Annotated in this window: 98 protein-coding genes and 1 riboswitch (2 of these 99 running past the window's edge); of the genes, 37 read left to right on the top strand and 61 right to left on the bottom strand. The window is 49.0% G+C overall.

Annotated features, from left to right (window positions below):
* The 3 genes from DES37_RS03700 to DES37_RS03685 form a co-directional block, all read right to left on the bottom strand.
* Positions 1 to 742, bottom strand: the 5' portion of a protein-coding gene (locus DES37_RS03700) for a cobyrinic acid a,c-diamide synthase CobB (RefSeq protein WP_110024890.1). Its footprint begins 641 nt before the window's first position; only the first 742 of its 1,383 coding nucleotides appear in the window; it begins with the start codon at positions 740 to 742; the stop codon falls past the left edge of the window.
* Between the two features lie 93 nt (positions 743 to 835).
* A riboswitch (cobalamin riboswitch) is annotated at positions 836 to 1,007 on the bottom strand.
* A gap of 547 nt (positions 1,008 to 1,554) precedes the next feature.
* Positions 1,555 to 2,457: a transcriptional regulator PocR gene (gene pocR, locus DES37_RS03690; protein WP_110024888.1), complete on the bottom strand. Its 903-nt coding sequence runs from the start codon at positions 2,455 to 2,457 to the stop codon at positions 1,555 to 1,557.
* 834 nt (positions 2,458 to 3,291) lie between these two features.
* The gene (locus DES37_RS03685) at positions 3,292 to 4,104 is read right to left on the bottom strand and encodes an MIP/aquaporin family protein (RefSeq protein ID WP_110024887.1); all 813 of its coding nucleotides are present in this window, start codon (positions 4,102 to 4,104) and stop codon (positions 3,292 to 3,294) included.
* 614 nt (positions 4,105 to 4,718) lie between these two features.
* On the opposite strand from DES37_RS03685, the gene pduA reads away from it, so the two are divergent.
* From pduA to yjjJ, 23 genes are all read left to right on the top strand, one after another.
* Positions 4,719 to 5,006, top strand: a complete 288-nt coding sequence (pduA, locus tag DES37_RS03680) for a propanediol utilization microcompartment protein PduA (RefSeq protein ID WP_036115207.1) — start codon at positions 4,719 to 4,721, stop codon at positions 5,004 to 5,006.
* Positions 5,003 to 5,806: a propanediol utilization microcompartment protein PduB gene (pduB, locus tag DES37_RS03675; protein WP_110024886.1), complete on the top strand. Its 804-nt coding sequence runs from the start codon at positions 5,003 to 5,005 to the stop codon at positions 5,804 to 5,806. Before pduA ends, pduB begins: the two co-directional genes overlap by 4 nt.
* A 17-nt stretch (positions 5,807 to 5,823) precedes the next feature.
* A complete protein-coding gene (gene pduC / locus DES37_RS03670) occupies positions 5,824 to 7,488 on the top strand; it encodes a propanediol dehydratase large subunit PduC (RefSeq protein ID WP_036115202.1) in 1,665 nt (554 codons plus the stop codon).
* A 10-nt stretch (positions 7,489 to 7,498) separates the two neighbouring features.
* Positions 7,499 to 8,179, top strand: coding sequence for a propanediol/glycerol family dehydratase medium subunit (locus tag DES37_RS03665; RefSeq protein WP_110024885.1), 681 nt, complete (start codon positions 7,499 to 7,501; stop codon positions 8,177 to 8,179).
* An 11-nt stretch (positions 8,180 to 8,190) separates the two neighbouring features.
* Positions 8,191 to 8,721 carry a propanediol dehydratase small subunit PduE gene (gene pduE, locus DES37_RS03660; RefSeq protein ID WP_110024884.1) on the top strand — a complete coding sequence of 177 codons (531 nt, stop codon included), beginning with the start codon at positions 8,191 to 8,193 and terminating at the stop codon, positions 8,719 to 8,721.
* A 17-nt stretch (positions 8,722 to 8,738) separates the two neighbouring features.
* Positions 8,739 to 10,565 (top strand): diol dehydratase reactivase subunit alpha, encoded by a 1,827-nt coding sequence (locus tag DES37_RS03655; protein ID WP_110024883.1) that lies wholly within the window; start codon positions 8,739 to 8,741, stop codon positions 10,563 to 10,565.
* On the top strand, positions 10,562 to 10,903 hold the full coding sequence (locus DES37_RS03650) for a glycerol dehydratase reactivase beta/small subunit family protein (RefSeq protein ID WP_110024882.1): 342 nt from the start codon (positions 10,562 to 10,564) through the stop codon (positions 10,901 to 10,903). The genes DES37_RS03655 and DES37_RS03650 overlap by 4 nt, the downstream gene beginning before the upstream one ends.
* 30 nt (positions 10,904 to 10,933) lie before the next feature.
* The gene (gene pduJ / locus DES37_RS03645) at positions 10,934 to 11,209 is read left to right on the top strand and encodes a propanediol utilization microcompartment protein PduJ (RefSeq protein WP_036115188.1); all 276 of its coding nucleotides are present in this window, start codon (positions 10,934 to 10,936) and stop codon (positions 11,207 to 11,209) included.
* Between the two features lie 23 nt (positions 11,210 to 11,232).
* On the top strand, positions 11,233 to 11,820 hold the full coding sequence (locus tag DES37_RS26145) for a BMC domain-containing protein (protein ID WP_110024881.1): 588 nt from the start codon (positions 11,233 to 11,235) through the stop codon (positions 11,818 to 11,820).
* An 11-nt stretch (positions 11,821 to 11,831) separates the two neighbouring features.
* The gene (locus DES37_RS03635) at positions 11,832 to 12,461 is read left to right on the top strand and encodes a phosphate propanoyltransferase (protein ID WP_110024880.1); all 630 of its coding nucleotides are present in this window, start codon (positions 11,832 to 11,834) and stop codon (positions 12,459 to 12,461) included.
* Positions 12,458 to 13,018, top strand: coding sequence for a PduM family microcompartment protein (gene pduM, locus DES37_RS03630; protein ID WP_110024879.1), 561 nt, complete (start codon positions 12,458 to 12,460; stop codon positions 13,016 to 13,018). The genes DES37_RS03635 and pduM overlap by 4 nt, the downstream gene beginning before the upstream one ends.
* Positions 13,019 to 13,021: 3 nt before the next feature.
* The gene (locus DES37_RS03625; RefSeq protein ID WP_036115181.1) at positions 13,022 to 13,297 is read left to right on the top strand and encodes a EutN/CcmL family microcompartment protein; all 276 of its coding nucleotides are present in this window, start codon (positions 13,022 to 13,024) and stop codon (positions 13,295 to 13,297) included.
* A gap of 17 nt (positions 13,298 to 13,314) precedes the next feature.
* Positions 13,315 to 14,367, top strand: coding sequence for a cob(I)yrinic acid a,c-diamide adenosyltransferase (locus tag DES37_RS03620; RefSeq protein ID WP_110024878.1), 1,053 nt, complete (start codon positions 13,315 to 13,317; stop codon positions 14,365 to 14,367).
* 20 nt (positions 14,368 to 14,387) lie between these two features.
* Complete coding sequence (locus DES37_RS03615; protein WP_110024877.1) at positions 14,388 to 15,779, top strand: aldehyde dehydrogenase family protein; 1,392 nt, start codon at positions 14,388 to 14,390, stop codon at positions 15,777 to 15,779.
* A gap of 14 nt (positions 15,780 to 15,793) precedes the next feature.
* The gene (locus DES37_RS03610) at positions 15,794 to 16,906 is read left to right on the top strand and encodes a 1-propanol dehydrogenase PduQ (RefSeq protein WP_110024876.1); all 1,113 of its coding nucleotides are present in this window, start codon (positions 15,794 to 15,796) and stop codon (positions 16,904 to 16,906) included.
* A complete protein-coding gene (locus DES37_RS03605; RefSeq protein WP_110024875.1) occupies positions 16,903 to 18,276 on the top strand; it encodes a 4Fe-4S dicluster domain-containing protein in 1,374 nt (457 codons plus the stop codon). Before DES37_RS03610 ends, DES37_RS03605 begins: the two co-directional genes overlap by 4 nt.
* A 3-nt stretch (positions 18,277 to 18,279) precedes the next feature.
* On the top strand, positions 18,280 to 18,837 hold the full coding sequence (locus DES37_RS03600) for a BMC domain-containing protein (protein WP_036115172.1): 558 nt from the start codon (positions 18,280 to 18,282) through the stop codon (positions 18,835 to 18,837).
* On the top strand, positions 18,837 to 19,193 hold the full coding sequence (eutS, locus tag DES37_RS03595) for an ethanolamine utilization microcompartment protein EutS (protein ID WP_110024874.1): 357 nt from the start codon (positions 18,837 to 18,839) through the stop codon (positions 19,191 to 19,193). Before DES37_RS03600 ends, eutS begins: the two co-directional genes overlap by 1 nt.
* A gap of 2 nt (positions 19,194 to 19,195) precedes the next feature.
* Entirely contained in the window at positions 19,196 to 19,630 is a 435-nt protein-coding gene (locus DES37_RS03590; protein ID WP_036115166.1) for a EutP/PduV family microcompartment system protein, read from the top strand.
* Between the two features lie 3 nt (positions 19,631 to 19,633).
* The gene (locus DES37_RS03585) at positions 19,634 to 20,854 is read left to right on the top strand and encodes an acetate/propionate family kinase (protein ID WP_110024873.1); all 1,221 of its coding nucleotides are present in this window, start codon (positions 19,634 to 19,636) and stop codon (positions 20,852 to 20,854) included.
* Positions 20,851 to 21,603 (top strand): uroporphyrinogen-III C-methyltransferase, encoded by a 753-nt coding sequence (gene cobA, locus DES37_RS03580; RefSeq protein ID WP_110024872.1) that lies wholly within the window; start codon positions 20,851 to 20,853, stop codon positions 21,601 to 21,603. Before DES37_RS03585 ends, cobA begins: the two co-directional genes overlap by 4 nt.
* A gap of 43 nt (positions 21,604 to 21,646) precedes the next feature.
* Positions 21,647 to 22,510: a GHMP family kinase ATP-binding protein gene (locus tag DES37_RS03575; protein WP_146211489.1), complete on the top strand. Its 864-nt coding sequence runs from the start codon at positions 21,647 to 21,649 to the stop codon at positions 22,508 to 22,510.
* Between the two features lie 108 nt (positions 22,511 to 22,618).
* Complete coding sequence (gene yjjJ / locus DES37_RS03570) at positions 22,619 to 23,923, top strand: type II toxin-antitoxin system HipA family toxin YjjJ (protein WP_110024870.1); 1,305 nt, start codon at positions 22,619 to 22,621, stop codon at positions 23,921 to 23,923.
* A gap of 138 nt (positions 23,924 to 24,061) precedes the next feature.
* Here the strand turns inward: yjjJ and DES37_RS03565 are convergent, their stop codons facing one another.
* The 4 genes from DES37_RS03565 to DES37_RS03550 form a co-directional block, all read right to left on the bottom strand.
* Complete coding sequence (locus DES37_RS03565; protein ID WP_110024869.1) at positions 24,062 to 24,934, bottom strand: NAD(P)-dependent oxidoreductase; 873 nt, start codon at positions 24,932 to 24,934, stop codon at positions 24,062 to 24,064.
* Positions 24,935 to 25,284: 350 nt separating this feature from the next.
* Positions 25,285 to 27,300 carry a methyl-accepting chemotaxis protein gene (locus tag DES37_RS03560; RefSeq protein WP_245929970.1) on the bottom strand — a complete coding sequence of 672 codons (2,016 nt, stop codon included), beginning with the start codon at positions 27,298 to 27,300 and terminating at the stop codon, positions 25,285 to 25,287.
* A 220-nt stretch (positions 27,301 to 27,520) separates the two neighbouring features.
* Entirely contained in the window at positions 27,521 to 28,267 is a 747-nt protein-coding gene (locus tag DES37_RS03555; RefSeq protein WP_110024868.1) for an alpha/beta fold hydrolase, read from the bottom strand.
* 108 nt (positions 28,268 to 28,375) lie between these two features.
* On the bottom strand, positions 28,376 to 28,891 hold the full coding sequence (locus DES37_RS03550) for a hypothetical protein (RefSeq protein ID WP_110024867.1): 516 nt from the start codon (positions 28,889 to 28,891) through the stop codon (positions 28,376 to 28,378).
* 608 nt (positions 28,892 to 29,499) lie between these two features.
* Here DES37_RS03550 and DES37_RS03545 point away from each other — a divergent pair.
* Positions 29,500 to 30,558, top strand: a complete 1,059-nt coding sequence (locus DES37_RS03545; RefSeq protein WP_170123720.1) for a fimbrial protein — start codon at positions 29,500 to 29,502, stop codon at positions 30,556 to 30,558.
* A gap of 324 nt (positions 30,559 to 30,882) precedes the next feature.
* On the opposite strand, the gene DES37_RS03540 is transcribed toward DES37_RS03545, so the two are convergent.
* From DES37_RS03540 to DES37_RS03330, 44 genes are all read right to left on the bottom strand, one after another.
* On the bottom strand, positions 30,883 to 32,685 hold the full coding sequence (locus DES37_RS03540; RefSeq protein WP_110024865.1) for a hypothetical protein: 1,803 nt from the start codon (positions 32,683 to 32,685) through the stop codon (positions 30,883 to 30,885).
* A gap of 644 nt (positions 32,686 to 33,329) precedes the next feature.
* Positions 33,330 to 34,127 carry a glycosyltransferase family 2 protein gene (locus DES37_RS03535; RefSeq protein ID WP_110024864.1) on the bottom strand — a complete coding sequence of 266 codons (798 nt, stop codon included), beginning with the start codon at positions 34,125 to 34,127 and terminating at the stop codon, positions 33,330 to 33,332.
* Between the two features lie 16 nt (positions 34,128 to 34,143).
* Positions 34,144 to 34,497 carry an EamA family transporter gene (locus DES37_RS03530; RefSeq protein WP_110024863.1) on the bottom strand — a complete coding sequence of 118 codons (354 nt, stop codon included), beginning with the start codon at positions 34,495 to 34,497 and terminating at the stop codon, positions 34,144 to 34,146.
* A gap of 14 nt (positions 34,498 to 34,511) precedes the next feature.
* Entirely contained in the window at positions 34,512 to 35,324 is an 813-nt protein-coding gene (locus DES37_RS03525; RefSeq protein WP_110024862.1) for a sugar phosphate isomerase/epimerase family protein, read from the bottom strand.
* Positions 35,324 to 36,106 carry an NAD-dependent epimerase/dehydratase family protein gene (locus tag DES37_RS03520; RefSeq protein ID WP_110024861.1) on the bottom strand — a complete coding sequence of 261 codons (783 nt, stop codon included), beginning with the start codon at positions 36,104 to 36,106 and terminating at the stop codon, positions 35,324 to 35,326. Before DES37_RS03520 ends, DES37_RS03525 begins: the two co-directional genes overlap by 1 nt.
* A gap of 9 nt (positions 36,107 to 36,115) precedes the next feature.
* Positions 36,116 to 37,117, bottom strand: coding sequence for a glycosyltransferase family protein (locus DES37_RS03515; RefSeq protein WP_110024860.1), 1,002 nt, complete (start codon positions 37,115 to 37,117; stop codon positions 36,116 to 36,118).
* Between the two features lie 2 nt (positions 37,118 to 37,119).
* Positions 37,120 to 38,250, bottom strand: a complete 1,131-nt coding sequence (locus DES37_RS03510; protein WP_110025054.1) for an FAD-dependent oxidoreductase — start codon at positions 38,248 to 38,250, stop codon at positions 37,120 to 37,122.
* 533 nt (positions 38,251 to 38,783) lie between these two features.
* The gene (locus DES37_RS03505) at positions 38,784 to 39,572 is read right to left on the bottom strand and encodes an SDR family NAD(P)-dependent oxidoreductase (protein WP_110024859.1); all 789 of its coding nucleotides are present in this window, start codon (positions 39,570 to 39,572) and stop codon (positions 38,784 to 38,786) included.
* Positions 39,569 to 41,203: an aldo/keto reductase gene (locus DES37_RS03500; protein WP_110024858.1), complete on the bottom strand. Its 1,635-nt coding sequence runs from the start codon at positions 41,201 to 41,203 to the stop codon at positions 39,569 to 39,571. Before DES37_RS03500 ends, DES37_RS03505 begins: the two co-directional genes overlap by 4 nt.
* 165 nt (positions 41,204 to 41,368) lie before the next feature.
* Positions 41,369 to 42,703 carry a DUF6418 domain-containing protein gene (locus tag DES37_RS03495; RefSeq protein ID WP_146211487.1) on the bottom strand — a complete coding sequence of 445 codons (1,335 nt, stop codon included), beginning with the start codon at positions 42,701 to 42,703 and terminating at the stop codon, positions 41,369 to 41,371.
* 79 nt (positions 42,704 to 42,782) lie between these two features.
* Positions 42,783 to 43,769, bottom strand: coding sequence for an LPS O-antigen chain length determinant protein WzzB (wzzB, locus tag DES37_RS03490; RefSeq protein WP_110024856.1), 987 nt, complete (start codon positions 43,767 to 43,769; stop codon positions 42,783 to 42,785).
* Between the two features lie 207 nt (positions 43,770 to 43,976).
* Complete coding sequence (gene gndA, locus DES37_RS03485; protein WP_036115118.1) at positions 43,977 to 45,386, bottom strand: NADP-dependent phosphogluconate dehydrogenase; 1,410 nt, start codon at positions 45,384 to 45,386, stop codon at positions 43,977 to 43,979.
* A gap of 153 nt (positions 45,387 to 45,539) precedes the next feature.
* Entirely contained in the window at positions 45,540 to 46,976 is a 1,437-nt protein-coding gene (locus DES37_RS03480; protein WP_110024855.1) for an undecaprenyl-phosphate galactose phosphotransferase, read from the bottom strand.
* 14 nt (positions 46,977 to 46,990) lie between these two features.
* A complete protein-coding gene (glf, locus tag DES37_RS03475) occupies positions 46,991 to 48,136 on the bottom strand; it encodes a UDP-galactopyranose mutase (RefSeq protein WP_110024854.1) in 1,146 nt (381 codons plus the stop codon).
* On the bottom strand, positions 48,133 to 48,894 hold the full coding sequence (locus DES37_RS03470) for a DUF4422 domain-containing protein (protein ID WP_110024853.1): 762 nt from the start codon (positions 48,892 to 48,894) through the stop codon (positions 48,133 to 48,135). Before DES37_RS03470 ends, glf begins: the two co-directional genes overlap by 4 nt.
* A 51-nt stretch (positions 48,895 to 48,945) precedes the next feature.
* The gene (locus DES37_RS03465; protein WP_110024852.1) at positions 48,946 to 49,971 is read right to left on the bottom strand and encodes a hypothetical protein; all 1,026 of its coding nucleotides are present in this window, start codon (positions 49,969 to 49,971) and stop codon (positions 48,946 to 48,948) included.
* The gene (locus DES37_RS03460; protein WP_110024851.1) at positions 49,949 to 51,223 is read right to left on the bottom strand and encodes a lipopolysaccharide biosynthesis protein; all 1,275 of its coding nucleotides are present in this window, start codon (positions 51,221 to 51,223) and stop codon (positions 49,949 to 49,951) included. The genes DES37_RS03465 and DES37_RS03460 overlap by 23 nt, the downstream gene beginning before the upstream one ends.
* A 56-nt stretch (positions 51,224 to 51,279) precedes the next feature.
* Positions 51,280 to 52,329 (bottom strand): pseudaminic acid synthase, encoded by a 1,050-nt coding sequence (pseI, locus tag DES37_RS03455; protein WP_110024850.1) that lies wholly within the window; start codon positions 52,327 to 52,329, stop codon positions 51,280 to 51,282.
* Positions 52,329 to 53,861 carry a UDP-2,4-diacetamido-2,4,6-trideoxy-beta-L-altropyranose hydrolase gene (gene pseG, locus DES37_RS03450; protein ID WP_110024849.1) on the bottom strand — a complete coding sequence of 511 codons (1,533 nt, stop codon included), beginning with the start codon at positions 53,859 to 53,861 and terminating at the stop codon, positions 52,329 to 52,331. Before pseG ends, pseI begins: the two co-directional genes overlap by 1 nt.
* Positions 53,839 to 54,357, bottom strand: coding sequence for a pseudaminic acid cytidylyltransferase (pseF, locus tag DES37_RS03445; RefSeq protein WP_342768389.1), 519 nt, complete (start codon positions 54,355 to 54,357; stop codon positions 53,839 to 53,841). Before pseF ends, pseG begins: the two co-directional genes overlap by 23 nt.
* A 12-nt stretch (positions 54,358 to 54,369) precedes the next feature.
* Entirely contained in the window at positions 54,370 to 54,543 is a 174-nt protein-coding gene (locus DES37_RS26100; RefSeq protein WP_342768388.1) for an acylneuraminate cytidylyltransferase family protein, read from the bottom strand.
* 6 nt (positions 54,544 to 54,549) lie between these two features.
* Positions 54,550 to 55,701, bottom strand: a complete 1,152-nt coding sequence (gene pseC, locus DES37_RS03440) for a UDP-4-amino-4,6-dideoxy-N-acetyl-beta-L-altrosamine transaminase (protein WP_110024848.1) — start codon at positions 55,699 to 55,701, stop codon at positions 54,550 to 54,552.
* Positions 55,701 to 56,699 carry a UDP-N-acetylglucosamine 4,6-dehydratase (inverting) gene (gene pseB, locus DES37_RS03435; RefSeq protein ID WP_110025053.1) on the bottom strand — a complete coding sequence of 333 codons (999 nt, stop codon included), beginning with the start codon at positions 56,697 to 56,699 and terminating at the stop codon, positions 55,701 to 55,703. Before pseB ends, pseC begins: the two co-directional genes overlap by 1 nt.
* Positions 56,700 to 56,963: 264 nt before the next feature.
* Positions 56,964 to 57,863: a UTP--glucose-1-phosphate uridylyltransferase GalF gene (gene galF / locus DES37_RS03430; RefSeq protein WP_110025052.1), complete on the bottom strand. Its 900-nt coding sequence runs from the start codon at positions 57,861 to 57,863 to the stop codon at positions 56,964 to 56,966.
* Positions 57,864 to 58,056: 193 nt separating this feature from the next.
* A complete protein-coding gene (gene wcaM / locus DES37_RS03425; RefSeq protein WP_110024847.1) occupies positions 58,057 to 59,460 on the bottom strand; it encodes a colanic acid biosynthesis protein WcaM in 1,404 nt (467 codons plus the stop codon).
* A gap of 17 nt (positions 59,461 to 59,477) precedes the next feature.
* Entirely contained in the window at positions 59,478 to 60,698 is a 1,221-nt protein-coding gene (gene wcaL / locus DES37_RS03420) for a colanic acid biosynthesis glycosyltransferase WcaL (RefSeq protein WP_110024846.1), read from the bottom strand.
* A 2-nt stretch (positions 60,699 to 60,700) separates the two neighbouring features.
* A complete protein-coding gene (gene wcaK, locus DES37_RS03415; RefSeq protein WP_110024845.1) occupies positions 60,701 to 61,981 on the bottom strand; it encodes a colanic acid biosynthesis pyruvyl transferase WcaK in 1,281 nt (426 codons plus the stop codon).
* A 120-nt stretch (positions 61,982 to 62,101) separates the two neighbouring features.
* Complete coding sequence (locus DES37_RS03410) at positions 62,102 to 63,580, bottom strand: MOP flippase family protein (protein WP_110024844.1); 1,479 nt, start codon at positions 63,578 to 63,580, stop codon at positions 62,102 to 62,104.
* The gene (gene wcaJ / locus DES37_RS03405) at positions 63,580 to 64,974 is read right to left on the bottom strand and encodes an undecaprenyl-phosphate glucose phosphotransferase (protein WP_110025051.1); all 1,395 of its coding nucleotides are present in this window, start codon (positions 64,972 to 64,974) and stop codon (positions 63,580 to 63,582) included. The genes DES37_RS03410 and wcaJ overlap by 1 nt, the downstream gene beginning before the upstream one ends.
* 161 nt (positions 64,975 to 65,135) lie before the next feature.
* The gene (gene cpsG, locus DES37_RS03400; RefSeq protein WP_110024843.1) at positions 65,136 to 66,506 is read right to left on the bottom strand and encodes a colanic acid biosynthesis phosphomannomutase CpsG; all 1,371 of its coding nucleotides are present in this window, start codon (positions 66,504 to 66,506) and stop codon (positions 65,136 to 65,138) included.
* A 74-nt stretch (positions 66,507 to 66,580) separates the two neighbouring features.
* Positions 66,581 to 68,026, bottom strand: a complete 1,446-nt coding sequence (gene cpsB, locus DES37_RS03395; RefSeq protein WP_110024842.1) for a mannose-1-phosphate guanyltransferase — start codon at positions 68,024 to 68,026, stop codon at positions 66,581 to 66,583.
* A gap of 3 nt (positions 68,027 to 68,029) precedes the next feature.
* Complete coding sequence (wcaI, locus tag DES37_RS03390; RefSeq protein WP_036115074.1) at positions 68,030 to 69,256, bottom strand: colanic acid biosynthesis fucosyltransferase WcaI; 1,227 nt, start codon at positions 69,254 to 69,256, stop codon at positions 68,030 to 68,032.
* Complete coding sequence (locus DES37_RS03385; RefSeq protein WP_036115071.1) at positions 69,253 to 69,732, bottom strand: GDP-mannose mannosyl hydrolase; 480 nt, start codon at positions 69,730 to 69,732, stop codon at positions 69,253 to 69,255. Before DES37_RS03385 ends, wcaI begins: the two co-directional genes overlap by 4 nt.
* A 2-nt stretch (positions 69,733 to 69,734) precedes the next feature.
* Complete coding sequence (gene fcl / locus DES37_RS03380; RefSeq protein ID WP_110024841.1) at positions 69,735 to 70,700, bottom strand: GDP-L-fucose synthase; 966 nt, start codon at positions 70,698 to 70,700, stop codon at positions 69,735 to 69,737.
* A gap of 2 nt (positions 70,701 to 70,702) precedes the next feature.
* Complete coding sequence (gene gmd, locus DES37_RS03375) at positions 70,703 to 71,824, bottom strand: GDP-mannose 4,6-dehydratase (protein WP_110024840.1); 1,122 nt, start codon at positions 71,822 to 71,824, stop codon at positions 70,703 to 70,705.
* A gap of 44 nt (positions 71,825 to 71,868) precedes the next feature.
* Positions 71,869 to 72,444 carry a colanic acid biosynthesis acetyltransferase WcaF gene (wcaF, locus tag DES37_RS03370; protein WP_036115062.1) on the bottom strand — a complete coding sequence of 192 codons (576 nt, stop codon included), beginning with the start codon at positions 72,442 to 72,444 and terminating at the stop codon, positions 71,869 to 71,871.
* Between the two features lie 128 nt (positions 72,445 to 72,572).
* Positions 72,573 to 73,325, bottom strand: coding sequence for a colanic acid biosynthesis glycosyltransferase WcaE (gene wcaE / locus DES37_RS03365; protein ID WP_110024839.1), 753 nt, complete (start codon positions 73,323 to 73,325; stop codon positions 72,573 to 72,575).
* 11 nt (positions 73,326 to 73,336) lie between these two features.
* On the bottom strand, positions 73,337 to 74,557 hold the full coding sequence (wcaD, locus tag DES37_RS03360; RefSeq protein ID WP_110024838.1) for a colanic acid polymerase WcaD: 1,221 nt from the start codon (positions 74,555 to 74,557) through the stop codon (positions 73,337 to 73,339).
* Entirely contained in the window at positions 74,532 to 75,746 is a 1,215-nt protein-coding gene (locus tag DES37_RS03355; protein WP_110024837.1) for a glycosyltransferase, read from the bottom strand. Before DES37_RS03355 ends, wcaD begins: the two co-directional genes overlap by 26 nt.
* Positions 75,743 to 76,231 carry a colanic acid biosynthesis acetyltransferase WcaB gene (gene wcaB, locus DES37_RS03350; RefSeq protein WP_110025050.1) on the bottom strand — a complete coding sequence of 163 codons (489 nt, stop codon included), beginning with the start codon at positions 76,229 to 76,231 and terminating at the stop codon, positions 75,743 to 75,745. Before wcaB ends, DES37_RS03355 begins: the two co-directional genes overlap by 4 nt.
* A gap of 3 nt (positions 76,232 to 76,234) precedes the next feature.
* Positions 76,235 to 77,080 (bottom strand): colanic acid biosynthesis glycosyltransferase WcaA, encoded by an 846-nt coding sequence (gene wcaA / locus DES37_RS03345; RefSeq protein WP_036115043.1) that lies wholly within the window; start codon positions 77,078 to 77,080, stop codon positions 76,235 to 76,237.
* Positions 77,081 to 77,177: 97 nt separating this feature from the next.
* The gene (gene wzc / locus DES37_RS03340) at positions 77,178 to 79,370 is read right to left on the bottom strand and encodes a tyrosine-protein kinase Wzc (RefSeq protein ID WP_110024836.1); all 2,193 of its coding nucleotides are present in this window, start codon (positions 79,368 to 79,370) and stop codon (positions 77,178 to 77,180) included.
* A gap of 2 nt (positions 79,371 to 79,372) precedes the next feature.
* A complete protein-coding gene (gene wzb, locus DES37_RS03335; protein ID WP_110024835.1) occupies positions 79,373 to 79,816 on the bottom strand; it encodes a low molecular weight protein-tyrosine-phosphatase Wzb in 444 nt (147 codons plus the stop codon).
* A gap of 6 nt (positions 79,817 to 79,822) precedes the next feature.
* Positions 79,823 to 80,956 carry a polysaccharide export protein gene (locus DES37_RS03330; protein ID WP_110024834.1) on the bottom strand — a complete coding sequence of 378 codons (1,134 nt, stop codon included), beginning with the start codon at positions 80,954 to 80,956 and terminating at the stop codon, positions 79,823 to 79,825.
* A gap of 705 nt (positions 80,957 to 81,661) precedes the next feature.
* On the opposite strand from DES37_RS03330, the gene DES37_RS03325 reads away from it, so the two are divergent.
* Positions 81,662 to 83,239 (top strand): TerC family protein, encoded by a 1,578-nt coding sequence (locus DES37_RS03325; protein WP_110024833.1) that lies wholly within the window; start codon positions 81,662 to 81,664, stop codon positions 83,237 to 83,239.
* Between the two features lie 158 nt (positions 83,240 to 83,397).
* Here the strand turns inward: DES37_RS03325 and asmA are convergent, their stop codons facing one another.
* The 3 genes from asmA to udk form a co-directional block, all read right to left on the bottom strand.
* Positions 83,398 to 85,263 carry an outer membrane assembly protein AsmA gene (gene asmA / locus DES37_RS03320; protein ID WP_110024832.1) on the bottom strand — a complete coding sequence of 622 codons (1,866 nt, stop codon included), beginning with the start codon at positions 85,261 to 85,263 and terminating at the stop codon, positions 83,398 to 83,400.
* A gap of 52 nt (positions 85,264 to 85,315) precedes the next feature.
* Positions 85,316 to 85,897, bottom strand: a complete 582-nt coding sequence (dcd, locus tag DES37_RS03315) for a dCTP deaminase (protein WP_036115024.1) — start codon at positions 85,895 to 85,897, stop codon at positions 85,316 to 85,318.
* Positions 85,898 to 86,037: 140 nt separating this feature from the next.
* Positions 86,038 to 86,679 carry a uridine kinase gene (gene udk, locus DES37_RS03310; RefSeq protein ID WP_036115019.1) on the bottom strand — a complete coding sequence of 214 codons (642 nt, stop codon included), beginning with the start codon at positions 86,677 to 86,679 and terminating at the stop codon, positions 86,038 to 86,040.
* Between the two features lie 324 nt (positions 86,680 to 87,003).
* On the opposite strand from udk, the gene DES37_RS03305 reads away from it, so the two are divergent.
* On the top strand, positions 87,004 to 90,336 hold the full coding sequence (locus tag DES37_RS03305; protein ID WP_110024831.1) for a diguanylate cyclase: 3,333 nt from the start codon (positions 87,004 to 87,006) through the stop codon (positions 90,334 to 90,336).
* Here DES37_RS03305 and alkA read toward each other — a convergent pair.
* The gene (gene alkA / locus DES37_RS03300; protein WP_110025049.1) at positions 90,329 to 91,168 is read right to left on the bottom strand and encodes a DNA-3-methyladenine glycosylase 2; all 840 of its coding nucleotides are present in this window, start codon (positions 91,166 to 91,168) and stop codon (positions 90,329 to 90,331) included. The two genes, DES37_RS03305 and alkA, sit on opposite strands and share 8 nt — an antisense overlap.
* A gap of 425 nt (positions 91,169 to 91,593) precedes the next feature.
* Here alkA and DES37_RS03290 point away from each other — a divergent pair, with 425 nt between their 5' ends.
* The 6 genes from DES37_RS03290 (at position 91,594) to narL (ending at position 98,540) form a co-directional block, all read left to right on the top strand.
* A complete protein-coding gene (locus DES37_RS03290) occupies positions 91,594 to 92,376 on the top strand; it encodes an IclR family transcriptional regulator (RefSeq protein WP_110024829.1) in 783 nt (260 codons plus the stop codon).
* A gap of 28 nt (positions 92,377 to 92,404) precedes the next feature.
* The gene (gene rhmD / locus DES37_RS03285) at positions 92,405 to 93,610 is read left to right on the top strand and encodes an L-rhamnonate dehydratase (RefSeq protein ID WP_110024828.1); all 1,206 of its coding nucleotides are present in this window, start codon (positions 92,405 to 92,407) and stop codon (positions 93,608 to 93,610) included.
* Positions 93,611 to 93,685: 75 nt separating this feature from the next.
* Entirely contained in the window at positions 93,686 to 94,984 is a 1,299-nt protein-coding gene (locus DES37_RS03280) for an MFS transporter (protein WP_110024827.1), read from the top strand.
* Positions 94,985 to 95,011: 27 nt separating this feature from the next.
* A complete protein-coding gene (yfaU, locus tag DES37_RS03275; protein ID WP_110024826.1) occupies positions 95,012 to 95,824 on the top strand; it encodes a 2-keto-3-deoxy-L-rhamnonate aldolase in 813 nt (270 codons plus the stop codon).
* Between the two features lie 257 nt (positions 95,825 to 96,081).
* Positions 96,082 to 97,872: a nitrate/nitrite two-component system sensor histidine kinase NarX gene (gene narX, locus DES37_RS03270; protein WP_110024825.1), complete on the top strand. Its 1,791-nt coding sequence runs from the start codon at positions 96,082 to 96,084 to the stop codon at positions 97,870 to 97,872.
* Between the two features lie 2 nt (positions 97,873 to 97,874).
* The gene (gene narL, locus DES37_RS03265; RefSeq protein ID WP_110024824.1) at positions 97,875 to 98,540 is read left to right on the top strand and encodes a two-component system response regulator NarL; all 666 of its coding nucleotides are present in this window, start codon (positions 97,875 to 97,877) and stop codon (positions 98,538 to 98,540) included.
* Between the two features lie 55 nt (positions 98,541 to 98,595).
* Here narL and narI read toward each other — a convergent pair whose 3' ends face one another.
* The 6 genes from narI to norR all read right to left on the bottom strand — a co-directional run bounded on the left by narI (position 98,596) and on the right by norR (position 109,054).
* A complete protein-coding gene (gene narI, locus DES37_RS03260) occupies positions 98,596 to 99,273 on the bottom strand; it encodes a respiratory nitrate reductase subunit gamma (RefSeq protein WP_064594827.1) in 678 nt (225 codons plus the stop codon).
* On the bottom strand, positions 99,270 to 99,989 hold the full coding sequence (gene narJ / locus DES37_RS03255; protein WP_110024823.1) for a nitrate reductase molybdenum cofactor assembly chaperone: 720 nt from the start codon (positions 99,987 to 99,989) through the stop codon (positions 99,270 to 99,272). The genes narI and narJ overlap by 4 nt, the downstream gene beginning before the upstream one ends.
* Entirely contained in the window at positions 99,986 to 101,521 is a 1,536-nt protein-coding gene (gene narH, locus DES37_RS03250) for a nitrate reductase subunit beta (protein WP_110024822.1), read from the bottom strand. The genes narJ and narH overlap by 4 nt, the downstream gene beginning before the upstream one ends.
* Positions 101,518 to 105,279, bottom strand: a complete 3,762-nt coding sequence (locus tag DES37_RS03245; protein ID WP_110024821.1) for a nitrate reductase subunit alpha — start codon at positions 105,277 to 105,279, stop codon at positions 101,518 to 101,520. The genes narH and DES37_RS03245 overlap by 4 nt, the downstream gene beginning before the upstream one ends.
* Before the next feature lie 523 nt (positions 105,280 to 105,802).
* Positions 105,803 to 107,221 (bottom strand): NarK family nitrate/nitrite MFS transporter, encoded by a 1,419-nt coding sequence (locus DES37_RS03240; protein ID WP_110024820.1) that lies wholly within the window; start codon positions 107,219 to 107,221, stop codon positions 105,803 to 105,805.
* Positions 107,222 to 107,518: 297 nt separating this feature from the next.
* On the bottom strand, positions 107,519 to 109,054 hold the full coding sequence (gene norR, locus DES37_RS03235) for a nitric oxide reductase transcriptional regulator NorR (protein ID WP_110024819.1): 1,536 nt from the start codon (positions 109,052 to 109,054) through the stop codon (positions 107,519 to 107,521).
* A 190-nt stretch (positions 109,055 to 109,244) separates the two neighbouring features.
* On the opposite strand from norR, the gene norV reads away from it, so the two are divergent.
* The 5 genes from norV to DES37_RS03210 form a co-directional block, all read left to right on the top strand.
* On the top strand, positions 109,245 to 110,681 hold the full coding sequence (norV, locus tag DES37_RS03230) for an anaerobic nitric oxide reductase flavorubredoxin (RefSeq protein WP_110025048.1): 1,437 nt from the start codon (positions 109,245 to 109,247) through the stop codon (positions 110,679 to 110,681).
* Positions 110,678 to 111,814, top strand: a complete 1,137-nt coding sequence (gene norW, locus DES37_RS03225; RefSeq protein ID WP_110024818.1) for an NADH:flavorubredoxin reductase NorW — start codon at positions 110,678 to 110,680, stop codon at positions 111,812 to 111,814. The genes norV and norW overlap by 4 nt, the downstream gene beginning before the upstream one ends.
* A 235-nt stretch (positions 111,815 to 112,049) precedes the next feature.
* Entirely contained in the window at positions 112,050 to 113,402 is a 1,353-nt protein-coding gene (yegD, locus tag DES37_RS03220; protein WP_110024817.1) for a molecular chaperone, read from the top strand.
* 243 nt (positions 113,403 to 113,645) lie between these two features.
* Entirely contained in the window at positions 113,646 to 114,902 is a 1,257-nt protein-coding gene (locus tag DES37_RS03215) for an MdtA/MuxA family multidrug efflux RND transporter periplasmic adaptor subunit (RefSeq protein WP_110024816.1), read from the top strand.
* Positions 114,902 to 115,343, top strand: partial view of an MdtB/MuxB family multidrug efflux RND transporter permease subunit gene (locus tag DES37_RS03210; RefSeq protein ID WP_110024815.1) — the beginning only. The gene runs 2,678 nt beyond the window's last position; only the first 442 of its 3,120 coding nucleotides appear in the window; it begins with the start codon at positions 114,902 to 114,904; the stop codon falls past the right edge of the window. The genes DES37_RS03215 and DES37_RS03210 overlap by 1 nt, the downstream gene beginning before the upstream one ends.

The raw sequence follows: 115,343 nt of genomic DNA, 5'->3' as shown, positions 1-115,343 counted from the left end.
GGGCCTGGTCCGGGAGTGATAACGGTGCGCAGCACTGGTTTTGCAAAGGGCGGCAACAGTTAAGCAGAGCCGGGAGGTTAACCGTTTTTTCCAGCACGGCAGCCAGTTGCTGCCAGGGTGCCTGGTTAACCCCTGAAGCAGACGCGCCCACTAACCCCAAATGGCGGGATGGCAGGTGGAGTTCAGGCAGTTCAGGAACATAGCCCAGCACCGGTACGCGGCAATAACGGCCAAGCGCGGCACTAAGCTGGCGGAAGTGATTATCGGTATTGACCCGGTTGATAATGACCCCGGCAATGTTGACGCCCGGGGCAAAATCACAAAAGCCATTAAGGGTTGCCGCCAGAGAAGTGGATACCCCTTTGCCATCCATCAGCAAAATGACAGGAACACCCAGTAAACGCGCAATACCCGCGGTTGAGGCACAAAACGGGTCAAGGCCCAGGCCATCGAACAGGCCCATAACCCCTTCGATCACCCCAAGTGAGGTGGTTTCCATGGCCCGGCTGAACAGGGCCCGAACGGTATCATCCGGCAGCATCCAGTTATCCAGATTGCGTGATTTCCGGCCAGAAATGGCGCTATGCCAGGTGGTATCGAGGTAGTCAGGGCCAACTTTGAATGGCTGGGGAGCAAAGCCTTGTTGCCGCAAAAGCGCCAGCAAGCCAAGGGTTATGGTGGTTTTACCACAACCGCTTGAAGTGCCCGCCAGAATGAATGCCTGTTTTGCGCCTGTTGCCATTTTTACTTCCTTTTTGGCGGAAAATGGGCGCAACAAGCCAGGCGCATCCCCCTCAGGGCAATACGAGGCTGTAGACGCCCTTCCCTCCGAAGGTGTCATTTGCATCATCAGGCCGGTCTTCTGGCTTAGCGTCTTTCTTGCCCGCCCTTCCCAATCAGTCGATCAGTGGTATTGCGGGGTCGTCAGCATCACAGCAGCGGGGGCTGCGAGGGGTTTGCACCCTCTTCCCTACCTGTCAGGTAAAACCTGATGATGTCGGTTAAACTTTTTCGTACTGCACTACTTTTATGTACTGCGCTTCTTTCTGCGTTCTGTACTTTTTATGTACTGCTTATGTACTGCTATTTACTGCGCTTTGGTGCGCAAACTCAGTACCATCACGCAATCACACTTCGCTCTGGTAAATATCTCATTCAGGTAAATATCTGCCGAAAAAAGTGCTTTTTTACTGTCACTGACTATACGCCACTGAAAAAATAAAAACTGGTGCAGTTTACGGCTGTAATAACAAACAATTGTTGAGCTATAACAAATTATTGCCAGTTCTGTCAGACATATCTCAACAACAATAAGTACTTAACCAGAAAAACTCAGCCATGCAGGCAACAAAATATTGCTACCGTTAAACGTTGCTGGCTCACAGAATTTATACCTGGCAGGTGAAATAAACCCTGCGTGCTCCACCCAAATATTTGCTGGCAATTCATGGGTGAAAAACAAGCTCAACACCATGTTACCCACATAAAACTATTGTGCCGGATATTAGCACAACACATTTACCGAATACGGGTTAACCAGGTACTGAATACCGGTTAATCGGCCTCTTCTATTGCCAGCGAACGAAACATTTGTGGTGTTACCTGATAAGTCTGGCGGAATACTTTGCAAAAATAACTGGTTTGGGAAAAACCCACATTTCTGGCGATACTGGCAATGCTCCAGTCACTGTGGCGCAGCATTTCTTTGGCATGCTCCATGCGCTGGCGGTTAACCCAGGCGTTAAAGCCAATCCCCTGATATTTTTTGAACAGCTTGCTGAAATAATAAGGGCTCAGGTACACGTGTGCGGCCACCTCTTCCAGGCGCAGTTCCTGTGACAAATTCGCTTCAATGTAGCGCAGCGCTTTTTTCATTTTGCTTTCATGGGGGTTTTGCGCGCGGCTTCTGCCTGCAGAAGGCGGTGCGTCTTCGTTATCAGTAATCACCAACAAACTCAGTTGTTTTTTCAGGCAATTTTCTACAATCAAACGCAATAAGTCAGCGGATGCCGTTAACCGGGCATAATCCATTTCAGGTACTTTTTTGTATTCATTCACCAGCTCCGGGTCTGTGCGCCAGTGGTCATCAACCGGGTGCAGGATATCGACCATTTCAATATCATCCGGGACACGCACTTGCCCGCACAGCACAAAACCCACCAGGTGACCGGCAATAACCAAAGGTATGGAAAAATCCGTCAGCCCGGCATGGCAACGATAAATACAGGGGTTACTGGTTTTAGATGCTTCAAGGCCGCCACAGCGGTCACTCATACGGCAGCGGCTGTGCCGTTCAGGGTCCTGGCGCATCAACTGGCAAAACGGCGTGAAGTTGAAGAGCTCAGAGATCTCTTCACCGTGGATATTAACCACCACTACCGCTAAATTTGTTGCCTGTGCAAAATCCTGGGCAATTTTATTGATGAGCTCTGAGCTAAGCACACTGGCAGAAATCATGATAAAACCCTCAGTCGATTCAGTCCGTTTATCTTCCGTGATTAAGCGCCTGCCCTGCCAGGCGGGTTATGTGCCCTTTTGGGCCTGTTCTGTAAGCACCCCATGTACTGCGCATGAGTTTTTCATACTTCATACATCACACTTCATATCACTGGCATGCCGGTATTCTGGTTCACAGGCTTGCCTGACTGTTATGCGCACAACTAATTCGCACAATGAATTCACACAACTAACGTCGTACAACTGATATCGCACAACTGCCTGTGGTGGCTCTTCCTGGCGGCGCACTTAACAACCCCCGGTTAAACGGTTCCAGCCCCAATATTATCCGGCGACGCTATTATCAGGCCCTGGCAGAAAGTTACATTTTAGTTAATTAAAATTAGCCAAAATGTTTCACCCTAAGTATTTTTTACTGCCCGACTCATTACGTGCAGTAAATTCCTTGCAAGAGGTAGTCTCATTCTCAAATGGAATACCTCCGGCCGCCATAACAATGGTTGATAATATCAGTAACAGGCAACCTCGTAGTGGCCTGTATGTCACAAAAAACAGTAACTTTTTACATACTGAAAATGAAACTGTTCAGCAGTTTAGAACTATTTTGCTAATTCCTTTTCATTACTCAACTCGTTAATTAGCGTGACTAATAAAAACTGAGGTATTAAAAATGCGTATTACTGCTTTTGCTTGTGTGGCTGAAAGCCCCCAGCAGGGAGCCTGCTTAAACATAACAGGCCACCTGGTTACCTGGGAGAAAAAATCTCAATTACATGAAAACGGATCACAAAATATTTTATAAAATTTCACCAGTTACTTTTTTTTGCGAGCCGCTCAGACCGTTTTCTTTTCATCCGTTTTACAGGTATTACAGGGCAGGTTTTTCCCTATGAGGTAGCTATAGCAGGCAGCGCCCAGGCAGGCACCCACCACAGGGGCAATAATCGGAATAAAAAAGTACGGGATATCACGCCCGCCGGTCATTGCCATTTTCCCCCAACCCGCAAAAAAGGTGAAAATTTTCGGGCCAAAATCACGCGCGGGGTTCATAGCAAACCCGGTTAGCGGGCCCATAGCGGCACCGATAACCGCCACCAGAATACCAATCAGCAGTGGCCCCAACGCACCACGCGGCACGCCGTTACCGTCATCGGTCAGCGCCATAATCAGGCACATTAAAATCGACGTAATCACCACTTCCACCAGCGCGGCCTGCCAGACACTGATGTCTGCCGCCGGGTAGGTACTGAAAATGCTGGCAAGTTGCAGGCTTTCCTGGCTACCACGCACCATTTGGTGGGCGGCTTCATAATCCAGGAACATGTTACGGTAGAGAAAATATGCCAGTGCCGCGCCACAGAACGCCCCGGCAATCTGGGCTATGCTGTACGGCAGCACTTTTTTACCGGGGAAACAGGCAAACAGCCAAAGCGCAACGGTAATTGCCGGGTTCAGGTGCGCACCGGAGATCCCGGCAGTGAGGTAAACCGCCAGGGAAATACCCAGCCCCCACACCACGCAGATTTCCCACAGACCAAAGCTGGCGCCAGCCACTTTTAATGCACAAAGGCAGCCAGCACCAAAGAATAAAAACAGCCCAGTTCCCAGAAATTCAGCAATACACTGTACCTTTAGTGAATCATTCATAATGTCACCTATTTTTTACCGGATGTTTCACCGGCGTATCACTACGCCAGGCAGGGTAACTCGCTATACCGCTTTTCACTGCGACACCAGGTGCCATGCAAAATAGCAAGAGGACAACGCGTTGAACTATAGAAATGCCGGGCCGGAAAGTGTTGGCTATCTGTGATACGGGCAAGCGCAAAAATTAGCCAGGGCATAACAAATTTTTGCTCATACTTTTTTAACCATACCCTTACTGGCCTGAGATATAACGCTATATCGCCAGTTGAAATAACAACATTATTTTGCGAATAAAATATAATTTATTTGCAGCCTCCCTCTCATTTATTCGCCATGTTTAATCGGCATTTCCTTTCACAGGAGAATATTTTTGCGAGAGGCATCTCAAATATAAAAAATACAGAATAAAAATTGTAAACCTGCAATGTTAAAAGCGAATAAATACCATCATAGAAAATTAATAAAACTCAACAAAATCAAAATAATATAAAATTTAATGGCAATTTTTTACTATCGCCATATTAATAATTTTCCTAATAAATACCCAACACAGCCATTATTTTCAGTTGCTTATTTGTATAGTCAGAAAATTGTAAAAGTTTGCCGAGGTTTATATGCAACAAGAAGCGCTAGGAATGGTTGAAACAAAAGGATTAACCGCCGCCATAGAAGCCGCTGACGCCATGGTTAAATCCGCAAACGTTGAATTAATTGGCTACGAGAAAATTGGTTCCGGTTTGGTCACCGTCATGGTTCGTGGCGATGTTGGTGCCGTAACCGCAGCAACCGATGCCGGTGCAGCAGCCGCAGCAGCGGTGGGCGAAGTGAAATCCGTTCATGTTATTCCCCGCCCTCACTCAGAAGTCGAAAAATTCCTACCCAGCAAGGGAGTTAGCCAATGAGTACCAATGATCTGGTGGAACAAATCATGGCGCAGGTGATTGCCAAAGTGAACCACCTGGCATCTCCCCCTGAATCACAAGAACCGAGAGGAAAGGCTATGGCCGAAAAGACCTGTAGTTTAACCGAGTTTGTCGGTACGGCCCCCGGTGACACCGTTGGCCTGGTTATCGCAAATGTTGACAGCGCGTTGCTGGAAGCAATGAAGCTTGAAAAGCGTTACCGCTCAATTGGCATTCTGGGGGCACGTACCGGTGCCGGGCCACATATTATGGCCGCAGACGAAGCCGTAAAAGCGACAAACACTGAAATTGTCAGCATTGAACTGCCGCGTGATACCAAAGGCGGTGCGGGTCATGGCTCACTGATTATTCTTGGGGCAAATGATGTCTCTGACGTAAAACGCGCCATTGAAGTTGCCCTGAAAGAGCTGGAACGGACATTTGGCGATGTCTATGCCAACGAAGCCGGTCATATTGAATTGCAGTACACCGCCCGCGCCAGCTACGCGCTGGAAAAAGCATTTGGTGCTCCGGTGGGTAAATCATGCGGTGTCATTGTTGGTGCTCCGGCGTCCATAGGCGTGCTGATGGCAGATACCGCGTTGAAATCAGCCAATGTGGATGTGGTTGCCTACAGCTCCCCTGCTCATGGCACAAGTTTCAGTAACGAAGCCATTCTGGTGATTTCCGGTGACTCCGGCGCAGTACGCCAGGCCGTTATCTCTGCCCGGGAAATCGGCAAAACCGTGCTGGGTACGATGGGTGATACGCCCAAAAATGACTTCCCCTCATATATTTGATATCAGGTGAGGCACTCATGAAATCAAAACGCTTTGAAGCGCTGGCGAAACGCCCTGTAAACCAGGACGGCTTTGTAAAAGAATGGATCGAGGAAGGCTTTATTGCCATGGAAAGCCCGAATGATCCCAAACCCTCCATTACCATTCAAAACGGCGTTGTCACCGAACTGGATGGCAAACCGCAGGCTGAGTTTGATCTGATTGATCACTTTATTGCCCGTTACGGCATCAACCTTGACCGTGCAAAAGAAGTGATGGCAATGGATTCCGTCAAACTGGCCAACATGCTGTGTGACCCGAATATTAAACGCAGCGAGATTGTCCCCCTTACCACCGCCATGACTCCGGCAAAAATTGTTGATGTGATGTCGCAAATGAATGTGGTGGAAATGATGATGGCGATGCAGAAAATGCGCGCCAGACGCACCCCTTCCCAACAAGCGCATGTCACTAACGTAAAAGACAACCCGGTACAAATTGCCGCCGATGCCGCAGAAGGTGCCTACCGCGGGTTTGATGAACAGGAAACCACTGTCGCTGTCGCCCGTTACGCGCCTTTTAACGCGATTGCGTTACTGGTGGGTTCACAGGTTGGGCGCCCGGGCGTACTCACCCAGTGTTCACTGGAAGAAGCTACTGAACTAAAACTGGGTATGCTGGGCCACACCTGCTATGCCGAAACCATTTCAGTTTACGGCACCGAACCCGTCTTCACCGATGGCGATGACACGCCCTGGTCTAAAGGGTTCCTTGCTTCATCCTATGCTTCCCGTGGGTTAAAAATGCGTTTTACATCGGGCTCTGGCTCGGAAGTGCAAATGGGTTATGCGCAGGGTAAATCCATGCTGTACCTGGAAGCACGCTGCATTTACATCACTAAAGCTGCAGGTGTGCAGGGGCTGCAAAATGGCTCAGTAAGCTGCATTGGTGTGCCCTCTGCTGTGCCATCCGGTATTCGTGCAGTGCTGGCCGAAAACTTAATTTGCGCCTCGCTGGATTTGGAATGCGCATCCAGTAATGACCAAACCTTTACTCACTCAGACATGCGCAGAACCGCTCGCCTCCTGATGCAGTTCCTGCCCGGCACTGACTTTATCTCTTCCGGTTATTCCGCCGTGCCGAACTACGACAACATGTTTGCGGGTTCCAATGAAGATGCCGAAGATTTCGACGACTACAACGTCATTCAGCGGGACCTGAAAGTAGACGGCGGGTTACGCCCGGTGCGGGAAGAAGATGTGGTTGCGGTCAGGAATAAAGCCGCGCGCGCCTTACAGGCGGTATTTGCCGGTATGGGCCTGCCGCCAATTACCGACAACGAAGTGGAAGCCGCCACTTACGCCCACGGTTCCAAAGACATGCCAGAGCGCAACATCGTCGAAGACATCAAATTCGCCCAGGAGATCATCAATAAAAACCGTAATGGCCTGGAAGTGGTTAAAGCACTGGCTCAGGGCGGGTTCCCCGATGTCGCCCAGGACATGCTGAATATGCAAAAAGCCAAGCTCACCGGTGATTACCTGCACACCTCCGCCATTATTGTTGGCGACGGCCAGGTGTTGTCTGCGGTTAACGATGTCAATGATTACGCTGGCCCGGCAACAGGCTACCGGTTGGAAGGCGCTCGTTGGGATGAAATCAAAAATATCCCGAATGCGCTCGATCCCAATACGCTGGGTTAAGGGGAAAAACATGGAAATCAATGAGCAACTACTGCGGCAAATAATTGAAGATGTGCTGAAAGATATGGGAACCACAGAAACCCAGGCGTCTTTTACTCAACCTGTGGCTTCTTCCCCCAGTGCGTCAACCGCCCCTTCACAACCTCAGGGTTCATTCCTGACAGAAACCGGTGAAGCCCGGCCTGGCACTGCGAAAGATGAAGTGGTGATTGCGGTTGGCCCGGCATTTGGGTTGTCACAAACCGTGAATATTGTGGGGATCCCGCACAAAAGTATTCTGCGTGAAGTTATTGCCGGCATTGAAGAAGAAGGCATCAAAGCCCGTGTTATTCGCTGTTTTAAATCTTCCGATGTGGCATTTGTGGCCGTAGAAGGCAACCGCCTGAGTGGTTCCGGCATCTCGGTGGGTATTCAGTCTAAAGGCACCACGGTAATTCACCAGCGCGGTTTACCGCCGTTGTCTAACCTGGAACTGTTCCCCCAGGCACCGCTGTTAACCCTGGAAACCTACCGTCAAATAGGCAAAAACGCCGCGCGCTATGCACGCAATGAATCACCACAACCAGTGCCAACCCTCAATGACCAGATGGCGCGGCCTAAATACCAGGCGAAATCCGCCATTCTGCACATTAAAGAAACCAAATACGTAGTGAATGGCAAAAATGCCCAGGAACTACGGGTGAGTTTATGAGGGAGAACAGGATGAACGCTGAAGCAATTGAAACCATGGTGCGCGACGTGCTTAGCCGTATGAATAACCTGGCTGAACATGCTCCGGGCACGTCTGCGCCGCCTTCAGGCAGCGCGAACCCCCAACAGCAGGCGCGTGTCAGTGATTACCCACTGGCAAATAAACACCCGGATTGGGTGAAAACAGCCACCAATAAAACGCTGGACGACATCACGTTACAGAGCGTGCAGGCCGGGCAAATTACCGCCCAGGATATGCGTATTACACCAGAAACCCTGCGTATTCAGGCGGCCATTGCGCGTGATGCCGGGCGTGACCGGCTGGCAATGAATTTTGAGCGTGCCGCCGAACTCACTGCCGTACCGGATGACCGTATTCTGGAAATCTACAACGCACTGCGCCCTTACCGCTCCACCAAAGAAGAGCTGATAGCCATTGCTGACGACCTGGACCACAGTTACCACGCAAAAACCTGTGCAGCATTCGTGCGGGAAGCGGCTGAGTTGTACGTACAGCGCCGCAAACTCAAAGGTGACGACTGAACAGTCAGAGGGTATTTATGCGCTATATCGCAGGTATTGATATTGGCAACGCCTCTACGGAAGTGGCACTGGCCTGCCAGCACAGCAGTGGTGAACTGCGTGTTGTAGCCAGTGCCCTGGCGGAAACCACAGGAATAAAGGGCACATTACGCAATGTGTTTGGTGTGCGCGAAGCCCTGGAGCAGGCAAGCCAAAAAGCCGGTATTCCCCTGAGCGATATAGCGCTGATCCGTATCAATGAAGCCACACCGGTAATTGGCGATGTGGCGATGGAGACCATCACCGAAACCATCATCACTGAATCCACCATGATTGGGCACAACCCCAAAACCCCGGGTGGTGCCGGGTTGGGTGTGGGCCTGACGATTACACCGGGTGAACTGATGTCGCGCCCGGCAGACCAGAATTACATTCTGGTGGTTTCCGCCGGGTTTGACTTTGCCGACGTTGCACAAATCGTTAATTCTGCACGGCGGGCAGGCTACGCCATCACTGGCGTTATCCTGCAGCGCGACGACGGCGTTCTGGTCAGTAACCGGTTAGAGCACCCACTGCCTATTGTGGATGAAGTGCAGTTTATTGAACGCATTCCGTTAGGTATGCCCGCCGCCGTTGAAGTTGCCCTGCCCGGGCGGGTGATTGAAACATTGTCTAACCCCTACGGTATTGCCACTGTTTTCAGCCTGAATGCCAAAGAAACACAGAACGTGGTTCCCATGGCACGGGCATTAATTGGCAACCGCTCCGCCGTCGTGATTAAAACCCCGGAAGGCGATGTCAAAGCGCGCACCATTCCCGCCGGCCACCTTGAGTTACAGGCCGCCGGGCGTACTGCCCGGGTTGATGTTGCCGCCGGTGCCGAAGCAATTATGCAGGCGGTTAATTCACTACCGGCACTGGACAACGTAACAGGTGAAGCCGGGTCCAACATTGGTGGCATGCTGGAGCATGTGCGCCAGACCATGGCAGAGCTCACCAATAAACCGGCCAGTGAAATTGCCATTCAGGATGTACTGGCCGTAGATACCGCCGTACCGGTCAGTGTGACTGGTGGGCTGGCAGGAGAATTCGCCCTGGAACAGGCAGTGGGCATTGCTTCAATGGTGAAATCAGACCGGCTGCAAATGGCCCGGATTGCCCGCGAAATTGAGCAGACACTGCATGTCGAAGTACAAATTGGCGGAGCGGAAGCAGAAGCCGCCATTCTGGGCGCGCTGACCACCCCCGGCACCACTCGCCCACTGGCGATTCTTGACCTGGGCGCTGGCTCCACTGATGCCTCAATTATCAATGGCGAAGGCGACATCATTGCCACTCACCTGGCAGGCGCGGGGGATATGGTCACCATGATAATCAACCGCGAACTGGGTCTGGATGACCGCAACCTGGCCGAAGAAATCAAAAAATACCCGTTAGCAAAAGTAGAAAGCCTGTTTCACTTGCGCCATGAAGACGGCAGTGTGCAGTTTTTCCCCTCACCACTTTCGCCAGATGTGTTTGCCCGCTTATGCGTGGTGAAACCTGACGAACTGCTCCCCCTTCCCGGTGACCACTCACTGGAGAAAGTGCGCCAGATACGGCGCAGCGCAAAACAACGGGTATTTGTGACCAATGCGCTACGGGCGCTTGAGCGTGTCAGCCCCGGAGGCAACATTCGCAATATTCCTTTTGTGGTGCTGGTAGGCGGCTCTGCGCTGGATTTTGAAGTACCGCAACTGATTACCGATGCCCTGGCTCATTACCGGCTGGTTGCCGGGCGCGGCAATATCCGTGCCTGTGAAGGCCCGCGCAACGCGGTTGCTACCGGGTTGATTTTGTCGGGTAACCCGGGAGGCCACTTATGACCCTGGCAGAAGAGAGCCCGGCAATTGTGGTGTTTGGTTCACAAACTACCGAAACCCACTGGCAGGAAGTGTTGTGGGGCATTGAAGAAGAAGGCATCCCCTGGGTCTGGTACTCCACAGAGGAAGAAAGTGCGCTGGCGGAATCTGCCTGGCAAGCCGCCAGCCAGTCACCATTACGGGTTGGCATTGGCTGCAACCCACAGCAACTGTTAGTGCATTACCAGCATCTGGACGCAGCCACCCCGCTGTTCCGGCTGTTAACCACAGATTCACCAGCTGAGGCCAGGCGTACCGGCCACAATGCTGCCCGGCTGGTTAAAGGGTTACCGTTTAAGTAACCCATTGATTATCAACAGGAGAAATGCAGCATGAATAACGCACTGGGTCTGGTAGAAACAAAAGGTCTCGTTGGGGCCATTGAAGCGGCAGATGCCATGGTCAAATCGGCCAATGTGCAACTTGTCGGCTATGAAAAAATCGGGTCGGGGCTGGTCACCGTAATGGTACGCGGTGATGTTGGCGCCGTGAAAGCCGCCGTGGATGCAGGCTCTGCCGCCGCCAGCGCAGTTGGCGAAGTGAAATCAAGCCATGTTATCCCGCGTCCACACAGTGATGTAGAAGCCATTTTACCCACATCAGCCTGATCTGGCAGGTAAGGGAGAACACCGTGAAAGCATCTTTGGGGTTACTGGAAGTGAGTGGTCTGGCACTGGCAATTAACTGCGCAGATGCCATGGCGAAAGCGGCCAGTGTTTCACTGGCCGGGCTGGAGAAAGCCCGTGGTGGTGGCTGGACAGTGATCAAACTGTTAGGTGATGTCGCCTCTGTTCAGGCGGCTATTGCAACAGGTGCAGCACTGGCTCGCCAGCACCAGGGTCTGGTATCCAGCAAGGTCATTCCCCGCCCGGCGGAAGGGTTAGCCATTTTTATCCCCACGCCTGGCACCCCTAAAGCCCCTTCACCGGCAGGAACGCCACAGCCCGGTTCAGCCCCTGCCGCTCCCCAGGCACCAACGGATGCCGGGAGCGGCACAACTGAACCTGAACCCCCGGTTGCAGGCAGCACACTCACCCACACAGCTGAACCGCCGCAAACCGGCACACTCAGCCAGGAAGCACCCCCAACCGTTGGTGGTGACGTACCCGTACAGGGAGACTCGCCCCCGGCACCAGCAACCTGCAATTTATGTGCAGACCCGCTTTGCCCACGGCACAAAGGTGAGCCCCATGCACAGTGTATTCATTACTCAAAATAAGGCATAGCAGGATGGATAAAGCGAACCTGGAAAAAGTTGTCACTCAGGTACTGGATGAAATGCGGGTACGCCCGCTTCCTGTGGGTGTATCCAGCCGTCATCTGCACCTGTGCCAGGCCGACTACGAACGACTGTTTCCCAATGAGCCGTTGTCGGTCAAAAAGAACCTGCTGCAACCCGGGCAGTTTGCCGCCACGCAAAGTGTCACGCTTACCGGCCCGAAAGGCAGCCTGGAGCGGGTACGGCTACTGGGGCCATTGCGCAGCAAAAGCCAGGTGGAAATTTCACGCAGCGACGCTCGCCTGCTCGGAATTGATGTCCCTTTGCGCCTTTCCGGTGATATCGCCGGTACACCAGGCATTCGCCTCTCCAGCCCTTATGGTGAAGTGATGCTGGCACAAGGCGTCATTGTGGCGAAACGCCATATTCATATGTCGCCCCTCGACGCCCTGGTAATGGGGGTGGTACATGGCCAGGCCGTCAATGTTGCCGTGCAAAGTGCCGGGCGGTCTCTGGTATTTAGCGACGTGATGATCCGGGTTTCGGAGGCCATGCAGCTTGAGTTCCATATTGATACCGACGAAGCCAATGCCGCTGGCGCAGACCAGCCCGGCTGTGTGGCAAGGCTGGTGCGGCCATGAACCTGCCACTGCCAGGCAACCCCTCGCCAGAAAACAATGCTGGCAGAGAAGTGCTTGCGCACACGCCGGATGCCCGTTGGGTTGCCAGCGTGGTTGCCGAGGTGGTTGCCCGCCTGGCTGCCCGGGAGAACCAGGTTTTCACCACCACCCCGCAGCAACTGGCTCCAGGCCTGGCACCGGCAGATTTCACACGTTATGCCGAAGTGCATATTCGCCATGCGGATAACCACTTTCTGGCGCAACTGTCAGGGCAAAGCGGCGGTTCTCCCGCCATACAAAGCGTCTTAGGGGCTCTGGCCTGGGGGCTCAGGGTACAGATTTCTTTGCACCCACAATTGCTTCCCGGCCTGCCCGTTAAAGCGCTGGCAAGAATGCCTGTGTCATTCAGTGATCTGGAAGGGCACACCATTTGGTTGTTGCCACAGGCTCTGATTAGTTACCGGGATATCGCCACCAAAAAACAGGGCTGGGTGGTGGTTTCCCGCCAGGCGCACCTTACCCCTTTGGCAAAAGAAACACTGGCACCTCACCAACTTCAACTGATCAGGCAGGAGTGAAATATGCAACTGGCAAGGGTTACGGGTTCTGTAGTGGCGACACAAAAATCGCCGTCCCTGACAGGGAAAAAACTGCTGCTGATCCGCAGAGTTACCCCCGAAGCACCGTGGCAGGCAGACCAAACGCAGCGTGAAGAAGTTGCAGTGGACTCCGTTGGGGCCGGTGAAGGCGAACTGGTTCTGGTTACCGGGGGCTCCAGCGCCCGGCATGTTTTTAGCGGCGCGAACGAAGCCATCGACCTGGCGATTGTCGCCATTGTTGATACGGTTTCGCGCTAAACAGGCGGGAAACAGATATGGCTATTTACACACGCACAGGTGACCACGGCGATACCGCGCTGTACACCGGCCAGCGGGTGAGCAAAAGCCACCCCCGTGTTGAAGCGTATGGCACGCTGGATGAACTGAATGCCGCGCTCAGTCTCTGTTGGTGTGCAACCGTGCGTGAAGAAAACAAAGCGCAACTTACCCGGTTCCAGCAGCATTTGTTCTGGTTAAGTGCGGAGCTTGCCAGTGAGGCCAGCGACCCCGTTGCGGGGCGGCGTTATATCAGCAGTGAAGATATCAGCGAAATGGAACACACCATTGACCGCTGTATGGCGGCGGTCCCGGTCATAAAAAATTTCGTTCTGCCCGGGCGCTGTGAAGCAGCCAGCCGCCTGCATATTGCCCGCACGCTGGCAAGGCGGGCAGAGCGCCGCATGGTAGTGCTGGCCGGGAGCGTGCCCGTGCGCCAGGTTGCCATGCAGTACATCAACCGTCTTTCAGATTGCCTGTATGCCCTGGCAAGGGACGAAGACCACCTGGCGGTGATAAACCAGGTTACCCAGACCATTTTGCAACGCTACCAGCAGGCACTGGCAACCAGCGCCACAGAAGGTACGCCTGCTACTGCCCCAGCGCAGTGCCCGGCCCCCGGCACACTGGCATTTGGCGTGATTCACCAAATGGCCTGTGCCGCAATGGGTGCGGCAAAAGAAGCAGGTGTTCCTGTGGTATTCAGCCTGGTGGATGCCCACGGCAATTTACTGCTGACCTGGAGAATGCCCGGCGCACTGCTGGTCAGTTGCGAACTTGCGCCTAAAAAAGCCTGGTCTGCAGTGGCACTTAAAGCCCCCACTCACACACTCGGTACTGCCACCCAACCCGGTGGGCCACTGTATGAACTGGCCAGCAGTATGGCTGGCAAAGTTGTGACTTTTGGTGGCGGCTACCCGTTATGGCAGGCAGGCACGCTGCTTGGCGGGCTGGGAATTAGCGGCGGTACTGTTGAACAGGATATGGCTATTGCACGCGCGGCTCTGGCCTGTGCGCATTTCAGTGATAAAACCGCGCCCGGCCAGCAATAAATGGCGATGAGGAAAAACGAATGAACAATACAGAACTGGAAACCCTGATTCGGGCGATTGTCACCCAGAAGTTATCGGGCAATGAAGCACCCTCGCCCGCCTGCAATGGTGTTTTCCCTGATGTGGGCAGCGCCGTTCAGGCCGCACACCAGGCATTTTTGCGCTACCAGCAATCGCCCCTGAAAACCCGCAGTGCCATTATTCGTGCATTGCGCAGTGAACTGGGCCCACAACTGCAACATTTTTCCGACGCCGGTGCCACTGAGACCGGTATGGGGAATGCTGCAGACAAATACCTGAAAAACAAAGCCGCGCTGGAAAACACCCCGGGAGTGGAAGACCTGACCACCACTGCGCTCACCGGTGATGGCGGCATGGTGCTGTTTGAATACTCACCGTTTGGCGTGATTGGCGCAATTACCCCCAGCACCAACCCGACAGAAACCATTATCAATAACAGCATCAGCATGCTGGCTGCGGGCAACAGTATTTATTTCAGCCCTCACCCTGGCGCCAAAGAAGTTTCGCTTGAACTAATAAGCCTGATTGAGTCTGTGGCATTTAAATGCAGTGGTATTCGTAATCTGGTGGTAACCGTAGCAGAGCCCACCTTTGAAGCCACCCAACAAATGATGCGCCATGAAAACATTGCCTTGCTGGCGATTACCGGTGGCCCGGCCATTGTCAGCATGGGGATGAAAAGCGGCAAAAAAGTGATTGGTGCCGGTGCTGGCAACCCACCCTGCCTGGTAGATGAAACCGCAGATATCGTTAAAGCTGCGCAGGACATTGTGAGCGGTGCTGCATTTGACTACAACCTGCCCTGTATTGCTGAGAAAAGCGTGATTGTGGTGGACTGCGTGGCAGACCGGCTGGTTCAGCAAATGCAGGCCTTTGATGCCCTGCTGGTTACCCCTGAACAGGCAGAAAAGCTCAAACATGTGTGCCTGGTGCCAGATGGCGGCGCCAATAAACAACTGGTGGGTAAAAGCGCCGCAGCGCTGTTAACCGCAGCCGGGATTCCGGTGCCCGGCAAAGCCCCGCGCCTGCTGTTGGCGGAAGTTGCCGCTGATGACCCACTGGTAACCACCGAACAACTGATGCCTTTACTGCCTGTGGTGCGCGTACCTGATTTTGATGCCGGGCTGCAACTGGCACTGAAAGTGGAACACGGGTTGCACCACACTGCCATTATGCACTCTGAAAATGTCTCGCGGCTCAACCTGGCAGCCCGCCTGTTGCAAACCTCTATTTTTGTTAAAAACGGCCCGTCTTATGCCGGTATTGGTGTGGGAGGCGAAGGCTTTACCACGTTTACCATCGCCACCCCCACCGGCGAAGGCACGACATCTGCCCGCACTTTCGCCCGCTCACGGCGCTGTGTGTTAACCAATGGTTTTTCAATCCGGTGAGTGAGGCCGCCTTCATGAACAGCTTTTTTCTGCAAACGCGAATTATCACGGGAGAAGGCAGCCTGCAAGCGCTGGCACGTTTTCACAACAAGCGTATCTGGGTGATTTGCGACCGCTTTCTGGCTACTTCGCCATTACTGGATTTACTCCGTGATGCGTTGCCCAATGACAACCAGTTAAGCGTGTTCAGCGATATTACGCCAGACCCAACCATTCAAACGGTAACCGCCGGGATTGGGCAGATGCTTGAACTGAAACCGGAAATCGTCATTGGTTTTGGCGGTGGTTCAGCCATGGATGCCGCCAAAGCTATTGTCTGGTTTAGCCGCCAGAAAGGCACCGGGATTGAAACCTGCGTTGCCATTCCCACCACCAGCGGAACCGGCTCGGAAGTGACCAGCGCCTGTGTTATCAGCGACCCGGCGCGCGGGGTTAAATACCCGCTGTTTGATGATGCCATCTACCCGGATATTGCCATTCTGGACCCACGCCTGGTAGTCAGTGTGCCTGCGGCTATCACCGCCAACACCGGCATGGATGTGCTGACGCATGCCCTGGAAGCGTGGGTTTCACCACACGCCAGCGACTTCACCGATGCGCTGGCAGAAAAAGCCGTTCGCCTGGTGTTCCGCTACCTGCCCACGGCCTGCCAAAAAGGTGAGTGCGTTATCACCCGTGGCAAAATGCACAATGCCTCCACACTGGCAGGGATGGCTTTCAGCCAGGCCGGGCTGGGTCTGAACCATGCTATTGCACACCAGTTGGGCGGGCAATTCCATATTGCACACGGGCTGGCGAATGCCCTGCTGATGATCCCGGTGATCCGCTACAACTGTGGTGATCCGCGCGCTGCGAAGCGCTATGCCCGGCTGGCGCGGGAATGCCAGTTATGCTCAGAAGGCCAGTCTGACACTGCTGCCATTCACGCGTTGCAACATGCGATTGGGCAGCTCCAAAAACAGTGTGCCATTCCCGGTATCCGCGATGTTCTGGGCAAACAGGCCGCGCAGTGGGAAGCAAAAATTCCGGAAATGGTGCAGGCGGCGCTGGCTGATGTCACGCTGCGCACCACTCCCCGCCCGGCCAGCGGCGAGGCGATTCAGGCTTTACTGGAGGAACTGCTATGAATGCACTTGCCTTAGCAGGCACTGAAACCGCTACCCGGTTACAGTGCACAGACCCGGCAGAAATCCGCGCCAGAGTGCAACAGGCCGGAGTGGTGGGTGCTGGCGGAGCAGGTTTCCCCACTGCCGTTAAATTACAGGCGCAGGTGGATACTTTTTTAGTCAACGCCGCAGAATGCGAGCCCCTGTTGAAAGTAGACCAGCAACTGATCCCCTGGCAGGCAGGCCGCCTGATACGTGGGCTGGGTTACGCGATGGTGGCAACCGGTGCGCGCCAGGGCATTATTGCTCTGAAAGCCAAATATCACGCGGCTATTGAAGCCCTGGAGCCTCTGTTACCTGCCCATATCCGTTTGCATATTCTGCCCGATGTCTACCCGGCGGGAGATGAAGTGATCACTATCTGGCAGGCTACTGGCCGCCGGGTTCCCGCAGGGGAACTGCCCATGAAAGTGGGCGTGGTGGTGAACAATGTGCAAACCCTGCTCAATGTTGCCCGTGCGGTAGAACAACAGTGGCCGGTAACCCGCCGCACACTGACCGTGAACGGCGCGGTGCACCAGCCAGTAACGTTAACGGTTCCCCTGGGTATGCCACTGCGTGAAGTCCTGGCCTGTGCAGGTGGCGCAACGGTTAACGACCCGGGTTTTATTAACGGCGGCCCAATGATGGGTAGCCTGCTGACCGACCTTGACAGCCCGGTGACCAAAACCACCGGTGGGTTGCTGGTGTTACCTAAAAACCACCCATTGATTCAGCGGCGCATGCGCAGTGACCGGGACATTCTTGCCATTGCCCGGACCGTGTGCGAGCAGTGCCGTTTGTGCACCGAACTCTGCCCGCGCCATATTATTGGGCATGAACTCTCGCCGCACTTGCTGGTGCGCGCGGTGAATTACCCGCAGGTGGCCACGCCCCAGGCACTGGCAAGCGCCCTGACCTGTTCCGAATGCAATGTATGTGAAAGTGTCGCCTGCCCGGTAGATATCTCCCCCATGCGCATTAACAAGCTGCTCAAACAACAACTCCGCGCAGCAGGAGTGCGTTACCAGGGGGAACTGCATGGCGAAGACCCATTAGCGAACTACCGCCTGGTGCCCATTCAACGGTTAATACAAAAACTGCAACTGACTGAGTGGTACCACCCAGCCCCTTTGCGCTGTGAGGAGCCGCAACCACAACAAGTCACACTGCTGTTACGCCAGCATATTGGCAGCCCGGCCAGCGCCTGCGTGCAGGAAGGGGAACGGGTTGAGCGCGGGCAGTGCATTGCCCAGGTACCTGAAGGTGCGCTTGGTGCACCGGTGCATGCCAGCATCAGCGGCACAGTACAACAGGTTACTCCCCAGGCCATTACGCTTTTACGAGGTTAAAACATGTCGCAATCCATTGGTATTCTGGAACTGACCAGCATTGCAAAAGGCATTGAGCTGGCGGATTTAATGCTAAAAAGCGCGGGCGTAACCTTACTTGCCAGCAAAACCCTGTGCCCGGGGAAATACCTGGTGATTCTGGGTGGCGATGTTGGCGCAGTACAACAGAGTATTGCCAGCGGCACACAACAGGCTGGCGATACTTTAGTGGACAGCATGGTGATCCCCCGCCTGCACCCTTCTATTTTACCGGCAATAAGTGGGCTGACACCGGTAGATCAGCGCCAGTCTGTCGGGGTGGTAGAAACCTGGAGTGTCGCGGCCTGCGTGGAAGCGGCCGATGCCGCCGTCAAAGCCGCCAATGTTACGTTGATGCGTATTCATATGGCGTTTGGTATTGGTGGCAAATGCTACATGGTGCTGGCTGGTGAGGTTTCTGATGTGCGCAATGCGGTGCAGGTTGCCAGCGACGCCGCAGGCGCTAAAGGCCTGCTGGTTAACCGCTGCGTGATTCCCCGCCCCCATGATGCCCTGTGGCGCCAACTGGTGCAGGAGGCATAATGGCAGACACCCATGAACATACCCCGGAGCGGATGATTCAGGAATATGTGCCCGGGAAACAGATAACCCTGGCGCACCTGATAGCCAACCCTAACCACAGCCTGTACAAAAAACTGGGCCTGGATGAACACGCCAGCGCCATGGGTATTCTCACCATCACACCCAGTGAAGCCGCCATTATTGCCTGTGATGTCGCGACCAAATCTGGCGCGGTCGAAATCGGTTTTATTGACCGGTTTACCGGTGCCGTGGTTCTGACTGGCGATGTTTCCGCAGTGGAATACGCCCTGCGCCAGGTTACCCGGGCGCTGGGGGAAACGCTTCATTTCACCACCTGCCAACTTACCCGGAGCTGACTATGCGACGCCGCCTGATGCTGATTGGCCCAAGCCGCTGTGGCAAAACCTCGCTGTTACAGGCGCTGGAAGGTATTTCCCTGCACGACCAGAAAACCCAGGCTATTGAGTGGCGCAGTTCAGCAATAGATACCCCTGGTGAATACCTGGAAAACCGTTGCCTGTACAGTGCCCTGATGACCACCGCCTGCGAAGCCGATGTGGTGGGGCTGATGCTGAATGCCGATGCCAGCCAGACGCCCTACGCCCCGCGCTTTGCACAGGTGCTGAACCGCCCGGTGATTGGCATTGTCAGCAAAGCAGACCTGGGCAACGCCAGTGATATTGCCCGCGCCAGCGAATGGTTGCGTGAAGCGGGTGCGGGCCGGGTCTTCGTCACGTCGGCGCGTTGCCATGAAATTCCGGATGGTTTTATCCCTTTTTTAGCGGAGGCGTAACCCATGGCTGTAAATATAATGGCGATTAACGCCGGCAGTTCTTCTTTAAAATTCCAGTTACTGGCAATGCCCGAAGGCCAGGTAATTGCCCGGGGTGTTGTGGAACGCATTGGCATGGCTGATGCCATTTTCCAGTTAACCAGCAGCAACCAGAACATTAGTGAAACACAACCAGTGGCAGACCACCGTGAAGCGGTGACATTACTGCTCGACAAACTGCTGGCGCTGGCAATTCTTCCGGGGTTGCAGGCTATTCAGGGTGTGGGGCACCGGGTTGCCCATGGTGGTGAGTGCTTCAGCGATTCCGTGCTGATAACCGATGAAATCATGGACCAGATTGAGCAACTCAGCCCACTGGCTCCGCTACACAACCCCCACAATGCCATGGTGATTCGCCTGTTTCGCCAACTCCTGCCCGGCGTGCCAATGGTGGCAGTGTTTGATACCGCCTTCCATCATGGCCTGGAAGAAAGCGCCTACATCTACCCAATTCCGTGGCATTACTACAGTGAAATGGGCATTCGCCGCTACGGGTTCCATGGCACCAGTCACAACTATGTGAGCCATACTCTGGCTCAGTCTCTGGGGGTGCCTCTTTCTGCACTGCGGGTTATCTCCTGCCACCTGGGCAACGGCTGCAGCCTGTGCGCCATCAAACATGGTCACTCAATTAACACGTCTATGGGTTTTACTCCCCAGGCGGGTGTAATGATGGGCACCCGCAGCGGTGATATTGACCCGTCGATTCTGCCCTGGCTTGCCGTGAATGCCGGGAAAACGCCGGAAGAACTCAACACCATGCTGAACAGTGAATCTGGCCTGTTGGGGGTTTCCGGGGTTTCCCATGATTACCGGGACGTAGAACAGGCTGCTCAGGCCGGGAACCCCCGTGCCGCGCTGGCATTGCAGTTATTTGCCGAACGGGTGCGCGCCACCCTTGGCAGCTACCTGGTGCAAATGGGCGGGCTGGATGCTCTGATTTTCACCGGGGGTATTGGCGAACATGCGGTTGCTGCGCGCAGTGCGATTTGTGCCGGGTTGCAGTTTATTGGGCTGGAGATAGACGAAGAGAAAAACCGCCATGGCGCGCCGTTTATTCAAAGTGACCATTCGCTGGTGAAAGTGGCTATCGTCAACACCAATGAAGAGCTGATGATTGCCCGTGATGTAATGCGTATAACTCACCCTGAATACCAGGCAAGCCAGGTGGAGGCGGCATCATGAACACAGGCAAAGTCTGGTTAGTGGGTGCCGGGCCTGGGGATGCCGGGTTAATTACGGTAAAAGGGCTGGCATGCCTGCGCGAAGCCGAAGTGCTGGTTTTCGACCGGCTGGTAAACCCTTCATTACTCAATGAAGCCCCGGCTCACTGCCAGCGTATTGATGTGGGCAAACAGGCAAACCACCACCCGGTGCCACAGCAGGATATTAACCAAAAAATTATCAACTTTGCCCGCCTGGGGTACAACGTGGTGCGGCTCAAAGGCGGCGACCCATTTGTGTTTGGCCGCGGTGGCGAAGAGTGCCAGGCACTGCATGCCGCCGGTATTGCTTTTGAGGTGGTGCCCGGCGTAACTGCCGCCATTGGCGGGCTGGCCAGTGCCGGTATTCCGGTTACCCACCGGGACTATGCTTCCGGTTTCCATGTGGTTACCGGGCACCTGCAGGATGGTAAACAACCCCAGGACTGGGCTGCGCTGGCACGGGTTCCCGGCACACTGGTGGTGTTAATGGGGATGACCCAACTGGGCTCCATTTGCGATGCCCTGATTTCCGGCGGTAAACCCGCCACCACTCCGGCGGCGGTTATCAGCCAGGCAACAACCCCACAACAACGGGCTGTTTATGGTACGCTGGGCGACTTACCCGTACTGTGCCATGCCGCCGGGCTGTGTGCTCCGGGGCTGATTGTGATTGGCGATGTAGTACAACTGCACCACCTGTTTACACTGAATGCTGTGCCTGCTGGCTGACCTCTGCTGGCCCCGCAGGCCGTACCACATCAAGGAGACGAAACTGGCCGAAGCACGCTGCCCTGCCTCTTGCGGGGAACTCCTGCAGGGCTGGATCCTGGGAGGCGAAAAACTGGTGTCCTGCCCGGTAGACTGGTTCAGTACTGTCTGTGTGGTGGACGGCACGCCTCTGCCTTCTGAACGCCCGTTAATGCGTGCCGCGCTGGGTGCTGTGTTGCGTTATGCCGGGCTCCCTGCACAGCGGGCAGGCACGCTGCGCATAACATTCGACTCCACTATTCCGCTGGCAAAAGGCATGGCAAGCAGCACCGCAGATATTGCCGCAACAGCAGTTGCCACCGCCCGCCACCTGGCAATCCCCCTGCCCATAGAAGCACTGGCAGCACTGTGTGTGAGCCTGGAGCCTACCGACAGCACCCTGTTCCCCGGCCTGACACTGTTTGACCACCTCACGGGTACAACAACTGTGCCTTGTGGCGGGTTACCGGGCTGCGAGATCTTGCTACTGGAAAGCCCAAACCAGCTGCGAACGGCAGATTTCCACCAGCGCGACCTGCGCGCTATTTTGCAGGAAAGCGCCCCGGCACTGAACCGCGCCTGGCACCTGTTGCAGCAGGCCTGTAAAACCGATAACCCCTGGCTGCTGGGCGAGGCCACCACACTGAGCGCCGTCGCCAGCCAGCAATTCCTGGCAAAACCCGGCTTCGATGCACTGCGCAACATTGTGGAAGGCAATAATCTTTTCGGCATCAACGTGGCCCACAGTGGCTCGGTCGTGGGTTTATTACTGGACAGCCACCACCATGATGTAGAAAAAGTTACCTGGCAGATCACCAACCATGCAGCACTGGCTCACCACTGGCCGCGGCACTATTTGCTGCGCCTGATTGCGGGTGGCGTGGAGTAGTGGTGGGAAAGTAGTGGCTGACAATTCGGTTGCCAGACGCTTCATCCACTTCTATATTTACCTATTCAAATATCTATTCATTTATCTATTCACCTGGTGGTTAACGCGATGCCAGTCAGTTCCGAAGAATTACGCCGTTTACTCAGCTATGGGCCGGTAAAAACAAGGCAACTTACTGAAAAACTGGAGGTTAGCCAGCCAACCCTGTCCCGTGCGCTGAAAAAACTGGGTGACGAAATCGTGCGGACAGGTGCCGGGCCATCTATTCAAAATACCCTGCGCGATAACCACCGGGGATTCAGTGCCGCCCCTATTTACCGCATTACCGAAGAAGGCCAGGTAAAAAAACTGGGTGAACTGATCCCTGTGTACCCGGACGGGTTTGTGATGGTGCAAACCAATAACGCCAGCATTCATAGCGATGGTTTACCCTGGTGGTTGTTCGATATGCGCCCGCAGGGGTACCTCGGGCGGGCATGGGCAACGGTATGGGCTCCCGGGCTCGGCCTGGACACCAACCCGGAACAATGGGCCGATGCAGATGTTGTGCGGGCGTTACTGATGTACGGGCACGATGCCACGGGCAACCTGCTTATTGGGGAACGGGCCAGAAACCATTTTCTGGAAATGCCCGCACCCACGCCGGTTGAACGCGCAACAATGTTCCCGGTACTGGCAAAAGCAGCTGGTGCAGGTGAAACGCCTGGGTCATCTGCCGGGGGTGAGCAACCGAAGTTCTGTACCTTTACAGAGCGGGGGCATGTGTTAGTGAAGTTTTCGGCACCAGACGACAACCCGGTGAGCGAGCGCTGGCGTGACCTGCTACTGGCAGAACACCTGGCGCTGGGCGTGCTGGGTGTGCAGACAGAGGTATTTGATTTTGCCGGGCAGCGTTTTCTGGAGATCCCCCGTTTCGACCGGGTGGGGCAACTGGGCCGGGTTGGTGTTATTTCACTACGGGCGTTGGATGCGGAGTTTGTTGGTAAAGCCAGTTCCCCCTGGCCCGTGCTGGTTGAAAACCTGGTTAATGCGGGGTATGTGCACCCGGATGCTCTCCCTGCCACTGCCCGGTTGTGGGCATTCGGCAAGCTGACTGGCAACACAGACATGCATAACGGCAACCTGTCGTTTGTCAGCAGCCATGGGCGCCCGTATCAACTGGCTCCGGCATACGACATCCTGCCCATGGGGTTCGCCCCCAAAGCAGGAGGCGCACTGGCAAACGAACTTCGGCCAGTGGCCCTTTCAGAAGTGGTTACTGCAGAGGCCTGGCGGGAAGCACTGGCGCTGGCAGAAAAATTTCTGGCCGAAGCCCGTTGTTGCAAGGGCTTTTCCGCGAACTTTGCCCCCTGCATTGAGGCCTTACACCACCATATTGGTGATGCCAGGGAGCGCATTGCCCGGCTGGGGTAAACGCTGGCTGTGTAAGGCCGACCGGCGAGTTCTGCCCCCCTAAATTCGCCACCTGAAACCAGTGTGGCGAACGCCCACAGGTAACCTTTACAGCAGCACAAAGCCCTGCCCCGGTGGGCGCGGGTTCAGGCTTGTGTATCAGGCAGGTGTTTTTTGCAGGAATGCAAATACAGCCGCCAGGTCCTGCTCGCCATACCCGGCATCAACAGCCTGTTGCCACAAAGACGCAATGTTTTCCAGCCCCGGCATTGCCACACCGGGTGCCGCCTGTAGCGCCAGCCGGGCATCTTTCAGTGCCAGGCTGAGCTGCATTTGCGGTGTGTAATCACCACTGGCAATCATGTTCAACTTCCCTTTGGCATAAGGTGCCGCCAGCGGGCCGCCTTCCAGCACCTGCCACAAATCGTCTGAGGAGAACCCCAGTTGTTTTGCCAGGCTCATGGTGTCTGCCAGGCTTTGCATCATGCCTATCAGCCAACTGTTTACCACCAGTTTCATGCGTGAACTGGCTCCGGCCTCCCCCAGCCATTGCTGCTGTTTACCAATGGCGGCAAATACCTGCTCTGCCGCCTGTGCTTTACTGCGGTCGCCACTTGCCATCACTAAAATTTGGGCATTTTCCGCCGGAGCTTTGGTTCCGGACACCGGTGCATCAACAAACACCACATCCGGCCTTGCCAGGGCTAACTGGTAAATCAGCTTTTCGGTTGCCGCCACACCTATTGTGCCCATCTGGCACAGCACGGCACCCGGCTTCATGGTTGCAAATACCGGTGCCAGCACATTGTGTGTTGTGTCGCCATCGGTTAATACACTCAGCACCACATCCGCGCCATCTACTGCCTGCTGCGCCGTGTTACACAGTGCCAGCCCGGCACTGACCAAATCTTCCCCACGGCTGGGCGAACGGTTCCAGCCACGCACGGTGAAGCCATTTTTTAACAGATTTGCGGCAAAAGCATGCCCCATGGCCCCAAGACCAATAACGGATACAACTGGCAATTGCGCCATAATTCCTCCTCCCCGTTTGTGCACCAAAACCGGAGTAGCTGAAAATTAATGATTGGGTTATCTACTGCCGGGTATCATACGAAATATTGGATGGGCAAAGGGCAAAAACATGAATTTCAATAAAAAATAAAATACAGCAATATTTGTTGATATATCAAAATATTCCGTGGGGCTGTACAAAAAAATAAACAGATAAACTATGCATTTGCTGAAGACCGGAGGGAGAAAAGCCGGTTAATGCAGAAAAGGGTCCAAACATTTATGTGTGAGTGCAGTTGCAAGATACGCATAACACAGGTTGTTAAAAGGCCCGGTATTTTGGTTACCAGGCCTGTGGGGTAATACAGGAGTTAGTGTTTATTACCTGACGTTATTCTGGCAACAGCATTATCCGACGAACCGGAGTATGGCAAGGATGCCAGTGAACCAGATTCACTATCTTGTTCAGTATCAAAATGGCCAACTGCATCCCTGAGTACCACAGCCTGGTTTTCCAGCGACTGAGCCAGAGTAGAGATCTGCTGGACCAGTTGATAGTTTTGCTGCGTAACGCCATCCATTTCATTAACAGCGATAGTGACCTGACTTATTCCTTTGGCCTGCTCATCAGATGCGTTCGCAATTTCATCGATAATATTTTGTACCGATTTCACGGCGGAGGTAATGCTCTGCATGGTTTCCCCAGCCTTACCTGCCAGCGTTACCCCATTTCCCACGCGCTCAGTGGATTCCTGAATCAGCGAAGCAATATCTTTTACTGCACTGGCGCTGCGCTGGGCAAGGCTGCGCACCTCTGAAGCCACAACCGCAAACCCCCGGCCTTGTTCACCGGCTCTGGCCGCTTCCACAGCCGCATTCAGGGCAAGGATATTGGTCTGGAATGCAATACTGTTAATGATATTAGTAATTTCACTAATTTTGCGGGAGCTTTCGTCAATCTGGTTCATAGTGTGAATAATTTCACCAACCAGCGCTTCACCCTTAGAGGCGATATCGTTGGCATTATTGGTGAGCAATGTCGCCTGATGAGTATTATTCGCGTTATGTTTCACTGTGGACGTGATCTGCTCCATGCTGGCTGCTGTTTGTTCTAATGCCGAGGCCTGTTCTTCGGTACGTGACGCCAGATTAATATTGCCACTAGAAATCTCGTGGGCACCATAATGAACGGCATTACTGGCCTCTTTGATATTGGCGACAACACCTTTCAACCTGGCTTGCATGGTATTAAGTGCAAAGAACAGGCTGCCTGTGTCCTTATTGTTCACAGAAATGCGGTTGCTTAAATTCCCGTCGGCTACTGACAAAGCAATAGCGGCTGCTTCTGCTGGCTCCCCACCCAAAGGTTTGAGCACTTTTCTGCTGAAAATCATCCCCAGAACCCCACTGACCACAACAATACTGATAACCATTAAGATAAGAGCCTGGATCAGCTGATTGCGCGCCGCCGCCATGACATTACTGACCGGAACAACAACGCCCAGAGACCAGTGTTCAGTACTGTTACCAATTTGCACTGGAGCCCAGACAACCAATGCGTCCTCTTTCAAAAAGGGGTCGTAGCGTTCAGTCAGCTCTGATGAAAAGGTGTCGTTCTTTTCAGGCCAGTCTTTACCTGCCAGTGCCTTGTCAGGGCTGGCTACCACCTTATTTTTGCTGGAAACCAGCACCGCATAACCCGCACCATGCCAGGGCTTGATTTTATTGACTTCGGCCTGGAGCGAGGCCAGTGAGATATCAGAGGTTACGACGCCCCACAGTTTGCCATCTAATTGTATGGGGGACGCCACAGAAGTGAGCATTGTTGGTACGCCGTTATATGCATAGTTATAAGGCTCAATCAACGTATCTTTGCGGCTCGCCTGAGGAACCAGGTAATAATCCCCTTGCCCCGGTGTAAGGTAGGAGAGTAGCGGACTCATGTGATATTTTCCCTGCCCTGCCAGTTCCACAAACCAGGCAAACCGGCCTTCTGGCGGCTGCCCCGGTTTACCGGCAAATTCCGCATCTTTTCCATCAAATGCATTGCGTTCAAAAATAACTGAAATCGATAAATAGTCCGGGTTATCTCTAAGGGCATATTCCATTATTTTACTTGCAGTATCACGGTCTTTAACACCGGCGACAGACAACCCAACCAGAGATACTCCCAGGTTATGTGCCACATCCCGGTCGTAACTGAGTTTTTGCTGTATTTTCCCCGCCTGGTTACTGGCAATCTCGGTTAAATAACTGACCGCTAATTTCTTTTGCTCACGGCTTGATTGCCAGCTAAGCACACCAATAGTCACTGCAAATCCAAGTATGATAACCAATGACCCACTCAGGATCATGAGCGCACGCGTACTCATTTTATTTTTTTTCATTGCACAGTACTCCTGGTCACTGATGGAGAAAACACATACCCGCAGGCAGGTGTAATATTTATCGTCCTTTTTTCTCCCGACTTTAAATAAAACCAGAGGAACTGTGGCGTGGCGGCAGGTGTTCTCATGGCAGTCACTATTTTTATTCCGCCAGAGACAATCACGATGCAAATGTTTTGTAGGGCATACAGGCACATGCCAAAAACGGTTTTAGCAAATATTAACGGCAGAACATGGCTAACGCCCCTGCCAGTGCACCCGGGTTTTCCCAGGACATACAATGCCCACACTCTGGCAACACAACGGTTGAAACCCCGGCATCCCGCAATGCGGTAAAATCGTTATCTGGCAAAGAATGCTCGCCAAAGACCAGTTGTTTCACCATGGGTAAAGCCATAAACCGGGCAAACCAGTTACTGCCACTGACCAGGCTGGATGCCCCACGCCACACGGCCCAGGGCGCATCTGCCGCCAGGCTACCTGCCCAGGGGCTGGTTTCCTGCTCCACCATTTGCTGCCATGCGGTACTTACAAACTCGCCTTCGCTGTAACGGCAAATTTGCTGGCTGAAGAAGCCACCACCAGGATGAAAATTGGGTTCAGACACCACCAGGCCGAGCAGGCGCTCGCCCAACAGTTCTGCGGCTTCAATACTGATACTGCCACCCATACTGTGCCCGTACACATAGCACTGGCTTAATCCCAAATGCGCAACCAGTTCTGCAACCACTTTTGCCTGGTCGCTAATGGAGTAGCTGTAATCCTGAGGTTTTTCGCTGTAACCGCAACCGGGTAAATCCAGCAAAATGGCGCGCTTCCCGGTAAACAGCGGGTCTGCCACCACGCGAGGGTATTCATAAGATGATGCACAGCCAAGGCCATGCACAAAAACAACCGGCACACCACTGCCCGGCAAATCCTGAAAGCGCACATAACAATGCGCTGTAGATGAATGGAAACCTTGCATGCTTATGACTTCCTTTGTTCCTTCCCATTTTCTCGCCATAACCTGGCGAAACAGAATTGTATCAGCAAGAAGGCAGCAGGCAGTGAAACCTGCCCGCTGCCAGTATAATTAAGCCGGGACCGGTTCAGTAGCGCGTAACTCTTGCACTAACAACGCCACCAGTTCATAAAGCAACCCCACTAACCCGGAAACATGTTCACCGCTACTGTTGCGCGGTAACAACAGTAACTGGCTGGCAAGTGTTGCGCAGTAGTGGCACAAACTTGCTGTTTCTGGCTGCCAGCCAGGTTCAGGCAGCACAAGTATTGCGTCACCAATGGGTATAGCGGTGGTTGAGGCCATAGCCGGGTCACGGTCTGCATTTTCCTGGGTTTTATCCGCCGCATGCTCACCTTCCGTGGTATTACCCGGCGCAGACATGCTTACCAGTAACTGGTAATGCAGTGTATCCAGATAAGCCAGCATGCCACGCAACACAGAGTGCGCTTCTGCCAGGCCTTCGCTGTCCAGAAGAATTTCACTGAGCAGTTCACAACGCTGTGCCAGAGCCAGTGGGCCAGGTGTGCCGTGGTTCAGTTCGGTATAAAGAGGGAGATCGTAAAGCGGTGTTAAGTTTGTTTCCATAATAGTATTTCCTTGTACAAACTATGGGAACCATCACTGAAACGCCAATTTCAGGTGGTGGACTGAGCAAGGTTGGCGTAACTGGCATACAAGGTTACCAGCGCAGTTGGTCTGCCCTCACTCAGCCCACCTAATGCGAAGTATACCCCGGATATTTCCCGGAAACATAAACACAATGTTTATGCCCACACCTTGTATTTTCAGGACGCCAATCCTGGCAATGCGTTACATTGCCAGCGAAGTGTACTGTCTGCATAAACAGTAAAACAAGCGCGATATGCAGGTTTACGGCATTGCTCGCAAAGAACAACTCAGCCTTGCATACATTACAGGGAAAAATCGAGGTGGGTTCAGGAAGTGGGCAGAACTGTGAGCCAAAAAGCACAATTACGGGGCTTATAAAAATTTAAATATGAACATCATTACCTTCTCTCACTCGCTTAGGATAAGTACATACCCCATTTAACCATCCAGCCTGTTCGTATATTATTCGAGCAAATTAACGAACATCATCAGCTTGTTCTTTATAAATACTATCTTGTTGAAACACATTCGCATTACTCATTTGACCGCCAGCTACTAAGAGACAGGTTATGCAAGACTGCTTTATGGCACTAAAAAAAATGATGAAATACTTTGGCGTTATCTTGCTGCTTTCCTTGTCAAAACCCGTACTGGCGGAAACCTCAGAAACCATCTCCTGCGTTCCGGGAGCATCCGGTTTCATTGGGAACCAGTCTGTTGATTTATCGCCACTTTTCATTGGCCGAAGCCAGGTGACTGCTACATTCAACACCAACTGGAGCGCAACTGTTTCTTGTACTGGTGAAGTCAAAAACCGCACTCTACTTTTCTTTTCAGCCTTTGAAGAGCCGGTTTATATCAAATTTACTGACAGCACCTCAGCAGATACATTCTGGGTAAAAGTTACCGCAGTGCCGCTTACCAGTAAAACTTCCGTATCGACTTCTGGTTCCAGCTTCAGCATGACCAACTACCAAACCGCTATGGCACTCACCGCGGAACTGACCACAGCCCCTGGGGATGGCGTAGATATCATTACAGCAGATAATAATACGGCGAATATTTACCTTGGAGCGACCACCCCCCTTACCTCAATGACAGCAGATGACGTGCGAGAGTTTGCATTAACAAACCCGGCGGCGCTGTCGCGTTTTTTATTTGGCGGGGTTCAAAAAGTGGCGCTAAGTTATAACCCGAGCACAATGACATGCAATGTCCCAAACCAAAATATTACGTTACCGGCTATAGGGCTTAACGCCCTGAAAACTGGTAGCAGCTCAGGTAAAAGTAACATCGAAATACCTTTCAACTGCTCGTCGGATTCCGGAAACGCGGAGTACAACATCCACGCATGGCTTGCCAGTAATGATATTGTGGATAGTGCTAATAAGGTGATTCGTAACGAGGAGTCTACATCGAAAGGGATTGGGATCAGCCTGCAGACACAAGCTGGTGAGGACGTAGTGTTCTCCACCTCAACCGATGCAGAGAACGCCACAGATATTTTCTCAGTTGCCAAAGGTGAAAACCTGTCAACACGAAATCATGTAAGCCTGGCGGCTTATTATTCAGTATATGACAACAGCCAGGTGTCACCAGGAACCGTAACAGCAACGGCTTCGGTGGTGTTGAGTTATGATTGAGCGTCCTGCAACTTAGGAAAGATTAGAATTTAAAATTACAGCCCTAACTTATTCAGTGATTAAAATAAGCCACCCCATTAATACCTCCCATAGAGTAGATTGACAAATCCCAAAAGGCCAGTCATTGATAATGACTGGCTGGTAAAACCTAGGATAATTAAATAACCGAACACACAGAAAATATAAAAATCATAATTTTAAACAAATAAGGATCTTTAAAAAAAAGAAAATAACCACATATGTGAACACCTCAATATACAAAATTATCAGAATATACGTTACATTAATGCAGTACAATTAGTAAAAATGTTAACCAACCAGAAATTAATTAACATGATACGTCTTCACCCACACCCTTGGACCAGATGGTAAATACTGACCAATAACGACCTTTGCCAACACTCCTTCAGGTATAGATATACTAAAAATACATTTACCAGTAATAACTGAATAAACACCAGAAGAAATCGAATTATTTGGCCAATTGAAATCCTTATTTATAAACTCTTTTCCTTTTCCTTCAGCACCGGCAGATGGATATAGATGCAAGAAAAACCTCGTACCAAGCTCTATCTTTCTACAATTCTTAGAATAAAGCACTACATTATTATCTCTTGTTTTAACCACATCAAAGCCAACCGGAGTATTGAAAGCCCATTCTTTCTTCGTAGCAATGTCATTGTATATTTTTATAAACCCATTCCGCTCTTGAATAAAATCCCCTACGAAAACTGCAAAAGAAAACACACATATAGAAACTATAAATTTAAAAGCCACTTTTGGATTAAAATTTTTTAAGTCTTTATAAAAACATGAAACAACAAAACCAATTAGAGTAGCAACCAAAGGAGTAAATGGAAGGAACCAAAGGAAAGGATTTATATGTGTATGCGCCCATGAATGGACTTTTGCAAGTGTGAACCAAGAAATAGGGCTAAGTAACGAGAACCAACATGTTGCAACTAATGCTAATATCTTCCTACGATTCCGAGTGATATTCTTTGAGTATTGTTCAGATATAAGTGAAAGAGCTGTGAAAATAACCAACAAAGCTATAATCACATCAGCATTAACAGAGTTAAAATACTTCAGTCCGATGATATCATTAAAATTATAGAGCTCAATACTAAAGTACCGTGCAATAACAGACATTGTTGTCGCAGTGGTTGCGCCCTCCCATGATGGAATACCGAGGGTTCCTGGTTTAGCATACATTCTTGAACCAGCATGCGAGATCCGCTGGTACAATGAATCTTTCCATGAAATATTACTAATCACGCTATCTTGGTATATATGAATTACATTAACCAGAAGAAAAGATAATAGCCCCAAACCACCAATAAATATCATATAATACAACGTTTTATGCCAGGGCCACTTATCTTTAATTGAATAATATACCACTGGAACAATTGAAGAAAGCAAAACAGAACTAATATACTCATAACCCGCCGAACTTTTTATGAATACAGCTAAAAAAATAAGCGAACCGAACAACAACAAGTTCTTTTTATTATAGTAAGATTCAAAATGTAAAAAAAGTGAGGAAATAAAGAAAGGTAGATAAAGTACAACTGGAAACCAATACAAATTACGTGCCATTATTGTTACCCAAGGTGAACAGAACAGACACATCAAAAAAGCAAAAGAGCTCAGAAGCCCAAACTCAAGAGCATAAACTCTTGATAAAGCAATAAATAATAAAGCCAATAAGATTACAGCAAATGAGTAAATAAGGTCAAGTCGCTGCTGTGGATGTAATAAGACAATTGAGTAAAGAAATTTATCTACATAACTGAAAAAAATCCCCTGGCCGCCAATCTGTGATAAATATGGAATAAACTTATTATTTTCACCACCAATAAAATTTTCATATTTAGTATATATGTCAGAGAAGTTATTTATTTTATCCAGAGCACCCGAATAGCTCCATATACCATGATTATAAGACTGTGTTAATCGTCCAATAACAAGTGATTCAGAAGATTTCTGAAAATTAGAGAACCAAGAAGCATTTGTAAGATTAAAAAAGTTATAACGGTAATTAAGAAAAAACAAAAATAACAGCAACAAAAACAAAATAAATTTCCCAACATTAAATTTTTTAAAAAATATAATTTTCGTCATGGAATCACATTCCGTAAAAAGAGTTAATCTTATCCCAGCCAGCCATATAATAGGGTACGAAATACAGTGAAGTCTATTATTCTTTAAAAGTCCCCTAAGTTCTTACACATGAAGGATACACAGACCCAACACAATCTTCGTTAAACTAATCTAGATGGGTAATTAATACTAGCCATACATTTATGTGTAAGAGCTGTAAATAATCATTTATTAATTCCTAGTCACTCCAGTTGACACCAAAATTTAATAAATGTTGAGTACCTTTCAAAAGAGAAGCATCAGAGGGATATAAATGTACAAAAAACGGTCTGAAAAAATTTTTTCTGAACAATCCTATGAATAAAAGATAATTTTTAAGTCTTGCAGAATATATATTCTAGGATTATTACTTGACGTATACGTAACTACGCCACTTTTAATTTCAGCATTATGAATCGTCTTAAATTTGCAATACTGATACAGAGAAATGAACTGAAAAAAACGACTAGCATGATAATGTCAAAATAATGTGCAACAAATTAATTTCTTGCAGATATATCAAGAAAAATAATAAAACGGAGATAAAAAATACGATACAGCTCCAGTTCAAATTACTAAGCAGTAATTTATCACTGAAAACCCTCATTATTAAAAAATACTAACTATCAAGGATTATAGATTCCTAGGGAAGCGAAAAAGAGTACTTTTAAGAGCTCACAGTTCCCTTTAAAACCACTTATCTTAGTTGGAATATCACCTTCAGGGTAACGCCGAGTGGTAGGAATTTCCTTGCATTTAAAATTTAGTTTTGGAGCACGATAAGATAAATAAGCTAACAATTCATATGCCTTAAATACTGAACGGAAAATTGAAATTCTCGGATCTAACAACATCTTACTACTGTATGCTCTAAACCCTTGTGTGGTGTCGGTCCATTTAAATCCAGAAAAAAAACTAAGGACTGGGGCATGGATAAATCGAATTGCAAGATCTCGGGATACAGGCGTATTAACAGCAATACCACCATCCAAAAATCTAGAAGCTTGAACGAAGTCTAAACCATTATCTAACTCCGCGATAAAATCAGGTATAGAAATAGGGTCATCTTTATCATTTCCATCAATAGTTACTATGCCATCATAGCCCTTTCTTAAGGCATAATCATAAGCACATAATAACTGGACACTTAATTTCCCAGGGGATCTTTTTTGTAGCAGAGTTGACACTTTATAATCAACCAACAACTGAGTGTCGAGTGAGCCATCTGTACTGCCACCATCAACAATAATAATATCAGCAATAGAATGAATGTTATTTTTTAGTATTTTTTCTAACAAATTATGAATACGCTCACCTTCATTAATAACTGGAATAACTACACACCACCTATACTTCTTTGGTAATTTTAATAATACATCATAATCTGGAATATACGCTTCATTAGATTGTTTTTTGGAATTCATTATGCTTTACCGAATATTATGAAACACGAGCAGTAATTAGTGAAACGCCTAAAATCACGATAATAATCCCAACCCACGTAGTCCAGTAAAAATGTTCTTTTAATATAAATGATGAAAATAACGCCACCATTGCAACAGAGCCTACGGTGAGAATAGGATGTACTATATTCAAGGGCAGTCTGCTTAATGAAGCCGCGTATAATATAAATGCCAACCCATAGAGACATAAACCTAGCCAGAATGGCCAGTTTAATAAGCTCGATATATCATTAACAGTTGGAAACTTTCGTGGTGGTATCATTGCATATTTAATCAAAACACTAGCGGAAGCATTAGATAAAACCCCAAAAAGAAGAATAACCCATTTCATATGATTTTATGTTCCTATTGATAAACATTCTTCGTAAAAAGGATTGCTCTAGATAGTGCTTCTAATGGTGGCTCATGTATAGATTTAATCATTTCAATTGTCGCTATAAAATTTGGAAAATAGCGGTTAATCATATTGGCATACTCTATATGTCTATTTTTCCCATCCCCAATAGGAGTAAGATCTTTGTCACTTATATGAATATGACCAATGAGATGTTTATATCGCTTACATATATATTCAACTGACTCAGAATTAATTCCTATAGCACCAGTATCAAATTGCATTTTTATTGAATTGAGAGATACTTCTTCAACTACCTTTGCCGTATCATCAGTATTTGTCATAAAATTACAGCCATAATATGATGGGTTGGGTTCAAGACAAATAATAACATTATGACTCTCAGCTATGCGTCCCAACTGCGTGAAAAAATCAATCGCTTTAAACATTGCTTCACTGTCTGAAAATCCACTTCTATCACGATTTTTTGGAGAACCAAAAACTAATCTTGTAGCACCCAGAAGGTTTCCAATATGGCATATCCGATTAAGATGATTTAGTAAATCCTTTCGATTACTGGAATTACCAAATACATTAAGACCTTGTGTACCAAAAAGGAGCGACTGCATCCCTATTATTCTTATATCATGCGCATCCCACCAAGATTTTACTGACAAAATATCTTTATCCGAAGCAGATAATGGAGATGGGAAATATTTCCCTGGGGCTATATCAATAGCATTTATATTTGATTTAGATAACAAACCAGCAACGATCTGATCTTGCTCCGGATCCCATGCCAGATTTGAAACTGATAATCTCATCAATTACCTCTATCGTATATAACCGTATTTTCAGACTGAACATATGCGCGAATAGCTAGAATAGTTTCTTTTTTACTGCAAGTATAGCCATTTTCCCCACCAAAAATCTTTGCATGGATGGTATGCATGTCATAATTCAAAGCAGCGCGTTCTAGTTTATTATTGAATGATTGATTGAAGCAGTTCTGCGCAACTTCTGCAACAGTTATCGGTTCAGCAGTCAAGTGCAATAATGAAATTTTGTTTAATAGTGCCTTCTGTATATCAAACCATAGATTAACCATAGGGTAAAATTGAAAGGAATCTGTGCTATTTATTTTTTCTAGATTATTTTCATTAAGTAAATCATAGATGATATTTTTGCGTAAACCTGGCCCAACAAGACCAGGCAATCGAATAATTAGATGATTTTTAAAATTATCAGAAACATATCGTTCCAAAGTATATCTATTTAATCCATAAGCATGAAGTGAATGTATATCTATTACTGTCTTTTCATCAACACCTTCCGGATTTTGGAACACATCTACCGTACTGATTAATACAAACTGTCTACAGGAAACACATTTGAGTTGTTCAATAAGATTATAAATATTCCGTAAGTCATTCTCTGGCTCTTTATTAGCGAGCCATTTTTGGCCAGGAGCCCCAGCACACACTATTAAATCATAATTTCTCCCTGAAATTTCACTTATGTTAGATGAACGATAGAGATCATCAAATTTTGTTTGCTTATTTAATGTACTACCGACAAACCCCGTATAACCAATAAGAGCCCGCATTGCATTTCCTTATTTTTTTCGACCAGTTTGCACATTGTTTACCTCATCAGAAACAGCTTCATTTAACACATTAAGTCTGTCCACATTAAGCATAATAGTACTATTTTTTTCGTAAACAACATAATAATCAAACTGTCTACTATTTTCATCCAGTAGACGGGCTAAATACTCACCAAAAAAAGTCAGTATAATAAACATGAATGTGAAAAGGAGAGACATAAAGAGAATAGTTGTTGTCCAACCTTCTACTACATGTCCATCAATAAAATGGATAAGAACACTATATGTTGCGAATATAAAAGAAGACAAGCTTCCAGTAACTCCAAGAATAGACATCCATCGAAGCGGTCGTGACGAATTAAAAACAATTAAATAAATAAGCTTTCTGAATGATTGATATAGATTTTTACCATCATTATCAATTAATGGCTTATAAATAATAGTATTAACGGGATAACCTAATTTTTGTATACGCATTGTTAGCTTATGATGAAAGCGTCCAGTTCTTGTTAAAGCATTTACGCTGCGGCGACTAAGACATCTAAAATCAGTTGATTTTTCAGGTATTTTATAATCTATGGCAGATAAAACCTTAGAAAATATTTTCCTTGATATATAGTAACGTATGTTTTCAAAGCTTTCAGTAATTCCGATGATCACATCAGAACCATTTCTGCAACTATTAATTGCTTCAGATATAATTTGAACAGGATCAGTATTGATATTAAAGAGGACAACAAAATCACCAATTGCATTTTCAATACCAACAGCCGATGCAATTTCCTCATTTTGATTTGAAGATAACTGAATAATTCGCATACATGATAGTTCATTCAGAAGATAATCTTCAGTTTCTGTATCTAAAAGATTCAACTCACAAACAATAATTAATATTTCATAATCAGAATAGTAATCATCCAAATAGCTATTTAAAAGAGAAATCTGTTCAATATATGAATCTGATTTTTCTTTTATTTTAATCACTACAGATACAAAAGCCTCACTCTTCATTCTCAGCCTCCAAGCCCCAGAACTCGGTCGATCTCTTCAATTACATCATAAATATTATCTATTTTCCCCCCCATAATACAATGCAATCCTTTAAGACCATAGTTAGCCTTAAATAGAATTGGGCGAGAATCATCACTGTCACTTCTGGGTAATATTGTTTTTACTTCCCAAAGTGACTTGTGATATTGGCTTTCACCAATAATAGGGATATACCTTTTGGCATCTGATATCATATATCGCCAAGCTGTATGTTTTTCTGATTTATCATATAAATCATGTGGTTCTTGATATTCTTTACCATCCACATCATTCCATTCGTAATGCGGTGTATACCTAACATGACTTAATGAATGGAAACCAAGTGATGGAAATGGCATGGCTGAAAAGAAAGGCCCGCACATCACAGTAATACCTATATTCTTTAACACCTCAGGAGGTGTTATGAGGCACATTTCTGTCATTTCATGCCGAAGAGGTATAAGTTTCAGTGATGAATTATGCAATAAATTATTTATGCATGAATAAGTACAATTAAAAACATGGTCCGCTTCTAAATATTGTTCTTCGCCATCAATTATTGCATGGACCACCAAGTTTTCATTACACCTAGTTATACTCAACACCTCAGAACTAGTATAAATTTCTGCACCGGTTAAACTTAACCTCTCAATTATGAGATCCCTTAATTTATGAGAATCAAATGCATATTCATTTGTTGCAAAAACTTCTTCTACCAACCCCGGATTAACTAATTTTTTTATATTCGAAGGAGCCGTTTCACAATGCGCACCTATTCGCTTGCAAAATTGGTAAAACTGTTCACCGTTTACTTTACTTAGAGGTCCTGCCACTAAATAATATTTATCAAAATCGTCAACGATACAATCCTTGAACTCGCTAACAAAGCGAGGGAAAGAAAGCCTCGACCTCATAGCTGTAAGGATGCTTCTGGGATAGTGATATCCATTATGGACGCGAGCCTGGTTATTAAATGAAGCTCGGGACATTAATGAATCTTCTTTTTCAATAAGGATTACACTTACCCCCCGAAGGCTAAGCTGTTCAGCAAGATACAAGCCGAAAAAGCCACCGCCAGCAATTATAACTTTCGGGCAATCACCCAATATTTTCATAATGGCACTCATTTAATTTCTTCTTTTGATCTGAGTCAAACCTTATCATCAGGATATGATGATATATATATTTTATCGTCAGTCTAGTATAGATTCTCGATAGTGCAAATGCGACAAAATATAGTTTTAAAAAATCAAATAGTAATAATGTCAAAGACGAATGTTCTAACAGCCCACTCACTGTTATCAGTGGTAGCTTGATTATAGTTTTAACTCTCAGGACTGGGAGCACCACAGGTACTGTGACGACGCCATTGATTATACTCACACTCGATATAATTAGATACTACCGGTCCTACTAGTTTCATGGTTGGTAAGACGCTCTGCGTGGATACATTCCACAGCACTGAGTAGACTCAGTTAATGAACAACAATTTACCTTCGTCAAATAATTTTCTGGAAAATCAGAGAAATGCAAAGATAAAATCGTCTACCCTTGTGGACTTCGTAAGCCACAGCGTCATATTGATATCAGGAAGAATACTAATTTTCCCTCTAATATTTTTAATGGTGATAAAATTAAGCAGACTACTTTACCAACATGTCCAGCCACCATCTACAGGAATATTAGCACCCGTCATAAAAGATGATGCTTGTGATGCCAAGAAAATTATAGGGCCAGCTAGCTCACTAGCATTACCAATACGTCCCATAGGTACTTTCTCTGATATTTTATAAACTAATTCAGCTGCATTTTCTTGAACTTGTAATGATGGGAACGGCCCTGGCGATATGCAGTTCACTCTTATATTCTCGTGAGCAAATTCACACCCTGCATATTTTGTCCATTGGATTAAAGCAGCTTTTGCTGCTCCATAAAATGGAGGATTAACAGCAGACATAGAGCTATAAATACGTTGATCAGGAGAAACCACTCCATACATTGATGCGATATTAATCACTGATGCATATCCGTTCACCTCTACCGCCTTTCTTAAAAAAGGAAGTAGTTCAGTAAACAAATTAGCAGATGCAATGACAGATGATTCATATGCATCTCTATATTGTCTAGGTGAAGAAAGCGCGACACTTCCTGCCCCCCCCGCATAGGCATTATTCACTATAATATCAATGTGTTCACATTCGAGATTTTCAATAAAAGACTTAATAGCCTCATTATCTGTTATATCAAAAGGAGCGATTGAGGCTTTGTATCCCATCGCTAGTAATTCATTGGTAAGCTGTTCACACTTATCGACAGACCGTGAGTTAATAAAAACGTGTGCTCCTGCAGACGCCAGGGCAATTACCATTTCCTTCCCAAGGTAACCAGTTGCTCCAGTAATTAATGCATTCTTACCATGCAATTTAAACATATTCATTTTTTATTCCATCTGCTGGGATTAAGAGTATTCTCTGACAAATCAGGCTTTGTAACGTCAATCGTTGACAATAGATGATCAGAGATAAATGGTTTCGAGATAGAGTTTATATTGTCGTGTAATTGATTCATATCATCGATACCAATCACCACTGCATCAATCCATTTTTGAGAATTTACGTAACCAATACATAAATCTGCTATCGATATTTTTTTAGTGTCTTTCTGTATCTTCTCTAACCAAGTCCGAATGGGAACATGGTTTTTGACATGAGCAATTTCCCAGATATTACTATCATTACTATTTAGGAGACCTTGTAAAAGTGAACTTCTGGCATGAATAACAAGGTTACGTTTTTTCTTAATATCCAATATACCTTTGATTAAATGGTCCCAACGTTTATCAAGAATATTATATGGCAACTGAATGAACTCTATATCTTCATATGACAAAGCCAGAGACAGCTCGTCTGGATTTTGGACAGATACGCCAAGAGAATGAATTTTCCCTGCCACTTTGTATTTTAAGAGTTCATTGAAGACTGCTCCACCATATTTGACTAAGTGATTAGCCCTATGTAGCATGACGATATCTAATTTTTCCGTGCCAAGGTTCATACATGACCGAAAGATAGAAGCTTGTGTTGCATATGAGTATACCAACGGGTCATCACAATTTTCTAGTTCAGTGAATGGCGGTGTTTTGGTTATTATTTTGACTCGTCCCAACCAACCTCCCGTCAATGTTTTTCCTATAGTAGCTTCACTTTCTCCATAAGCCGCTGCTGTATCGATGTATTCAATACCTTCAGTAATAGCTTGCTTAATTATTTTCTCTATTACATTCGGGCTAGCTCTTCCTTCAGCATTAGTAATCCCATAATTCATTCCAAATTGAACACTTCCTAATACCATTGGTTTGATGGCTTTATTATTACAAGGTTTAAACAATAATTTATCGAACCGCTTAATAATATCATATAGTGACATACTGATGATATCGTCATTTATGGTGAATATTTTTTTGACAGAAAGGTAATCATCAAAGGTGTCAATTGTACATCTATAATTGCTAAATCCTATAATTTTTTTTGGTTCGTAATATTTTACTTTGAAATGATTTCTAATATAAGGAGTGACATGTTCTCTTTCATCGTCTGAATTAGCATTTTTATTTGCATTGATAATATGTTCAACACGCATTAACTCAGCACTAACACCATATGGTACATTTGACCCTATGTTATCGCAGACCATGTAATCTGTTGATGATATTATATATTGACTTTCCATATCATCAAGTAAACTCCCATCCGGGAGAATATTATCTGCTGTTAAACGAAATATCCGTGTTTCAGGGGGATAGTCCTTCACTGCTTTAGCAAATCGAGCAAGGGTATCATTCAAACTCCCTCTTACACATGTGATACCATAGTGTTTAGCACATAATTCAATCTCATCATCAGTAGATTGGTCAGACGTTGCAATTATGACCTTTCTACCAGTATTGCCCGCTCGTTTAGCAGCTAATATAACCAAAGGGATACCATTAATTGTGAATAATGCTTTCCCAGGGAGGCGGGTTGAATTAAACCTCGACTGAATAATGATGATTGATTTAATATTTTCCATCTTTAAATCCCATACTTGAACTTTGAGCTCTGTAAATCGGCTCACCAATCTTTAGGTTATATATGATATCAATTTTTCTATAAGTACAATTTACACTATCACTTCATTTCGAAACCCAGCTATTTAGATAGCTATATTTAGTGAGGTAATTTTTTCCCTTCCCCGTTATGACATGTTGTAAATTCTATTTTTATTCATACCACAAGACATCAAGCTGTATATAATGAAAATAATCACACATAAGATAGTTTTGATCTCAAACAACTGATAGAAGTCGCCCATAGTAATTACTCTCACTAAAACATAAAGTAGTTTTATAGATATTAATGACAAGATTAGATCCCCGGTCTTTATCGAATCAACAATAATCCTCATAATCAACCCTGAGTAGGAACCAAGTGCAACACCAGCAATAATAGAAAGTGGGAAACCAAAAAAATAAATCAGATTTACAGGTCCTCCCATAGTGAAAGTCACCCCACGCATCATAAAGATTGAGAATACATCACTAGGCGCAATAATACTCATTAGATAGCGAATTCCTTTACTTTCATCACTTGCGCCAAAACCAAACAGATGCACCAATATATCTGTAGAACTGACCATATTACCAGATGAATGCCAATCAACTGCCCACCACATTTGCGCCTGGAGTACAACTCTATTAAGCAGTCTATTAAATGCATCACTACTCCCACTTATTGAGTAGTAACTTAAGTACGCCGAATATATCAATAGGGAAAATAATATAGAAATAATCAAAAATGCTTTTATATTAAATATTTTTTTTCCTATATTTATATTATTAATCAGTACAATAGGGGTTATAAAAAAAACTAACGAAAGAAATAAACCAGTGAATTTTTCGCCAACTATATACTGCGAAAGAATTGATATAATAATAAAATACAGGAAATATCTTCTTTTGGTTTCAGCGTATAGAACACCGATTAGTAAAGATAACTGTTGTAGTATAAACTTAGCATATTGTCCCCACGCCGGAGCAATGTTATTCCAATAATAAAACCTGTCTACACCATACTCATTAGGATTCCCATACCTCAAGCGAAAGAAAATCATCAACATAATTAGTGATAATACACTAAAATTTAATAGCCACCCTACAACTTTATTTGTTGTTAATGATAAGCATCCATAAAGAAATCTGATATTTCCTATTTTTTTAAACGTAAATTGTGCTGCTGCAATGATAACAAAGCTTAGTGTCAGTATTCTGGTTGTAGCACCCGATGGCGAAGAGACTTGATGTATTTCACTTAATAAAACATTATTTTCCGCATACGCACAAATCACTCCCGTTATTGTAAATGATGTAAGCAATAGAACAGAGATTATAGTGAACTCACTATCTTTTTTCAGATAGTATAGGCAAGATAAAAACCACAATAGTATAGTCAACACATTCAACGCATTATAAGAAATGCAATTAAGTATTGATAATAATGTAATGCAGCCCCATAAAAATAACAATGCAAGCATGCATAGACCTCTCTAAATTAACACATTTGCTCTATTTAATTTAAAACGTGACCATGTTTTACCATGACCACATTTATTTTTAATTCTTAACTCTCTGCCTGATTATATTCCTTAATAAAACCACGCCCCCCCCCAGACATCCACCTATAAAGATAGATATAATTAAAATAATGGCCTTTTTGGGGCTATCTCTGCGTATTGGCAAACTCGGTTTCATGATATACCTGAATGTTGAAATGACTCGATTGTCATTTTTTATAGATTCAACAGCCAATAAATTTTGTACTGCACTGTAATAATCTGAGCTCAAAGGTAATGGTGCTTCTTTGTAATTTTCAATCATAGCATTTAATGCATCTGAGCCTAGTGCAAACAATGTATCATCAGTTGTACCTGAAGAATTATCCAACTTTGGCGATTTTATTTTAGACTGTTCTGCAATAAGTAGAGCCTGATTCAATTGCTTCAAACGGTCATTTTTCTTCTCTTCGGCAATCCTTTCTAATGATTTTATTTCATCTTTTAACTCGTTAGTCCGTGAATTCACATTCGATGCCAAATCCCCATCAATATCTGTTACAATTTTACTATCAACCCTTTTTAAGTACTCAGTTAATTTTCCTTGTGCTTCATTTGCACTCTTTCCAACATATCTTATCTTAATTTGGTTAGGCTGGTCCTTGCTTACGCTTTCACTACTGATATCTTCTTTTTCTTCTAAGTTTTGCAATTGAATAGTTAATGCAGCAATCCCCCCTTGGAATCTATTAAAAAAATTCATCTGTATATCGCGCATTAAGGGTGCGTTATTTGGATAGAGAACATTTTCAGCCTGTGAATAAGCAGCAACTTGACCGGTATCTGGTAATGTAACAATAGCAACTGATGACCACTTCTGTGGTGCAAGAAACGCATAAATAAGCGCAAGCACAGCAAATGTGACAACAAAAATAGAGATTGTTTTTTTCCCTGCCCATAACTGCTGGATGATATCGATTAAATCGATTTGTTCAATTTGTGTTCGCTCATTACTGCCGGGAACTGCATTTGTATCTTTGCTCATCATTGCTTTTCAGCTCGCTTAAAAAAACACCAAATTTCTATGGGTGAGATCCTTCAGAACTGCACAGTAGACACCGATTAATTTAAAGAATCCATCAGGAAAATACTGAAAATAAACAACAGATAACAGTGTAGATATGATTTATAGATTATGCATGCAAAAAAGCCCGGCAAACCGGGCTTATCAGTAAAACGTATTACCTGGTGCGGATTAATCCAGCCATTCGGTATGGAAGATGCCGTCTTTATCAATACGTTTGTAGGTGTGCGCGCCAAAGTAATCACGCTGAGCCTGAATCAGGTTAGCTGGCAGTACTTCTGCACGGTAGCTGTCGTAGTAAGCAATTGCTGCAGAGAAAGTTGGGGTTGGAATACCGTTCTGCACTGCATAGGCCACTACATCGCGCAGCGCCTGCTGGTAGTCGTCTGCTGCTTTTTTGAAGTAAGGCGCCAGAAGCAGGTTAGCAATAGACGGGTTCTGTTCGTAGGCATCGGTAATTTTCTGCAGGAACTGGGCGCGAATAATGCAACCAGCGCGGAAAATTTTCGCGATTTCACCGTAATTCAGATCCCAGTTGTATTCTTCAGAAGCCGCACGCAACTGAGAGAAGCCCTGAGCATAAGAAACGATTTTACCCAAATACAGAGCACGGCGAACTTTCTCTGCAAATTCAGCTTTATCGCCACTGAAGGTTTTCGCCTGCGGGCCACTCAACACTTTAGAAGCAGCTACACGCTGTTCTTTCAGGGAAGAGATGTAACGGGCAAATACAGATTCAGTGATAAGAGACAGCGGTTCGCCCAGGTCCAGAGAGCTTTGGCTGGTCCATTTACCGGTACCTTTGTTTGCTGCTTCATCCAGAATGACATCTACCAGGTAGTTACCGTCTTCATCTTTTTTGGTGAAGATATCTTTTGTGATATCAATCAGGTAGCTGCTCAACTCGCCTTTGTTCCACTCAGTAAAGGTGGTGGCCAGCTCTTCGTTAGACAGGTTCAGGCCCTGTTTCAGCAGTGAATAGGCTTCAGCAATCAGCTGCATATCGCCGTATTCAATACCGTTGTGAACCATTTTCACATAGTGACCAGCGCCGTCTGCACCAATATAGGTGACGCAAGGCTCACCATCTTCGGCTACAGCAGCAATTTTGGTCAGAATAGGTGCTACCAGCTCATAGGCTTCTTTCTGGCCGCCAGGCATGATGGAAGGGCCTTTCAGCGCGCCTTCTTCACCACCAGACACACCAGTACCAATGAAGTTAAAGCCTTCAGCAGACAGTTCACGGTTACGGCGAATGGTGTCCTGGAAGAAGGTGTTACCACCATCAATAATGATGTCGCCTTTATCAAGGAACGGTTTCAAAGATTCGATAGCCGCATCTGTGCCAGCGCCAGCTTTAACCATCAACAGGATACGACGCGGAGTTTCCAGAGATTCAACGAACTCTTGCACGGTGTAATAAGGTGCCAGTTTTTTACCCGGGTTCTGGGCAATCACTTCCTCAGTTTTTTCACGTGAGCGGTTGAAAACGGAGACGGTATAACCACGGCTTTCAATGTTGAGCGCCAGGTTGCGCCCCATAACGGCCATACCGACCACGCCGATTTGTTGTTTGGACATTACAAACTCCTGTCAGGTGTGAATACCCGTGCGGTGTGTCTCCGCCGGGATTAAGTAAAAGTAATGTTAACTCAGGAATACCCCGAGCTGGTAGCAATAGATGCCACTTTAAAACGCACTGCGGGCTACCTGAACCCGCAGTAAAACTTCTGTCTAGTATGCGCCATCACGGTGGAGTACCACTTTCACCGTTTTAAATAAAATGGCGATATCATTCCACAGTGACCAATTTTTAACATACCAGGAATCAAAATAGACGCGGGTGTCGTAATCGACATCATTTCTGCCACTCACCTGCCACAACCCAGTCATCCCTGGCTTCGCCATCAGGTAGTAATCTACATCCTGATCATAGCGCTCAAGCTCTTCAGAAATGATAGGCCGCGGCCCCACCAGGCTCATTTCACCTTTAAGCACATTGAACAACTGAGGAAGCTCGTCCAGGCTGGTTTTGCGGATAAAATGCCCAACTTTAGTGATCCGTGGGTCGTTTTTCAGTTTGAAATCCCTGTCCCACTCTGCTTTCGCTTCTGGGTCATTCGCCAGTAAATTTTCCAGTACTTCCTGGGAGTTCATCACCATTGAGCGAAACTTGTAGCACGGGAAAAGCCTGCCATGCCGGCCAACACGCATGTGCCCATAAATAGCTGGCCCCCCATCGCGCTTAACCGCAAACCACAGATAGGCAAGCAGTGGCGATGCCAGGCAAATAATCAGCAATGAACACACAATATCGAAGGTTCTTTTCATAAAACGCGAGGTACGCTTCGCGAGGTTATTATGAATGCGTAGCAGCATGACTTCATGACTGAAAATAAACGACATATCTGTGTTATACAGTGGTAAGCCACGCAACGATGGAATCACCGTTACCGAACGGCAATGGTGCTTGGATAACTCGCGGATCCACTCCAGTGTTTTGTCACTGTTCTCCATTTCATACGCAACGATAAAATGGATGTCTCCGGTTTTTTTTACTTCCCATAACACGCCAGGATCTTTTTCTACAGGCAAACCATGCAGGGTATCTTCCAGGGCTTCCTGGTCGAAAAATGCCACCACATCAAACCCCAGCATTTCTTCACTTTGCAGGGCAAAGTAAGCTTCACTGGCATTTTTACCACACCCGAGGATGATGGTTTTCTTTTTCCATATACCTAATTTGTTAAGCAAATGCTTAGTTAATGACCGGAATAACGGAATCAATAGCACAGCAAAAGACCAGCAGAACACCCAGATATAACGGGAAAATTGCCATTTAGAAAATGCCACAACTGCCAGGTCAAAAATAGCGAAAATGACAATAGTCCTGACAATTTCTTTCAGCTCAAACCAGAACGGTTTACGGTATGAGTAATGGCGTAAGCGAATCCAGAACCAGGCTACACAGATAAACCCCATAAACGCATGAGTTAAGATCCGGATTTCTATTTGCGTGTCTGGAATAAACCGATATATATCGTTAAATATCCAGTATACACAGCCAATTGAAAGTAACAGCGCAAGATTAAAAAAGATAAAATCCGATGCGGCTAAAAACAACTTGCACAGGAACGGATTATATTTATTAAGAAAGTTTTCTGTATCCATGAATTTTCCGCTCTTTAACGCGGGTCGACATTAAACACCGGCATAGTTTCCCCTGCCGACTGGCAGTGTAAAAAATGGCGGGCCACGTCTATAGCCTCGCGAATAGTTACATCCATATCCAGATAACGATATGTACCAAGCCTGCCAACAAACGTAATAGACTCTAGCGACTGGGCCATATCCAGGTACTTATTCAGTAAAGACTTCTCTTTCACTAAACGAACAGGATAGTACGGGGTATCTTCCTCGCCACACAACCGGCTGTATTCTTTGTAACAGACCGTATTTTCATGAGATTCCCAGGGAGAAAAATACTTATGCTCTGTGATGCGTGTCCAGGGGACAGTTTCTTCACAGTAGTTCATTACCGCAGTGCCCTGGTAATCGCCTTTTGCAGAGAACTGCTCAAAATCCAACGTACGGTACCCCAGGCGACCTTCACTATAATTGAAGTAGCCATCTAACGGGCCAGAATAGAACACATGATCAAACTCAGAGGCCATAGCCTGCTCAAAAGCCGAGCTAAGTTTAACGGTGATATTGGGGTGATTCAGTATTGCTGCCACCATCTCTGTGTAGCCTTCTTTCGGCATACCCTGGTACTTGTGATTGAAATAGTTATCATTGTAGTTAAACCGAACTGGCAACCGTTTCAAAATACTGGCAGGTAATTCTGTTGGATGGCAACCCCACTGTTTCAGCGTGTACCCTTTGAAGAAGGCTTCATACAGATCTTTACCGATCATGCTGATAGCCTGTTCTTCAAAATTCTGCGGGTCTGTAATGGTTTTATCCGCCAGCTGCTCAATAAAGGCTTTTGCTTCTGCCGGGCTCAGTGTCTGCCTGAAAAACTGATTTATAGTATGGAGGTTAACCGGTAGAGAATAGACCGCACCGTTATAAACCGCTTTAACCCGGTTGGTGTATGGCATAAATTCACTGTACTGGTTCACAAACTCCCATACTTCTTGATCATCTGTATGGAAAATATGCGGACCATAAACATGCAACATCACCTGAGTTTGTTCGTCGCGCTCGGAGTGGCAGTTACCCGCGATATGGTCACGTTTATCAAAAACGACAGATTTAATCCCTTGCTCCGCAAGAAGACGTGCGATGACTGCCCCAGAAATGCCTGCACCGACAATAGCTACCTTCATTTTTTTCCCCAGAAGTGACGTTTTAATAAACCGATACCTTTTAAAAACAAATTTTCACCATCTATGTTAACAACTGGTAAATACTTAATTTTCAATGAATCTTTATGGTGATGCAGCCAAACATTAAACAATCTTTCTGCCATAAAACCGAACACTCGTTTCTGGTATGTATCATAGTTCTGGTAATCAATTTTCTGTTCCAACGCAAATAACACAGGGAAAAGCCAACTAAAATACTGATCAATCAAAGCCTTCTTACAAACAAACATATTATAAAGACTGATTTTAGTGCCATTCATTATTTTATCAAAATCAGCCAGATAATCTGAGTGTTGTAATGCTATTTCATTTCTCAGCTGATCATAGTCTGACTGATGGTGAGCATGAATATAGTGACTTTTTATAGATGTAATAAAGTAATTACGCGGTTTTGCCACCAGAATATCATTCTGTTCAAGATGCCCCAGCAGTTCGTCTCCTGAAGCAATGGGTTTACCTTTTACTGTTAACTCACGTCTTTGTGATGAAAAGTAACGCCGATAATGAGCCAAACCGACGATATCATCTTGCGAGTTTTTCCAAATCCAATAAACTGCAGTCAGTTCACAAAATGAAGTGTTCAGCTGTGAAATATTATCATTACTATGATCTGATAGCGCATCCTCAGATATTTTCTCTCCATCTCCTACTTGAATAGGTAGAAAAGACCAGTCAGATGGGAATAAGTATTTTTTATGGCTAACAACATAAATCTTCATCTAATATACCAAGCGGAAGAATGAAAAATATTAATCAACATCTATAATAAGCTACAATACAGGAGGATAATCCGTCCGTGAATAAAACATATCTGGACAGACAGATGCTTTGTTTAAATATTCATTTGAGAAGATAAATTCCGTTACTGATACAGGTGCATTGAATACTTTAGCATTTATTTTTTTGTATGCATTCCCATATAAAGCATCAAGCTCGGGAGTACTATAAAACAAAACAGTAGCGTGAAGATATGAAGCTTCAAATGCCAATGTAGAAAATGGTGAGATCAGCACATCCTGAGATTTAATCCCTTCCAAAAATTCGTAGTTTGGTCTGTCATCAATAGAAACATTATCATCTATACTATATGACGTATAATCACGCGGATGTTTTCTTATAACCAACTCTAAGTTTCGGCTTTTAAACTCTTTAATTAACTCATTAAGAAACAAGCATTGACTCTCTGCTGCTTCAGGGCACGAATGTGAAGCAAATGCTTGAGTAACAAAATATATCACTCTACTATTTTTAGCACGAACCGTAGATTTAAGGTCTAACAACCACAGTGGAGGAATTCCGAAAATTCGCTCTTCAGACACATCACGTTCAAGTAAAAACTTTTTATTCACCTCACTCACTGTGAATATTTTATCACATTGAAAATTCCCTATTTTTTTTATTACCTTTGACTTCCTTAGCATAAGAAAAAGCTTATCAGAATAACCTTTAAAATTCGAAGAATCTGCAAACAAACCACGTAAATAGCTATAATGCTTTACTTTATTAAACAAACATAAAGATATCAGCCTATGTTTTAGCATTGGATAGCCGGAGAAAAGAATACCAGGTTTAAACCTTAGAACAGCATAAAATAATATCAATAGCTGTTTTATTTTATTTAAAGCACGTGGATTCACGGATGAATATTTTAAGCCAACATACGAATCATGCTCAGACGGATAAATAGACTCAGGACAGCAAATAAATATATTGTTATTACTTACGTTATTGATCTTCAGGAACTTTAATATTTCTAGCAACTCTTCTTTAACTTCACAGTCCACAATATATTTCACTTTCATTCCTTTTTACTCTGGCAATCATTATTTTTTTTATAAAAAGAAGGAGCAATGATGTAAATAAAACACTTAAACTCACGCCAACACCTTCAAAATAAATGGCCATGATATATTGAAGGATTATACAAAAAATAAATGATAATCCGGTAGAAATCACAATCAACCAATCTTTACCTCTCGCATAAAGCTCATAATGATATACAAGCCCATAGCAATAAAAAAAAGAAGAAGTCAAAAGTATGTAAAATATCCCTATATGCTCAATGAAATCATTTTTCCCTAAAACTTTGCAAACAAAAGGCATGCATAAAGACAGAACAACCATTATTGATATGCCAATAGATATTATTTTCTTTTTAAAGCTAATTATACTAGTTATATATTTTTCTACGTTTTTATTCTGAAATGATTCAACAATAAGAGGGTAGTAATGCATGATAACGGCAGCATCAACAAAAGCTATAAGTGCATTCGCTATATTACTATAGAATGAATAAACAGCTAACACAGATGTTGTTGATGTAAACTTCAATATATACCTATCACTTATGTATATTCCACGAAGCATTAATGTAGCACAGAGAAGCGGAATGGCGATTTTTACTCCTTTATAAACCCATGCCCAATCAATTTTACATCGCAGCGAAGACCAATTAACACGAGTAAATACAGGCATAAACATTACTATAGCTATAATATTCGCAGAAAACCACATAACTAGCATTACTTTAATTGAATAATCTGCATGTAAATAACTGTATGCCATGTATAAATATATCCATAGCGATGAGCGAATGAATAACTGGAGATTTGCTTTAAACGGATTTTTAGATAAGACCAGAACTCTCATTAACTCCTGTGACAAATGTTCAGATATTAATGTTATAAAGAATAGAGGTAAAATAGTAAATGGCAAAACCCCCGCAAAAAAGAAAATAAGCACTACAGGAATTGTAGCAAAATACATTAATAGATAGAATGTGAACTGGTTATATAAATAAGAAGCACTTAATTCAAACCCTGCTTTGAGGATCTCTCGTGAAGAATAGGTATAAAAATCAAAACCCAATATATATAATAAATAAGAAACTGTAACAGTAATTAATGAGTAAAGAGCCAGAACATCATATGAACTAAATTTTGCCAAGAAAGTTATAAATATAAACTTACTTGCTAGCGTCGCACCTCTAACACCAACCATCAATAAAGAACGATTAAATAAGATATTTTTCGCTTTTATATCTAACATTAATTACAAGCCAGTATTTATATTTCCAAATTGACATCCATGTCAAGTTAGAAAAATTACTCAACTAATCCAAAACTCATTGGAGTACCGAATTTAATATCTTCACGAGCAGTTTTACCGATAATATCATCGTAATACTTCGGTGCTAATCCGTTGCCAGGGCGAATGCTCCGTACATTTTCAGGTGTAAATTTTTCACCTTTTTTGATATCACTGACAACATACAGTGAGCGCCGAAACTTCACGTTTCCTTTTTCACTTTCTTTCTTGGCGTAGTTCACCTGCCCTAATGCAGTCCACGCCACTTTTGCATCCCGACATAGCGCATTCAATTCATTAGGCTCAAGAGAAAAACTATCGTCAGGACCACCACCATTTCTATCGAGAGTCACATGTTTTTCAATAACACATGCTCCAAGCACAACAGATGCAATAGCAGTTGTATTATCTATTGTATGGTCTGACAGGCCAGTAATAACATTAAATCGCTTTGCCATATCTGAAATAGTTGCCAGATTATAATCCTCAGCAGGAGCCGGGTAACCACTTACACAATGTAATACAACAAGTTCTTTGCACCCACCCTCTTTAGCTGCATTAACAGCTTCTGCTATTTCCTGCTCATCGGCCATACCGGTAGAGATAATCATTGGTTTGCCAGTTTTAGCAACATATTTAATAAGAGGTAAATCGATTGCTTCGAAAGAGGCAATCTTATAAGCAGGTGCATTTAATTCTTCAAGTAGGTCAACAGCAGTAAAATCAAACGGGCTACTGAAAATAGTAATCCCCAGTTCTTTAGCTTTATCAAAGAGTGGCTTATGCCACTCCCATGGCATCTGAGCGCCTTTATATAAATTATATAAAGTCTGACCATCCCATAATCCGCCATGAATTTGAAAATCTTCCGTATCACAATCTATTGTGATTGTATCAGCTCGATAAGTCTGTAACTTAATAGCATCAGCGCCTGCCGCCTTAGCTGCCTCCATTATTTGGAAAGCACGATTAATATCACCATTATGATTTGCCGATAATTCAGCAATAATATATGGCGAATAATTTCTACCAATCTTACGCCCATCAATAGTTATAAAATCACTCATTACTCTTTCTCACTAATATATTCACTGGATGAGATTTTTTTAAATCCAATGCTATTAAATAGCTTATGTGATGTATGATTTTCAGGTAATACAGTTGCTAACACTGAAAAATCCGTATGCAACATCAACGCGCGTTTAATTGCTGCAGTAGCAACACCTTTACCATGGCTTTTTGTCGTCAAGAATATTGATATTTCGTGGGTAGCACTTATATGTTGTACAGGGTCAAGTCTAAGTACCCCACATGCTCCATCATGGTCAATAATGTAGAATACAGATTCTGCATTACTCAACCTGTCTTTCATCCACGAGACATGATTTACATATTCAGGAATTTCTGGATTACGGGCAAAACGGCGGGTTTGAGGTTCACACTGGAGTTGATATACAAAATCGATATCATCCTCCGTTGCTAAACGCAACGTAACATTATGACCATCTTTTGCTGGCTGAGGAATTATTTCCTGTACATCTCTCATGATTCCCAGACCATCACAGATATTCATTGCCAGGATGCGCTGCTCTTGATAATTCATAATGAGGCTTTCTATGGCACTACATAATTCTGCCTGGCTGAAAGTATTTGCATCCAAAACGATTGCACCCTCATTTAACAAGTTTTGTGCAATCGTCCTTTGATTATTTGCGATGGCAATATTTACTGCGGGTTGAGCCATTGAACAGCGTTCCCATGTAGTCCCCCCCAAGGCACCAATAGAGCAATCATGCTCAAGCATGAGTTCTGCCATATTTGTAACGTTACTCAGCACATCAATATTATATTTTGATTTTTGAGCCTGAAATCGTATTTTCGTAGCATGAGGGCATGCAATCCCAAGTATAACTGTAATTTTGGTAAAATTTGTAAAATCAGCCAGTTCAAGGTAATCAAGAATCTTCCCAGTGACATCTTGTGCATCGACCCCCCCCATTGTTATCATTAGTGTTTGAGGTTTATTTAACAGTGATTTCTTATTAATCGACTGTTTCCTCAATTTTTGAAATGAAGGGTTGATTAATGCATACTGAGTCCCTGTCAATACTTTGCAATTATTTTCAGTTAGCAGGCTATATTCATCAGCTTGACGCTTATAAGTTTGATCAATTAACAAATCACATCTATGTTTTCGATTGCATAAATCGTCAATAACAACCAGGCGAGTAGTAGGGAAATATTGCTTCACTATCCTTTCCCATTCTTCATCAAGTGAATAATGATCAACAATAATTATGTCTGGCTTCTTTATTTCTTTATTTATTAATGAGATGAAGTCTTGTGCATCATCCGACTGATTACCACCTAACCATGATTTTTCATCTATAACATAATCATTAGAATGAACAGGGGCAGCAATCACCTTGAAATCGAAACCACCTTGACCAATTTTCTCTATTATATTTCCACTATGCCCTTTGGATATAAATGTACACTGCGCACCCAACTTATTCAGTGATTTGGCTAAGCTCAGGCATCGCATAATGTGCCCAGAGCCTATTGAAAAAGATGAGTCAACTCGCAGACAGACATTCATTTTTGAACTCCATAGCTTTAAATAGCCATTCGGCTACTCGCCAATCTTCTGGCGTATCAATATCCTGCACACGTTCACGTAGCAGTTCGATTGAATATGATTTTGTACTAAATATTGGTTTCTCGTCTATCCATGCTTGAGACGAGCCCCAGTAAAATTGTCCCGCATCGTGCCAAGACTCCTCCAGGTCCTGAGAACGGACATTGAACATATCTGGAGAGAACATACTGATACGCTGCTCGTCACTTACTTTTATTGCTCGCTGTATGGGATAAGGATACCGAGTGACTGTAAATGCATAATCTGCATTATGTTCCTTCAATGTTTCCAGTCCTTTTAAAATATCCTCTGGGAGAATAAACGGAGCGGTAGCATAAATGCAGCAGACATACTCAGCTTTACTACCGTTACTTGCTATCCATTCAGTAGCATGGCGAATCACAGGAATCGTGCCTGCATAATCATTTGCCAGTTCTTCTGGGCGCATAAACGGCACTTCCACACCATATTAACGAGCGACATCTGCAATTTCTTCATCATCCGTTGAAACAATGATTCGATCAAAGACGCCGCTTTGCTTAGCGGCGTCAATGGACCAGGCAATCATCGGTTTCCCACAGAATGGTTTAATATTTTTCCGCGGTATACGCTTGCTTCCCCCTCTTGCGGGGATGATTGCCACATTCTTTTAGAAAAACTCCCGGATGCAATCCACTACATAATCCTGGTCGGCCTCTGTCAATGTAGCGTACAAAGGCAGGCTCAGAGCTCGTGAATAGTAGGCTTCAGCTTCAGGGTAATCACCAGGCTTACAACCCAATTCCTGATAATATGGTTGAGTGTGTACGGGAATGTAGTGCACATTCACGCCAATCCCTTTACTGCGCATGAAGTCAAAAAGAGCTTGCCGTTTTGCTGCATCTTTAACCTGAACAGGATAGAGATGCAAAGCACTATGGCCTGATTTAGCCTGAGCAGGCGTAGTGACAGGCAGGCCAGCAAGTAATTCGTCATAACGTTTTGCCAGCTTATGGCGTGTAGCAACGAACTCATCAATACGCTTTAACTGACTGACACCTAATGCAGCCTGAAGCTCAGTCATGCGGTAATTCAGCCCCAGCTCAACTTGCTGGTAATACCATGCACCATCCGCTTCATGAGTCATGCGTTTTGGATCACGTGTAATCCCGTGGCTGCGGTAAGACTGCAGTTTCTCTGCCAGTTCAGCATTGTTAGTCAATGCCATACCACCTTCGGCAGTAGTGATAATTTTTACTGGGTGAAAACTCAAAATCGAAATATCAGCATACTTTGAGCAGCCAATCTTCGTGTCGAGATAATTACCACCAATAGCATGTGAAGCATCTTCAATAACAAAGAACCCATACTCTTTGGAAAGCGCATGAATTTCAGCCATCTCACATGATTGCCCGGCAAAAGCTACAGGAACAACAATTTTAGGTAAATTTCCGGCTGCTTTCGCTGTCTTTAACTTATCTTTAAGCGCATCCACGCTCATGTTGTAGGTATCTTTATCGATATCAACAAAGCTTACATTGGCACCACAGTAGCGGCCACAGTTAGCTGATGCGACGAAAGTATTTGGTGTTGTCCACAGCCAGTCACCGCTTTCCAGGCCGAGCGCCATACAAGCAATATGCAATGCGGATGTCGCACTATTTACGGCCACAGCATGCTCTACGCCAACGTAGTCAGCAATTGCCTTTTCAAATGCGGGCACATTTGGCCCTTGCGTCAGAAAATCTGATTTTAATACCGCAACTACAGCAGCAATATCCTCATCAGAGATATCCTGGCGACCGTAAGGAATATTTTTCATTAAATATTACCTACTTTGTCCTTATTCACTTCCACCCACTGGCGCAGTTCGTCAATGCTCATCCATTCACTGTTGCTGTCACTTTCATAGATGAACCCTTCCGGCACTTTCTTACCATCTTTGATACGTTCTGGCGTGTTGTACCAGTCGTGAATTGCAGGCAAAATTTTGAAGTGTTCCGGGTATTCATACGTGTAATGAGCATCTTCTGCACTGATCATTTGTTCGTGCAGTTTTTCACCAGGGCGAATACCAATAATTTCTTGTTTGGCATCAGGTGCAATGGAGGTTGCAACGTCGGTTACTTTCATTGACGGAATTTTTTTCACATAAATTTCGCCGCCAACCATATCTTCGAAAGCATGCCACACCAATTCAACACCTTGTTCAAGGGTGATCATAAAGCGAGTCATACGGTCATCAGTGATAGGTAAAACACCTTTATCTTTGATCGACAAGAAGAAAGGAATAACCGAACCACGAGAGCCCATTACGTTACCGTAGCGAACAACAGCAAAGCGAGTTCCATGTGCGCCGGAATAGGAGTTACCAGCAACAAACAATTTGTCGGAAGCCAGCTTGGTTGCGCCATAGAGGTTTGCCGGACTACTTGCTTTGTCAGTAGAAAGGGCAACAACACGTTCAATACCTTTATCAATACATGCGTCAATAACGTTCATTGCGCCATTGATATTGGTTTTAACACATTCAAACGGGTTGTACTCTGCGGTTGGAACAATCTTTGTTGCTGCTGCATGTACGACAAAATCAACACCATCTAATGCACGATACAGACGATCCTTATCACGCACATCACCAATAAAGAAGCGAATACGTTCTTCATTTTTAAAATGCTTCGCCATCTCCCATTGTTTCATTTCATCACGGGAATAGATGATGATTTTCTTGGGGTTGTATTTGCTGAGAGTCATTCGAACAAATTTGTTCCCAAATGAGCCAGTACCACCAGTAACAAGTATTGTTTTATTATCGAACATTGATTCCACCAATGAATTATTACGCATTGAAAAAGATCAGGCTCCAGAGTGAAGCACAATCGTTTTCATTATCCAGATAGCGATTTGCATTACAACAGCATATAGCAAACCACGCTACCGCCCCTGGCTCTACAGCTACCAGTGCACTGCTATCATCAAATTATCTTGCTATACAAAGCAAAAAAGCGAAGGACCACTCAAGTCTGGCAGACCGGTGGTCACTTCGCATCATCAATTTTTACTAACTGTCTGGTTCCATAGATGTCAGGAATTCGTTTCCAACATCTTCTTAATACTATCGCGGAACTTCTGCCCTTCTTTCAGGTTACGCAGGCCATAGTTCACAAACGCCTGCATATAGCCCATTTTCTTGCCGCAGTCGTAGCTTTCGCCTGTCATCAGGGTGGCTTCAACCGGCTGGGTTTGGTTCAGTTCGGCAATGGCGTCGGTAAGCTGGATACGGCCCCAGGCACCGGGTTGTGTACGGGCCAGAATAGGCCAGATATCTGCAGAGAGCACATAGCGCCCAACGGCCATCAGGTCTGATTCCATTACCTGGGGTTCGTCTGGTTTCTCGATAAAGTCCACAATACGGCTAACTTTACCTTCGTTTTCCAGCGGCTCTTCGGTTTTGATAATGGAATACTGCGATAAATCGCCGTCCATACGTTTCGCCAGCACCTGGCTGCGGCCGTGCTCATTGAAGCGGGCAATCATGGCAGCAAGGTTGTAGCGCAACGGGTCTGCACTGGCGTTATCAATCACTACGTCTGGCAGAACTACCACAAACGGGTTGTCGCCGATGGTTGGGTGTGCACACATAATGGAATGGCCCAGCCCAAGCGGCTGCGCCTGGCGAACGTTCATAATCGTTACGCCTGGCGGGCAAATAGACTGAACTTCAGCAAGCAACTGGCGTTTAACACGCTGTTCCAGCAGGGCTTCAAGCTCATAGGAAGTATCGAAGTGGTTTTCTACGGCATTCTTAGAGGAATGGGTAACCAGAACAATCTCTTTGATCCCTGCGGCCACAATTTCATCGACAATGTACTGAATCATGGGTTTGTCGACGATGGGTAGCATTTCTTTAGGAATTGCCTTGGTGGCTGGCAGCATTGCCATTCCCAAACCGGCTACCGGAATAACGGCCTTCAAATTACTCATGTTCACTCCCACCTCACTGGTTGAGGAATTATAGTCCTTTGGCACTCTCGCGCCAGCACGTTTTGTTAACAGTGCCTGGCTCGCCATATTAGCGCCCGGCACAATCGAAATAAATTGAAAAGTTTGCTTTTCGGCATTATCCGTACAGGGCATAACCATTTGTCAGGATATCTGTACCGAAAAATAACAAGCTCTACGCACCATGGCGCGGTAGTGCAAAATTCAGTTGTTTGGTGTTTACATGCACCTGGTCAATGCGGTCGATATCCACCGAAGCGGTGCCATGGGTATCGACCGCATGCACGTTTGCCATAGATAACAGCGTGTCTTCCCGCGCTGAAAAGTGCCCGCGCACATCTTTACGTAAATCGAAATGCAATTTTAATGCCGGGCCGTCTGCCCGGTCGCGCACCACGTTGATATCGCGCAAAAACAGGTGCTGCGGCTTGTTATGCAATTCAATCCCGGCCTGTTGAATATTCAGGTTGGTGATTGCCACAAACGAAGTATCGTTGCCGGAAGAAATTTGAATGCCGCGCAGCGGAAGTTTTGCCTGGCGGTTATCCAGCCGCACGTCATTCAGTTTGAAATTCTGTGGAATAGATAAATATTTGCCGCGCACAGTACCGTAACCAATCAGCATACCTGCGCTATTCACCATATCTATGTTATCTATCACAAAATCATCACAACCATAAATAGCGACGGTGGCGTTATCAATCCCTGCCTTGCGGCTGAACAACGGGCTGATGTTGCGCGCTTTCACATTGCGAATCACAAAGTGTTTGCCGTTTTCCACATGCACTAACTGGCGGCAGTTACTACCGGTAATATTCGCCACTACAAAGCGTTTTACTGTTTGGCTTTCCGGGTAGTTGTTGTCGTAGGTACTGCCCGCAAGCCCAATGCCAATGCCCCAGTTAATTTTGCCGTTGGTGCAGTTAATGTTGTCGATAACATGGTCGGAAATCAGAATATCGCTGTCGTTAATCGCAACATTCCATTCCACGGCATCGCCCTGCAAGTCGTTAAACCGGCAGTTGGTAATGCGCACGCCAGTCATCTGGTTATGGAACCCCTGGCGCAGAATAGCGTAGTTGGCGTGGTGAACATGCAGGTTATCTATGGTGAGGTCACTCATCTTGCCGGGGTTACGCCCGCCAATATAAATCTGCATTACCGGGCCGAAGCCGGTCATTTCCAGGCCGGTGATTTTGTTACCCGAGCCACGCACATCCAGAATAATATTGTGCAAATGCCCGCCGTTTTGCCCTGTTACATGGCAGCCATCCTGCAACACAAACCGGCCTTTGCCATTGCCTTTAATTTCACCGCTCACTAACAGCTTTTTATTGGCGGGGATAAACACCGCGCTGTTGAAGCCGTCGCAGGTGAGCCCGGCCGGCACTTCCACTACATCGGCCGCAGCGAATGCCTGTTTAAAGGCCTCCGGCCAGTTGCTCTGGTAGAAGTTTTTGACACTTACAGTAGACGGGCCCGCGGCGCAGGCATAACGGGAAAGTAGCGGTAAGGAAGCCAGTGCTGCGCCGGTCTGGATTAACCGGCGGCGGGAAAGCGTTGATTTAAGTACAGGCATAAATCCTCAGTTTCGGTTTACAGCGTTTGAAGCAGGTCGGCGAGCTGCCGGTAAATACGCTGCTGGTTAAACTCACCTTCCACTTTGGCACGGGCGCGGGCCAGTACCGGCCGCAGTTCCTCTTCACCTACATGGGCAAAGGCCTGCAGCCTGTCGGCCAGGGCTTCGGCATCGTGCTCCGGCACCAGCCAGCCAGATTCACCGGATTCAATCAGTTCAGGAATACCGCTGTGCAGGGTAGAGACCACCGGGATCCCTACTGCCATGGCTTCCATTAATGCCACCGGGATCCCTTCCATGTCGCCGTCCGCGCCGGTCACGGAGGGCAATAAAAACAAGTCTGCTTCATCCAGCATGGCTTTCACTTCATGGCTGGGTTTAAACCCGGGCATAAAGACCTGGTCGTCCAGCTGGAATTGTTCAATCAGGGTTTTCAGGCGGCGTTCCCACGGGCCAATGCCCAAAATGTGGTAGCGAAACGGCACACCGCGCGCTTTCAGAATGCGGCAGGCTTCAATGGCAACGTGCAACCCTTTTTTCTCAGTAAGCCGGGCCACAGAAACAATAGATAACGGCGTGCCAGGTACTTTCAGTGGGCGGCGGGTGAATTTCTCCATATCCACGCCCATGCGGGAAACTGTGATTTTGTCTGGCGGGCAGCCCATATCTTTCAGGCGGCTGGCCCACAGCTCGCTAATAGGCAGCATCATGTCGCCACGGTTAAACAGTTGCTGGTATTCCGGGGTGTAATGTTGCAGCACTTCACGGTGGGAAATATCAATGCCGTGGAACACAGTGGCGATTTTGCCGCGCAGCGCACCCAGTTCACGCAGTTTGGCGGCACTGACACCCGCCGGGCCAAAGTGGGCGATAAACACATCCGCTGTGACGGGTTCAGGCAAGCCACCGCACACTGCAGACAAAATCAGGTTGCGGGCCTCGTTACCGTAGCGCTTCATGTTCAGCGCCCGCCAGGTGCTGGCTCGCCCCAGGCCTTTCAGGGTTTGTGACAGCCGGTATTTCATTTTGGCTCCGCGCCCTTCGGGTTCATCCAGCAGGTAGTGGGTTTTCGCCGCCAGGTTGTACTGGGTGTAAGCGGTGTGGGTGTTTTTGGTGTCTCCCTTCGCCAGGGAGACAATTTCTACCTCGTAGCCCATTTCAATAAAGGCGACGATTTGGTTGAGTACAAAAGTTTCCGAAGCAAGGGGAAACTTCAGCAGAAAGAAGCAAACTTTCATGGCTATTTGGCCTCCAGCACCCGCTCAATGACGCTTTTCACCATGGCCATTCCACTGGCGCGTTCGGCATCCACTGCCGGTTTAAGACGGGCATTCAGGGAATCGAGCTGGCCCAGGGTATCTGCCACTAACCCGGCCAGTGAGCCATCCAGCAACTGGCGAATGTCTATGGCCATTTCTGGCAGGCCCAGTTGCTGCATAATGCCGGCGGATTTGTGTTCGTAGTTGATGGCAATTGCCGGTGTGCCAAAGTTCATGGAGATAATGGCGGAGTGCAGGCGCGTGCCCACCGTCAGTGAACAGGCTGCAAGGATTTTGCCCATTTCCAGGTCATTCAGTTCATCCATAACCACATGGTAGTTTTCTGGCTGGTTCACATAAGCCGCCAGTTTCAGCGCCACCATGCGGTCGTCTTTGTTGTAACTGTCGATACCGGTACAGGTAGACAACGCCACCACCTGGTAGCCCTGGTCAATAATGCGGTTTACCACAGTGGCGAACGCCTGCTCGTAGGCTTGCTGGGTGGTGCCCAGGCGTTTGTCGAACGGGGCCAGTTCACGCAGCGTTACGGCAACTGTGGGCTTTTTGGCGATGGTATCCAGCCAGTGCTGCACCGCGTAACTGGGGGCAAAGCTGTCAACCTGGTGGTCCACCAGCCAGGCGGTATCCACCCCGGCTTCCACTTTGCGGGTATCAATGTTGCTTTGCTTCATCAGATCCAGGCTAACGGATTCACGCAAAATAAGCGCGTCACAGTGGCCGAACACATAGCTTGCCAGTTGGTTGAACTGCGGGTCCTGGAACGGGCCCACACTGTGCCCAATCATATACACGGGCTTTTTCGCCATCAGGCTGCACAGCGCGTGTTCAAACTGGGGAACACCGTACAAATCGACAAAGAACGAGCCGCCCACCTGAATAATGGCGTCGTACTCTTTAAGCGCACCAACAAAATCGGTAAACCCGCGCGGCAGCGTGATGTTGCGCATACGCCCGGTGTTGGTCACTTTTGCCAGTAACACCTGGTGCTGGTAACGGCGGCGCAATACTTTCTTCACCCGCCCTACCAGGCCGCTGGCGTTCAGGTGTTGTTTCATTTGTTTGTACAGTGGGTCGCCCATTACTGGCCTGTCCAGCAACCATGCGGAACTGACAGGGTAACGGCTCATGACATCCACATCGGCCTGGGGCGCAATGGTGGCAATGGCATCAATAAGGCCACGTAAAATGGCACTGTCGCCACGGTTGCCGCAGGTGTGATTGCCAAGAATCAGTAATTTCATACAGACCTCTTAATGGGGTTCTTCCGTTCAGCATCGGGGTGTCCTCACCCCGCCCGTAAACCGGGAACATGCTTAAAGTAAAAAATCAGGGAAATCAGCCAGGTGAGCAGCTCGCCTGCGTTACTGTGCCCGCAATAATGTTTTCAGGCGCTCATTGCGGCAAAACTGCCGTTTCAGCTCCACCACCAGCGGGTTACGCGAAATCACCAGTGTGGCAATAAACGCCAGCACACCCGCCGCAACCTGGGTAGTGAACACCACACCCAGTGCAGCATGGCCGTGCATTGCCAGCCCCAGGGCGTAGCTCACCACAATGGTGGGCAAAGACAGGTAGAACGGCAGCCAGATACTCAGGGCATACTCTTTGTAGCTGGAGCCCAGCACCGGTTTGATCATCACGAAGTAGCTCAGCACCGTGTTAATGATTTGCACCAGTAAAAAGCCCAGAGTTACCCCCAGCGCGCCGCCCGTCATGCCGCCAACAATAATGGCCGGAATAAACAGAAAAGTTTTGAATACGTTGAATTTAAAGCTGATATCCACGCGGGCTTTCGCCATCAACAAAGAGCCAATAGGGTTACCAATCGCCCGTAACAGACCCACAATGCACAACAGTTGCAAAATCGGGGTAATGAACGCCCATTTCTCACCGAACACCAGCGGTACAAAAGTGCCGGAAACCACCATCAACCCCAGCAGTGCCGGGAAGTTAATAATCCCCACTACCGAGAGCAGCTTGTAGAAATTGACCCGCAGTTTTTCCGTGTCGTCCTGGATTTTGGCAAATGCCGGGAACAGTACGCGGGTAATAATCGGGTTCAGTTTCATGGGTGGCACAACCGCCACGTTGTACGCCAGGTTGTAGCCCCCGGCCACGCTGGCACCCAGAATACGCGCCAGCACCAAAGTGGAAAGGTTGGTGTTCAGGTAGTTGATAACGCTGTCTGCCGTGAGCCAGGCGCCAAATTTAATATTCGCCGAAACCGATTTCAGGGAGAACATCAGCCCCGGGCGGTAAATTTTGCGGCCAAGAATACCAAACAGGGTGGTGCGCACCGTGGTGTTCACCAGGTAGCCCCAGATGGCGGTCATTGCCACTGGCCAGTAATGGGCGCTCACCACAGTGAAAGTGAACCCGGAAAGCACCGAGAACGATTCCACCGCGCCAATCTTGCTGAATTCCAGCTCTTTTTGCATCAAAGCGCGGAACTGCTGGCCGTGAGGGATTATCACAAAGGCTACAGACAGCGTTTGGATCAACGGCGCCAGGTCCGGGTTATGCAGCACCCCGGCAATCACGTGGCTCAGTGAAAACACCGCCACGCACACCACAATACCAATGCTCACATTCAGCCAGTAGAGCGTGGTCAGTTCTAACTGGCTGATGTCTTTGCGCTGAATAATCGAGTTGGCGATACCAAAGTCAGAGAGCGTATCCGCCAGGGCGATAATCACCAGGGAAATGGTCAGCAAACCAAACTGGTGGTTATCAATTATCCGCGCCAGCACGGTCATCTGAATCAGCCCCAGGCTGATAATGGTCAGCGTGGAGATAGCGGACCATTTGGCTCCGCTGATGGTTCTCTCTCTCAGGCTCATTAGTAGGCCGCCTTATTCACAAAGCCCTTGAACACAGTGAGAAAAACAATTTTGATGTCCAGCCAGAGGCTCCACTCGCGGATATACTCCAGGTCGAACTCAATACGTTTTTCCATTTTTTCCAGGGTGTCGGTTTCCCCACGCCAGCCATTAATTTGCGCCCAGCCGGTAATGCCAGGTTTCACTTTATGGCGCAGCATGTAGCCTTCAATCAGGCTGCGGTACTGTTCGTTGTGCGCCACAGCATGGGGGCGCGGGCCAACAATCGACATACCACCGGTCAGCACGTTAATAAACTGCGGCAGTTCGTCCAGTGAGGTACGGCGCAGGAAGCTGCCCACACGGGTTACGCGCGGGTCACTGCGGGTGGCCTGGGTAACCACACTGTCGTTTTCCATGACGCGCATCGAGCGGAATTTCCACACTTTGATGGGTTTGCCGTCCATGCCGTAACGGGTCTGGCGGAAGATAATCGGCCCCGGTGAGCTCAGTTTCACCGCGGCGGCAATGCAGCACAGCACAGGCGAAATCAGCAGCAAAATAAAGGCCGACAGGCAGATGTCTTCAATGCGTTTAATCACGCTGTTCACCCCATTGAGCGGGGTATCGAATACCGAAACTACCGGCACGCCGTTTACGTCAATGGTGCGTGAATGCAGGATGTTAAACGTGAACACATCCGGGATAACCATAACGGAACAGGTGGTGTCTGCCAGTTGGTGAACCAGCTCTTTGAGTTGCACTTCATCTTTCATTGCCATGGCAATGTAGACGTTGTGAATCTTGCCAGCTTTGGCGTCTTCCACCAGTTGGTCCAGGGTGCCTGCCCAGCGGTCTGGTACCCCGCCCGGCTCCGGGTCGTGGTATACGCCCACTACATCAAACCCCATCCAGGGCTCGTTGCAGAAGGTTTCCACCAGCGACAACCCGGCAGGCATTGCGCCTGCGACGGCCACGCGGCGGGTGTTGTACCCACGGTTACGCAGGAAACCGGCACCATAACGAATGGCGGCCCGGCAAATAACCAGCCCCATCGCGCCCAGCACATACCAGCTTAAATACACACTGAAGGTGCCGCCAAAATCGTTACTGAATGCCAGTAAACCGGCACTGAAAATAATGCTGAGGGTCCAGTTCTGTAACAGCAGCCCGATCTCAGTGCCAAAGCGCACACCACGCCAGGAGCGGTAAAAGTCGGTAATTCCCCCAACCATTTGGAAAACGACCAGGGTAACCAGTGCCATCAGCAAATGCATATAAAAGAAAGGCAGCGCAAAAAGTTTACAGATAGCCCATAAGCCAACAAACATGATGGTGATATCTGAAAAACGCTGCACCATAGAGATCAACGATGCGTTCGTTTTTATACGGTCGCGTTTTGTGAGACTTGTCATCGTTTTACCTGTCTGCGCAGAAGCGCGCGTTATAGCGGCAGAGTAAGTTGTTTTGTCCATCACCGATCTCCAGTTTGATTCGTCCGTTCCCCCTCAAGCTACGCAGCGTCCTTGCTGCGGCAGGTTGAGGGAGAGGGCCTCAACCCACTCTGCCTGGCGGGTTACTGATTCAGCAGCGCCAGAATTTCCTGTGTTCGTGCTTCCATAAGTGCGGTATCCCCGCGGGATTCCACATTCAGGCGGACTACGGGTTCGGTGTTGGAGCTGCGCAGGTTAAAGCGCCAGCCACCCAGTTCCATGCTGATACCGTCGGTATGGTCAACGGCGCTTGCCTGGGGTGCGTAATGTTGTTCCACGCGGGAAATCGCGGTTACCGGCTCAGCCAGTTTGCTGTTGATTTCCCCGGAGGCCGGGAACGCAGTCATGCGGTCGCGCACCATTTCGCCCAGTGATTTGCCTTTCACGCTTAACAGCTCAGCCACCAGTAACCACGGGATCATGCCGCTGTCGCAGTAGGCAAAATCACGGAAATAGTGGTGGGCGCTCATTTCGCCGCCGTAGATGGCGTCTTCCTGGCGCATGCGTTCTTTAATAAACGCGTGGCCGGTTTTGGACATTACCGGGGTGCCGCCAGCCTGGGTAACGATATCCACAGTGTTCCAGCTCAGGCGCGGGTCATGAATGATTTTCGCCCCGGGCTGTTTTTCCAGGAAGGCTTCAGCCAGCAGGCCAACAATGTAATAGCCTTCAATGAACTGGCCGGTTTCGTCGAACAGGAAACAGCGGTCGAAGTCGCCATCAAACGCGATACCCATATCCGCTCCGTGCTCAATCACCGCGTTACGGGTGTCGTCACGGCATTCCGGCAACAAAGGGTTAGGGATCCCGTTGGGGAAGTTGCCGTCCGGCGTGTTGTGCACTTTGATAAAGGTCACTGGCACATTCAGTGCTTTGCAGCGTGCTTCAATGGCATCCACCACCGGGCCTGCTGCCCCGTTACCAGAGTTCACCACCAGTTTGAGGGGTTTGATGTTTTTCACATCAATGTAAGAGAACAGGTGGTCGAGGTAGGCTTCACGGGTTGCCATCTGCTGGTAGCTGCCGCGTTTGGCCGGGTCAACCGGTGGGAAGTCGTTAGCTTCCGCCAGGCGCTGGACATCACGCAGGCCGGTGTCGCCACTGATTGGGCGGGCGCCTTCGCGCACCAGTTTCATGCCGTTGTAGTCCATCGGGTTGTGGCTGGCAGTCACTTCAATGCCGCCATCCACACCCAGGTGCCAGGTGGCAAAATAGATCTCTTCGGTGCCAGACATCCCAATATCCAGCACGTCCACACCGGCGTCTTGCAGGCCGCGGGCCAGTGCCAGTTTCAGGCTTTCACTGGTGAGGCGAACATCGCCGCCCACCACAATACTTTTCGGTTTGAGGTATTCGCCATAGGCCCTGCCAATACGCCAGGCGATATCTTCATTCAGTTCATCACCCAGGCGGCCACGAATATCATAGGCTTTAAAACAGGTTAATTTGCTCATCGTTTTCCCTTCTTCAGGCAACAGTCAGCCTTCCGCAGGCGCGGTGCGCACTGCAGTTGAATAACGCTTTTTATTTAAATTCGCCCGTAACGGTCGGCTAACCGGATTACGTCGTCTTCTTCAAGGTATGCGCCACTGCGCACTTCAATCAGGTCCAGTGGGATCTTGCCGGGGTTTTCCAGGCAGTGTGTCACGCCCAGCGGAATGTAGATGGATTCGTTTTCACCCAGCAGTTTTACTTCTTCACCCAGTGTGACTTTGGCGGTGCCTGCCACCACAATCCAGTGTTCGGCACGGTGGTGGTGCATTTGCAGAGAGAGCCCTTCTCCGGGTTTCACTGAAATGCGTTTCACCTGGTAGCGGTCACCGGCATCGATTGAGTCGTATTTGCCCCACGGGCGGTAAACTTCGCGGTGTACCCGGTGCTCCTGGCGGCCAGTCTGCTTGATTTGCTCAACGATTTTTTTCACGTTCTGCACGTGGTCGCGGTCGGCAATTAGTACGGCGTCTTTGGTTTGCACCACAACCAGGTCTTTCACCCCAACGGTGGTGACCAGGCCGGATTCGGCATACACATAGCTGTCCTGGGTTTCATGGCAGATAACATCGCCGTGGCGCACGTTGCCATCTTCCCCTTTCGGGCTGATTTCCCACAACGAAGACCAGGAGCCAACATCACTCCAGCCTGCGTCCATTGGCACCACCACTGCATCGGCGGTTTTTTCCATTACCGCGTAGTCAATGGATTCATCCGGGCAGGCCAGGAAGGCTTCTTCGGCTACACGGATAAAGTCCAGGTCAGGGTCAACGCCGTTCATTGCCTGCTGGCAGGCATCGAGAATATCCGGGCGGAATTTGGCCAGTTCTTCCAGGTAACGGTCGGCACGGAACAGGAACATCCCGCTGTTCCAGTAGTATTCGCCGGTATTCACGTAGTTTTGCGCGGTTGCCAAATTTGGTTTTTCAACAAACTGCGCCACGTTAAAGGCCACAGCATCGGTCGCGTCGTTAGTCAGGTTATGCACTTCGCCGCGGCGAATGTAGCCATAACCCGTTTCCGGTTGGTCTGGCACAATGCCGAAGGTCACCAGTTTTCCTGCTTCGGCAAATGGCATGGCGGCGCGCACGGCATCGCGGAACGCGTCTTCATTCTGGATAACGTGGTCTGCGGCCAGCACCAGCATCAGCGGGTTGTTGTCCGGGCACTGGCGTTTGGCGGCCAGCGCAGCCAGGGCAATGGCAGGCGCGGTGTTGCGCCCGGCCGGTTCCAGAATGATGTTTTCTGTCAGCATGTGCAGTTGGCGTAGCTGTTCCGCAACAATAAAACGGTGTTGCTCGTTACAGATAACCACCGGGCTTTCACAGGGAATGCCGTCCAGGCGGTGCAGTGTGGACTGTAACATTGTCAGGTCCCCTTTCAGGCAGAGGAACTGTTTAGGATAAAGTACCCGGGACAGTGGCCACAGGCGGCTACCGGAGCCCCCGGCCATAATGACCGGATAAAGTAATGACTGACTCATGATTTAACCCCGAATATCAGCGAGAAATTGGCTTAACACGTTCTCTTTTTCGAGCGTGCGTTCGGCATATTCACGTGCCACCGTGTTGTCCTGCGGCATGTTCAGGGCATGAATAATCCCTGCTGCCAGTGCATCGGGTGATTCTGGTTCCACACACACGGCAATACCCGGCACACTGGTGCATAACTGGCCCAGTTCGGTTTCCGGCTCGGCAGTAATCACTGCGTTACCGCCAACGGCGAGAATATTGGTGAGTTTGGAAGGCAGTACGGCATCCGCCGCGCCACGGCGCTGGATAACCAGGTGGCAATCCCCCATGCGCAACAATGCAGGCAGCGCTTCATAGGGTTGCAACGGGAAAAACCGCATATTGTGCAGGCCGCGCTCCTGTGCCAGCGCTTCCAGCCGTGCTTTGCCCCCACCCTGGCCGACAATAACGAATACCCAGGGTTCATCGGTGTAGCGTGCAGCCACATCAATCACGCTTTCCAGCCCCTGTTTTTCGCCAATGTTGCCGGAGTAGAGCACCACTTTGTGCCCGTCCGGTATGCCCAGTTGTTCACGCAAGGCATGTGCCGCCTGGTCATCCACCTGGCGAAAGCGTGCCACTTCAGACCAGTTGGGGAAGAAGATAATCCGTGCCGGGTCCACGCCTTTTTCCCGCGCTTTATTCATCATGGAGCGCGAAATGGTGGAAACCCGGTCAACATTGAGCAGGCCACTGCGTTCAAACAGGCTGGCGAATTTTGCCAGCTTGCCGCCCTTGCCCTTCCCTGCCATGCCAAGGCCCAGCATGGCGTCTACTTCGTAGTCCTGAATATGCAGTACCGTGCGCGCTCCGCTGAGTTTTGCCAGCAGGCGCATGCCCGGTACACAAAACAAGGTGGGAACCACGCCAATAATGCGGTCCGGCTTCCAGCTGCGTTGAGCCATCAGCGGGAAAAACGAACTCGCGGCAAAGCTCCCCAGGTGCAGCAGGCGTTTTATCGTTGACGGTTTTGCCGGGACATACAGTGGGCAACGCCATACGGTTGCGCCGTTGCGCTGTTCTTTACGCCAGCGCCAGGATGAATACTCACCCTGCACTTTCCACTGTGGGTAGTAAGGAGGCGCGGTAATCACCCGCACCTCGTGGCCCTGGCTCACCATCCAGTCCACCATTTCACCGGTGTACTTGCCAATGCCGGTCAGTTCCGGTGCATAGTTGATGCCATAGACCAGAATTTTCATAGGCCGGGCACTCCGGCACGGCGTGCCTTGTCAAAATAGGCCAGTGTGTTGCTGTGAACGTCTTCGCTGTTGAGGACGGCTTCAGGTTTCTGCCAGCGCCAGTCGGCATGCTGTTCGTCCGGCAGGTGCAAGTCACTGGTGTTCACTTTCAGGCGGAAACCCAGCACGATGTAATGAGTGGTAAACGCATCACCGGCGAAGTTGTCGTCGTAAAAATGTTGCCAGACGCCATAAAACTCCCCCTGTTCCATGGGAATTTTGCAGCCCAGCTCGCCTTCTGTCAGGCGTTCAAACGCATGGGCCAGCGTCTCGTCTTTTTGCACCCGGCCACCTGGCACAAACCAGTACCCTTGTGCCGGGCGGTTGTTACGCCGCCCTAACAGGTATTCGCCGCGCTCGTTCTCCACGACTAAATCAATGGAGATAAGCGGAGTGCTTTCCACCACTGTGGCAAACGCTTCACGACTTAAAAACATGGTTACCCCCGGAAACGATCCTGGTGTTCAAGGAACCACGCGTAGGTGCTGGCGAGGCCTGCTTCAAGGCTAATTTCGTGGTACCAGCCCAGGCTGTGCAGGCGGGTCACATCCAGTAATTTACGCGGGGTGCCATCCGGTTTGCTGGCATCAAAGACAATACGGCCTTTGTAGCCCACAACCCGGGCAAGGGTTTCTGCCATTTCGCGAATGGTGCAGTCCACACCGGTACCTACGTTAATGTGCGACAGCATAGGTTCGGTGTTTTCCTGCCACACTTCTGCGTCCAGTTCCATTACATGGATACTGGCAGCGGCCATGTCATCCACATGCAGGAATTCGCGCATCGGGTTGCCACTGCCCCACACGGCGACTTCCGGCGCGTCCTGAATGCGGGCTTCATGGAAGCGGCGCAGCAGAGCCGGGATCACATGGGAGTTGCTCGGGTGGAAGTTATCGTGCGGCCCGTACAAATTGGTGGGCATCACAGAGCGGTAGTCGCGCTGGTGCTGGCGGTTATAAGATTCGCACAGCTTGATACCGGCAATTTTGGCAATGGCATAGGGCTCGTTGGTTGGCTCCAGTTGGCCCTGCAGCAGCTCACTTTCTTTCATGGGCTGGTGCGCCAGTTTCGGGTAAATGCACGACGAGCCAAGGAACAGCAACTTATTCACGTTGTTCACATGCGCTGCGTGAATAATGTTACTTTCGATCATCATGTTTTCGTAGATGAAATCAGCAGGGTAGGTATTGTTCGCCACAATACCCCCCACTTTGGCCGCCGCCAGGTAGACCTGGTCGATGCCTTCTTCTGCAAAGAAGGCATGTACCGCGGCGGAATCGAGCAGGTTCAGCTCGTCCCGGCCACGCAGCACCAGCTCCACATCTTCACGCGGCGCGAGCTGGCGGGCGATAGCCGACCCCACCATCCCGCGGTGGCCGGCTATAAAGATACGTTTTTTTGTCATGCTCAGGACTCCAGGGCGATAGCCACCTCATAACCGTGGGCTTTAAGCAGTGCGTGTTTCTTCGCTGCTTCCAGGTCTTTGGCAACCATTTCAGAAACCATTTGTTGCAGGGTGGTTTCTGGTTTCCAGCCCAGAACTTCGTGTGCTTTGGTTGGGTCGCCCAGCAGGGTTTCCACTTCAGCAGGGCGGAAGTAACGCGGGTCTACTGCCACAATCACATCGCCGGGTTTCACTGCCGGTGCATCGTGGCCGGTAACCGATTCAACAATGCCCTTCTCTTCCACGCCTTTGCCTTCAAAGCGCAGTTTGATACCCAGCTGAGCTGCCGCCATTTCCACAAACTGGCGCACGGAATACTGCACACCGGTGGCAATAACGAAGTCTTCTGGTTTGTCCTGTTGCAGCATCATCCACTGCATTCTTACGTAGTCGCGGGCATGGCCCCAGTCACGCAGGGAGTCCATGTTCCCCAGATACAGGCATTTTTCCAGGCCCTGGGAAATGTTGGCGATAGCGCGGGTAATTTTACGGGTTACGAAAGTTTCGCCACGGCGCGGGGATTCATGGTTAAACAGAATGCCGTTACAGGCGTACATGCCGTAGGATTCACGATAGTTTACGGTGATCCAGTAAGCGTACAGTTTTGCCACTGCATACGGTGAACGCGGGTAGAACGGTGTGGTTTCTTTCTGCGGGATTTCCTGCACCAGACCATACAGTTCAGAAGTGGATGCCTGGTAGAAACGGGTTTTCTTTTCCAGGCCCAGGAAGCGAATGGCTTCCAGCAGGCGCAGGGTGCCCATGCCGTCCACGTCAGCGGTATATTCCGGAGATTCAAAAGACACGGCTACGTGGCTCATTGCCCCCAGGTTGTACACTTCGTCCGGGCGAACTTCAGAGAGGATGCGCGTCAGGTTGGAGGTATCCGTCAAATCACCGTAATGCAGGTGGAATTTCGGGTTGGTGGTGTGCGGATCCTGGTAGATGTGATCCACGCGCTCAGTATTAAACGAGGAAGCACGGCGCTTGATACCATGTACTTCATACCCTTTGTCCAACAGGAATTCAGCCAGATAAGAGCCGTCCTGTCCGGTTACGCCGGTAATAAGAGCCACTTTACTCATATTCATTTTCCTCTGTGAATAATTATCGGACTTCGTTGGGAGTCTCAGGCTGCGCCTTCCATTGAAGACACAGGTTGGGTATCCACGCGTTTGCGTATCACCACTGCCGGGTTGCCACGGCAAATTGCGTTGCCGGGCAATGATGCAAAAACACTGCTGCGCGCACCCACTACGGTGCCATCGCCAATCGTCAGGCCAGGCGCGACAAATACGTCTGTCGCCAGCCAGCATTTTTCGCCAATCACGATGGGGTGCGCGGAAATATCGAAGTAGTCACTCATGTAGTCGTGGCTGCCGGTGCACAGGTAGCACTTCTGGGACACCACGGCGTTTGCGCCAATGGTGATATCTCCCAGGGTGTACAGTACGGCGTCGTCACCCACCCAGGCGTAATCACCCAGGGTTAATTTCCACGGATAAGTAATTTTGACTGAAGGGCGAATTACCACCCCTTTGCCAATGCGTGCGCCAAATAAACGCAGCAGGAAAGCACGCCAGCGGTACATAATTTGTGGTGACCAGGCAAATAAGGTGGCCTGTACAGCCCACCATAATTGAACTTTAATGCCACCGGCACCACGAAACCCCGCCGGAACGGTGAAGTTTTTTAAATCCTGCATAGTTAATCCTCAGCGGTATAGTGCATGGGAACCCCTTCATATCTCAGGTGATTATTGCTAAACCCTGTGTTATATGAATATTTCCAGTATCAACCAGGCACTTCGTCTAAATCAGGCCAATTTAATTATCAGGCTTTGTTATATAAGGCCTTAGCTTTACCTGTCGTTCTCAGGCGCAATTGATAAGACAATTCCGCCCAAAAACCAGGAACATGCAGTATCTTGCGTTGTACAGTTTTTGCGTCCTGACATAATTCAATGTTATTAGAGGTTGAGACACCTCCCATTGAAAATTCAGAAACCAAACATTTGATGCGTTTAAACCGGTAACCTAATTTATACATACGTGCAGTCAGCGCATAATCTGATGACACACGGTATTTCAGATCATAAGGGTATTGTTTTAAACCATTTACCGGGAAAAATATTGCCTGATGGCTTGCTGGCAGGCTGTGGTAAATATACCAGCCATGTTTCGCAGTGCGGCGTAACTTATTGCCATCGCCAAAATCAAGCAGAGCATCGCCAAGGTACATTACCTTGCCTTTATTACTGTCTTGTTGCATTTGGCGAACAAATTCCGCCACATCGGCATGGAATACGTCACCCGAGTTCAGGAAGATGGCATACTGGCCCTGAGCCATGGCAATGCCTTTGTTCATGGCATCGTAAATGCCTTTATCTTTCTCGCTCACATAACGTAAGTTGTACTGGCCATTACAGTTTTCGAGAAATTCTTCCGTACCGTCTTGTGACAGTCCATCTACCACAATCCACTCAAACGGGATACCCGCCTGTTCCAGGTGAGCCAGAGATTGCCAGGTTTTTACAACACCTGCGTAATTTCTGAAAGCAACAGTAATCACACTTAAAAACGCCATAGCGAACCTCTTCAGGATACTGTCTGCGCCAGCGCTTTGCGCAAAATAAACGGGCAGACAATTAAAAACGCATATTCCGGGCTAAAAATTGAACCAGTAAAGAACAATGACAAAGGCATAAATAAATATAACTGCACGCGATAGTTACGGTTATTACCAAAAGCTGCAGGTACCATTTTTGCCACTTTAGTCATGTACCAGACTGTTAAAGCAACTGCGAACCAGGAAAAATAAATAATCAGCAGATACAACCCATTGTCTATGGTTTTACCCACATCCGCACCGTTAAAAATTCCGAATGATGCGACATATTCGTAAAGCGAGCCAAATCGGACTATTCCGTCAATATTGGTTAATGAATAACCCACCATTACCAGTGGACCAATAATACGGTAGTACGAAGAAGACCCGGCGGTTCCCAGATCACCAACACGTTCTGCTATATAAGGGAACCCCAGTACCAGCCCCACCAAGAAAACCGCAAGAGAAATAATTGCCAGCGGTAGTTTCTTTCTGATAGCGCTTTTATTCAGGTACTGAAATGCCCACTCCAGCAAATAAAACATGATAAACGTCATTACACCGGAAAAGGACCCCGAGAGAACAATCCCTGCAAGAATCATAACATCAGTTTTCGGCGTTTTGATACCAAACTGCTTGATGCTGAGCCAAATTGAGATTAGTGCCAGGGCGAAGAATGCCGGTTCAAAATACAGTGCTGTGGTTCGTTTCCCACCAAAGCTAATAAAATTGAGTACATAGCTGTTACTGTATATGAGAAATTTGGATATATTCTCAATCAGGCTACTGCCGCCAGTGAGTAATATTTGCGCCATTTCTGCCGCGGCTATCATCACGATAATCCCTACCACCACATAAAACGCCCGCAACAGTTTGCGGTGGTTACGCAGTGAAATAGGTTTAAAGCGGCAACTCCATGTCATACCGATTATCACAACGATGTAGACAAACAACAGCGTTGAGGTGACGTACTTACTGGCATCCAGTGATTTGCCGAAAATGTAGTTGTAAATTGTCAGCCCGGCGCCAATGCCCAGTGCGACAAACAGCTTTTTAAGGCTGATACGCTCTAAAAACAGCAGCAAAATGGCGGGCATAAATGTCACTACCGTTATTGGGAAGCTGGCACCAATTTGCGCCAGCTTCACATTCACCACCAGGTAGGTGAACGGCAGGATGAGGTAGCTACAGACTCTGATAGAACGAGACATATTCCTCCAGCATCTGTTGCCCACTGAACGCTGCGCGGCTGCGTTGTTTGAAATCATTCAGAGATGAACCAAACAGAGTTTGCGCCAGTTCACTCCGGCGCTGCGCCGCCAGCCCACTCGCCTGCGCTTTATCCACCGTGACACCCTGCACTTTGCTGAGCACTTCCTGCGCGGCTTCACTGTGGGTGGCAATGACCGGTAAACCAATGGACAGCGCTTCACACAGAATTAATGGGTAGTTATCTACCCGGGAGCTGAACAGCAATGCATCCAGTTGGTTGAGTTCCTGCATTAACGCGGCTTTGTCAGTCAGAAAACCGTGGTTGACCACGTTCGCACCTTCAAAAGGCGAGAATTTACCAAAGGTGTGCACTTCCACGTCGCCGCGGGCAATAATGTCGCGCACCAGTTGCGGGTCAGTTTTGCCGTCGTAGCGTAAATCATGAGCTACCACAGCCAGCCGTGGTTTGCTGTTTTCTGCCGGTGCATCTGGCAGGTTTGCCAGAATGGTTTCGGTAGCCAGATCTATTCCGTTATTGATAACCTGGCAGCGCCCTGCCCCATACAGGCTGTTGAACGCCTGCGCCACATGCTGGCTGGGGGAAATAAACTGGCAGCCCAGTGCCAACATGGTATTGATCAGGCTGCGTTTTTTATCTATGCGCTTTGCTGCCAAATCGACTTTTACCGGCGGGTAGTTATTCAGCCCCGGGCACGCCTGGCAGCCCGTTTTCCAGCCATCACAGCCATCAAGAAATGCGCAACGCCCGGTAATACTCCAGTGGTCGTGCAGGGTCCATACCAGGGTGGCATCGGGTTTGGCGGCTTTCAGGCGGCGGCAAAAATCCACCACAGAAGCAAAGTTAAGCCAGTAGCTGTGCAATACGTGAAAATGTAAAACCACCGGGCCTTTCGTTGCCAGCAGGCGGCTATACAGGTTGTTCAGGTTGCCGAACGGGTCGCGGTTCAGAACCCGAAACAGCGCAAGGTTAATCATGGAAACCAGTTGCGGTGTGTGTTTTTCGGCATGGGGGATGTTATCGTGGCTGACACTTTTCTTGCCGCCCTTGCCATAGCCATAAATAAAACGAGACTGCCAGCCCTGCTTCAGCGCACGCTGGTGCAGATCCAGCGCGACCCCGGCCGCGCCGCCTTCTGCCAGGCGTACATTAAATTGCAGAATATTCATTTAATAACCTTCACTCGCGCTTTTTCACCTGTTACCAGCGCGTTATCCGGAATGCTGTCCAGTACGACGCTTCCCGCGCCAATCGTCACATTGTTGCCAATGCTGATATCGCCTATCAGGATGACGCCCGCGCCCAGTTCCACACCGTTTCCAATGACCGGGCAGGCCAGGCTGTCTGGCCCGCGGTTACCAATGGTGACACCGTGACGAATAGTGAAATCATCTCCGGCAACCACAAATTTATTGATAACCACTGCGTAACCGTGGTGAATAGTGAAACGGCGGCCAATCGTGGCGGCGGCCTGGATTTCATAACCAAACAGGCATTCAGTGATAAAGCGGTACAGCAGGAGTAATGGTGCTGCCCAGATATTGTTAATCACGCTTTTTTTGCGCCATACGGAGCAAAAGTGAGCAAAACGGTACGCCACAACCATGCAGCAAGGGCGCAGGCTCCAGCTATTTGCGCGTAAATCTTCCAGCAGCATTTATTTTCCTCGCAGCCCATACGCCAGACGGCGTGAATTACGCACAGAGAACAGTGCCAGCAGTGTACGCAGTGACATCCGTTTGTTGCGGATTTGGTACAGCGTGAACAACTGGTATTTCTTGCTGGCTTTGTCGAATTTGCTTTTGTGTTTGCGGTAGAAATTGAAATAGCCGGAGAACTGTTTCGGCGATTTGGTTATCTGCATTTCACCGTGGTTGATGTGCAGAATTTGCGTAGCTTCTTCCACTTTCCAGGGTTCGCCCCACGACATCACCATGCGCAGGAAGATGTCGTAATCCTGCGCGGCACGCAGTTGGGTATCAAACAGGCTTTCTTTAAAGCGGTTTGCCAACGAGAACACCTGGTTGCCAATAATATTGCGTTTAAAAAACAGCTTGCGGGAATACGGTGATTTTGGGTACAGCGGCAGGCTGTTGGGCTGGGTGTACACTTCGCCCTGGCAAATGTAGTCGTTGGCGTATAAAAACGCGTGGCTCACCAGTTGGTGTTTTTGCGCCAAAAATGAGGAAAGCCGGTTTGGCATCCACTCATCGTCGTCGTCAATGCCGGTAATATAAGAACCCTGAGCGCGTAAAATCGCCTGGTTACGCACGGCACAGGCACCACTGTTGATGTCGTTGTGAATATAAGTCAGGCGCGGGTCGTTAAGCGATTCGACAAAGGCCTGTAACTGGTCCCAGGATTCGGAACAGTCATCCACAATAATCATTTCCCAGTTGTCAAAATCCTGGCGCAGCACTGATTTAATAGCGCGAATAGCCAGTTGCTGACGGTTCCATGTCGGCATATAGATAGATACCAGAGGGCGCGATGGTGTGGTCATCTTTCCATTCCCCATTAGCTGAAAGTGAAAAGTCAGGTTGGTGTCCGGTTGCAGGTGGCGGCACCGCCCGCAGGCGGTACCGGTTTACATCAGCCGGTTATTTGGCATCCGATTTATATTCGTATTCGTAGTAACCGTAATCCTGGTAACCCGATGCGCGGCGGAAGATGGAGTTCAGAATCACCCCTTTCACCTGAACGCCGTTCTGTTCAAAGCGACCAAGGCTGGTTTCCACTTCTTTCAGGGTGTTGACTGCATAGCGTGCCACCATCAGGGTGGTACCGGCATGGCGGCCAACAACAGCGGCATCCGTTACAGCAAGGATTGGCGGTGTATCAATCAGTACCAGCTCGTAGTTCTTGCTGGCCCAGTTGATAAGCGCTTCGAAACGTTCACTCATCAGCAGCTCTGACGGGTTCGGTGGGATTTGCCCACGCGGGATCAGGTCAAAGTTGGCAATGGTGGTTGGGCGTGCGGCTTTTTCCAGCGGGCTGTTATCTGCCAGCACATCCGACAAACCATGCTGGTTGCTGCAACCCAGCAATTCGTGGGTGTAGCCTTTACGCATATCACAGTCGATAAGCAGCACTTTTTTATTGGTCTGGCTGATAACCGCCGCCAGGTTGGCACACACAAACGTTTTACCAATGGACGGGCTGACCCCGGTCATCATCAGGACGTTGTTGGATGCCTGCATCATGGCAAAGTGCAAACTGGTGCGCAGGCTGCGTACTGCTTCAATTGCCAGGTCAGTTGGGTTACCCACCGCCAGCAGTTCGCTCTGCTTATAGCGCCGGTTGGTTGTACTGCCTTTGAGGTGCTTAACTTTACTGCCGCTTTTCCCGGCGTTATCGCGCGCTTTTTGCCATTCAGACAGCGGGATACTGGCGTACACACTGATCCCGGCTTCTTCCAGCACTTGCGGGCTTTCAATACCGCGGTTCAGCAGTGAGCGCAGCAGAACACCAACAATGGATAACATCAGCCCCAGAATAATGCTGCCGAGGATAACCAGCGCACCACGGGGTTTTACAATGCCCGGTTCGGTGACCGCAGGGTCCACAATACGCACATCGCCAACGGTACTGGCTTTCTGGATTTTCAGTTCCTGCTGGCGGTTCAGCAATTGCATGTACACTTGCTGGCCGGATTCCACATCACGGGTTAACTGCACCACTTCCTGCTGGGTTTTCGGCATTGCAGCAATACGTTTTGCCAGCTGTGCTTTTTCGTTTTCCAGCACCTGGCGCTGTTCAAGCAGGGTGCGGTAAGACGGGTGCGCTTTGGTGTACAGCTTGGAGATTTCTGCTTCTTTGAAAGTCAGTTCATTCAACTGGGAATCAATGTTCACCATTGAATCCAGCACAGACTTCGCTTCCAGTGATAAATCCACAGAATCTTTCTGCTGGCGATAAGTGTTCAGTTTGCTTTCAGCGGCATCCAGGTTATGGCGTACCACTGGCAGTTGCTTCGCCAGGAAGTCGAGGCTTTTCGCCGCTTCTTCAGATTTACGCTCAACATTCTGTTCAAGGTAGTTACGGGTAATGCTGTTGAGAATTTCACGGATCTGGTCGCGGTCTGCCCCGGTATAGGTCAGGCTGAGTACCCCGGTATCTTTGCCGTTTTCAGCCACTGTCAGGCTGTTGGTCAGCTGGTTTATCATGCCCAGCGTGGAGTATTTGGTAACGGTAAACTCGCTGCCTTCGTGAGCATTAATCCCCGATACCAATAAAGTCAGACCATTTTTAGTTAATGGCTGCCCCACCTGCCCTTCTGCACTGAAACCGTTGTTACTGGTAAAGCGGTAGCGGGTTGGGCTAAGCACCTCCAGAGTAAACTCGTCTTTATGCATGGCTTTCGGCACGTTAAAGGTGCTGACAGTCACGCTTTCATTCTGCCGCCCCATTAACCGGTCCCAGCCGGCACCGAAAACAGGGAAAGTATTCTTTTCAACGTCAATGTCCAGATTCAGGTCATCAACCGTTTTCCCCAGAACCATACGTGAGGTAATCAGTTGCATTTCTGCATCGGACTGTGGCGCTTTGTTTTGCAGTGCAGAGTTAATGTCCTGCACCAGAGAACTGCTGCCATTCTGTTCGATTTGCACCAGTGCGTCGGCTTTGTAAATCGGCGTCGCGAACATGACATAGGTTACCGCAACCATGGCAAACAACGCAGTGATGCCAAGTACCCACCAACGGGCTTCAATCACGGTACCAATCAGACGACCGATATCAATCTCGTCGCTGCCATCAGACGAGGCGGAGGCGTGTTTAATGCGTTCTGTCATTGTTATCCCTGCTGAACTGTCAGTGCGTCCGCCCACTTGCGGGCAGAAAGGTCAAGAAGCTCATACACCGCTTCAAATGCCTCCTGGCTTTTGCGCCAGGGGTCCGGAATTTCACGTTCACTGTCCCAGTGACCAAACAGCATCACTTTGCCACGCATTTCTGGCGCCATTTCGCACAATGCGGCGATATGGCGGCGTTCCATAGTGAGGATAAGGTCGTAGTTGCGGCACATTTTGCCTGACACCTGGCGGGCGCAGTGCCCGTCCAGAGAGAGGTTGTGCAGACGGGCGACTTTCGCCGCCGTCGCATCAGCATGCTTGCCGACCAGGGCGCCTAACCCGGCTGAATCTACGTTAAGCTCTGGTTGGTACGCTTTCAGTAAACGTTCCGCAGTTGGGGAACGGCAGATGTTCCCCACACACACCACTAGAATTTTATTGAACATAAGCGGTTACCAGTTATGAACGTCACTCGCCGCATTAATCATGTAGCGAACGCCTGTTATCGTCGGTACCAGTTGGTTAACCAGTCGACCCCAACGCGCCACTGGCGCTGTCGTGACATACACCACGTCGTAAGGTTGCAGGCGGAATTCTGTCGCCATCACCAGCGATGTGGCATCAGACATATCCAGCTGATAGATATTGGCAATTTTTCCGTCCTTGCTGTTACGGATAGGACGAATTACGAAGATGCCACTGGCATTGGCGCTGGTCAGGTCGATACCTTCTGCCTGGCCGAGTGCTTCGGTCAGTGTCATGCCACTGAAGTCCATTTTGAGCGTGGTCTGTTTTTTCACTTCGCCCATTACGAAGACTTTCAGGTCATCGTTACGTGGCACAAACAGAATGTCGCCGGGGTACAGTAAGTGGTTCTGGCTCAGGTCGCCGTTTTGCATCAGCGCCTGCAGTGAAATGCGTTGTTCGCGCCCGTTGTGGGTCAGTACCACATTGCGCCAGTCGGCCATATCGGTCAGGCCACCTGCCGCATTCACCGCATCAAGAATAGTCAGTGGCACATTGGTGATCGCCTGTTGGCCGGATTTGAGCACCTGGCCGGAGACATAAACTTTCTGCGAGCGGAACGCAGCGACATTAACGTCCACCTGCGGGTCAGTAATGTACTTCGCAAGGCGGCCGGTAATATCACTACGGATTTCACTCAGGGTTTTCCCTGCTACGTGAACTTTGCCGATATAGGGATAAAAGACCGTGCCATCCGGGGCAACCCAGTTACCGGTGTCGCTGGAACTACGGTACTGGCCTGCCGGGGTGGTCAGTTCAGGGTGATCCCATACAGTGACGTTAAGCACGTCGCCCGGGCCAACCCGATACTGGTAATTCGCCATTTCTTGTTCAAGAGACGCATTGGGTTGAGCCACTTCCGGGCGGGGGCGTAATTCTTCAACCAGACGAGGCGTCAATGGATAGACGTTTACTAACTTATCCAGATCAAAGTCAGCGTCCTGTTGTTTTATCACATCTTTTCCCATTGTAGACATGTTGCTACCTGGAAATACTGTACAGCCACTCATCAGGCCCACCGATACCAGCAGGGGCATCAATTTTAGTCTGGATATCATCATTGAATATTAATCACTATGGTAGAGTAATTATCCTGAACGCTGCTGATAGCAACATTACCGCTAACTTAAAAAGAGAATGCGATGCTTATACATAAAATATAACTGGCATCAGTCCTAAAATTTGCTTATTCACCCTCAGAACATTGACAGAATAATTATTGGATATTAGGGGCTTCAGGCACGCTACCGCCCTTGGCTTGCAGTTACCAATCTACTGAAAATTCATTGCCTTGCAATGCACGCAACGGTGCTGAGATGCACAAAAATACTGCAGTGAAATATCCGGCCATACATCTGTTAAAAATATCTAATTTGGGTGTTCTTAATGCAAAACTCATTTAACACCTGATGGATTGTTGCAGCTAAATAAATAGCAGGCAAGGTACGATACCCTGCACCAGTGGTTTTTAAGAATAATATTAAGCACTCATATTTTGATTTTTAGGATTTTCTTCATATTGACAGCAAATAATAAGAGCAATATTTATCCAGAAATCAACCAGTCAAGGTGATATCTATATGGCATTATTCCTAAAATATATTCAATCAGTATTAATATCAGATTGTGAAGCTAAATACTCATCTCCAATAAATTCATTCACCTGCATATTTGTTATTAAGACAAATCTCAGTCATTGATTGATTTTTTGGCAAGCTTTCTCCATGATTCCGAAAGAAACAACACATTGGGGTAATTAACTGATTATGGAATGGTTGGCAGACCCTTCAATCTGGGCCGGACTGGTGACACTGGTGGTGCTTGAGCTGGTGTTGGGCATTGATAACCTGGTGTTTATCGCGATTCTGGCCGAACGGCTCCCACCCCGGCAACGCAACCGGGCGCGAATCACTGGCCTGTTTTTCGCCATGCTGATGCGCCTGGTGTTACTGGCTTCGCTCTCCTGGCTGGTCACGCTGACCCGGCCATTGTTCACCTGGCAGGCATTCAGCTTCAGCGCACGCGATTTGATAATGCTGGCAGGCGGCCTGTTCCTGTTGTTTAAAGCCACCACAGAGCTGAATGCACGGCTGGAAGGAAAAGAGAGCGACGCAGATACCCACCGGCGTGGTGCTTTTTTCTGGGCCGTGGTGACACAAATTGTTGTGCTGGATGCGGTGTTCTCTCTGGATTCAGTGATTACGGCAGTGGGCATGGTCAATGAGCTGGGGGTTATGATGGCCGCAGTGGTCATCGCCATTACGCTGATGATGCTGGCAAGCCGGCCACTCACCGCCTTTGTGAACCAGCACCCCACTATTGTTATCCTCTGCCTGAGTTTTCTGCTGATGATTGGCTTCAGCCTGGTGGCCGAAGGGTTTGGCTTCCTGATCCCGAAAGGCTACCTGTATGCCGCAATTGGTTTCTCTGTGCTGATTGAGATTTTTAACCAGATAGCATGGTTTAACCGGCGGCGCTTTTTGCAGGCCAACCACTCACTGCGCCAGCGCACCGCTGAGGCAGTAATGCGCCTGCTACGCGGGCGTAAAACCGATGAAGTGCTGGATGAAGAAGCGGCAGCGCTGAGCGAGGATGTTCCGGTACCTGTATTTAACCCGCAGGAACAAATGATGATTTCCCGGGTGCTGAATTTAAACCACCGCAGCGTATCGAGCATTATGACTTCCCGCCATGATATTGACCTGCTGGATGTCAATGAAGCGGAGCATGCTGTGCGCGACAGGTTGCTGAAGAACCAGCATACCCGCCTGGTGGTCAGTTCAGGGGACGATGAGATTATCGGTGTTGTGCATGTTATTGACTTGCTTAACCAGAGCTTCAGTGGGCATCCGCTGGATATTCAGGCACTGGTGCGCCAGCCTCTGGTGTTCCCGGAAACCCTGGCGTTATTAAGTGCGCTGGAGCAATTCCGTTCAGCACGCACCCATTTCGCGTTTGTAGTGGATGAATTTGGTTCCGTGGAAGGCGTGGTGACTTTAAGCGATGTGATGGAAACCATTGCCGGTGACCTGCCCAACGAGGCAGAAGATGTTGATGCCCGCCATGATATTGAACGCCACCCGGATGGCAGCCTGACAGTTAACGGCCATATGCCTCTGGATGACCTGGTCCACTACCTGCCAGACCTGCCGCTGGAAGAAAAACGTGATTACCAGACAGTTTCTGGTTTGCTGATGGACGAACTACAGCACATTCCTGTTGCCGGGGAAGTTGTGCGCCTGGGGAATGTGGTATTTACCACGCTGCAGGTTACCCACCACCGTGTGGAGCGGGTGCATGTTGTGGCAGTGCAGCCAGACGAATCACCGGAATATGAAGTGTAGCCAGGAAGTGTAGTTACGAGAGGGGTTCACAAAACGTAGTGTAATGTAAGATACAGTGTGCCTCAGGCAACGCCGCAACCCACGGTTAAAACCGAAAATTGATTCGCCAGAAATAACAAAGTTAACGCCCCGCCGTAATCGTGCGGGGCGAAACACTATTATTTATCCAGCAGTTTTTTCAGGTCCTGCGCTTTACTGCTCTCTTTGTTACGCTCAGCCCAGACTTTTAACCGGTCACGCGCTTCGTTTTGCAACTGGTTACGCAATACCTGGTTAACATCAAGTGAGTAATTCATTGACTGCCACGGGCCATAAATGCGCAGCGGAATGGCTGTCTGGCTCAGGGTTTGCGTCAGTTTGCTGTCACCTTTCCAGCCCCCGGTAATACGAATCATAAAATTGGCGTCAGACGCTTCTTTTACCAGATCCATACTGCTGTTCCCGGAAATATTCATGACGGCGGACGAACCCTGGATATTGCTTAAATCCAGTGTGCCGCTGTCTAACGCCAGGTCGGCACTGAAGTCAGCCAGAAGTGTGTTATCACTATTGCCGTTATCACTGCTTTCCTGGATACGGCTGTCTGCCCGGGCAAAAGCCTGGGTTACCAGGCGCTGGAAGTTCAGCCCTAACAGGCGGCTATGTGTCATGGAGAGTGCCCCTTCCCCCTGCCAGTTGTGGCGAAATGCTTCGGCATCCAGTTGGTGGCCGGAAAAACGCCCGTGCAGGGAAATCGCCCCTTCCAGAGCAATGGGGTAGTCGAATGCAGAGAGCACCGGGCCAATTTCCACGTTGTTGATAACCGGGTTGAATGTCAGATTCGCGACATTTTTCCGGGCATCCACGGTTCCCGGGAAAGACAGCGTCCCCTGCCCTAATTTGCCTGTAAGCTGGTTTACCGCCAGCACGCCATGCTGGTTTTCCATATCTGCGACGACATTGGTGAAATCCAGCCCGCGCCAGCGTACTGAATCTGCAGACAGCCTGAAGTGGGCATCAAAATTCCACAAACTGGTGAATGGCCCGTCAACCGTATCTCCGGCAATAACCGGGCGTGGTAACACCACCTGCCCTGCTGGATTGCTGTTTTGCGCAGACGTGGGCGTTTCTTCGGTATCAGGCTCGCCTATCAGTTCATCCAGGTTCAGGCGGGCAAAATGCAGTTGGCTGCGAATATCCGGTTTTTTCCCCATTGCCAGGGTCAGCCCGCCATCCACTTCGCTATTGTTTGCCGTCAGTTTCAGCCCGGATACCGACACCTGCTCAGGCAACCCCTGCCAGCCAATGTCCAGGGTTCCCTGGCCGCTAACCCCTTTAGCAGGCAGATCGGCACCCGTGAGCTGGTAATCAAGTTGGGTAATTTTGGCGCTGAAGCTGCGGGGCAGGTTTTGTACATCAAGCGTGCTTTCCAGAGAAACTGACAGATCGCGCTGGTCGCGGTTAATCCGGCTGGAGAGCGACACACTGGCAGTACGCAGGGCGCTGTCGACCGACATATTCAGTTGTAAGTCCCGCACGGTTACCGGGCTGCTGTTTTTGTCCTGCGGCTGGAAAACCAGCAGGCTGTCTGCCAGTTTCAGTTTTGCCAGGCTCAGCACCCAGTTCTGGCCAGTGCCGCCGGATTCAGCGGGGCCTTGTGGTGCCACCGGGGCACCCTGTGGCGCGCGGGCAGCGGTATCGGGGGTTACCTGAACCACTGCGCCTTTCAACATAATTTGCCGGACATCAAGCCGGTGAGACAACAACGGCAACAGGCCGACATCCAGCCGCATGTTATCGGCTGTTACCACCGGTGCAGAGGCACCCGGCGCTTTCAGCGAGATTCGGCCAGATAAAATGCTGAGCTGCGGCCAGACATGCCAGCGCAAAGGCCCGTTGAGTGAAAGCTGGTAGCCACTGCGTTCCTCAACCTGGTGGACCATATACGCCCGAAAGTCATTAGGGTTAACCAGCAGCACCAAAGCCGACAGGCCAGCCACAATCACAACCAGCAAAATCATCAACGTTGTTAAAAAACGTCTCATGCTACCCTCATTCGTTCCCCCGGGCGTTTACTCCCCCGGGAGCACGCACGTATCAGTCTTTATCGATTCGGCTGGCGACCGCACCTTGCTGGTCGCGATACTTGGCATCCTGGCGGCGGTTATAAGGCCGGGCTGCCGGGCCGGAAAGCGGTTCAAAACTTAACGCGCCAATCAGCATTCCCGGGCGCAACGCCAGGGGCAATTTACCGGAATTATAGAACTCCAGCACAATACACCCTTGCCAGCCGGGATCAATACGGTGTGCCGTAACGTGCACCATCAGCCCAAGGCGCGCCAAAGATGAACGGCCATCAAGCCAGCCAACTAAATCTGCCGGTAAGGTGACAGACTCCAGCGTAACAGCCAGCGCCAGTTCACCAGGATGCAGGAAAAACGCTTCCTCTTCACCCAGCACAATTTCATCGCTCATGACCCGGTCCAGCGCGGCACTGACTTCCTGTTTCGGGCCGCTCAGGTCTATAAATGCTGCCGTATGCCCACGGAACGTGCGGAATTTATTCCCCAGGCGCACATCGACTGTTGCGCCATTAATACGTTCAACCGGTGGACGTGGCGTAATGGCCAGACGACCTTCGTCGAGCCAGATTTCAATATCACGATCGCAAAGACGCATGGTCATTCTCCTTTCGCGCTTTTTTGCTGCCCCCCGGCCATTCAGGCCGCAGGTGAGTTCACCTACTGTAACCCGAATTAACCAGAGTAAATACCCAGTGCCAGGCAGAGGCACTGCACACCCCATGCAAACCTGAAGGTTTATTCAAAGAACTGGCTGATTTTTGCCTTGAGAATATCAATCGCGATGCGGTTTTTCCCCCCACGCGGAACAATAATGTCGGCATATTGTTTGGACGGGTCAATAAACTGCAAAAACATGGGGCGCACCGTTTTCTGGTACTGTGCCATCACGGAATCCATAGAACGCCCGCGCTCATTCACATCGCGCTTAATACGGCGCATCAGGCAAATATCCAGCGGTGTATCGACAAAAATGGAAAAATTCATTTCCTGGCGTAACCGTGCATCTGTCAACAACAGGATCCCTTCCAGAATGATGACTTTCTTTGGCTCGATATGCACAGTTTCCACCATCCGGGTATGCTCAACGTAGCTGTATACCGGAAGCTCAATGGGTTTGCCTTGCTTGAGCATTTGCAAATGCTGGAACAGCAGGCTGTGGTCCATTGCGCTGGGGTGGTCATAATTTGTTTTTACGCGATCTTCCATCGAGAGATGGCTTTGATCTTTGTAGTAGCAGTCTTCCGGAATGACACCAATGTGTTCATCACCTACCTGATCGCGCAACTCACGATAGAGAGTACTGGCAATAAGGCTTTTACCTGAAGCCGATGCACCGGCAATCCCGATGATGACGCACTGATGAGACTTGTCAGTCATAAAATTAACGACCTGATTACAGAAAAATGAAGGAAGGGAAACGCGGCACAGTGCCGCAAACGCGCCAATTATAGGGATTTCCCCTGGCTGATGCCAGTCACCCGCTTTATCAGTGAACGAAAAGTATGCAGAATGCGGGACTTATCGAGAATAATTAACAGGACCCTGCCTATTTTGCCTGTCTGCGTGTATATTTTGTGCTTGAAACATTCTAATGTTTATTACTTGCATAGGAATCAGTAACAGTTTGTACTAGCATGATTTCTTACTATTTCGGTGTTCTGGCCGGGTCTTTCTGAAGCAGTTGGTGCGGATTGCGTGGTAATGACAAAAAATAATAATCATCCCCGGGGATTCCTGACATCTAAGCTTAACCAGTTTTTGGGACTGGGGATTGTCAGTTTTCTGTTTACCGCCTTCTCCCTTGAACTGCTCTTTTCCTCAACACACCTTGCGCCGGTGTGGTTTCCCAGCGCGATTATGATGTGTGCTTTCTGGCGCTTTCCCGTGCGCCAGTGGGCTGCCCCTGCCGTGGCATGTATTGTGGGTAGTGTGTGCGCATCCATGTTGCTGCTGTCTCATGATCAACTGAATTTTATGTTTCCGGTAATCAACCTGGCTGAAGCGGTAACCGGTGCATTATTACTAAAATATTTACTGCCCAATGATTACCCCCTTGAATCCCTGCCAGACTGGCTGAAACTGGTCGTTGCCAGCGCAGTAGTGCCGCCGGTGCTGGGCGGTTTGCTGGTGTTACTGGCAACCTCACCTCATGAACCACTGAATGTTTTCTTTGTTTGGGTCGTGTCAGAAGCCATTGGCTGCCTGGCAATTGTCCCTATTGGGCTACAATTTTCGCCCCAGAGCCTGCGCCGCTTACTGAAAACCCGCAGTTTTCTGGAAACCCTGGCGACCATGGCGGCAACATTGCTGCTGAGCTACCTGGCACTGCGTTTTCTGCCATGGCCGTTTACCTTTGTGATTGTCTTCCTGATGTGGAGCGCCATTCGTCTGCCTCAGGTTGCAGCATTTGCCGTAGCACTGGTGAGCATTATGGGTATTTCCCTGATGTTCGCCCTTGGGCACACCCCTGCCGCCCTGATTACCGGCTCTGAAATTAATACTCACGCTCCCTGGCTGCCTTTCCTGCTGCTGCTCTTGCCTGCACATATCATGACTATGGTGATGCACTCTTTTCGCGAGGAGCGTAAAAATATCACCGCCAGTGAAACCCGCTTTCGTAATGCCATGGAACATTCAGCAATTGGTATGGCCCTGGTAGGGGTTGACGGGCGCTGGTTGCAGGTCAACAAAGCATTGTGCAAATTTCTGGGCTACACCCATGACCAGCTACGTAACCTCACCTTCCAGCAAATTACTTTCCCGGAAGATTTGCACACCGACTTGCAGTACATGGATAAACTGCTCAGTGGCGAAATTAACAGCTATTCCATGGAAAAGCGTTACTACAACAGTAAGGGCAATATTGTCTGGGCGTTACTGGCCGTTTCCGTCGTGCGTGATGCCAATAACACGCCACTGTATGTCATTGCCCAGGTTGAAGACATTAACGACCTCAAACATTCAGAATGGATGAACAAGCGCCTGATGGAGCGGATTACGCTGGCAAATGAAGCAGGCGGCATCGGTATCTGGGAGTGGGATATGCTGAACGACCAGATTAGCTGGGATAAGCGCATGTTTGAGCTCTACGGCGTACCAGGCCACCTGAAACCCTCATTCCAGTTGTGGATGGATTGCCTGGTTGAAGATGACCAGCCTGTGGTGAAAACAGAAGTCACAGACGCATTGCGGCGCAAAGAGCCGTTCAAGGTGGAGTACCGGATTCAGGTTCAGGAAGAAACCCGCCATATTCGTACCCTGGCAAACCGGGTGCTGAATAAGCAAGGCAACGTGGAGCGTTACCTGGGTATCAGCATGGATATGACCGAGGTTAAACAACTCCATGATGCGCTCTACCAGGAGAAAGAACGCCTGCATATCACCCTGGATGCCATCGGTGAAGCCGTTATTTGTACCGATGTCGATATGCGCATCACCTTTATGAACCCGGTGGCAGAAAAAATGAGTGGCTGGCCGCAGGAGCAGGCGTTTGGCCAGTATATTCTTTCCGTGCTGCATATCACTTTTGGTGAAAACGGCCCGGTTATGGAGAACATCTACAGTGGCGATGCCACCCGCTCAGCCATGGAGCAGGACGTGATTCTGCACTCCCGCACCGGCGACAGTTTCGATATTCACTACTCAATTACGCCACTCAGTACGCTGGATGGCGAAAGTATTGGCACTGTGCTGGTTATTCATGATGTCACTGAGTCTCGCAAAATGCTGCGCCAGTTAACCTACAGTGCGTCACATGATGGCCTGACACACCTTGCCAACCGAGCCAGCTTTGAAAACCACCTGAAACGCCTGTTGGCCAGCGCCGTTGAAAACCGCCAACAACACGCACTGGTGTTTATTGACCTGGACAGATTTAAAGCGGTGAATGATACGGCAGGCCATGCAGCGGGCGACAGCCTGTTACGGGAGCTCTCCACGCTGATGCTGAGTTTGCTGCGTAATAACGACTTCCTGGCACGCCTGGGCGGTGATGAGTTCGCGCTGTTGTTACCTAACTGCTCTGTGGAAAGCGCCCGCCATATTGCCGAACACATTACCAGCATGATTAATGACTACCACTTTATCTGGGAAGAGCAAACTTACCGGATTGGTGCCAGTGCCGGTATCACGATTATTGACGAACATAATTACGACGCCAATGAGGTACTGTCTCAGGCTGATATCGCCTGTTATGCCTCCAAGAACAGTGGTCGTGGGCGTGTTTCTGTTTTTGAAGCGAAAAAGCACACCAACCAGCGCAAGAAAAACCAGTTGTCTGCAGAAGAACAACAGGCAATTATTGCTCACAACCCGGTACTGATTACCGCTCGCCCTGTTGCTTCACCACGCATTCCGGAAAGTTGCAGTTTCTATTTACTGGGCGTTCAGCTCTGGAATAACGCGGGCGACATGATAGAAGAAAACCATTTCCGTGCCGCGCTGAGCAGCACCGATCTGCACAAAGCCCTGGATCTGCGCATGATTGAGTTGTTCTTCAAGGAACATGCGCGCCGGGTTATTGTGAAAGGCTTTACTGTAGCACTCTCACTTTCAGTTGCCGGGCTTAACAGCGGAACAGTGGTTGAAACCCTGGTGCGTTTATTACGTGAAACTCGCTTCCCCCCTGCCCGCTTGATGGTGATTGTCGAAAACCAGGTTGTTGGCCGGATAGATGGCCTTGTCAGGCAGGGTCTTGAGCAACTGGTTGATGCCGGTTGTGTATTAGCGCTCAGCCAGGTTGGCGACGATCTCGATATCTTTAACCAGATCCCCCGCCATTTGTTTAAAGCCATATTACTGGAGCAGTCGCTGGTGCAGCATGTGCATGAAAACCTGATGGATGAAATGATGGTGACTATCATCCAGGGCCATGCACAACGCCTGAAATTACAGACTATTGGTGGCCCGGTGGCTCAGGCGATAACCATGGACACCCTGTCGGGGATTGGCATGGATCTTATCTTTGGCGACAGCATCGGCCCTCAGCAGCCACTGGAAGTGCTGCTGAATGGCAGTTATTTTGCGATTAACTGAGTTCTGGCTGCCAGCCTGCATTGTTCCAGATATGCAGTAGCGCCAGTGAACGCCAGGGTGCCCAGCGCCCGGCATAGCGGCGGATTTGTGCGGGCGTCATCCCGGCAAAGCGTTGTTTGATCAGGTAGTCGTCTTCCAGAAACACATCCTGAGCGCCCCACCCGCGCAAAGCAAAATAACTCGCTGTCCAGCGGCCAATACCCGGCCAGGACATGAGTTGTTTCAGGCCAGCAGAGGTATCTTCCGGTGGGGTCAGCGGGAACTCCCCCGCCACAACCGACTGAGCCAGAGTAATAATGGTTTGTGCGCGGCGTAACGACATACCCAAACTTTTCAGTGCCAGTGGGTCGCAACCGGCAAGTACCTCTGCCCGCGGGAACAATTGCCCGTGAGCGCAGGCCGTTCCGAAAGTGTCTACCAGGCGCGTGGCAAGCTGTGCTGCCATTTTCACACTCACTAACTGGCCCAGAACTGCGCGTACCATTTGCTCAAAAGGGCAGATACAACCAGGCATCCGAATACCAGGGTTTAGTGCAGCAAGTGGCCCCAGTACCTGGTTAACCTCTTCCGGGTTCAGGCCAAGGTTCAGCCAGTGGCGCACACGCTCCAGGGCAATTTCAGCAACCGGTACCAGGCTGGGGCTCAGAGCCACCTGTAAGCGGTGGTGCTGTGGTTCAGGCCGGGCAACCACCAGCCCGGTAACACCACCAATGGTCATTACACGGCTGAACGATTCCTGAGAAATAGCTTCCAGGCCATTTACTGCACGGGCAGCAAGAAACTGGCTCATCCATGCCCAGTCATAGGGTGGGTGGTATGGGAGAAAAAACAGAGCGTTATCTTTTCCAGTATGTTCAGCAGTGCTCACTGGCGGCATGAAGGCTCCTTGGGGCCGGGGAAATAAACAGGGGCAATATAATCGCCATTACTATACCTGAAACCACTCATATTGCAGGCAACCAGCCCTACAAAGATAAAATAACCAGGTATCGACAGGTTCCCCCTTCCCCGGTCCGTCACTGGCATACACCCCGACCATATCACCGTAGCTCCCCCGTAACACGCTATACACACAGATAAATAAGGCCATTAAGTACAACCCACTGTACTGGACAAAAAGAAATCCGTGCCATGCATCACATTTTGCAGCCCACCATGCGGTGTTTTGTGCCAGCATAGCTTTTCTTTGATGCCTTTCACAAAAATGCCCTTCGGCTGCCGCCACACTGATTCCATTGATTAAGACCGGAGTCCAGTATAATGGAAAATTCTAAAGTTCCAGCGCTTACTCGTGCCATTGAAATCCTTAATGTGATTGCCAGTTATGGTCCCTGCCCGGCTGCGAAAATTATTTCTGAACTGGGCATCCCCAAGAGCACCGCTTATTTATTGTTAGCTGAATTAAAAAAACACCGCTTTATTTCTACCGACACCAGGGATAATTATTGCTTGTGGACCCGGCTGGTTGAACTGTCTGAACAGGCATTAGGAAAAATGGATTTGCGTGATATTTCTCGCCCGGATTTAACTCATTTAATGGAGGAAACAGGCTTATTGTGCCACCTGGGAATCATGGATGGCGACAGCGCTTATTACATTTTAAAAATTGAATCCCCCTCGACTATTAGTGTGCGCTCACATGAGGGGAAAAGCCTGTCGTTATACAGTTCAGGAATTGGTAAGTGTCTGCTTGCCTGGCAGGAAACAGCCCGACAGAACGAGATTCTGGATCACCTGAATTTTGTTCGCCATACAGCCACTACTCTGGATTCACGACAAAAACTGGAGCGTGAACTGGCGTCCATTCGCCGCCAGGGATGGAGTTTTGATAATGGTGAAGATTATATCGATGTCCGTTGTGTTGCAGCTCCGATATTTAACTCACGCAACCAACTCGCAGCCGCCATTTCAGTTGTCGGCACGCGCCTGCAAATAAACCTGGATAACCAGGATTTTTTTGCCAGCAAAGCTATTGCTTGCGCTAAAAATATTTCCCGAAAGCTGGGCTGGCGTAGCCCACTGGAATTAAAAGCTTCCTGATTATTTAACTAATAATGGAGAGAGAACAATGATCCTACCTAAGATTAAACAAATCCGTGCTTTTTTCTGCGGAGGTGCAACAGCAGATGCCGGTGCAGGCGGAGCTGATTACCATGACCAGCAAGGTAATCACTGGATTGATGACCATATTGCTACACCAATGAGTAAATATAAAGATTACGAGCAATCCCGCCAGTCATTTGGTATTAATGTACTTGGCACACTAATTGTTGAAATTGAAGCCGATAATGGTCAAACAGGTTTTGCAGTTTCTACTGCCGGTGAAATGGGTTGTTTTATTGTTGAAAAACACTTAAACCGTTTTATTGAAGGCAAATGTGTCAGTGATATTAAATTAATCCATGACCAAATGCTGTGCGCTACGCAATTCTATTCAGGCTCCGGTGGACTGGTGATGAACACCATTTCCTGCGTAGATTTAGCATTGTGGGATCTGTATGGGAAAGTAGTTGGCCTGCCGGTCTTCCGCCTGCTGGGGGGTGCTGTACGTGATGAAATCCAGTTCTATGCCACTGGCGCCCGCCCGGACCTGGCCAAAGAAATGGGGTTTATTGGGGGAAAAATGCCAACCCACTGGGGACCACACGATGGCGATGCTGGTATCCGCAAAGATGCAGCCATGGTGGCTGAATACCGTGAAAAATGCGGACCCGATTTTTGGCTGATGCTGGACTGCTGGATGAGCCAGGATGTGAATTACGCAACCCGTCTTGCCCATGCCTGTGCCCCCTATAATTTAAAATGGATTGAAGAGTGCCTGCCACCACAACAATTTGAAGGTTACCGTGAACTGAAACACGCTGTTCCTGCTGGCGTGATGGTAACCAGTGGTGAGCACCACGGTACATTGCAATCCTTCCGTACTCTTTCGGAAACCGGGATTGATATTATGCAGCCCGATGTTGGCTGGTGTGGTGGGTTAACCACTTTGTTGGAAATTGCCGCGATCGCCAAATCCCGGGGGCAACTGGTTGTGCCTCACGGCTCATCGGTATATTCACACCACGCCGTGATTACCTTTACCAATACCCCATTCAGTGAATTTCTGATGACCAGCCCGGACTGCGCAACTTTGCGCCCACAGTTCGACCCGATTCTGCTTAATGAACCCGTTCCCGTAAATGGGCGTATCCACCAGTCTGTTCTTGATAAACCCGGTTTTGGTGTTGAACTCAACCGCGATTGCGCCATGAAGCGCCCTTATTCTCATTAATTAAAGCCGTTATTAAAGCCACGAAGCGGCTGGTGTTAATACCAGCTGCCCACCTCTCCATTGAGGAATTCTATTATGAATCTGCATCTTGACAGCGCAGTGAAGAAAAACCGTGCCCGCTTGCTGCCATTTATGCTGGCACTTTATGTCCTGTCGTTTTTGGACAGATCAAATATTGGTTTTGCCAAAGAAGCCTACCAACTGGACACCGGACTGAGTAATGAAGCTTATGCCCTGGGCGCGGGGATCTTTTTTGTGGTGTATGCCCTGTTGGGTGTACCCGCTAACCTGATGATGCGAAAGATTGGTGCCCGCACCTGGATTGGCGGCACCACGCTTGTGTGGGGTGCGCTTTCTGCAGCAATGGCCTTTGCAGATACAGAAGCAAAATTTCTCCTGGTACGTACTTTGCTCGGTGCTGCCGAAGCCGGTTTTTTCCCTGGAATGATTTACCTGACCTCTCAGTGGTTTCCGCAACAAAACCGCGCAGCGATTATGGGGCTGTTTTATATGGGGGCACCTCTGGCATTAACCCTGGGTTCACCATTATCGGGGGCTTTGCTGGAAATGCATGGTTTTATGGGATTCGCTGGCTGGTTCTGGATGTTTATTATTGAAGGTTTGCTGGCCGTGGTCGCTGGTGTTTTCACCTTCCTGTATTTAGATAATACACCTGAGCAGGCACGCTTTTTAAGCCATGATGAAAAGCAGGCGCTCATTCGCCAACTGGCCAGTGAAGAAGAAACAAAACTCACATCCCGATTCAGTGTTGCGCTTAAAAATTCCCGGGTGTGGCACCTTGCGCTTATCTACATGACTATTCAGATTGCGGTATACGGACTTATTTTCTTTTTACCCAGCCAGGTTGCTGCCCTGCTGGGCACCAAAGTGGGCTTTACCGCCTCTGTGGTTACTGCAATACCCTGGGTAGCCGCTCTGTTCGGAACATGGCTGATTCCACGCTACTCCGACAAAACCGGTGAGCGCAGGCTAACCGCCGCGACCACTCTGCTTCTTGCCGCATTGGGAATTGGTATTTCCGGCCTTGTCGGCCCGGTGGCTGCCATTATTGCCCTGTGTTTTGCTGCCATTGGTTTTATTGCCGTACAACCTATTTTTTGGACTATGCCAACTCAATTGCTTTCAGGTACCGCGCTGGCAGCCGGTATTGGTTTTATCAACTTATTCGGTGCTGTAGGCGGTTTTCTCGCGCCTGTGATTCGTGTGGAAGCAGAAGCACGGTTTGGTTTCCCGGCCGCAGGTCTGTTGACACTGGCTGCCATCGCGTTGCTGGGCTCCCTGGCGATTGTCAGCCTGCGCTCACCAAAAAAGCCGCTTAGCCATACCCCGGCAGCCCCTCATACCAGTAAATGATTAACACCCGTCTAACGAGGAACAAATATGAAAAACACATTGTGTAATCCCTTTAAAACCGCGCTGCGCCGGGGTGAATGCCAGGTTGGGTTGTGGTTAAGCAGCACAACCAGTTATATGGCGGAAATTGCTGCCACAGCGGGCTACGACTGGCTGTTAATTGATGGTGAACACGCACCGAATACAGTACAGGATCTCTACCATCAGTTGCAGGCTGTTGCCCCCTATGACAGTGAACCGGTTATTCGCCCGGTAGAAGGCAGCCATGCCTTAATTAAGCAGGTACTGGATATTGGTGCCCAAACTCTTCTGGTGCCGATGGTAGATACAGCGGAACAGGCCCGTGATGTTGTTGCCGCCACTCGTTACCCCCCGGAAGGTGTCCGTGGAGTTGGTGCCAGTGTTGCCAGGGCTGCCCGCTGGGGGCGAATAGAAAACTACATGGCTCAGGTTAATAGTACGTTATGTTTACTGATTCAGGTTGAGAGTAAAACTGCGCTGGAAAACCTGGATGCTATTTTGGATGTCGAAGGGATTGATGGTGTGTTTATTGGCCCGGCAGACCTTTCTGCCTCTCTGGGCCACCCGGATAACGCCAACCACCCGGAGGTCATGGCTATTATCGAACAAACAATTAAGCGTATATGCCAGTCGGGGAAAGCCGCCGGTTTTCTTGCTGTTGACCCAGAAATGGCTAACAAGGTGATTGAATGGGGTGCCACATTTGTCGCCGTAGGTGTGGATACCATGTTGTACACCCAGGCGCTGGATAACCGGCTGGCGTTATTTAAACCCCAACAGGAAAGCGGTAACAGGAAGACAAATAAGATCAGTTATTAACACCACATAATGGCACAACCAGGGTAGCGGGTTGTGCCTGTACATTGCATAAATAAGGTTAATCACAGATGCAATAAATTCCATTACGTTGACACTGCCCCAGCTTTTCCGCTTTCCACCGTGATAAACTACCCAAAAGCATCAACAGTTAGCCAGGAGTGTTCTTTTTTATTGTCATTTATGGACCAGGCTTGCTACGGTTTACAAATAGCCGCCAATCCCCCTGTCAGCGACAACGCAGTGCAGTTGAATAATTCATGAGAAAGCTAAAATTCTGGTATCACTTCTCAGTGATGAACACAATTACTCTGGCGATGCTTTGCCTGAGCACACTCGCATTCACCGGGATGTTTATTAGCGAACGCAGTGCAGAAAGCATTCAGGGGAACGCACACACCATCAACCGCATTGGCGCGGTGCGCATGCAAAGCTACCGGATATTGTCGATGCTGCCGCTGACACCGGACAATATGAATGAAGTGAACCATCTGGAAGATGAACTGCATTCGCCGCTGTTTCGCGATGTTGTACGTACTGAAGGCTTTCATCGCGCTTATCAAACTATCACTGATAGTTGGTATCAACAGGTGAAGCCGCAACTGCTGAAATCACGCACGCCGGAACAGGGCCGCGCCAGTGTTGAGAAGTTTGTGGCAAATCTGAATGTGCTTATTTCACAAATCGACCGCCACACGGAACAGCAAATTACCGAGATAACAATAACGCAGCGCATTTTTACTGTATTAACGCTGTTGTTTTTGTTTATTGCCATTCTGACTTTACGTAAGCGTCTTTTTCAACCCTGGCGTCAACTGCTTAATATGGCCAGCGCGATTCAGGCTGGCGAGTTTTCCCATAAACTGGATACCCGCAACTATAAAGATGAAATGGGGGAACTGGGTAATGCGCTTAACGCCATGGCCGCTGAACTGAAAACAACCTATGAGGATCTGGAACAACGCGTTGAGGAAAAAACCGCGCAATTACAATTGCAAAACCGTTACCTTGATTTTCTCTACCGGAGCGGCCGCGAATTTAATCGCCAAACGCATACCTGTAAAACGCTCGCCCCTTTGATTGAGGAATTAATGTCGCTGACGCCGCTGCGGCAAATTCACCTGACATTTACTGATATTCAGCAATCCAGCCAGTTTGAAAACCTGACTTTTGGCGGTGCCCGGCCTGAGTTTTGCGTTGACAGTGCGTGCCAGCGCTGCCTGCACACGCCAGATAATGGTTCAGAGGCAACGCAGGCCCAGGAGTGGCTACTGACCGACTGCAACAAAATTTATGGCACGTTGTCTGCACATATCCCGGCAGACTGCTCTCTTCACTATGAAGAACAAAAACTGATTGCAACCTTTTGCGACCTGCTCACGCAGTACCTTGCCCTTTCCCGCCAGGAGCAGCACCAACGCCAGTTACTGCTACTTCAGGAGCGCAGCACCATAGCCCGGGAACTGCATGATTCTATTGCCCAGTCGCTCTCGTATTTGAAAATAAAGATGGGTATCCTGCAACGTCACCAGGATAATTTGACCGAGAAGCAACAAACCCTGATTGCGGATATCCGCCGAGAACTGGACGTCACTTATAAACAACTCCGAGAATTACTGACCACTTTTCGTTTACAACTCAGCGGCGTTGGATTATTACCCGCTATTGAAGGTTGTATTGCTGAATACAGCCAAAAACTCGGTTTTCCGATAGAATTCAATTATCAAATCCCGGCAAATAAAGTGAGTCCACCACAGGCTATTCACCTGTTCCAGATCATTCGTGAAGCACTTAATAATGTTTATAAACATGCGAATGCCAGCCAGGTAACCGTGTCACTGACCATGGACACCCCGAATAATCTGGTGCACCTGAATATTACCGACAATGGTATTGGCCTGGACAAGCAGGTATCACACCTCAATCACTACGGGCTGACGATTATGGCCGACCGTACTGCATCGCTTCTGGGCGGGAAACTGGATATTCAGTCTGAAGCACAGCAGGGTACCCAAATTCATGTTTGTTTCACACCGACTCACGAGATGTAATTATGTCACAGCAAAATACGCCCACCGCGAAAACCGCCACAGTATTATTGATTGACGATCATCCGCTATTACGTAACGGCATCAAAGAGCTGCTGGAACTGAACAGTGAGATTAAAGTTATTGCACAGACCAATAATGGTCACGAGGGTGTGGCACTGGCTCAGCAACATGATCCCGATTTAATTTTGCTGGATATCAACATGCCGCAGGTTGATGGACTGGAAACACTTAAGTTACTGCGCGCACAAGGTATAACCAGCCGCATTGTTATTTTCACCGTGTCAAATTATGAAGAAGATGTGATAAAAGCAATGAAACTGGGCGCCGACGGCTATCTGCTCAAAGATATGGAGCCGGAAGATATGCTGGACGCCATTGAGCAAATTTGTTTGGGAAAAGTGGTGGTAAGCCCGGAGGTGATAACCATTCTCGCCACCAGTCTGCGCAGCCATAAACCCAGTAGCGCGCACCCGCTTGAAGATCTGACTGTACGTGAAAAAGAGATCCTGAAGCTCATTGCCGAGGGGCTGGCCAATAAACTGATCGCACGTCGGCTAAAAATTGCCGAAAGTACCGTGAAAGTTCATGTTAAACACTTACTCAAAAAACTGAATCTGCGTTCGCGGGTTGAAGCGGCAGTCCTGGTACATCAGGAAGGGGGATTATAAGTATTAACAGCGGTTGACTGGGCTAACCAAACCAACCGCTTTACTGAGCTGTCGGTTACCGACGTGAGCGTACTATCTGGTAGCGGCGCGTGAGGTATTCAACCGGTACACTCCAGATATGCACCAGCCGGCAAAACGGGAACAAAACAAACAGGGTCATCCCCAGCACGATGTGTACCCGGTAAATCCATGCCACGCCATCGAGCCAGGCACTGGCACCGGACTGAAACGTGACCACAGCCTGCGCCCAGTGCACTAATTTCATCATTTCCTGGCCATCCATATGTTGGGCGGAAAAAGGAATCGTTAATAGCCCCAGGCACGCCTGAACCACCAGCAATGTCAGAATAAGGATATCGGCAAACGAAGACGTTGCCCGAATCCGTGGGTTGGTCAGGCGGCGTTTCAGTAACAACCCACCACCCACAACTGTCATCACACCGCAAATTCCGCCAGCAATCATGGCGAGTTTTTGCTTGGTAGCGATGGGCAGAAACGATTCGTACACCCAGTGAGGAGTGAGCAAACCAAAGAAATGACCGCCAAGGATACCGATAATCCCAATATGGAACAGGTTAGAAGCCAGGCGCATACCGCGCTTATCCAGCATCTGGCTGGAACCGGCACGCCAGGAATATTGCCCATAGTCATATCTGAGCCAGCTCCCCACCAGGAAGATAGTCGCAGCCAGATAAGGATAAATATCAAAAAAGAATCCATTGATATAGTTCATTTCTGTTCTCCGGTTAACATACCGACATGCACATACTGAGGGTGAACGCGCTCATTTTGCTGGTGTCGGGGGCCGTGGGATTCATTACCGCCACAATTCGCTTCACTCATAAAACTCACCTGCTCTTCTTCCCAGACTTTATCAAGCGCTTCCGGGGTGTCATCCCGCGATTCCTGGCGTACTTTTTGCCGTAAGGCGTCATAGTCGACATCAACGGTGTCTCCGGCGAGCTCACCAAGGAGCGTGAACAGGGCAGCATAGCCACTCCCCCGCTCATCAAGGCGTGTTGCCAGTAATGCCAGAATCGGCGCAATATCCACCAGCCCTTGTCTTGCTTCGTGGCTATCAAGACTCGCCAGGTATTCAAGATACAAGGGTAAATAATCCGGTAACTCCCGGCTGTCTAACGTCAGGCCAGCGCGCTGATACTGGTTAAGTAAGTCCACCATCGCCTGGCCGCGTGCGCGTGAGTCACCATGAACATGCTCGAATAATAAGAGCGACAAAGCGCACCCACGGTCGAACAGTGCACAATATTGCGCCTGAGCAGCCAGCAATGAACCGGCGAACAGTTGGTCCATGAATGCATGGAGGAGCTGTTTATGTCGTACTGACAACGGGCATTCTTCTACGGCACAACGCAGTGCCTCCTGATGCTGCCAGAGCGCTTCATCCGGGTAATCCATGAGCCGGGCAATAATTGTCAGCGTTGTCATGAGCGATCCTTTTTGTCTGCGGTAATGTCAATCGCGTCAATGCGCTTGCTGTTAAACAAGTTGAAGCGGGTATCACTGCCATGGCAGCCATCGCCAAAACTGAAGCCGCAACCTTTGCTTTCCGGGAACGCCTCACGCGCCAGTTCACGGTGTGAAGATGGCACCACAAAACGGTCCTCGTAGTTCGCGATAGCCAGATAGCGGTACATTTCCTGTGCCTGCTGCTCACTCAGGCCTACAGCATCAAGGGCACGGGTATCTGTATGTTTATCAACGGTTTCTGCCCGTTTATAATGGCGCATCGCCAGTAAGCGTTTCAACGCACGCAACACCGGAGCGGTATCACCCGCCGTTAACAAGTTTGCCAGGTACTGAACCGGAATACGCAGGCTGTCGACATCCGGTAAAATACCGTCATCGCCCAGATAACCGGCATCTGCGGCAGACTGAATCGGCGATAAAGGCGGGACATACCACACCATGGGTAACGTGCGATATTCAGGATGCAGCGGTAAAGCCAGTTTCCAGTCCATTGCCATTTTGTATACCGGTGAACGTTGCGCTGCTTCTATCACACTGAGCGCAATCCCTTGTTTACGGGCCTCTTCAATAATCGCCGGGTCGTGAGGATCGAGAAAAACATCCAGTTGATTTTCATAGAGTTTCTCCGGGTCTTCCACTGAAGCCGCCTGGGCGATTCTGTCGGCATCGTAAAGCAATACGCCCAGATAGCGAATGCGCCCGACACAGGTTTCTGAGCAGACCGTTGGCATGCCCGATTCAATACGCGGGTAGCAGAAAATACATTTTTCGGATTTGCCGCTTTTCCAGTTGAAGTAAATCTTTTTGTACGGGCAGCCTGTCAGGCACATCCGCCAGCCACGGCATTTGTCCTGGTCAATCAGTACAATGCCGTCTTCTTCACGTTTATAAATCGCGCCGCTCGGACAGGTGCCCACGCAAGCCGGATTTAAGCAGTGTTCACACAGGCGAGGCAGATACATCATGAATGTATTTTCAAACTGCCCATACATCGCTTTTTGCATTTCGCCAAAGTTGTAGTCAGCCGAACGTTTGGCAAATTCACCACCGAGAATTTCTTCCCAGTTTGGGCCGCCATTAATTTTGTCCATCCGCTGGCCTGTTATCTGCGAACGGGGCCGCGCTGTAGGCTGGTGCCGTCCTCGTTTGGCATTGTGCAGGTGTTCGTAGTCAAAGGTAAATGGCTCGTAGTAGTCATCAATAGTGGGCATATCCGGGTTATTGAATAAGCGCGAGAGCACACCCACACGGTTTCCCATTCTGGGTTCCAGTTTGCCTTTGATATTGCGTATCCAGCCGCCTTTCCAGCGTTCCTGGTTTTCCCAGTCCGTGGGGTAACCTGTTCCGGGTTTGGTCTCTACATTATTGAACCAGGCGTATTCCATGCCTTCACGGCTGGTCCAGACATTTTTGCAGGTAACCGAACAGGTATGACAGCCGATACATTTATCCAGGTTAAGTACCATGCCGACTTGTGAACGAATTTTCATTCTGGCTTCTCCTGCAGTGTTGTTGAAGAAGGATGCTGAACCACATCGTTTTTCTCGTCATCAAGCCAGTTAACCTGATGCATACGTCTGACCACCACGAATTCATCGCGGTTTGATCCAACAGTGCCGTAGTAGTTAAAGCCATAAGCCAGTTGAGCATACCCACCAATCATATGGGTAGGTTTGGGGCAGACACGGGTCACCGAGTTATGAATCCCACCACGCTGCCCGGTAATTTCTGAACCTGGCAGGTTCACCAGGCGTTCCTGCGCGTGGTACATCATCACCATGCCTTGTGGGATACGCTGGCTGACCACCGCACGCGCTGTCAGCGCGCCATTTTTATTGAACGCTTCTATCCAGTCGTTATCGGCGATGCCCAGCGTTTTGGCATCGGTTTCACTTATCCAGACAATTGGCCCGCCGCGTGACAACGTCAGCATTAACAGGTTTTCACTGTAGGTGGAATGAATGCCCCATTTCTGGTGCGGAGTAATGAAATTCAGTGCCAGCTCAGGGTTACCATTGCTCTTCGCCCCTATCATACCGGCCACACTTCGGGTATCGATGGGCGGTCGCCAGGCTATCAGGCTTTCACCGAAGTCACGCATCCAGGGGTGATCCTGGTAAAACTGCTGGCGGCCTGTCAGTGTGCGCCAGGGGATCAACTCATGCACATTGGTATAACCGGCATTGTAGGAAACATGCTCATCTTCCAGCCCTGACCAGGTAGGGCTGGAGATTATTTTGCGTGGTTGTGCCTGAATATCGCGAAAGCGGATTTTCTCTTCTTCTTTGTTACGTGCCAGATGCGTGTGATCACGCCCGGTTATCTGCCCCAACGCCTGCCAGGCTTTTACGGCAACCTGGCCGTTGGTTTCCGGCGCAAGCGTCAGGATCACTTCTGCGGCATCAATAGCGGAATCAATTCTTGGCCGCCCCTGGCTTGCCCCTGTTTGCTGGACATAATTGAGCTTTTTCAGCAACGCCACTTCGCTCTCTGTGTTCCAGTTAATGCCTTTACCGCCGTTACCCTGTTTATCCAGTAATGGCCCAAGTGAAGTAAAACGCGCATAGGTGGCCGGGTAATCGCGCTCGACCGCAATCAGATGCGGGGCCGTTTTACCCGGAATGAGATCACACTCACCTTTTTTCCAGTCCTGGACGTTATATGGCTGGCCCAGTTCGGCCGGTGAATCATGCTGAATTGGCAACGTCACCAAATCTGTTTCAACGCCCAAATGCCCCGGGCAAAGTGTTGAAAAAGCCTGAGCGATGTCTTTATATATTTCCCAGTCTGAACGCGCTTCCCAGGCCGGATCAACAGCCGCGCTGAGCGGATGAATAAATGGATGCATATCCGAAGTATTCATGTCGTCTTTTTCATACCAGGTCGCCGTTGGCAGCACAATGTCTGAGTACAAACAGGTACTGGACATACGAAAATCCAGGGTGACAACCAGATCCAGTTTGCCTTCTGTCGCGTTATCCTGCCATTCCGCCTCCTGCGGATGGCACTTGCCTTCCTCGCCTAAATCACGCCCCTGAATACCGTGTTCAGTGCCCAGCAGATACTTGAGGAAGTATTCATGACCTTTGCCCGATGACCCAAGCAGGTTAGAGCGCCAGATAAACAGGTTCCGGGGATAGTGCTGTTCCGGCTGCTCGGCAGCAAAGCGAATTGTGCCTTCTTTGAGCGCCTTCACGGTGTATTCCTGAATGGATAACCCGGCCGCACTGGCCGCACCGGCAATATGCAGAGGGTTAACATTTAATTGCGGTGAGGAGGGTAACCAGCCTAACCGTTCCGCTTTAATATTCAGGTCAATCAAATGCGCACTGTAGCGCGTAGCGTCTGCCAGGGGAGATAACAGTTCATGTGCATTGAGCGATTCATAGCGCCACTGGCTGCTGTGGTTATAGAAAAACGAGGTGCTGTTCATATGGCGGGGAGGTTTTTGCCAGTCAAGGGCAAAAGCCAGCGGCTGCCAGCCAGTTTGTGGGCGTAATTTCTCTTGCCCCACATAGTGCGCCCAGCCGCCACCGCTCTGCCCGACACAACCACAGAACACCAGCATATTAATCAGACCACGGTAGGCCATGTCCATGTGATACCAGTGGTTAAGCCCGGCACCAACAATAATCATCGAACGCCCGTGGGTTTTCTCTGCGTTATCGCCAAATTCACGGGCAATACGAATGATCTCCTGACGAGGAACGCCGGTAACCGCTTCCGCCCAGGCAGGAGAATAGGCTTTCATGTCATCGTAGCCAGATGCGCAGTTAGCATCATTAAAACCACGGTCAACCCCGTAGTTTGCCAGCATCAAATCATAAACACTGGTAACCAGGCCCTGTTCGCCATTGGCCAGTTCAATACGTTTTACCGGCACCTGATGGACAATGACGTCGCTAAGTGCAACCGAGGTAAAATGTTCATGCTCCGTCGCGCCAAAATACGGGAAAGCGACTGCAACCTGTTCCCCGGACGCCACACCCAGTTGCAACGTAACCGGTTTTTTCTGGTGGCCGGCAGTGGCTTCCAGGTTCCATTTACCTTGTTCACCCCAGCGGTAACCGACTGACCCCTGAGGCGCGACCAGCTCACCATTGTCCTGGTTAATAGCCACTGTTTTCCATTCAGGGTTATTGGGCTCATCAAGGTTATCCACTAAGTCTGACGCGCGCAGAAAACGCCCTGCCTGATAGACACCTTCAACCGAAGGGTCGAGCATAACCAGCATTGGCATATCTGAGTAACGACGCAGATAATTCTGGAAGTACTCACTCTGGCGTTTAACGTGAAACTCACTGAGTAATACATGCCCCATAGCCAGCGCCAGCGCGCTGTCTGTTCCCTGTTGAGGACGGAGCCAGTGATCGCACAGCTTGGCGATTTCGGCATAATCTGGCGTTACCGCAACGGTTTTTGTACCCTTGTAGCGAACTTCAGTAAAGAAGTGTGCATCGGGTGTACGGGTTTGCGGCACATTTGAGCCCCAGGCGATGATATAAGAAGCGTTATACCAGTCGGCAGATTCAGGCACATCGGTCTGTTCTCCCCAGGTTTGCGGGCTGGAAGGCGGCAGGTCGCAATACCAGTCATAAAAACTCAGGCAGGTTCCACCAATTAATGACAAGTAGCGTGCGCCGGATGCGTAAGAGACCATCGACATCGCCGGTATTGGCGAGAAACCGGCCACGCGATCGGGCCCATGGGTTTTCGCCGTGTACACGTTCGCCGCCGCAATGAGCTCATTCACTTCCTGCCAGTGGCTACGCACAAAACCGCCACGGCCACGCGCTTTTTTGTAACGCGCCGCTTTTTCTGGCTGTGTGACAATCGCGGCCCAGGCATCAACAGGATCCGGATGCTGTTGTTTCGCTTCGCGCCACATTTCAATCAGGTTTGAGCGCACCATCGGGTACTTTAATCGGTTAGCGCTGTAGAGATACCAGGAATAACTTGCGCCACGAGGGCATCCTCGCGGTTCATGGTTGGGCAGGTCCGGGCGGGTTCGCGGGTAGTCGGTCTGCTGGGTTTCCCAGGTCACCAGGCCATTTTTGACATAAATTTTCCAACTACAGGACCCGGTACAGTTAACACCGTGTGTTGAACGTACTATCTTGTCATGCTGCCAGCGGTTACGGTATCCCTCTTCCCAGTCCCGGTTGACAGACAACGTCTGCCCGTGATCACCAGAAAAAGTGTCACCCAATTGTTTAAAATAGCGAAAGCGGTCCAGAAACTTACTCATCTGGCTTTCTCCGTATTGTCAGTGCCAGGCACATAGGGTTTATTGATGACGATGCCGGTGGCATGGTCGATATTTCCCACATTAGCGTCTGTGAGGGTTATAAAATTGACACGGATCAAAATGAACCTGGCAGGGAAATAACGCTTCAGGTTGACTACTCCCTTAGGGGTAGTTATTTTTAATATTCAATATATTGATTTAAATGGTTTTTTTATAAAACAGATTATTTATTACACAATAAAAACACACCACAACTATTGAGTGGTAGAACGTCTAAAAATAGACTACCAGCACCACTGATTAGCCCCTGTGCATTCGCAGAACTGAGATTATTGTGATTTCTTATCTTATTACTCATTCTTTCCGTAAATAATAACCGTATCATTCTGTAATAGAGAATCATTTTAATCACGATGTAAAAGCAAGTTATTATTCACACGGATAATTAATACACTAAAAAACAAAAAACGGGCTTTTCAGCCCGCTATATTTTGTCACTTTATTAATAACACAGGGTTGTGCGTTATGCTTTTTGTCTGGTCGCCATGCCCTGGTTGATACGCCGCCCATATACGCACCATGTAATGACAATACAAACCACGTAAAACACCAGAAATACTTTCAACGCGCCCAGGGGGGACCCCGTCCAGCTCAGTGACAAACCAAACGCCCGGGGAATAAAAAAGCCCCCGGCTGCGCCGATGGCAGAAATAAAGCCCAGTGCCGCCGCAGTATCGGTTCCTGCCCGGCGTGTTGCGTCTTCTTCGGGCAACCCTTTATTCAGTGCATGTTGCATCACAACTCGGCGGAAAATGACTGAAATCATCTGGAATGTCGAACCACTGCCTAATCCGGCTGTAATAAATAAACACATGAATACCGCAAAAAATAACCAAAAGCTTCCGTGTGTATTTCCCCCAGGCAAAGCAAAGAAGACCAGCCCGGTAAATAATGCCATTGCAATGAAATTGACAGTCGTCACCTTAATGCCCCCCAGCTTATCCGATAAGCTTCCCCCTATCGGGCGGGCCAGTGCGCCAATCAATGGGCCAAAAAAGGCATAATGCATCACCGCAATATCCGGAAACTGCGTCTTCGTCAGCATGGCAAATCCGGCAGAAAAACCGATGAATGAACCGAATGTGGCCAAATACAGAATACTCAGGATCCACAAGTGGGGCTGTCTGAGTACCGGCAACTGTTCCACAATTGATGCTTTCGCACTGTGCAGGTCATTCATGCCAATCCAGGCCGCAATTGTCGCCAGCAGGATAAAGGGCACCCAAATCCAGGCGGCGTTTGCCAGCCAGAGGCTACCCCCATCCGCCAGCGGCGTGGCTTCAGTAAAGGAACCAAAAACCGCCACGGAGATAACCAAAGGCACCACCAGTTGCATCACGCTGACACCCAGGTTACCCAGCCCGCCATTTAACCCCAGAGCCTTACCTTGCTGGGCTTTCGGGTAGAAAAAGCTGATATTTGCCATGCTGGATGCAAAATTCCCCCCTGCCAGACCACACAACAGCGCGATGATGATAAAGGTTTGAAATGATGTCTCAGGATGCTGAACCGCATAGCCGAGCCACAGGCAGGGTATGGCAAGAATAAAGGTACTGATAGCCGTCCAGCGGCGCCCGCCGATAAGTGGTACAACAAAGGAATAAGGTACTCTCGCCAGAGCACCGGAAACCGAAGGTAGTGCGGTCAATAAAAACAACTGATCCGTCGTAAAGTGAAACCCGGCCCGGTTAAGATTGACAGCGACTGAAGAAAAAATCATCCAGACACAAAATGATAACAGTAAGCAGGGAATAGAAATCCACAAATTGCGGCGGGCTGTTCTTTCTCCCTGAGTTCGCCAGAATGTTTCATTTTCTGGCGCCCAGTTAGCTAAAACAGCCCCATTAGCTGACTTTTGAGTCTTAGGGGGGTTCGCTTGCATAAAGACATCCTCATAAATAGCGCATCACTTAAGCGCTTTTACGTTTATCCCGTAGCCTTTATGTTGATATGTATCAAAATCATGCCAGGCCCTGCCGGGAGCCTGCCCTGGCTCTACTCCCCATGGCTAACCACAACTTATCTTGTAACGTTATGATTTAAAATGATTATAATTTTTCAGCAGTTATCAACCTGATAGCCATTATGCCCCCTGACTTATTGGGAGTACTCATTTAGGAGTAGTCGACCAAAATACTCACTATTTGCCTCAGGCAGCAAAACGCCCTCTGCAGAGCGGTTATTTCAACCCAAGCCGTTTTGCCAGCCGGTGCAAGTTTGCCACATCCAGTGAAAGTGCACGGGCGGCTGCAGCCCAGTTATGCTGGTGACTATTGAGCGCCTGGCGAATAATATTGCGCTGAAAGTCATCAGTAGCCGCGCGCAACGGGCTGCATGTTAACAATGCAGGCCCGGATGGCTCACCGAATGCGACCGCATTGGCGGGCTGGGTACTTGTTAATGAGAAATGAGCCGGCGTGAGCATCACTTCCGCGTCACCTCGGGTGGCCCGGGCAATGAGCACGGCCCGATAAATCGCATGTTCCAGTTCACGCACATTGCCAGGCCAGGTATGAGCGCTCAGTACAGCCAGGGAATCAGGGCTTAATGCGACAGACTGCAACCCAAATCGCCCACGGCACCGCTCACAAAAAAACCCCGCCAGTAAAGCGATATCCTCACCCCGTTCCCGCAATGGCGGTACCCGTACCGGGAACACACTAAGGCGATGAAATAAATCCGCCCTGAAACGCCCGGCCAGCACTTCCGCTTTTAAATCGCGGTTTGTAGCGGCGAGCACTCTCACATCCACCCGTGAGTTTTTGTCGTCCCCGACGCGCTGAATATCGCCATATTGCAATACCCGCAGCAATTTAGCCTGCAAAGATAATGGCAGCTCACCAATCTCATCAAGAAATAATGTACCGTTATTGGCCCGCTCAAATTTCCCCTGTCGGTCACTGATTGCGCCAGTAAACGCACCTTTCACATGCCCAAAGAGTTCACTTTCCGCCACACTTTCCGGTAAAGCGGCACAATTTAAATACACCATGGGCTGGTGAGCCCGGTCAGACCCTTCATGGATAGCACGCGCCACCAACTCTTTGCCGGTACCGGTTTCGCCATTAATAAGCACCGTCAGATCAGATGCCGCCACCACACTGATTTCGTGACGTAACTGAGTAACAGGTACTGAAAGCCCCACTATCTCCGTACTCTCTTCTGTGGAAGACAAGGGAGGCAGTGCTGCCTCGTTACTGCTCAGGCTCTGGCTTTCCAGTTGCTTTATTAACAAGGCATTCTTAAGTGTGTTCGCCGCCAGTACCGCAATAAGCCACAGTTCATCGTTGCTGAGGTGGTCAAAGCACACCGCATTCATACTGTCCAGCGTCAGCGCGCCCACCAGACGTTCATCATCAAACAGAGGCAACCCGACACAGGCGTGGACTTTTAATTGTTCCTGCCCAGGAATCAGTCCGTCATAAGGGTCGGGTAACCCGCTGTCAGCCGGAAAACGCACCACGTTCCCGGCCCGAGCTATGGCCTCAAGGCGCGGGTGGCTGGCAGGATCAAATCGCCTGCCCAGAACATCGGGAGAAAGACCATGAATCGCCAGTGGACGAAACTGGCGATGTTCATACAACAGCAACGCACAGGCATCGCAGACAAGAACACGCTGCAGCAGGTTAACCAGCCGCTGAAAGCGTACCTCACAGGTTCCCCCCTGGTTTAACTCCCCGGCAATATCCGCTAACTGGCGAATCTGAAGCGGCATAACAGTCTCCTGGCGTAGTCATTATGACAACTCATACTGTCATAATGACTTTTTAAGTGATAGTCAAAAAGACCATTTCATTGAACACTGCAAATACAAAAATAAATAAAAACAATAATTTAAAAATTGGCACAGGTATTGCTATTTATCTGGTCATAACAGACACACAATGATATTCACTGAGGGTTTTATGACTGTTCATGTAAAAAATAACATTTTTTGGGTTGGTCAACGGGACTGGGAAGTCCGTGATTTTCACGGCACGGAATACAACACCACCAAAGGCAGTAGTTATAACAGTTATCTGATTAAAGAAGAGAAAACCGTGCTGATTGACACGGTTGATCATAAATTCAGCCGGGAGTTTGTACGCAACCTCCAGACTGAGACAGACCTGCGTACTCTGGATTACATCATTATTAACCATGCTGAAGAGGATCATGCTGGCGCACTCACTGAGCTGATGGCTCTGATCCCTGACACACCTGTCTACTGTACCGCTAATGCAATTGATTCGATTAATGGCCACCATCACCACCCGGAATGGCATTTCAACGTCGTCAAGACAGGCGATACGCTGGATATTGGCAATGGTAAGCAACTGGTGTTTGTTGAAACCCCGATGCTGCACTGGCCTGACAGTATGATGACTTACCTGACTGGCGATGGGGTGTTATTCAGTAATGATGCTTTCGGCCAGCACTACTGTGATGAACATTTGTTTAATGATGAGGTGGATCAAACTGAGCTGTTTGAACAATGTCTGCGTTATTTTGCCAATATCCTGACGCCGTTCAGCCGCCTTGTTGCGCCTAAGGTAACAGAGTTGTTGGGATTTAACTTACCCGTCAACATGATAGCAACCTCACACGGCGTGATTTGGCGCGATAACCCGGCACAAATTATCGAACAGTATCTGCAATGGTCTGCCGATTTTCAGGAAGACCGCATTACGCTGTTTTATGACACCATGTCCAACAATACCCGCATGATGGCGGATGCCATTGCTCAGGGGATCCACGAAGCCGACCCGCGTGTAACCGTCAAAATTTATAATGTTGCCCGCCACGATAAGAATGAAATTCTGACCAGTTTATTTCGCTCCAAAGGCATCCTGGTAGGATCCTCCACCATGAATAACGTCATGATGCCCAAAATCGCCGCAATGCTGGAAGAAATCACCGGGTTACAATTCAGAAACAAGAAAGCTTCCGCTTTTGGCAGTTATGGCTGGAACGGTGGCGCAGTGGATAGAATTCAGACCCGGTTGACAGATGCCGGTTTTGAAACTGCATTATCCTTAAAAATCAAATGGCGCCCTGATGACACTCTGCTGGAAGCCTGCCGTGAACATGGGCGCAAACTTGCTCACTTATGGGCACTTTCCCCCATACCGTCCAGGGAATCCTCAACCCTGGACAGCGCGCTGACTCCACAGCAAACAGAAGAAAATAGCACCTGTATGCAATGCAGTGTTTGCCAGTGGATTTACAACCCCCGACTGGGTGAACCCGTGCAAGGCATTGCGCCAGGAACACCATGGGACCAGGTACCCGAAACCTTTCTCTGCCCAGAATGTGGGCTGGGGAAAGTCGTATTTGATGAGCTCTGTGTGGAGGCGTTATGAGTGACAATGTCGTCATTATTGGCTCCGGTTTTGCCGCCAGACAACTGGTCAAACACATTCGTAAGCTTGATGCTCATCTGCCGGTAACACTGATTGCCGGCGACAGTGCTGACGAATACAACAAACCCGAGTTAAGTCATGTTATTAGCCGTGGGCAACACGCCGATGATTTGACGCGCCAGACAGGTGCGGCATTTGCCCAGGCCTTTAACCTTACACTGCACGCCCACACCCAGGTGACAAGCCTCGATCCGCAACGAAAAACGGTGAGTGGTGGCGGGCAAACCTGGGCGTACAGTAAGCTGGTGCTGGCAACAGGCGCCAGGGCGCGAATCCTTCCGGTGCCTGGCGGTGAGGACATGATAACGCTGAATAGCCAGGCTGAATTCCGTCGTTACGAAACACGGCTCTTTGATGCCCGGCGCATATTGGTAGTCGGAGGAGGATTAATTGGTTGTGAGCTGGCAATGGATCTGTGCCGCGCCGGTAAGCAGGTGACCCTGGTTGATAAAGCACCGGCGATACTGCCTGCGTTACTGCCCGTTCACCTGAGCGCTCCGCTTCACTGTGCACTGACGAAAGCCGGAGTCACAGTGCTCACCGGGCAACAATTACACTGTATTGAGCCGCATGCCGACGGGCTCCGAATAAGCCTGGAAAAGGGGATTCAGTTTAGCGTTGACGACGTTATTTCCGCGACCGGGTTGCAGCCTGAAACAACACTCGCCAGGCAAGCGGGTTTAGCGGTTAATCAGGGCATTCAGGTCAATCAAAAATTGCAAACCAGCGACCCGGCTATTTTTGCTCTTGGCGACTGCGCGGAAATCAATGGGCAGTGCCTGCCCTACCTCCAGCCAGGCCAACTCAGCGCACTAACCCTGGCTCAAAACCTGACAGGTCAGGATGTGACGCTTTCCCTGCCACCAGCGCTGGTGAAGGTAAAAACGCCGTCATTGCCATTACAGTTAGCCGGGCAGCCATTACGGGAAGATTTGCACTGGAAAATTGCTGTCACAACCAACGGGATGGCTGCACAAGGCTACGATAACGATGAAACCCTGTGTGCTTTTGTCGCCAGCGAGGAACGGATACCTGAATCCTTTGGCTGGTTACGTCAACTGGCTGGTGCATAAACCACGAGCGTTCACCACGCAATGCAAAGACGTTAAATATACTCAGTGGGCAGGGATTGGCCTGCTCCACTGGGTGAGCCCCTGACTGCGGATGCAGGGTACCGCACTGGGTAAACATCGGACTTTTTACGCCCACGCTTTTTTTACCCCACGCCGCCATAATCCATTTGCCGCAAAGCTGACATTCCGCTAAAGTCCTGCCCCTTCTTCACTGGCATGGGGATAATGAGGCATTATGTTTATTGGTTTTGATTACGGTACAGCGAACTGCTCCGTGGCGGTGATGCGTGATGGCAAACCCACAATGTTAAAACTGGAAGGCGACAGTGTTTTATTGCCTTCCATGTTAAGTGCGCCTGCACGTGAAGCCGTCAGTGAATGGCTTTATCGCCACCAGAATGTAAGCTTTGAAGACGCGGAATCTGCGGCGTTGTTACGCCGGGCTATCAGTGCCAACCGCTTAGAAGATATCGAAGTGACTGCGCAGAGTGTCCAGTTCGGGCTGACATCACTGCGCCAGTATATAGAAGACCCGGAAGAAGTCTGGTTTGTTAAATCACCCAAGTCATTTCTTGGCGCGAGTGGGTTAAAACCCCAGCAAGTCGCGTTCTTCGAAGACCTGGTGTGCGCCATGATGCGCCATATACGCCAGCAGGCCGAAAACCAGTTACAGGAAACAGTCAGCCAGGCAGTTATTGGCCGCCCGATTAACTTCCAGGGGTTGGGTGGCGAAGAAGCCAACCAACAGGCTCAGGGTATTCTGGCCCGGGCAGCGGCGCGTGCCGGCTTCAGCGATGTTGAATTCCAGTTTGAACCTGTTGCTGCCGGGCTTGATTATGAAGCCTCGCTGAGCCAGGAACAGCGCGTGCTGGTTGTGGATATCGGTGGGGGTACCACCGACTGCTCTTTCCTGTTGATGGGCCCGCAATGGCACAACCAGTCTGCGCGTGAATCCAGCCTGATTGGGCACAGTGGTTGCCGCGTTGGGGGCAATGATCTGGATATCATGCTGGCATTTCGCCAGTTAATGCCCGCTCTGGGGATGGGTGGGCTCACCGAAAAAGGCATTGCGCTACCCATTCTTCCCTGGTGGAATGCCGTCGCGATAAACGATGTTCCGGCACAAACTGAGTTCTACAGTAAAGAAACCGGGCGGCTGTTGCAGGCCCTGATTCGTGATGCCCGCGAACCTGAGCAGGTGACTCGCCTGTTGAAAGTGTGGCGTAATCGCCTGAGTTACCGCCTGGTGCGCAGTGCGGAAGAAGCAAAAATAGCGCTTTCCCAGGCCGATGAAACCGGTACAACACTTGATTTCATCGCAGATTCGCTGGCTGTGGGTACACATAAGGCGGAACTGGAAAGCGCTATTGAGCAACCGCTGCAACGGATCCTTGAGCAGGTTAACCTGGCGCTTAGCCAGGCAGATACGCAGCCGGATGTGATTTACCTGACCGGCGGCAGCGCACGCTCGCCCATTATTCGCCAGGCGTTGCAACAAACACTGCCAGGTATTGCCATTGTCGGTGGCGATGACTTTGGCTCTGTTACAGCAGGCCTTGCCCGTTGGGCAGGGGTTATTTTCCGCTAACTGCCGGCCCCCGGCCCGGAGAGTGTTAAACCGTTCTCCGGGCCAGCAATATACTCACTGTTATGCATTTTTGGCGGCCTGCAACGCGTTTTGCGAGCCAGACTGAATAAATTTTTGTGATATAAAACGGCGTTCCAGACTGTTCCATACAGTCTTCCATTTTTCCTTCATTTTTATAGGTTCCCACCTCTTTAAACTAGTATGATTAACGCCCACTGGTTTTAAGGAAGAGACAACGATTCCATGAAGAGCGCGACAAAAACACGCTGGTATTTTGGTGCAGGGCTAACTATTGCCATTATTATTGCAGCCGTTTGGTACAACCGGCATGAAACAAATACCAATGGAGTGGATGGAACTAAAACCAGCCAGTCACGCCCGGGGAGTAATGGGCGCCATAGCATGCGCCCTCTTGCCCCTGTGCAGGCGGCCACAGCGCAAAGCCAGGCAGTGCCCCACTACCTGAGTGGGCTTGGAACCGTAACCGCAGCCAATACCGCCACAGTGCGCAGCCGGGTAAATGGGCAGTTAATTGCCATTCATTTTAAAGAAGGCCAGCAAGTAAACGCTGGCGACCTGCTGGCAGAAATTGACCCCAGTGAATTTACCGTTGCACTGGAACAGGCTGAAGGCCAGCTGGCAAAAGACCAGGCAACGCTGGCAAATGCCCGGCGTGACCTTGCGCGTTACCAGCAACTGGCAAAAACCAGCCTGGTTTCCCGCCAGGAGCTGGATGCCCAACAGGCGCTGGTCGCAGAAAGTGCTGGTACAGTAAAAGCAGACCAGGCAGCAGTTGACAGCGCCCGGTTACAACTGAGCTGGAGCCGGGTAACGGCACCCATTTCAGGGCGTGTTGGCCTGAAACAGGTTGATATCGGCAACCAAATTTCTACCAGCGATACCACCGGCATTGTGGTTATCACCCAAACGCATCCCATTGACGTTATTTTCACGCTCCCGGAAAGCGATATTGCGCAAATTGTCGCAGCACAACATGCCGGTAAAGCCCTTGAAGTGGATGCCTGGGATCGCACTAACACCAAAAAGCTTGCCAGTGGCGAATTGCTGAGCCTCGATAACCAGATTGATGCCACAACTGGCACCATCAAACTCAAAGCCCGTTTTACTAACGGCGACGACGCTCTGTTTCCCAACCAGTTTGTTAACGCACGCATGCTGGTTGATACCCAACAAAATGCGGTTGTTATTCCGGTTGCCGCCCTGCAAATGGGCAATGAAGGCAATTTTGTATGGGTGCTGAATAGCGAAAATAAAGTCAGTAAACATCTGGTAACGCCCGGCATTCAGGATAACCAGCAGGTGGTGATTACTGCCGGGATTTCTGTCGGAGACCGGGTAGTAACAGATGGTATAGACCGGTTAACTGAGGGTGTAACCGTTGAGGTCGTTGACCCACAACAGACATCGGCCCAGGCCGCTCAGCACCCGGCTGAAACCAGAAAATCGCACTCAGGCCAGCATAAAGGAGCGCGTTCCTGATGCAGGTATTACCACCCAGCACCACCGGCGGCCCTTCCCGGCAGTTTATTCTGCGCCCGGTAGCCACCACGCTGTTTATGGTGGCGATATTGCTTGCCGGGATAATCGGTTACCGTTTTCTGCCTGTTTCAGCGCTGCCAGAAGTGGATTACCCCACCATCCAGGTGGTCACGCTCTACCCGGGAGCCAGCCCGGATGTCGTGACCTCGGCCATTACTGCGCCACTGGAGCGGCAATTTGGGCAGATGTCTGGCCTGAAACAAATGTCATCGCAAAGTGCCGGGGGCGCTTCGGTGGTGACATTGCAGTTCCAGTTAACCCTGCCGCTTGATGTCGCTGAACAGGAGGTTCAGGCCGCGATTAACGCCGCCACCAGCCTGCTGCCCAACGACCTGCCCAACCCGCCGGTTTACAGTAAAGTTAACCCGGCAGACCCACCGA

The organism is Mangrovibacter plantisponsor, assembly GCF_003182475.1.
Lineage (GTDB): Bacteria > Pseudomonadota > Gammaproteobacteria > Enterobacterales > Enterobacteriaceae > Mangrovibacter > Mangrovibacter plantisponsor.
This window is presented reverse-complemented; position numbering and strand designations above follow the sequence as displayed.

Excerpts from the sequence above, each read along its gene's own strand:
- DES37_RS03470 (WP_110024853.1), bottom strand. The coding sequence starts at position 48,894 with ATGAAGATTTATGTTGTTAGCCATAAAAAATACTTATTCCCATCTGAC.
- DES37_RS03635 (WP_110024880.1), top strand. The coding sequence starts at position 11,832 with ATGGATAAAGCGAACCTGGAAAAAGTTGTCACTCAGGTACTGGATGAA.
- pduJ (WP_036115188.1), top strand. The coding sequence starts at position 10,934 with ATGAATAACGCACTGGGTCTGGTAGAAACAAAAGGTCTCGTTGGGGCC.
- DES37_RS03620 (WP_110024878.1), top strand. The coding sequence starts at position 13,315 with ATGGCTATTTACACACGCACAGGTGACCACGGCGATACCGCGCTGTAC.
- narI (WP_064594827.1), bottom strand. The coding sequence starts at position 99,273 with ATGAACTATATCAATGGATTCTTTTTTGATATTTATCCTTATCTGGCT.
- DES37_RS03590 (WP_036115166.1), top strand. The coding sequence starts at position 19,196 with ATGCGACGCCGCCTGATGCTGATTGGCCCAAGCCGCTGTGGCAAAACC.
- pduB (WP_110024886.1), top strand. The coding sequence starts at position 5,003 with ATGAGTACCAATGATCTGGTGGAACAAATCATGGCGCAGGTGATTGCC.
- pduM (WP_110024879.1), top strand. The coding sequence starts at position 12,458 with ATGAACCTGCCACTGCCAGGCAACCCCTCGCCAGAAAACAATGCTGGC.
- DES37_RS03245 (WP_110024821.1), bottom strand. The coding sequence starts at position 105,279 with ATGAGTAAGTTTCTGGACCGCTTTCGCTATTTTAAACAATTGGGTGAC.
- pduA (WP_036115207.1), top strand. The coding sequence starts at position 4,719 with ATGCAACAAGAAGCGCTAGGAATGGTTGAAACAAAAGGATTAACCGCC.
- yjjJ (WP_110024870.1), top strand. The coding sequence starts at position 22,619 with ATGCCAGTCAGTTCCGAAGAATTACGCCGTTTACTCAGCTATGGGCCG.
- DES37_RS03410 (WP_110024844.1), bottom strand. The coding sequence starts at position 63,580 with ATGAGCCTGAGAGAGAGAACCATCAGCGGAGCCAAATGGTCCGCTATC.
- wzb (WP_110024835.1), bottom strand. The coding sequence starts at position 79,816 with ATGTTCAATAAAATTCTAGTGGTGTGTGTGGGGAACATCTGCCGTTCC.
- DES37_RS03385 (WP_036115071.1), bottom strand. The coding sequence starts at position 69,732 with ATGTTTTTAAGTCGTGAAGCGTTTGCCACAGTGGTGGAAAGCACTCCG.
- DES37_RS03330 (WP_110024834.1), bottom strand. The coding sequence starts at position 80,956 with ATGATGATATCCAGACTAAAATTGATGCCCCTGCTGGTATCGGTGGGC.
- wcaF (WP_036115062.1), bottom strand. The coding sequence starts at position 72,444 with ATGCAGGATTTAAAAAACTTCACCGTTCCGGCGGGGTTTCGTGGTGCC.
- DES37_RS03545 (WP_170123720.1), top strand. The coding sequence starts at position 29,500 with ATGGCACTAAAAAAAATGATGAAATACTTTGGCGTTATCTTGCTGCTT.
- cpsB (WP_110024842.1), bottom strand. The coding sequence starts at position 68,026 with ATGAGTCAGTCATTACTTTATCCGGTCATTATGGCCGGGGGCTCCGGT.
- wcaI (WP_036115074.1), bottom strand. The coding sequence starts at position 69,256 with ATGAAAATTCTGGTCTATGGCATCAACTATGCACCGGAACTGACCGGC.
- DES37_RS03500 (WP_110024858.1), bottom strand. The coding sequence starts at position 41,203 with ATGGAAAATATTAAATCAATCATCATTATTCAGTCGAGGTTTAATTCA.
- DES37_RS03655 (WP_110024883.1), top strand. The coding sequence starts at position 8,739 with ATGCGCTATATCGCAGGTATTGATATTGGCAACGCCTCTACGGAAGTG.
- DES37_RS03535 (WP_110024864.1), bottom strand. The coding sequence starts at position 34,127 with ATGAATTCCAAAAAACAATCTAATGAAGCGTATATTCCAGATTATGAT.
- DES37_RS03560 (WP_245929970.1), bottom strand. The coding sequence starts at position 27,300 with ATGAAAAAAAATAAAATGAGTACGCGTGCGCTCATGATCCTGAGTGGG.
- pduC (WP_036115202.1), top strand. The coding sequence starts at position 5,824 with ATGAAATCAAAACGCTTTGAAGCGCTGGCGAAACGCCCTGTAAACCAG.
- DES37_RS03215 (WP_110024816.1), top strand. The coding sequence starts at position 113,646 with ATGAAGAGCGCGACAAAAACACGCTGGTATTTTGGTGCAGGGCTAACT.
- DES37_RS03520 (WP_110024861.1), bottom strand. The coding sequence starts at position 36,106 with ATGCGGGCTCTTATTGGTTATACGGGGTTTGTCGGTAGTACATTAAAT.
- DES37_RS03615 (WP_110024877.1), top strand. The coding sequence starts at position 14,388 with ATGAACAATACAGAACTGGAAACCCTGATTCGGGCGATTGTCACCCAG.
- norR (WP_110024819.1), bottom strand. The coding sequence starts at position 109,054 with ATGCCGCTTCAGATTCGCCAGTTAGCGGATATTGCCGGGGAGTTAAAC.
- DES37_RS03605 (WP_110024875.1), top strand. The coding sequence starts at position 16,903 with ATGAATGCACTTGCCTTAGCAGGCACTGAAACCGCTACCCGGTTACAG.
- wcaL (WP_110024846.1), bottom strand. The coding sequence starts at position 60,698 with ATGAAAGTTTGCTTCTTTCTGCTGAAGTTTCCCCTTGCTTCGGAAACT.
- fcl (WP_110024841.1), bottom strand. The coding sequence starts at position 70,700 with ATGACAAAAAAACGTATCTTTATAGCCGGCCACCGCGGGATGGTGGGG.
- narL (WP_110024824.1), top strand. The coding sequence starts at position 97,875 with ATGTCACAGCAAAATACGCCCACCGCGAAAACCGCCACAGTATTATTG.
- DES37_RS03240 (WP_110024820.1), bottom strand. The coding sequence starts at position 107,221 with ATGCAAGCGAACCCCCCTAAGACTCAAAAGTCAGCTAATGGGGCTGTT.
- pseC (WP_110024848.1), bottom strand. The coding sequence starts at position 55,701 with ATGAAAAATATTCCTTACGGTCGCCAGGATATCTCTGATGAGGATATT.
- DES37_RS03460 (WP_110024851.1), bottom strand. The coding sequence starts at position 51,223 with ATGTTAGATATAAAAGCGAAAAATATCTTATTTAATCGTTCTTTATTG.
- wcaD (WP_110024838.1), bottom strand. The coding sequence starts at position 74,557 with ATGTCTCGTTCTATCAGAGTCTGTAGCTACCTCATCCTGCCGTTCACC.
- DES37_RS03530 (WP_110024863.1), bottom strand. The coding sequence starts at position 34,497 with ATGAAATGGGTTATTCTTCTTTTTGGGGTTTTATCTAATGCTTCCGCT.
- dcd (WP_036115024.1), bottom strand. The coding sequence starts at position 85,897 with ATGCGTCTTTGCGATCGTGATATTGAAATCTGGCTCGACGAAGGTCGT.
- DES37_RS03685 (WP_110024887.1), bottom strand. The coding sequence starts at position 4,104 with ATGAATGATTCACTAAAGGTACAGTGTATTGCTGAATTTCTGGGAACT.
- rhmD (WP_110024828.1), top strand. The coding sequence starts at position 92,405 with ATGATCCTACCTAAGATTAAACAAATCCGTGCTTTTTTCTGCGGAGGT.
- narJ (WP_110024823.1), bottom strand. The coding sequence starts at position 99,989 with ATGACAACGCTGACAATTATTGCCCGGCTCATGGATTACCCGGATGAA.
- pseB (WP_110025053.1), bottom strand. The coding sequence starts at position 56,699 with ATGTTCGATAATAAAACAATACTTGTTACTGGTGGTACTGGCTCATTT.
- DES37_RS03355 (WP_110024837.1), bottom strand. The coding sequence starts at position 75,746 with ATGAATATTCTGCAATTTAATGTACGCCTGGCAGAAGGCGGCGCGGCC.
- cpsG (WP_110024843.1), bottom strand. The coding sequence starts at position 66,506 with ATGAGCAAATTAACCTGTTTTAAAGCCTATGATATTCGTGGCCGCCTG.
- DES37_RS03510 (WP_110025054.1), bottom strand. The coding sequence starts at position 38,250 with ATGAAAATATTGGGTGATTGCCCGAAAGTTATAATTGCTGGCGGTGGC.
- DES37_RS03665 (WP_110024885.1), top strand. The coding sequence starts at position 7,499 with ATGGAAATCAATGAGCAACTACTGCGGCAAATAATTGAAGATGTGCTG.
- DES37_RS03505 (WP_110024859.1), bottom strand. The coding sequence starts at position 39,572 with ATGAATATGTTTAAATTGCATGGTAAGAATGCATTAATTACTGGAGCA.
- DES37_RS03280 (WP_110024827.1), top strand. The coding sequence starts at position 93,686 with ATGAATCTGCATCTTGACAGCGCAGTGAAGAAAAACCGTGCCCGCTTG.
- wcaJ (WP_110025051.1), bottom strand. The coding sequence starts at position 64,974 with ATGACAAGTCTCACAAAACGCGACCGTATAAAAACGAACGCATCGTTG.
- DES37_RS03540 (WP_110024865.1), bottom strand. The coding sequence starts at position 32,685 with ATGACGAAAATTATATTTTTTAAAAAATTTAATGTTGGGAAATTTATT.
- cobA (WP_110024872.1), top strand. The coding sequence starts at position 20,851 with ATGAACACAGGCAAAGTCTGGTTAGTGGGTGCCGGGCCTGGGGATGCC.
- wcaA (WP_036115043.1), bottom strand. The coding sequence starts at position 77,080 with ATGACCACACCATCGCGCCCTCTGGTATCTATCTATATGCCGACATGG.
- norW (WP_110024818.1), top strand. The coding sequence starts at position 110,678 with ATGAGTGACAATGTCGTCATTATTGGCTCCGGTTTTGCCGCCAGACAA.
- DES37_RS03480 (WP_110024855.1), bottom strand. The coding sequence starts at position 46,976 with ATGGATACAGAAAACTTTCTTAATAAATATAATCCGTTCCTGTGCAAG.
- pseG (WP_110024849.1), bottom strand. The coding sequence starts at position 53,861 with ATGAATGTCTGTCTGCGAGTTGACTCATCTTTTTCAATAGGCTCTGGG.
- DES37_RS03650 (WP_110024882.1), top strand. The coding sequence starts at position 10,562 with ATGACCCTGGCAGAAGAGAGCCCGGCAATTGTGGTGTTTGGTTCACAA.
- DES37_RS03625 (WP_036115181.1), top strand. The coding sequence starts at position 13,022 with ATGCAACTGGCAAGGGTTACGGGTTCTGTAGTGGCGACACAAAAATCG.
- narX (WP_110024825.1), top strand. The coding sequence starts at position 96,082 with ATGAGAAAGCTAAAATTCTGGTATCACTTCTCAGTGATGAACACAATT.
- wzc (WP_110024836.1), bottom strand. The coding sequence starts at position 79,370 with ATGACAGAACGCATTAAACACGCCTCCGCCTCGTCTGATGGCAGCGAC.
- pseI (WP_110024850.1), bottom strand. The coding sequence starts at position 52,329 with ATGAGTGATTTTATAACTATTGATGGGCGTAAGATTGGTAGAAATTAT.
- DES37_RS03515 (WP_110024860.1), bottom strand. The coding sequence starts at position 37,117 with ATGAAGAGTGAGGCTTTTGTATCTGTAGTGATTAAAATAAAAGAAAAA.
- eutS (WP_110024874.1), top strand. The coding sequence starts at position 18,837 with ATGGCAGACACCCATGAACATACCCCGGAGCGGATGATTCAGGAATAT.
- pocR (WP_110024888.1), bottom strand. The coding sequence starts at position 2,457 with ATGATTTCTGCCAGTGTGCTTAGCTCAGAGCTCATCAATAAAATTGCC.
- DES37_RS03525 (WP_110024862.1), bottom strand. The coding sequence starts at position 35,324 with ATGAGATTATCAGTTTCAAATCTGGCATGGGATCCGGAGCAAGATCAG.
- glf (WP_110024854.1), bottom strand. The coding sequence starts at position 48,136 with ATGAAGGTAGCTATTGTCGGTGCAGGCATTTCTGGGGCAGTCATCGCA.
- udk (WP_036115019.1), bottom strand. The coding sequence starts at position 86,679 with ATGACTGACAAGTCTCATCAGTGCGTCATCATCGGGATTGCCGGTGCA.
- narH (WP_110024822.1), bottom strand. The coding sequence starts at position 101,521 with ATGAAAATTCGTTCACAAGTCGGCATGGTACTTAACCTGGATAAATGT.
- pduE (WP_110024884.1), top strand. The coding sequence starts at position 8,191 with ATGAACGCTGAAGCAATTGAAACCATGGTGCGCGACGTGCTTAGCCGT.
- yegD (WP_110024817.1), top strand. The coding sequence starts at position 112,050 with ATGTTTATTGGTTTTGATTACGGTACAGCGAACTGCTCCGTGGCGGTG.
- wcaK (WP_110024845.1), bottom strand. The coding sequence starts at position 61,981 with ATGAAATTACTGATTCTTGGCAATCACACCTGCGGCAACCGTGGCGAC.
- DES37_RS03325 (WP_110024833.1), top strand. The coding sequence starts at position 81,662 with ATGGAATGGTTGGCAGACCCTTCAATCTGGGCCGGACTGGTGACACTG.
- yfaU (WP_110024826.1), top strand. The coding sequence starts at position 95,012 with ATGAAAAACACATTGTGTAATCCCTTTAAAACCGCGCTGCGCCGGGGT.
- wcaE (WP_110024839.1), bottom strand. The coding sequence starts at position 73,325 with ATGGCGTTTTTAAGTGTGATTACTGTTGCTTTCAGAAATTACGCAGGT.
- DES37_RS03550 (WP_110024867.1), bottom strand. The coding sequence starts at position 28,891 with ATGGAAACAAACTTAACACCGCTTTACGATCTCCCTCTTTATACCGAA.
- asmA (WP_110024832.1), bottom strand. The coding sequence starts at position 85,263 with ATGAGACGTTTTTTAACAACGTTGATGATTTTGCTGGTTGTGATTGTG.
- gndA (WP_036115118.1), bottom strand. The coding sequence starts at position 45,386 with ATGTCCAAACAACAAATCGGCGTGGTCGGTATGGCCGTTATGGGGCGC.
- DES37_RS03555 (WP_110024868.1), bottom strand. The coding sequence starts at position 28,267 with ATGCAAGGTTTCCATTCATCTACAGCGCATTGTTATGTGCGCTTTCAG.
- DES37_RS03565 (WP_110024869.1), bottom strand. The coding sequence starts at position 24,934 with ATGGCGCAATTGCCAGTTGTATCCGTTATTGGTCTTGGGGCCATGGGG.
- DES37_RS03600 (WP_036115172.1), top strand. The coding sequence starts at position 18,280 with ATGTCGCAATCCATTGGTATTCTGGAACTGACCAGCATTGCAAAAGGC.
- DES37_RS03305 (WP_110024831.1), top strand. The coding sequence starts at position 87,004 with ATGACAAAAAATAATAATCATCCCCGGGGATTCCTGACATCTAAGCTT.
- gmd (WP_110024840.1), bottom strand. The coding sequence starts at position 71,824 with ATGAGTAAAGTGGCTCTTATTACCGGCGTAACCGGACAGGACGGCTCT.
- DES37_RS03585 (WP_110024873.1), top strand. The coding sequence starts at position 19,634 with ATGGCTGTAAATATAATGGCGATTAACGCCGGCAGTTCTTCTTTAAAA.
- galF (WP_110025052.1), bottom strand. The coding sequence starts at position 57,863 with ATGAGTAATTTGAAGGCCGTTATTCCGGTAGCCGGTTTGGGAATGGCA.
- norV (WP_110025048.1), top strand. The coding sequence starts at position 109,245 with ATGACTGTTCATGTAAAAAATAACATTTTTTGGGTTGGTCAACGGGAC.
- DES37_RS03610 (WP_110024876.1), top strand. The coding sequence starts at position 15,794 with ATGAACAGCTTTTTTCTGCAAACGCGAATTATCACGGGAGAAGGCAGC.
- wzzB (WP_110024856.1), bottom strand. The coding sequence starts at position 43,769 with ATGATGAGCAAAGATACAAATGCAGTTCCCGGCAGTAATGAGCGAACA.
- DES37_RS03495 (WP_146211487.1), bottom strand. The coding sequence starts at position 42,703 with ATGCTTGCATTGTTATTTTTATGGGGCTGCATTACATTATTATCAATA.
- wcaM (WP_110024847.1), bottom strand. The coding sequence starts at position 59,460 with ATGCCTGTACTTAAATCAACGCTTTCCCGCCGCCGGTTAATCCAGACC.